General features: G+C 63.2%; 109 protein-coding genes, 1 tRNA gene and 1 pseudogene (2 of these 111 cut by a window edge). 49 read left to right on the top strand and 62 right to left on the bottom strand.

The annotated features are described in order from the left end of the window. From tauB to tauD, 3 genes are all read left to right on the top strand, one after another. On the top strand, nt 1–119 hold the 3' end of the coding sequence (tauB, locus tag WIN67_RS01355; RefSeq protein ID WP_339070527.1) for a taurine ABC transporter ATP-binding subunit. The gene continues 676 nt to the left of window position 1, outside the view; only the last 119 of its 795 coding nucleotides appear in the window; the start codon falls outside the window, past its left edge; the stop codon is at nt 117–119. Beyond that, entirely contained in the window at nt 116–955 is an 840-nt protein-coding gene (gene tauC, locus WIN67_RS01350; RefSeq protein ID WP_102882185.1) for a taurine ABC transporter permease TauC, read from the top strand. The genes tauB and tauC overlap by 4 nt, the downstream gene beginning before the upstream one ends. 272 nt (nt 956–1227) lie before the next feature. After that, nucleotides 1228–2067 (top strand): taurine dioxygenase, encoded by an 840-nt coding sequence (gene tauD, locus WIN67_RS01345; protein WP_339070526.1) that lies wholly within the window; start codon nt 1228–1230, stop codon nt 2065–2067. A 60-nt stretch (nt 2068–2127) separates the two neighbouring features. Here tauD and lpdA read toward each other — a convergent pair whose 3' ends face one another. Genes lpdA through WIN67_RS01305 form a run of 8 tightly spaced genes read right to left on the bottom strand, consistent with a single transcriptional unit; the run spans nt 2128 to nt 10836 of the window. Continuing rightward, entirely contained in the window at nt 2128–3582 is a 1455-nt protein-coding gene (gene lpdA, locus WIN67_RS01340) for a dihydrolipoyl dehydrogenase (RefSeq protein ID WP_339070524.1), read from the bottom strand. Beyond that, nucleotides 3579–4505 (bottom strand): alpha/beta hydrolase, encoded by a 927-nt coding sequence (locus tag WIN67_RS01335; RefSeq protein ID WP_170001985.1) that lies wholly within the window; start codon nt 4503–4505, stop codon nt 3579–3581. The genes lpdA and WIN67_RS01335 overlap by 4 nt, the downstream gene beginning before the upstream one ends. A gap of 36 nt (nt 4506–4541) precedes the next feature. Next, nucleotides 4542–4739 (bottom strand): rubredoxin, encoded by a 198-nt coding sequence (locus WIN67_RS01330; RefSeq protein ID WP_102862648.1) that lies wholly within the window; start codon nt 4737–4739, stop codon nt 4542–4544. 37 nt (nt 4740–4776) lie between these two features. Next, nucleotides 4777–6756, bottom strand: coding sequence for an alpha/beta fold hydrolase (locus WIN67_RS01325; protein ID WP_170001983.1), 1980 nt, complete (start codon nt 6754–6756; stop codon nt 4777–4779). 18 nt (nt 6757–6774) lie between these two features. Further along, on the bottom strand, nt 6775–7095 hold the full coding sequence (locus tag WIN67_RS01320; RefSeq protein WP_102862646.1) for an acyl carrier protein: 321 nt from the start codon (nt 7093–7095) through the stop codon (nt 6775–6777). 51 nt (nt 7096–7146) lie between these two features. After that, nucleotides 7147–8103 carry an acyl-CoA desaturase gene (locus WIN67_RS01315; protein WP_102862645.1) on the bottom strand — a complete coding sequence of 319 codons (957 nt, stop codon included), beginning with the start codon at nt 8101–8103 and terminating at the stop codon, nt 7147–7149. Nucleotides 8104–8134: 31 nt separating this feature from the next. Beyond that, nucleotides 8135–9043 carry an acyl-CoA desaturase gene (locus WIN67_RS01310; protein ID WP_102882189.1) on the bottom strand — a complete coding sequence of 303 codons (909 nt, stop codon included), beginning with the start codon at nt 9041–9043 and terminating at the stop codon, nt 8135–8137. Next, nucleotides 9040–10836, bottom strand: coding sequence for a fatty acyl-AMP ligase (locus tag WIN67_RS01305; protein ID WP_339070523.1), 1797 nt, complete (start codon nt 10834–10836; stop codon nt 9040–9042). The genes WIN67_RS01310 and WIN67_RS01305 overlap by 4 nt, the downstream gene beginning before the upstream one ends. A gap of 367 nt (nt 10837–11203) precedes the next feature. Here WIN67_RS01305 and WIN67_RS01300 point away from each other — a divergent pair, with 367 nt between their 5' ends. Beyond that, nucleotides 11204–12250 carry a GlxA family transcriptional regulator gene (locus WIN67_RS01300; RefSeq protein WP_249735458.1) on the top strand — a complete coding sequence of 349 codons (1047 nt, stop codon included), beginning with the start codon at nt 11204–11206 and terminating at the stop codon, nt 12248–12250. A 19-nt stretch (nt 12251–12269) separates the two neighbouring features. On the opposite strand, the gene WIN67_RS01295 is transcribed toward WIN67_RS01300, so the two are convergent. Beyond that, nucleotides 12270–13865, bottom strand: a complete 1596-nt coding sequence (locus tag WIN67_RS01295) for a DHA2 family efflux MFS transporter permease subunit (RefSeq protein WP_123391797.1) — start codon at nt 13863–13865, stop codon at nt 12270–12272. Between the two features lie 77 nt (nt 13866–13942). On the opposite strand from WIN67_RS01295, the gene WIN67_RS01290 reads away from it, so the two are divergent. After that, nucleotides 13943–15142 carry an HlyD family secretion protein gene (locus WIN67_RS01290; RefSeq protein ID WP_339070522.1) on the top strand — a complete coding sequence of 400 codons (1200 nt, stop codon included), beginning with the start codon at nt 13943–13945 and terminating at the stop codon, nt 15140–15142. A gap of 105 nt (nt 15143–15247) precedes the next feature. On the opposite strand, the gene mgrA is transcribed toward WIN67_RS01290, so the two are convergent. Continuing rightward, entirely contained in the window at nt 15248–16285 is a 1038-nt protein-coding gene (mgrA, locus tag WIN67_RS01285) for an L-glyceraldehyde 3-phosphate reductase (RefSeq protein ID WP_102862639.1), read from the bottom strand. A 1229-nt stretch (nt 16286–17514) separates the two neighbouring features. Here mgrA and WIN67_RS01275 point away from each other — a divergent pair. Then, nucleotides 17515–17862 (top strand): annotated as a pseudogene (locus WIN67_RS01275) (SDR family oxidoreductase); the annotation flags it as partial. Between the two features lie 85 nt (nt 17863–17947). Continuing rightward, on the top strand, nt 17948–18205 hold the full coding sequence (locus WIN67_RS01270; protein WP_339070521.1) for a hypothetical protein: 258 nt from the start codon (nt 17948–17950) through the stop codon (nt 18203–18205). Between the two features lie 9 nt (nt 18206–18214). On the opposite strand, the gene betT is transcribed toward WIN67_RS01270, so the two are convergent. Beyond that, on the bottom strand, nt 18215–20176 hold the full coding sequence (gene betT / locus WIN67_RS01265; RefSeq protein WP_185021118.1) for a choline transporter BetT: 1962 nt from the start codon (nt 20174–20176) through the stop codon (nt 18215–18217). Between the two features lie 567 nt (nt 20177–20743). Beyond that, nucleotides 20744–21670 (bottom strand): serine O-acetyltransferase EpsC, encoded by a 927-nt coding sequence (epsC, locus tag WIN67_RS01260; RefSeq protein ID WP_265074034.1) that lies wholly within the window; start codon nt 21668–21670, stop codon nt 20744–20746. Between the two features lie 189 nt (nt 21671–21859). Between epsC and WIN67_RS01255 the strand changes: the two genes are divergently transcribed. The 5 genes from WIN67_RS01255 to nfi all read left to right on the top strand — a co-directional run bounded on the left by WIN67_RS01255 (nt 21860) and on the right by nfi (nt 26338). Continuing rightward, nucleotides 21860–22855: a D-cysteine desulfhydrase gene (locus WIN67_RS01255; protein ID WP_265074033.1), complete on the top strand. Its 996-nt coding sequence runs from the start codon at nt 21860–21862 to the stop codon at nt 22853–22855. A 318-nt stretch (nt 22856–23173) separates the two neighbouring features. Beyond that, nucleotides 23174–23971, top strand: coding sequence for a cystine ABC transporter substrate-binding protein (gene tcyJ / locus WIN67_RS01250; protein WP_110651173.1), 798 nt, complete (start codon nt 23174–23176; stop codon nt 23969–23971). Further along, complete coding sequence (gene tcyL / locus WIN67_RS01245) at nt 23971–24636, top strand: cystine ABC transporter permease (protein WP_092318582.1); 666 nt, start codon at nt 23971–23973, stop codon at nt 24634–24636. Before tcyJ ends, tcyL begins: the two co-directional genes overlap by 1 nt. 4 nt (nt 24637–24640) lie before the next feature. Continuing rightward, complete coding sequence (gene tcyN, locus WIN67_RS01240; protein ID WP_339070520.1) at nt 24641–25402, top strand: L-cystine ABC transporter ATP-binding protein TcyN; 762 nt, start codon at nt 24641–24643, stop codon at nt 25400–25402. A gap of 237 nt (nt 25403–25639) precedes the next feature. After that, nucleotides 25640–26338 (top strand): deoxyribonuclease V, encoded by a 699-nt coding sequence (gene nfi / locus WIN67_RS01235; protein ID WP_339070519.1) that lies wholly within the window; start codon nt 25640–25642, stop codon nt 26336–26338. Here nfi and WIN67_RS01230 read toward each other — a convergent pair. Then, nucleotides 26322–27188: a hypothetical protein gene (locus tag WIN67_RS01230; RefSeq protein WP_339070518.1), complete on the bottom strand. Its 867-nt coding sequence runs from the start codon at nt 27186–27188 to the stop codon at nt 26322–26324. The genes nfi and WIN67_RS01230 overlap by 17 nt on opposite strands. Continuing rightward, complete coding sequence (locus WIN67_RS30975; RefSeq protein WP_422394651.1) at nt 27188–27433, bottom strand: YwqJ-related putative deaminase; 246 nt, start codon at nt 27431–27433, stop codon at nt 27188–27190. The genes WIN67_RS01230 and WIN67_RS30975 overlap by 1 nt, the downstream gene beginning before the upstream one ends. 321 nt (nt 27434–27754) lie before the next feature. Between WIN67_RS30975 and WIN67_RS01225 the strand changes: the two genes are divergently transcribed. From WIN67_RS01225 to WIN67_RS01195, 7 genes are all read left to right on the top strand, one after another. Further along, nucleotides 27755–28996: an SfnB family sulfur acquisition oxidoreductase gene (locus WIN67_RS01225; RefSeq protein WP_268561932.1), complete on the top strand. Its 1242-nt coding sequence runs from the start codon at nt 27755–27757 to the stop codon at nt 28994–28996. Nucleotides 28997–29035: 39 nt separating this feature from the next. Then, nucleotides 29036–30235 carry an SfnB family sulfur acquisition oxidoreductase gene (locus tag WIN67_RS01220; protein ID WP_339070517.1) on the top strand — a complete coding sequence of 400 codons (1200 nt, stop codon included), beginning with the start codon at nt 29036–29038 and terminating at the stop codon, nt 30233–30235. Beyond that, nucleotides 30235–31602, top strand: a complete 1368-nt coding sequence (locus tag WIN67_RS01215; RefSeq protein WP_339070516.1) for an LLM class flavin-dependent oxidoreductase — start codon at nt 30235–30237, stop codon at nt 31600–31602. The genes WIN67_RS01220 and WIN67_RS01215 overlap by 1 nt, the downstream gene beginning before the upstream one ends. 140 nt (nt 31603–31742) lie before the next feature. After that, nucleotides 31743–32552 carry a MetQ/NlpA family ABC transporter substrate-binding protein gene (locus WIN67_RS01210; RefSeq protein WP_110595303.1) on the top strand — a complete coding sequence of 270 codons (810 nt, stop codon included), beginning with the start codon at nt 31743–31745 and terminating at the stop codon, nt 32550–32552. Nucleotide 32553: 1 nt separating this feature from the next. After that, the gene (locus WIN67_RS01205; RefSeq protein WP_170002593.1) at nt 32554–33678 is read left to right on the top strand and encodes a methionine ABC transporter ATP-binding protein; all 1125 of its coding nucleotides are present in this window, start codon (nt 32554–32556) and stop codon (nt 33676–33678) included. Then, nucleotides 33668–34312, top strand: a complete 645-nt coding sequence (locus tag WIN67_RS01200) for a methionine ABC transporter permease (protein WP_011058620.1) — start codon at nt 33668–33670, stop codon at nt 34310–34312. The genes WIN67_RS01205 and WIN67_RS01200 overlap by 11 nt, the downstream gene beginning before the upstream one ends. A 164-nt stretch (nt 34313–34476) precedes the next feature. Further along, nucleotides 34477–35103, top strand: coding sequence for a class I SAM-dependent methyltransferase (locus tag WIN67_RS01195; protein WP_102882726.1), 627 nt, complete (start codon nt 34477–34479; stop codon nt 35101–35103). 100 nt (nt 35104–35203) lie between these two features. On the opposite strand, the gene WIN67_RS01190 is transcribed toward WIN67_RS01195, so the two are convergent. From WIN67_RS01190 to WIN67_RS01180, 3 genes are read right to left on the bottom strand one after another with little or no spacing between them, the layout of a single operon-like run. Next, nucleotides 35204–38290, bottom strand: a complete 3087-nt coding sequence (locus WIN67_RS01190; protein WP_265074029.1) for an efflux RND transporter permease subunit — start codon at nt 38288–38290, stop codon at nt 35204–35206. Beyond that, nucleotides 38287–39357, bottom strand: coding sequence for an efflux RND transporter periplasmic adaptor subunit (locus WIN67_RS01185; protein ID WP_339070515.1), 1071 nt, complete (start codon nt 39355–39357; stop codon nt 38287–38289). Before WIN67_RS01185 ends, WIN67_RS01190 begins: the two co-directional genes overlap by 4 nt. Next, a complete protein-coding gene (locus WIN67_RS01180) occupies nt 39354–40448 on the bottom strand; it encodes an efflux RND transporter periplasmic adaptor subunit (protein ID WP_102882724.1) in 1095 nt (364 codons plus the stop codon). Before WIN67_RS01180 ends, WIN67_RS01185 begins: the two co-directional genes overlap by 4 nt. Nucleotides 40449–40720: 272 nt before the next feature. Between WIN67_RS01180 and WIN67_RS01175 the strand changes: the two genes are divergently transcribed. Continuing rightward, nucleotides 40721–41881 carry an AAA family ATPase gene (locus WIN67_RS01175; RefSeq protein ID WP_123391823.1) on the top strand — a complete coding sequence of 387 codons (1161 nt, stop codon included), beginning with the start codon at nt 40721–40723 and terminating at the stop codon, nt 41879–41881. Nucleotides 41882–42032: 151 nt separating this feature from the next. Here the strand turns inward: WIN67_RS01175 and WIN67_RS01170 are convergent, their stop codons facing one another. The 7 genes from WIN67_RS01170 to WIN67_RS01140 all read right to left on the bottom strand — a co-directional run bounded on the left by WIN67_RS01170 (nt 42033) and on the right by WIN67_RS01140 (nt 48193). Then, on the bottom strand, nt 42033–42917 hold the full coding sequence (locus WIN67_RS01170) for a transporter substrate-binding domain-containing protein (protein WP_102882722.1): 885 nt from the start codon (nt 42915–42917) through the stop codon (nt 42033–42035). Next, nucleotides 42914–43696, bottom strand: coding sequence for an amino acid ABC transporter ATP-binding protein (locus WIN67_RS01165; RefSeq protein WP_102882721.1), 783 nt, complete (start codon nt 43694–43696; stop codon nt 42914–42916). Before WIN67_RS01165 ends, WIN67_RS01170 begins: the two co-directional genes overlap by 4 nt. After that, a complete protein-coding gene (locus WIN67_RS01160) occupies nt 43693–44352 on the bottom strand; it encodes an amino acid ABC transporter permease (RefSeq protein ID WP_011058612.1) in 660 nt (219 codons plus the stop codon). Before WIN67_RS01160 ends, WIN67_RS01165 begins: the two co-directional genes overlap by 4 nt. Next, the gene (locus WIN67_RS01155) at nt 44333–44998 is read right to left on the bottom strand and encodes an amino acid ABC transporter permease (protein ID WP_102862620.1); all 666 of its coding nucleotides are present in this window, start codon (nt 44996–44998) and stop codon (nt 44333–44335) included. The genes WIN67_RS01160 and WIN67_RS01155 overlap by 20 nt, the downstream gene beginning before the upstream one ends. Before the next feature lie 550 nt (nt 44999–45548). Beyond that, nucleotides 45549–46331 carry a MetQ/NlpA family ABC transporter substrate-binding protein gene (locus WIN67_RS01150; protein ID WP_102882719.1) on the bottom strand — a complete coding sequence of 261 codons (783 nt, stop codon included), beginning with the start codon at nt 46329–46331 and terminating at the stop codon, nt 45549–45551. A gap of 301 nt (nt 46332–46632) precedes the next feature. Beyond that, a complete protein-coding gene (locus WIN67_RS01145) occupies nt 46633–47553 on the bottom strand; it encodes a sigma 54-interacting transcriptional regulator (protein WP_339070513.1) in 921 nt (306 codons plus the stop codon). A 58-nt stretch (nt 47554–47611) separates the two neighbouring features. After that, nucleotides 47612–48193, bottom strand: a complete 582-nt coding sequence (locus WIN67_RS01140) for an alpha/beta hydrolase (protein ID WP_102862617.1) — start codon at nt 48191–48193, stop codon at nt 47612–47614. 290 nt (nt 48194–48483) lie between these two features. Between WIN67_RS01140 and WIN67_RS01135 the strand changes: the two genes are divergently transcribed. Further along, nucleotides 48484–49449 carry a TerC family protein gene (locus WIN67_RS01135; RefSeq protein ID WP_170002587.1) on the top strand — a complete coding sequence of 322 codons (966 nt, stop codon included), beginning with the start codon at nt 48484–48486 and terminating at the stop codon, nt 49447–49449. A gap of 103 nt (nt 49450–49552) precedes the next feature. On the opposite strand, the gene WIN67_RS01130 is transcribed toward WIN67_RS01135, so the two are convergent. The 5 genes from WIN67_RS01130 to WIN67_RS01110 form a co-directional block, all read right to left on the bottom strand. Further along, the gene (locus WIN67_RS01130) at nt 49553–49954 is read right to left on the bottom strand and encodes an ExbD/TolR family protein (RefSeq protein ID WP_011058607.1); all 402 of its coding nucleotides are present in this window, start codon (nt 49952–49954) and stop codon (nt 49553–49555) included. 1 nt (nt 49955) lies between these two features. After that, nucleotides 49956–50681, bottom strand: coding sequence for a MotA/TolQ/ExbB proton channel family protein (locus WIN67_RS01125; protein ID WP_110595298.1), 726 nt, complete (start codon nt 50679–50681; stop codon nt 49956–49958). Between the two features lie 55 nt (nt 50682–50736). Beyond that, nucleotides 50737–51552: an energy transducer TonB gene (locus WIN67_RS01120; RefSeq protein WP_339070510.1), complete on the bottom strand. Its 816-nt coding sequence runs from the start codon at nt 51550–51552 to the stop codon at nt 50737–50739. Nucleotides 51553–51970: 418 nt separating this feature from the next. Further along, a complete protein-coding gene (locus WIN67_RS01115) occupies nt 51971–52294 on the bottom strand; it encodes a hypothetical protein (RefSeq protein ID WP_016963092.1) in 324 nt (107 codons plus the stop codon). A 179-nt stretch (nt 52295–52473) separates the two neighbouring features. Beyond that, on the bottom strand, nt 52474–53346 hold the full coding sequence (locus WIN67_RS01110; protein WP_110595296.1) for a LysR family transcriptional regulator: 873 nt from the start codon (nt 53344–53346) through the stop codon (nt 52474–52476). Nucleotides 53347–53454: 108 nt separating this feature from the next. Between WIN67_RS01110 and WIN67_RS01105 the strand changes: the two genes are divergently transcribed. The 9 genes from WIN67_RS01105 (at nt 53455) to WIN67_RS01065 (ending at nt 59487) form a co-directional block, all read left to right on the top strand. Beyond that, nucleotides 53455–54117 (top strand): ankyrin repeat domain-containing protein, encoded by a 663-nt coding sequence (locus WIN67_RS01105; protein WP_123391831.1) that lies wholly within the window; start codon nt 53455–53457, stop codon nt 54115–54117. A 27-nt stretch (nt 54118–54144) separates the two neighbouring features. Beyond that, nucleotides 54145–54606, top strand: a complete 462-nt coding sequence (locus WIN67_RS01100; RefSeq protein WP_102862610.1) for a nucleoside deaminase — start codon at nt 54145–54147, stop codon at nt 54604–54606. Continuing rightward, nucleotides 54593–55798 carry a CynX/NimT family MFS transporter gene (locus tag WIN67_RS01095; protein WP_339070509.1) on the top strand — a complete coding sequence of 402 codons (1206 nt, stop codon included), beginning with the start codon at nt 54593–54595 and terminating at the stop codon, nt 55796–55798. Before WIN67_RS01100 ends, WIN67_RS01095 begins: the two co-directional genes overlap by 14 nt. A gap of 151 nt (nt 55799–55949) precedes the next feature. Then, nucleotides 55950–56426, top strand: coding sequence for a DUF6392 family protein (locus WIN67_RS01090; protein WP_339070508.1), 477 nt, complete (start codon nt 55950–55952; stop codon nt 56424–56426). Nucleotides 56427–57066: 640 nt separating this feature from the next. Then, nucleotides 57067–57645 carry a hypothetical protein gene (locus WIN67_RS01085; RefSeq protein WP_102882711.1) on the top strand — a complete coding sequence of 193 codons (579 nt, stop codon included), beginning with the start codon at nt 57067–57069 and terminating at the stop codon, nt 57643–57645. A 9-nt stretch (nt 57646–57654) separates the two neighbouring features. Further along, nucleotides 57655–57870, top strand: a complete 216-nt coding sequence (locus WIN67_RS01080; RefSeq protein ID WP_011058598.1) for a helix-turn-helix domain-containing protein — start codon at nt 57655–57657, stop codon at nt 57868–57870. Between the two features lie 74 nt (nt 57871–57944). Continuing rightward, nucleotides 57945–58616, top strand: coding sequence for a hypothetical protein (locus tag WIN67_RS01075; protein ID WP_102882710.1), 672 nt, complete (start codon nt 57945–57947; stop codon nt 58614–58616). A 104-nt stretch (nt 58617–58720) separates the two neighbouring features. After that, the gene (locus tag WIN67_RS01070) at nt 58721–59149 is read left to right on the top strand and encodes an SMI1/KNR4 family protein (protein WP_213664537.1); all 429 of its coding nucleotides are present in this window, start codon (nt 58721–58723) and stop codon (nt 59147–59149) included. A gap of 23 nt (nt 59150–59172) precedes the next feature. Then, the gene (locus WIN67_RS01065; RefSeq protein WP_339070507.1) at nt 59173–59487 is read left to right on the top strand and encodes a hypothetical protein; all 315 of its coding nucleotides are present in this window, start codon (nt 59173–59175) and stop codon (nt 59485–59487) included. Between the two features lie 114 nt (nt 59488–59601). Here the strand turns inward: WIN67_RS01065 and WIN67_RS01060 are convergent, their stop codons facing one another. After that, nucleotides 59602–61974 carry a TonB-dependent receptor gene (locus tag WIN67_RS01060; RefSeq protein WP_339070506.1) on the bottom strand — a complete coding sequence of 791 codons (2373 nt, stop codon included), beginning with the start codon at nt 61972–61974 and terminating at the stop codon, nt 59602–59604. Nucleotides 61975–62128: 154 nt separating this feature from the next. Between WIN67_RS01060 and WIN67_RS01055 the strand changes: the two genes are divergently transcribed. Continuing rightward, nucleotides 62129–63073: a LysR family transcriptional regulator gene (locus WIN67_RS01055; RefSeq protein WP_110651204.1), complete on the top strand. Its 945-nt coding sequence runs from the start codon at nt 62129–62131 to the stop codon at nt 63071–63073. A 274-nt stretch (nt 63074–63347) separates the two neighbouring features. Next, on the top strand, nt 63348–64964 hold the full coding sequence (locus WIN67_RS01050) for an alkaline phosphatase family protein (protein WP_339070505.1): 1617 nt from the start codon (nt 63348–63350) through the stop codon (nt 64962–64964). A 257-nt stretch (nt 64965–65221) separates the two neighbouring features. Here WIN67_RS01050 and WIN67_RS01045 read toward each other — a convergent pair whose 3' ends face one another. Then, nucleotides 65222–66127, bottom strand: a complete 906-nt coding sequence (locus WIN67_RS01045) for a TauD/TfdA dioxygenase family protein (RefSeq protein WP_110651294.1) — start codon at nt 66125–66127, stop codon at nt 65222–65224. 183 nt (nt 66128–66310) lie between these two features. On the opposite strand from WIN67_RS01045, the gene WIN67_RS01040 reads away from it, so the two are divergent. Continuing rightward, a complete protein-coding gene (locus WIN67_RS01040) occupies nt 66311–67231 on the top strand; it encodes a LysR family transcriptional regulator (protein WP_102862601.1) in 921 nt (306 codons plus the stop codon). Between the two features lie 265 nt (nt 67232–67496). Here the strand turns inward: WIN67_RS01040 and WIN67_RS01035 are convergent, their stop codons facing one another. Then, entirely contained in the window at nt 67497–68519 is a 1023-nt protein-coding gene (locus tag WIN67_RS01035; protein WP_339070504.1) for an ABC transporter substrate-binding protein, read from the bottom strand. Between the two features lie 386 nt (nt 68520–68905). Between WIN67_RS01035 and WIN67_RS01030 the strand changes: the two genes are divergently transcribed. The 3 genes from WIN67_RS01030 to WIN67_RS01020 are packed head-to-tail and all read left to right on the top strand — an operon-like array spanning nt 68906 to nt 72938. After that, on the top strand, nt 68906–70501 hold the full coding sequence (locus WIN67_RS01030; RefSeq protein WP_339070503.1) for an ABC transporter permease: 1596 nt from the start codon (nt 68906–68908) through the stop codon (nt 70499–70501). Next, entirely contained in the window at nt 70498–71313 is an 816-nt protein-coding gene (locus tag WIN67_RS01025; RefSeq protein ID WP_339070502.1) for an ABC transporter ATP-binding protein, read from the top strand. The genes WIN67_RS01030 and WIN67_RS01025 overlap by 4 nt, the downstream gene beginning before the upstream one ends. A gap of 14 nt (nt 71314–71327) precedes the next feature. Further along, complete coding sequence (locus tag WIN67_RS01020) at nt 71328–72938, top strand: arylsulfatase (protein ID WP_268561945.1); 1611 nt, start codon at nt 71328–71330, stop codon at nt 72936–72938. A 273-nt stretch (nt 72939–73211) separates the two neighbouring features. Here the strand turns inward: WIN67_RS01020 and WIN67_RS01015 are convergent, their stop codons facing one another. Beyond that, nucleotides 73212–73658: a hypothetical protein gene (locus WIN67_RS01015; RefSeq protein ID WP_339070501.1), complete on the bottom strand. Its 447-nt coding sequence runs from the start codon at nt 73656–73658 to the stop codon at nt 73212–73214. Nucleotides 73659–73771: 113 nt separating this feature from the next. Next, nucleotides 73772–74845: a fatty acid desaturase gene (locus WIN67_RS01010; RefSeq protein WP_339070500.1), complete on the bottom strand. Its 1074-nt coding sequence runs from the start codon at nt 74843–74845 to the stop codon at nt 73772–73774. 99 nt (nt 74846–74944) lie between these two features. Between WIN67_RS01010 and WIN67_RS01005 the strand changes: the two genes are divergently transcribed. The 3 genes from WIN67_RS01005 to WIN67_RS00995 all read left to right on the top strand — a co-directional run bounded on the left by WIN67_RS01005 (nt 74945) and on the right by WIN67_RS00995 (nt 77581). Beyond that, nucleotides 74945–75949, top strand: coding sequence for an AraC family transcriptional regulator (locus WIN67_RS01005; RefSeq protein ID WP_339070499.1), 1005 nt, complete (start codon nt 74945–74947; stop codon nt 75947–75949). A gap of 170 nt (nt 75950–76119) precedes the next feature. Further along, nucleotides 76120–76368 (top strand): helix-turn-helix domain-containing protein, encoded by a 249-nt coding sequence (locus WIN67_RS01000; RefSeq protein ID WP_102862594.1) that lies wholly within the window; start codon nt 76120–76122, stop codon nt 76366–76368. After that, nucleotides 76361–77581, top strand: a complete 1221-nt coding sequence (locus WIN67_RS00995; protein ID WP_110595277.1) for a type II toxin-antitoxin system HipA family toxin — start codon at nt 76361–76363, stop codon at nt 77579–77581. Before WIN67_RS01000 ends, WIN67_RS00995 begins: the two co-directional genes overlap by 8 nt. Before the next feature lie 11 nt (nt 77582–77592). Here WIN67_RS00995 and WIN67_RS00990 read toward each other — a convergent pair whose 3' ends face one another. Beyond that, nucleotides 77593–78981, bottom strand: a complete 1389-nt coding sequence (locus WIN67_RS00990; protein ID WP_199012317.1) for a heavy metal sensor histidine kinase — start codon at nt 78979–78981, stop codon at nt 77593–77595. Then, a complete protein-coding gene (locus tag WIN67_RS00985; protein WP_041115126.1) occupies nt 78968–79648 on the bottom strand; it encodes a heavy metal response regulator transcription factor in 681 nt (226 codons plus the stop codon). The genes WIN67_RS00990 and WIN67_RS00985 overlap by 14 nt, the downstream gene beginning before the upstream one ends. A 135-nt stretch (nt 79649–79783) precedes the next feature. Between WIN67_RS00985 and WIN67_RS00980 the strand changes: the two genes are divergently transcribed. Further along, entirely contained in the window at nt 79784–80272 is a 489-nt protein-coding gene (locus tag WIN67_RS00980; protein WP_339070498.1) for a heme-binding protein, read from the top strand. 98 nt (nt 80273–80370) lie between these two features. Further along, on the top strand, nt 80371–80781 hold the full coding sequence (gene uraH, locus WIN67_RS00975) for a hydroxyisourate hydrolase (protein WP_102862589.1): 411 nt from the start codon (nt 80371–80373) through the stop codon (nt 80779–80781). Nucleotides 80782–81020: 239 nt separating this feature from the next. Here uraH and WIN67_RS00970 read toward each other — a convergent pair whose 3' ends face one another. After that, a complete protein-coding gene (locus WIN67_RS00970; RefSeq protein ID WP_102882705.1) occupies nt 81021–81707 on the bottom strand; it encodes a Crp/Fnr family transcriptional regulator in 687 nt (228 codons plus the stop codon). A gap of 102 nt (nt 81708–81809) precedes the next feature. Here WIN67_RS00970 and WIN67_RS00965 point away from each other — a divergent pair, with 102 nt between their 5' ends. Continuing rightward, on the top strand, nt 81810–82334 hold the full coding sequence (locus WIN67_RS00965; protein ID WP_102882704.1) for a DUF962 domain-containing protein: 525 nt from the start codon (nt 81810–81812) through the stop codon (nt 82332–82334). Between the two features lie 44 nt (nt 82335–82378). Here the strand turns inward: WIN67_RS00965 and WIN67_RS00960 are convergent, their stop codons facing one another. From WIN67_RS00960 to dibA, 9 genes are all read right to left on the bottom strand, one after another. After that, nucleotides 82379–84616: a GMC family oxidoreductase gene (locus tag WIN67_RS00960; protein WP_339070497.1), complete on the bottom strand. Its 2238-nt coding sequence runs from the start codon at nt 84614–84616 to the stop codon at nt 82379–82381. Continuing rightward, a complete protein-coding gene (locus WIN67_RS00955; protein WP_102882702.1) occupies nt 84613–85125 on the bottom strand; it encodes a sorbitol dehydrogenase in 513 nt (170 codons plus the stop codon). Before WIN67_RS00955 ends, WIN67_RS00960 begins: the two co-directional genes overlap by 4 nt. Then, nucleotides 85122–86498, bottom strand: coding sequence for a cytochrome C (locus WIN67_RS00950; protein ID WP_110651233.1), 1377 nt, complete (start codon nt 86496–86498; stop codon nt 85122–85124). The genes WIN67_RS00955 and WIN67_RS00950 overlap by 4 nt, the downstream gene beginning before the upstream one ends. Before the next feature lie 295 nt (nt 86499–86793). Further along, nucleotides 86794–87783: a sulfate/molybdate ABC transporter ATP-binding protein gene (locus tag WIN67_RS00945; RefSeq protein ID WP_102882700.1), complete on the bottom strand. Its 990-nt coding sequence runs from the start codon at nt 87781–87783 to the stop codon at nt 86794–86796. A 3-nt stretch (nt 87784–87786) separates the two neighbouring features. After that, a complete protein-coding gene (cysW, locus tag WIN67_RS00940) occupies nt 87787–88656 on the bottom strand; it encodes a sulfate ABC transporter permease subunit CysW (RefSeq protein ID WP_016968484.1) in 870 nt (289 codons plus the stop codon). Between the two features lie 13 nt (nt 88657–88669). Beyond that, on the bottom strand, nt 88670–89488 hold the full coding sequence (cysT, locus tag WIN67_RS00935) for a sulfate ABC transporter permease subunit CysT (RefSeq protein WP_102862585.1): 819 nt from the start codon (nt 89486–89488) through the stop codon (nt 88670–88672). 149 nt (nt 89489–89637) lie between these two features. After that, nucleotides 89638–90648 (bottom strand): sulfate ABC transporter substrate-binding protein, encoded by a 1011-nt coding sequence (locus WIN67_RS00930; protein WP_110595273.1) that lies wholly within the window; start codon nt 90646–90648, stop codon nt 89638–89640. A 172-nt stretch (nt 90649–90820) separates the two neighbouring features. Further along, nucleotides 90821–91003 carry a sulfur starvation response protein OscA gene (gene oscA, locus WIN67_RS00925; protein ID WP_022643503.1) on the bottom strand — a complete coding sequence of 61 codons (183 nt, stop codon included), beginning with the start codon at nt 91001–91003 and terminating at the stop codon, nt 90821–90823. Between the two features lie 274 nt (nt 91004–91277). After that, nucleotides 91278–93197, bottom strand: a complete 1920-nt coding sequence (gene dibA, locus WIN67_RS00920; RefSeq protein WP_102862583.1) for a phosphodiesterase DibA — start codon at nt 93195–93197, stop codon at nt 91278–91280. A gap of 146 nt (nt 93198–93343) precedes the next feature. On the opposite strand from dibA, the gene desA reads away from it, so the two are divergent. Both desA and WIN67_RS00910 read left to right on the top strand, forming a co-directional pair. Further along, on the top strand, nt 93344–94528 hold the full coding sequence (gene desA / locus WIN67_RS00915) for a delta-9 fatty acid desaturase DesA (protein WP_102862582.1): 1185 nt from the start codon (nt 93344–93346) through the stop codon (nt 94526–94528). A gap of 187 nt (nt 94529–94715) precedes the next feature. Continuing rightward, nucleotides 94716–95708: a GGDEF domain-containing protein gene (locus WIN67_RS00910; protein WP_102882698.1), complete on the top strand. Its 993-nt coding sequence runs from the start codon at nt 94716–94718 to the stop codon at nt 95706–95708. Nucleotides 95709–95813: 105 nt separating this feature from the next. On the opposite strand, the gene WIN67_RS00905 is transcribed toward WIN67_RS00910, so the two are convergent. From WIN67_RS00905 to WIN67_RS00865, 9 genes are all read right to left on the bottom strand, one after another. After that, nucleotides 95814–97028, bottom strand: coding sequence for a response regulator (locus WIN67_RS00905; protein ID WP_110595271.1), 1215 nt, complete (start codon nt 97026–97028; stop codon nt 95814–95816). A 142-nt stretch (nt 97029–97170) separates the two neighbouring features. Beyond that, nucleotides 97171–98448 (bottom strand): 4-aminobutyrate--2-oxoglutarate transaminase, encoded by a 1278-nt coding sequence (gene gabT, locus WIN67_RS00900; protein ID WP_102862579.1) that lies wholly within the window; start codon nt 98446–98448, stop codon nt 97171–97173. A 177-nt stretch (nt 98449–98625) separates the two neighbouring features. Next, entirely contained in the window at nt 98626–100068 is a 1443-nt protein-coding gene (gene gabD, locus WIN67_RS00895; protein ID WP_102882696.1) for an NADP-dependent succinate-semialdehyde dehydrogenase, read from the bottom strand. Nucleotides 100069–100446: 378 nt separating this feature from the next. Continuing rightward, the gene (locus tag WIN67_RS00890) at nt 100447–100761 is read right to left on the bottom strand and encodes a RebB family R body protein (RefSeq protein WP_102862578.1); all 315 of its coding nucleotides are present in this window, start codon (nt 100759–100761) and stop codon (nt 100447–100449) included. 55 nt (nt 100762–100816) lie between these two features. Next, the gene (locus WIN67_RS00885) at nt 100817–101131 is read right to left on the bottom strand and encodes a RebB family R body protein (RefSeq protein ID WP_011058563.1); all 315 of its coding nucleotides are present in this window, start codon (nt 101129–101131) and stop codon (nt 100817–100819) included. 112 nt (nt 101132–101243) lie between these two features. Continuing rightward, the gene (locus WIN67_RS00880; RefSeq protein ID WP_253085835.1) at nt 101244–101771 is read right to left on the bottom strand and encodes a hypothetical protein; all 528 of its coding nucleotides are present in this window, start codon (nt 101769–101771) and stop codon (nt 101244–101246) included. A gap of 160 nt (nt 101772–101931) precedes the next feature. After that, nucleotides 101932–102594: a hypothetical protein gene (locus tag WIN67_RS00875; protein WP_339070496.1), complete on the bottom strand. Its 663-nt coding sequence runs from the start codon at nt 102592–102594 to the stop codon at nt 101932–101934. A 24-nt stretch (nt 102595–102618) separates the two neighbouring features. Beyond that, nucleotides 102619–102846: a RebB family R body protein gene (locus WIN67_RS00870; protein ID WP_011058560.1), complete on the bottom strand. Its 228-nt coding sequence runs from the start codon at nt 102844–102846 to the stop codon at nt 102619–102621. 119 nt (nt 102847–102965) lie between these two features. Then, nucleotides 102966–103508, bottom strand: a complete 543-nt coding sequence (locus tag WIN67_RS00865) for an RNA polymerase sigma factor (protein ID WP_181430787.1) — start codon at nt 103506–103508, stop codon at nt 102966–102968. Between the two features lie 188 nt (nt 103509–103696). Here WIN67_RS00865 and WIN67_RS00860 point away from each other — a divergent pair. The 3 genes from WIN67_RS00860 to WIN67_RS00850 all read left to right on the top strand — a co-directional run bounded on the left by WIN67_RS00860 (nt 103697) and on the right by WIN67_RS00850 (nt 105247). Further along, nucleotides 103697–103773 (top strand) — tRNA-Arg (locus WIN67_RS00860). A 174-nt stretch (nt 103774–103947) separates the two neighbouring features. Then, on the top strand, nt 103948–104799 hold the full coding sequence (locus tag WIN67_RS00855) for a hypothetical protein (RefSeq protein ID WP_339070495.1): 852 nt from the start codon (nt 103948–103950) through the stop codon (nt 104797–104799). Further along, the gene (locus tag WIN67_RS00850) at nt 104783–105247 is read left to right on the top strand and encodes a hypothetical protein (protein WP_339070494.1); all 465 of its coding nucleotides are present in this window, start codon (nt 104783–104785) and stop codon (nt 105245–105247) included. Before WIN67_RS00855 ends, WIN67_RS00850 begins: the two co-directional genes overlap by 17 nt. An 18-nt stretch (nt 105248–105265) precedes the next feature. Here the strand turns inward: WIN67_RS00850 and WIN67_RS00845 are convergent, their stop codons facing one another. The 7 genes from WIN67_RS00845 to WIN67_RS00815 form a co-directional block, all read right to left on the bottom strand. Further along, on the bottom strand, nt 105266–105454 hold the full coding sequence (locus WIN67_RS00845) for a hypothetical protein (protein ID WP_110595265.1): 189 nt from the start codon (nt 105452–105454) through the stop codon (nt 105266–105268). 72 nt (nt 105455–105526) lie between these two features. Next, nucleotides 105527–106210, bottom strand: coding sequence for a hypothetical protein (locus WIN67_RS00840; protein WP_339070493.1), 684 nt, complete (start codon nt 106208–106210; stop codon nt 105527–105529). Continuing rightward, entirely contained in the window at nt 106207–106788 is a 582-nt protein-coding gene (locus WIN67_RS00835) for an RNA polymerase sigma factor (protein ID WP_268561959.1), read from the bottom strand. The genes WIN67_RS00840 and WIN67_RS00835 overlap by 4 nt, the downstream gene beginning before the upstream one ends. 37 nt (nt 106789–106825) lie before the next feature. Beyond that, on the bottom strand, nt 106826–108595 hold the full coding sequence (locus WIN67_RS00830; protein ID WP_339070492.1) for a VWA domain-containing protein: 1770 nt from the start codon (nt 108593–108595) through the stop codon (nt 106826–106828). A gap of 88 nt (nt 108596–108683) precedes the next feature. Then, complete coding sequence (locus tag WIN67_RS00825) at nt 108684–109244, bottom strand: YbhB/YbcL family Raf kinase inhibitor-like protein (RefSeq protein WP_170002517.1); 561 nt, start codon at nt 109242–109244, stop codon at nt 108684–108686. Nucleotides 109245–109445: 201 nt separating this feature from the next. Further along, nucleotides 109446–109694, bottom strand: a complete 249-nt coding sequence (locus tag WIN67_RS00820; RefSeq protein WP_221810039.1) for a BrnA antitoxin family protein — start codon at nt 109692–109694, stop codon at nt 109446–109448. Then, nucleotides 109645–109950, bottom strand: a complete 306-nt coding sequence (locus WIN67_RS00815) for a BrnT family toxin (RefSeq protein WP_339070491.1) — start codon at nt 109948–109950, stop codon at nt 109645–109647. The genes WIN67_RS00820 and WIN67_RS00815 overlap by 50 nt, the downstream gene beginning before the upstream one ends. A 421-nt stretch (nt 109951–110371) precedes the next feature. Between WIN67_RS00815 and WIN67_RS00810 the strand changes: the two genes are divergently transcribed. Continuing rightward, on the top strand, nt 110372–110641 hold the full coding sequence (locus WIN67_RS00810) for a hypothetical protein (RefSeq protein ID WP_339070490.1): 270 nt from the start codon (nt 110372–110374) through the stop codon (nt 110639–110641). Nucleotides 110642–110689: 48 nt separating this feature from the next. Continuing rightward, nucleotides 110690–110897: the beginning of a DUF4291 domain-containing protein gene (locus tag WIN67_RS00805; RefSeq protein ID WP_339070489.1), read on the top strand. It continues 386 nt past the right edge of the window; 208 of the gene's 594 nt are visible here — the first part of the coding sequence; it begins with the start codon at nt 110690–110692; the stop codon falls past the right edge of the window.

Below are 110897 nucleotides of genomic sequence, written 5' to 3'. Positions count from 1 at the left end.
CCGCCGGCGAGTCGGCGCGGGCGATCAAGTCCGACCCGCTGTTCATCGAAACCCGCGAGCACGTGCTGTCCCGGGTGTTCTCCCAACGCAGCGCCACCCAGCAGCAGGAGCGCCCATGAGCAGCTACGAGATTCCCGCCACCACGACCCGCGATGCCAACCCGAAAGCGCCCCTGCCGGTGCGTCGTAGCCTGAGCACCCGCTGGATCAGCGTGCTGACTCTGATCGCCCTGCTGGCCCTGTGGTGGGCGGTCACTGCCAGCGGCCTGATCGAACCGCTGTTCCTGCCGCCCCCTGCCGCCGTATTGCAAAAGGGCTGGTTGCTGGCCACCAGCGGCTACATGGACTCCACCCTCTGGCAGCACCTGGCAGCCAGCCTGCAACGCATCGGCCTGGCCCTGGGCTTTGCCGTGCTGACGGCAATTCCGGTGGGCATCGCCATTGGCGCCAACCGCATCGCCCGGGGCGTGCTCGACCCTTTGATCGAGTTCTACCGGCCGATTCCGCCACTGGCCTATCTGCCGCTGATCGTCATCTGGTGCGGCATTGGCGAGCTGTCCAAGGTGCTGCTGATTTATCTGGCGATCTTCGCCCCGATTGCCATCGCCACCGCCACCGGCGTGCGCACCGTCGACCCGGCCAAGCTGCGCGCCGCCCAGTCCCTGGGCGCGACCCGGGCGCAACTGATTCGCCACGTGATCCTGCCCAGCGCCCTGCCGGACATTCTCACCGGCGTGCGCATCGGCCTGGGCGTGGGCTGGTCGACCCTGGTGGCGGCGGAGCTGATTGCCGCCACCAGCGGCCTGGGCTTCATGGTGCAATCCGCGGCGCAGTTCCTGGTCACCGATGTGGTGCTGCTGGGGATACTGGTGATTGCCCTGATCGCCTTCGCCATGGAAATGGGCCTGCGCGCCCTGCAACGCAAGCTGGTGCCCTGGCACGGCCAATCCCACTGACCTGCGTGCGCCGCCTGCCCCGCACGCGGTTCACCTGTAGCCGCTGCCGAGCCCTCGCGAGGCTGCGACCGAGCGCGTAGCGCTCGCAGCAATCGATGAAGAAGGCCTCGTTGCATGGGTTTGCATCTACTGCGCCGCCGTTCGCAGCCTCGCCAAGGCTCTCGACAGCGGCTACAGGGTCACGACACCGCCAGCGCAACCGTTTTTTAGTTTGATGCAGATAAACCGAATCCGACCACGCCAACAAATGGGCGCCGAACAAGAGAACGACCATGAGCCTGACCATCACCCCTTTAAGCTCCGCCCTCGGCGCCCAGATCAGTGGCGTCGATATCAGCCAACCGCTCAGCGTCGAACAGCGCGACGCCATCGAGCAGGCGCTGCTCAGGCATCAAGTACTGTTCTTCCGCGACCAGCCGATCACCCCACAGCAGCAAGCACGCTTCGCCGCCCACTTCGGTGACCTGCACATTCACCCGATCTACCCCAATGTGCCGGAACAGCCGGAAATACTGATCCTCGACACCGCTGAAACCGACGTGCGCGACAACGCCATCTGGCACACCGACGTGACCTTCCTGCCAACCCCGGCCCTGGGCGCGGTGCTCAGCGCCAAGCTGCTGCCGCCGTTCGGCGGCGACACGTTGTGGGCCAGCGGCATCGCCGCCTACGAAGCCTTGTCCGAGCCGCTGAAGAACCTGCTGCAGGGCCTGACTGCCACTCACGAGTTCATCAAGTCCTTCCCTCTGGAACGCTTCGGCAACACCCCCGAAGACCTGGCGCGCTGGGAGGAAGCCCGGCGCAAGAACCCGCCGCTGTCGCACCCGGTGATCCGTACCCATCCGGTGAACGGCCGCCAGTCGCTGTTCGTCAACGACGGCTTCACCACCAAGATCAACGAACTATCGGAGAGCGAAAGCGCGGCCATCCTCAAGCTGCTGTTTGCCCACGCCACCAGCCCGGAGTTCACCATCCGCTGGCGCTGGCAGGAAAACGACGTGGCGTTCTGGGACAACCGCGTGACCCAGCACTATGCCGTGGACGACTACCGTCCACAGCGCCGGGTGATGCAGCGCGCGACCATTCTGGGGGATGTGCCGTTCTTTCGCTGAAACGCGGGGAGATGCAGCAGGCCCCGGCCCCGCTGAATGAGCGAAGCCGGGGACAGCGGGCTATTTGACGCTGGAGGGAGCTTTCTTCTTGCGATTGCCGATATGAATCGCCTGGCCATTCACCGACAAGGCAGCTTCATGCAGGGCTTCGGACAGGGTCGGGTGGGAGAACACCATCATTCCCAGGTCTTCGGCGCTGGTGCCGAACTCCATGCCGATCGCGCCTTCCTGGACCAGTTCCGCAGCGCCCGGGCCGATCACATGCACCCCAAGTACCCGGTCGGTGCCGGCATCGGCAATGACCTTGACCAACCCGGCGGTGTCGTTGGCCGCCATGGCCCGGCTGCTGGCGGAGAATGGGAAGGTGCCGATGTTCAGTTCGATGCCCTGGGCCTTGAGGGCCTGTTCGGTCTGGCCAACCCAGGCGATTTCCGGGTGGGTGTAGATCACTGACGGGATCAGCTCGTAATTGAGCGGATGGTGATGCCCGGCAAGGCTCTCGGCCACCATCACCCCCTCCTCCGACGCCTTGTGCGCCAGCATCGGGCCGCGCACCACGTCGCCAATGGCGAACACCCCAGGCACGCTGGTCAGGCACTGGCCATCGACATGAATAAAGCCACGCTCGTCCAACTGCACACCGCTGTCGGCGGCCAGCAGATCGGTGGTCAGGGGCCGACGACCCACGGCGACAATCAGGCGGTCGAAGGTCTGCTGCTTGTCCTCGCCGCCCTCGCTGAGGCTGACCTTGACGCTGTCGCCTTGCACTTCGGATGCCGTCACCCGGGCCCCCAGACGGATATCCAGGCCTTGCTTGCCAAAGATCTTCTGCGCCTCCTTGGCGATCTGCACGTCCACTGCCGGCAGGAAGCTGTCGAGGGCTTCGAGCACCGTCACTTCGGCGCCCAGGCGGGCCCAGACCGAGCCCAGTTCCAGGCCGATGACGCCGGCGCCGATCACCCCGAGGCGCTTGGGCACGTGGGTGAATTCCAGGGCTCCGGTGGAGTCGACGATCACCTTGTCGGTCAGCGGTGCGGCGGCGATGTCGATGGGGCGGGAGCCGGGGGCGAGGATGATGCTGGGGGCACTGATGCGCTGGGTGCTGCCGTCGGCCGCGGTGACTTCCACTTCCTTGTTGGCCAGCAACTTGCCGTGACCTTCCAGCAGGGCCACGCCATTGGCCTTGAACAGCGAGGCGATGCCGCCGTTGAAATTGCGCACCACGTTGTCCTTGCGCGCCAGCATGGCCGGCACATCCATCTGCGGATTGCGGATGCCAATGCCGTGCACTTCAAAACCGTTGCGCGCCTCGTAATAGTGATGAGAGCTGTCCAGCAATGCCTTGGAAGGAATGCAGCCCACATTGAGGCAGGTGCCACCCAGGGCGGTCTTGCCGTCCTTGCCCTTGTAGCGCTCGATACAGACCGTCTTCAGTCCCAGCTGCGCCGCCCGGATCGCCGCGACATAGCCACCAGGACCCGCGCCGATCACGATCACATCGTATTGTTCACTCATAGATTGCCGTCCTTTGCACAGACAAACTCGACCACAGCTCCCATGGTCGCCCTGTCCTTGAGAATTTTCAGGTGGCCAAGCCCGCGGGTTTGCAGGACTTGCCGGTGACGCAAGCCTTCAGCGAAGGATTGCAGGTCATCTGCCGGGACTTCCTGATCCTGCTGGTCATGCACCAGCAGCACCGGGATATCCACCTGGTGGCCATAACGACTGACCGCCAAGCTGCGCATGTCCTTCTGATAGCGTTGCTCAACCAGAAGTTGCATGCGTTGTCTGACGTCATCGTTGATCCACAGAAATGCCGCAAAACGCCGAACGACGTTTTCGATGTCGGCCGGCGCAGCCACCAGCACCGCCCGCTCGAAGCCCTTGCCGACCGGGGTGCTCAAGGCATACCCGGCGGCAGCCCCGCCCAGGGAGTGCCCGATCACCGTGTCGAACGGCCCCAGCTGTTGTTGCACCTGATCCAGCATGCTGACGAAGGTCGGCAGCGAGGCTTGCCGACCGCCGCTGCCGCCATGGCCGATGCAGTCGAAGGACAGCACTTCACAGCCCTCCTCCAGCAACAGCGGAATCAGGTACTGCCACTGGGTACTGGCGCCACTCCAGCCATGCACCAGCACCACCCGGCGCCGGACCTGCTGCGGGGTCCAGCGGAAACAACGCAGCCGCCCTTCCTCGGTTTCCAGGTCCTGCACCGTGGCGCTGGGCAGCGTCAGCGGAAAATGCTGGCGCAGCCGTTGTGGCGTGGTGAACAGCTTCAGCGCACGCGTTGCAGCACGCCGAGGAAGCAGCCGCGACTCCATCCAGAAGCTGCAACGCAGCAGCCCCAGAACCCCGTTGTAAATGCCCTTGAAGAGCATTTTCTTGAAGCTGCTACGCCGGCCCTTGGCGGGTGCCGACGCTTGCTCTTGGGTCGCCATCTTGCTTCCTCATCGACTACAGGGTTCAGCGCTGGATTACAGCTTCACCATGTTGAAATCCAACTTGCTCACGCCGCATTCCGGACAGGTCCAGTCTTCGGCAATGTCATCCCAGGCAGTGCCCGGAGGCACCCCCGAATCGGGATCGCCCAGCCGTTGATCGTAGATCCAGCCGCAGATCAGGCACATCCACAGGCCGGACTCGGTCACGGCGCTTTCAGCATAGGTCGTCATGGGTGGTTAACCATCGTCAAAAGGTTGTGCGTTGTGCTCATGCGCTGGCCTGAGCCACTTCGGCCACCTTGATGTTCTGTACAAGGAACTGCGCCACCTGCTCCAGCACCGCGGCATCGGAGAGAATGCGCACATGGCCGAGCCCGGACACTGGCTCCAGCTTCGCCCAAGGCATCAGCGTGGTGATCTGCTGCGCTTCGCAGAACGGCACGATCGGGTCGTTGAGGTCGTGCAGCACCAGGGTCGGCAACTGCAGGCCGTTGCCCAGGGCCGGGATGTCCCAGTGCTGGACCGGCACGCCGTTGCGCTTCCACAGTTCACGGTGCATGGCCTGGACCACCGCCGGCTTGAGCTTGAGGTAACCGTTGGCCCAGCGCTGGATCACCACCGGCAGGTTGGCCGGCGAGCCCAGCAGGCACAGGGCCTTGATCCGATGGGTCTCGGCCAGTTCCGCCAGGGCCCCGGTGGCGGCGATACCGCCCAGGGAGTGGGCGACGATTCCCACCACGTCACCCAGGGCGACGATGGCTGCTTTCACCGCGTCCTTGAACTCGGTCATGGTGCTCAAGGAGCCCGGCGAGATGCCGTGGGCCGGTGCATCGAAGGTCGCGACCTTGAAGCCTTGGCGCTGCAGGACGCGAGTGAAGGAGTACAGGCTGCGACTGTCTGCGCCCCAGCCATGGACCAGGAGGATGGTCTGGTCGCCCGTGCCCCATTGATAGCCGTGAGGAACGCCGGCGATGCCCTTGATATGGAAACGCTGGGCGCCCAGGGGGCTCATTTCCTTGTCGGGTTGCTTGATGTATTCCCGGGTGTAGCCGAACAGATCCGTGGCCTTGGCACCGGCGCTGTCCACCGAGAGCGACCCCAGAATGCCCATGTAGCTGCGCAGCAGCTGCTGCTTCAGGGTCAGAGGACTGTTGGCCGCCTTGGCGCCCGGCGTGTTCTGCCCCTCGGCGGCCTGGGCCGGCCGGTCAAAGGACTCATAGAAGCCATTGACCGGGTCGTACAGGTGACAGTTGCGCGCCACGTGCCAGACATCCTGCACGGTCATGGGTTTTTCCCTGACCATCCCTGGGAAGGCGTTCTTCAACGCTGCCTGGGCTTCGGGCAGGTTGTAGTGGGGAATGATCGGCGCCACGTGGTGCGCGGTGTGCACCGAAATGTAGTGGGTCAGGAACAGCAGCCACTTGGGGTACATGTAGTCAGTGGTCAGCAGCAGTCGGCTGCTGTTGAAGCTCCAGTGCTCCTTGGTCAGGAACGGAGTCTCATCGCTGATGTGGTGCATCATGGTGGTCAGGCTGAACCAGGCATGGGTCGCCAGCCACGGGGCAACGAAGTACAGGAACAGCCCGGTGAAGCCGGTGAAGTACACCAGGGTCGGCAGGTAGATCAGCGCAGCCACCACCATGAACAGGATCGAACGACGCACTTCGTTGCGCGCTTCGAGCTTGTGGAACATGGACGGACGGAAGCCAGAGTGGCGCTGGTAGTTGACCGTGCCCAGCCAGAACAGCCAGGTGCGGGTGCTGCTGTAGACCAGCTTGTCCCACCAGGGCATGGCGTCGTACTGCACGCGCAGTACCGGGCGCCAGTCGACGTCCATTTCCAGGTTGTTGGTGTTGGCGTGGTGCATGTTGTGCATATGGCGCCAGCCGTGGAACGGGTACAGCAACGGCAGCAAGGCGATATGCCCGAGAATGTGGTTGAAGCTGCGATTGCGCGAGAACGAGTTGTGCCCGCAATCGTGGGCCACACAGAACAGACCCCAGCCGCCCAAGCCCGCCACCAGCCACAGCGGCAGGTAGAACATCCAGTGCACGTGGGCGACCGCCACTATCGCGCCGATGTAGAGCATGTAGCTGACGACGAAGCTGAGCATCCCGCGCCAGACCCGAGGCTGATACAGGTGCTTGGGGATTGCGTCCGTCAGGCGCAGGCCTTCGATCTCCTGTGAGCGTCGAAGCAGGTCATTGAATTTATCGTTTTTTTGCGAAGGCATCTGTGCAATGGCCATGGCCAAGCTCCTGCGAAGTCAAACTTCGGATGTGGTCAGTTCGTTGGCCAGGTATTTGGACAAGTCATCGATGCTGGAGTATTCGAACAGCAAGGCCGGGGACAGGCGCTGCTCCATGAATTTCTCCAGGTCGCCCGCCACCTTCACCGCCACCAGCGAGTCAAGGCCGTAGGACTCGAAGCTGCGGGCGGTATCGACCTGGGACGGATCGATCTTCAGCAGCGTGCCCATCTTCTGCACCAGCCAATGCTTGATGCTCTCTTCGTTGAGTTCGACCGCCGCCTGTTTTTTCTCCGAGAAGCTCAGAGTGCTCAGCAAATTGGAAATGAAGTTGGACATAGGATCTTCCTTGATGAGTAGGGTGGTTTACAGATCAGACGATCCCGTTGTTCAGGATGCGGCCTGACGCTTACGGACTTTGTCGATCATTGCCTGGGACGGTGAACGCAGGTCTGAGACCAGTCTCAGCTTGCCCATTAACGCCAGTGTCCAGCCCGACAAGTCGGGCTCCCACCAATGCACGCCATGCCGGTACCAGGCAGGGAATGCGTGGTGATTGTTTTGCAGCCCCTCGCCAAAGGTGAGGAACGCGACAATCCAGTTGTTGGTGCTCTGGTCGTGGGTCACGAACGGCCGGGCGCCATAGCGGTGGCAGATGGAGCCCACGCACCAGGCCGCCTGGTTGGCCACGAAGATCCGCGCCAGGCCGCCGAAGATCAGGCCGCTCCAGGCACCGGACCAGCTCTGGGTGACCAGGCCGCCGATGATCCCCGGCAACACCACGCCCAGGGCGACCCAGAACAGGTAGGTCTGGTTGTAGAAGAACAGCCGACGGTCACGCAGGATGTCGGGGGCAAAGAAGTTCCAGCTCGACATGTCCGGCGCCAGCATCCACGGCATGTGCGCATGCCACAGGCCCTTGGCGCGCTCCAGGCGGCTCTGGCCCATGAGGTTGGGCGAATGCGGATCACCGTGCTGATCGCTGTAGGTGTGATGCCGGCGATGGGTGGTGACCCAGAACAGGATCGGCCCCTGGGCCGCCATGGAGCCGGCGATCAGCATCAGGCTGCTCATCAGACGCGAGGTCTTGAACGCGCGATGGGCCAGGTAGCGGTGATAGCCCATGGAGACGCCGAACATCTGGATCGCGTAGAACACCCCGAAGAGGATGAAGTCCAGGGCGTGCACCTGACCGGTGACCCACAAGCGGATCGCCTCGAAGGCACCGAACAGGGGCACCAGCATCACCGCCAGCGCAATGCGTGCCTTGGTTCTGGCGGCTGCCGGACTCAGCTGCGCGACACCGCTGATCTCTGGAGTCGCCGTGGTTGTGAGGATCTCGTCCATGAATAGCTTCCTGTGAGGTAAGGACCGGCAATCAGCTTTCTGTAGGTTCTGCAGCAACCGGCGCACCAGGACGCTTCACGTCCCAAGCCAGGCCGCACAAGGCCAGCAACTCGATGAACCAGCCACCGATATCCAGCTGCCAGGGCTTGAGCCCGGCGTGGGCCAGCGCCGGAAAGGCGTGGTGGTTGTTGTGCCAGCCGCCACCGACCGTTGGAATCGCCAGCCAGAACACGTTGCGGCTGGTGTCCCGGGTCGGGTGGTCACGGCCACCGACCCGATGGGCGAAGGAGTTGATGCACCAGGTGGCGTGGTCCACCAGGAAGATCCGCACAAAGCCGCCCCACAGCAGGCCACTCAGGGCGCCTTCCCAACTGCGGGTAATCAACCCGCACACCAGGGTCGGAAGCAGCAGGCCGAGGATGATCCACAGGTAGTAGCGCTGGTTGATCTGCATGATCAGCCGGTCGCGAATCAGGTCGGGAACGAACTGGCTCCAGTTCTGCTTTCTCAGGCTGAACAGCCAGCCCAGGTGGGCGTGCCACCAGCCTTGGATATTGCCGACAAAGCCTTCCTTGAGCGGACGCGGCGAGTGCGGGTCGCCTTCCTTGTCGGTGAAGGCGTGATGCTGGCGGTGGGTGGCCGCCCAGAACAGGATCGGGCCCTGGGCTGCCATCGAACCGGCGATACCGAAAAACGCGGTGACCACCGGACCGGCCTTGAACGCATGGTGGGAAAAGAAGCGGTGCATCCCCACTTCCACCCCCAGGGCGGTCAGCAGGTACATGCTGGCCAGTGCACCAAACTCCAGCCAGCCAATGCCCTGCTGCCAGGCCAGGACCAGTGCGACCAGGGTGCCCACCGCCGGCACACCGACGGTCAGCCAGGCCAGTTGACGCTCGCGATGACCGGTACGGTCGATATGAGGATTCATGGCCGTCATGACAGAGCATCCGTAGGGGTTTTAAGAGGTTGTGCCGAGGCCGCAGCGGCCGAACGTCCGGCGCCGTAGCGCGCCAGGCTGTCGTTGAGCAGGGCCTGCCGGGTGGCCTGGCGCTGGACCTTGCCACTGGTGGTCAGCGGGATGCCGCCCATGGGCGCCAGATGAATACGCGCCGGGGACACGCCAAACTGGCTGACCAGGGTGCTGGTGATCAGCTGGCGCAGTTGTTCCTGCTGGGCTTCGTCGAGTTTTTCGCTGCGCTTGATCTCGACCACGATCGCCAACTGCTCCTGCTGGCCGTTATCCACGCCCACCGCCACGCAACCATTGCTGCGGATGCGCGGGTCCGCGCTCTCGACCGCCAGTTCCAGGTCCTGGGGATACAGGTTGCGACCGGCAATGATGATCAGATCCTTGAGGCGGCCGGTGACGAACAGCTCATCCCGATACAAGGCCCCCAGGTCGCCAGTGCGCATGAAATGTCCGTCGACGCCCGGCAACTGGGCGCGGAACACTTGCTCGCTCAGCGCCTCCTTGCCCCAGTAACCAGCACCCACGTTGTCGCCCTGGACCCAGATCTCGCCGATCTGGCCGTCGGCGACCGGCTGCAGGCTGACGGGATCGACAATCGCCAGGCGCAAGCCCGGGGCCACCCGCCCGCTGCTGACCAATGGCAAGGCGAATCCATCTTCGACGTCGACAATGGCCAAGGTTCCGATGGCGAGCTGGTCCCGATCCACCTGGGTGTTGAATGCCGGTTGGTCATGGGGTTTGCCCGAGACCAGCACCGTCGCCTCGGCCAGTCCATAACAGGGGCCCAGGGCCGCAGGGTTGAAGCCGGCGACAGCGAAGCGCTCGGAGAAGCGCGCCAGGGTGCTTTGCCGGACCGGTTCGGCCCCACAGTAGATGGCCTTGAGCTTGCTCAGGTCGAGGGCTGCCAGCTCGTCATCGGTGATGTTTTCAACACACAGATCAAAGGCGAAGTTCGGCGCGATGGTGACGTCGGCGCCATACCTGGACACCGCATCCAGCCAGCGCAATGGCCGCTGGACAAAATGCCCGGGGCTGATGAGCACGGTCGGAAAGGCGTCGTAGATCGGCTGCAATATGCCGCCCATCAGGCCCATGTCGTGATAGGGCGGCAACCAGCTGCAACCCACGCGATCCTTGGCCTTGCCCATCCACTGGCTGGCGCTGCGGCAATTGCTATAGAGGTTGGCGTGGGTCAGCATCACGCCCTTGGGTGCGGAGGTAGAACCTGAGGTGTATTGCAGCAGGGCCAATTGACCGGGGTTCACAGCCTGCGCCTGCCAAGAGGCATTCTCCGTGGCCAGCTCTTGCGGATCGACCCATTGCGGCGCGGGTACATCATCCTGCAACAAGGCGTTGACCCGTTCCTGGGAGCGCATGAAACGCGAGCTGGTCAGCACGATTTGCGGATGGGCATCGGCGCAGATCAACGCCAGGCGCTCCAGGCCTCGGGTCCCCACCGGCGGGAAAGCGGGAATCGCCACCGCACCGGCCAGGAACAGACCGAACAGAGAAACGATGTAGTCGATACCGGTCTCGAACAGCATCAGCACCCGTTTTCCCCGGGGCTCGAAAATCTGCAGCGCCGCGGCCAATCGTTGACTACGCTGCCACAGTTCGGCGTAGCTGATGGCCGCCTCCTCTTGCTCGCCATCGAGCAAGTGGATAAAGGCGGTTGCATCAGGTTGAAGCCAGGCGCGATAAGCCAGTACTTCGGTAACCGAACTTAAACATTCGATTCCCAGGGTGCCGGCCAGCGACAAATCATCAACTGCTAAGTGCGCTGAGAAGGTCTGATTAACATCATTTAGATAATCACGAGGCACGGCGTAGTTCATTCAAAATCCTTTTTAAATGGAGAGCCATATATTGACCTAATGGTCGTTTATTATTTTCAGCACTAAGGAACCGAACAAACACCCCTAACGAGGGGAGCTCTTACTAGGCAGTAGACAAGATGTCATTTTATTGACAGGGCGAAGCATTCACTTAATGAATGCCTATTTTCTTATATGTCCCACTGGGAATAGCGTGGGCAGAGAAAGTTAGATTTGGACGCGTTGAGAAGTCTGCCACCAGCTTGTATATTTTGCTAATGCACAAATGGACACTTACAGGGAGAAAATGGACATGGATGTGCTCACGTTGATCGCGCTGGAAGGAGCCATGGGGTCAAGTGTGGCGATCACCTTGGATGTGCTGCGTACTGCCAACCAGATCGCCGAAGTCATGGGACGCCCCACCATTACCTGGAAGATCATCGGCAGCAGTGAATCCGTACGAATGCGCAATGGCATGCGCCTGGATGCACTGCCACTGGACAGCGCCCAGACCATTGAAGGCAGCATGCTGGTCATCCCGGGGCTGGGGCTGGAAAACACCCAGGAGCTGGATTTCTTTGGCTGTCGCCGGGAAAAGCGGCAGCCGGGCCTCAGTCAGTCCACCGAGCTCATTGCCCGGCTCGGGCACAACGACATCCGCAAGCTGAGCAAGCTGGTGCAAGAACACCACCTGCGCGGGCGACAGACTGCGGCGTCCTGCTCGGCGGTTTTCGTCCTGGGGGAGGCAGGGATTCTCGAGGGCCGCACCGTCACCACCCACTGGCAACTGTACGAGACCTTCAAGCAGCGTTATCCCGAGGCGATACTCGACACAAAGCGCATGCTTATTCATGACGGAAATATGATTACTGCTGGCGCAGGCATGTCGCAAATGGATCTGATGCTTTATGTACTGCGCAATAAGATGGGTAATCAAATTGCCGAGCTGACCATGCGCTATCTGCTGATAGATGGTCGGCCTGCGCAATATCACTACATGGCCCTATCCAACTTACAAACAGAAAATCGCGAAGTGCTGATGCTGGAAAAGTTCATCGAGGACTGCCTGCCCAACGTTCCTCCATTGAGCACCATTGCCGAGCACTTGCGCATCACCGAGAAGACCTTATCGCGCAGAATCCGTAGCGCCACGGGTAAGCCGCCCATGGCCTTCATTCAGAAAGTTCGCCTGCAACATGTTCAAAGCTTATTGGAAACTACCAACATGAGCATTGAAGAAGTTGCCTTCAAAGTAGGCTATTCCGACGCGACGGCACTACGTCGACTGATGTGGAAAAACATGGGCTGCACGCCGAGCCAGTTGCGCAAGGCCAGGTCCGGCCCGCCGATCATCTGATCAGCGCGCACTGGAGCCATCACTTGTCATCCTCGGCCGTGCCTGGCGCAGCCGGGGGAACCTTGCACAGTGGCACCAGCAGCAGCGCCACCACGAACATCATCGCCATCAGGCGGAATACATCGCCAAACGCCAGGGTCAAGGCTTCACGCCCCACCAATCTGCCGAGAATGCCCTGGGCCATGAGGAATGCGTGGCTGGAGTCAGGCGTATCGGCGGCGATCTTCAGGGCCAACTGCCCCATCAGTTCCTGGGCCGCAACCGCCTTGGCACCCAAAGATTCCGACAGACGCAGCCCCTGGGTTCGGGCGTCGTCCTGCAGCCAGGTGTTGACCGTTGCAATGCCAATGGCGCCACCCAGGTTGCGCATCAGGTTGAACAGGCCGGAGGCCTGACGCAATTCCACGCCTTGGAATGAACTCAAGGCCATGTTCACACTGGGAACGATGCACAGCATCAGGAACAGGCCGCGGGCAACTTGAGGAACCAGCAGCTCATCGAATCCCCAGTTGGACGTGACCCGGGAGGTCAGCCACAAGCTCAGCGCCAGGCCCAGAAAGCCCACCGAAATGATCAAGCGTCGATCAACCTTCTCCGAAGCCCGGGCGGCAATAATCGTACTCACCAGTTGCCCGATTCCCACGACGAAAACGGTGGTGCCGATTTCCAGGCTGTCGAAACCCCGCACTCGTCCGAGAAACACCGGGACCAGATAAGTCGAGGAATACAGGCCAAAGCCAATCACCAGGTTCAGCAGGCAGGCGATGGAAAAGGTCCGATCGCGAAAGGGCACCAACGACACAATCGGGTTATTCGAATACAGCGAACGCTCGATAAACAAACCAAAGGAGACAATGGAAACCCAGGCGGCAATGACAATCCCGCTATCGCTGAACCAGTCCTTGCGCGGCCCCTCTTCCAGCACGTACTCGAAGCAGCCCAGTGCCAGGGCCATGGCCACGAAGTGCAGCCAGTCGATCCGCCGCAACATCGACAGATCGGGGCGATCCACATCGATCAGCAGCGCCGCACCAACGCAGATCAGCAGCCCCGGCAGCACGTTGATAAAGAAGATCCAGCGCCAGTCCAGGTAGAAGGTCACCAGCCCGCCCACCGTGGGGCCCAGCGTCGGCGCCAGCACCGCTGTCATGCCGAGGATGGCCGGGACCATCGCCCGCTGCTTGCCCTCGAATAGCACGAAACCCACGGCAAACACCGTAGGCACCATGGCCCCGCCGGCGAAGCCTTGCAGGGCCCGCAATACAATCATCGACTCGATGTTCCAGGCCATCCCGCAGCCAATGCTGAACAAGGTAAAAAATGCCGCACTGACAGAGAACAGCCAGCGGGTGGAAATCGCCTGGGCGAGGAATGCCGAGAAGGGAATCATGATCAGTTCGGCGATCAGATAGGCGGTCTGCACCCAGCTCACTTCATCAGGACCGGCACTGAGTCCGGCCTGCACATCGTTCAGGGATGCCGCCACGATCTGGATATCGATCAACGCCATGAACATGCCAAAGGCCATGATGGTGAAGACCAGAAACTTGCGTCGAGTGGACTGTTGACCAGGCTGGGCGCCCGCGTCAGGGAGGTCGGATACGCTTGTCGTCACGGTAGGTACTTCCCTGTAGTATTGCGACCGCCATATGAATATTATGATCGTAATTCAAAACAGCATGGAGCTTCAACATGGAGCAGAGCACCCAGACTCAGAACGCCATCCTGCAAGCCACGCAAGAGACGGAAAAGCCGCGCAAGCGCTCCAAACGGCCTCTGATCGCGGGTGCCATTGCCATGACCTTGGTGGCGGTCGGAGTGGCCTGGGTGCTGATGGCGCCTTCAACTGAAGCCACCGACGACGCCTACATCGCCGCCGATGCCACCTCCGTCGCACCACGGGTTCATGGCCTGGTGACCGAAGTCCTGGTCAAGGACCACCAGACTGTGACGGCCGGACAGCCCCTGGTGCGCATCAACAGCGAAGAGTTCGATAGCCGAGTCGCCCTGGCCGAAGGCGATCTCGCCGACAATCAAGCCCAGGTCGCCCTGGCTGAAGCAGCCCTGACGATCCAGGATGCCGAACAGCGCCTGGCCAACGCTCGGGTGCTGGCGGCGCGCACCTCAATCCGCACCAACCAGGCCGAGTCCAAGCGCGCAGGGGCGGAACGTAACCGTTTCGACACCCTGGTCACTACCGGTGCTGTGGCGCGCAACGAAGTCGAGAAATACAGCACTCAGGCGATCTCGGCAGAGCAAGGTCTCGCCTATGCCCAAGCCATGCTGCAAGTGGCGGAAAACGACCTTGCTGTCACTTTAGCCCAACGCGAACGCTTGCAGGCGCAGCTGCAAATGGCCAAGGCCAAGGTGGTGACGGCGAAAGCCCGACTGGAGCTGGCGCAACAGGACCTGCGACACACCACTGTCTATGCGCCGATGGATGGCACCGTGGGCAATCGGCAGATTCAAGTGGGGGACTATGTGCAACCGGGCTCACGCCTGCTGACCCTGGTGCCGCTGCATGACCTTTATGTATTGGCCAACTTCAAGGAAACCCAGACTCAGCACATGTACCCAGGCCAATCCACCCGTATCAAGGTCGATGCCTTGCCGGGCGTGAGTATCGTCGGCACCGTGGAAAGCCTGGCGCCGGGTTCAGGTTCGACCTTCGCCCTGCTGCCCTTTGAACCGGGAACCGGCAACTTCACCAAGATCGTGCAGCGGGTGCCGGTGCGCATTCGCTTCAACGCCGACCAACCGGGCCTCGAGCGCCTGCGGCCGGGTCTGTCGGTGACCGCCAAAGTCGATCTGGGAGACTCTCAGGAACGCGCAGTGGCCAGCACCCAGACCTCGCTGAAAGTCAGCACCAACACAGCCGCCCCGGCGCACTGACAGGGCCGGCAACAGCTTCGCCCAGCGCCCCGCTCCAGGCGCCCAGACAGCCCCCGACAGATAACTCTGTTGGGGGCTGTTTGCTGAGTGCAGAGCCTGAAGGACCTACTCTGCCGTCGATGGCCTTTCCCACAGATTGATCCGCCCCTCTTTGGCGAAATGATCGATTTCCGCCAGCTCCTCTACGGTAAAACTCAAGTTCTGCAACGCCCCGACATTCTCGATGATCTGCTCCGGTCGGCTCGCGCCAATCAGCGCCGACGTCACCCGCGGGTCGCGCAGGGTCCACGCCAGGGCCAACTGCGCCAGGCTCTGGCCGCGATTCCTGGCGATCTCGTTGAGGGCCCGCACATGGGCGATATTGGCCTCGGACAAATGAGCGGCCTGCAACGAACCACCGCCCGGACGATTGACTCGCGCATCCTCGGGAATGCCATTGAGGTATTTGTCGGTTAGCAGCCCCTGGGCCAGCGGCGTAAAGGCGATGACCCCGACCCCAAGCTCGTCGGTGGTATCCAGCAAGTCCTTCTCCACCCAGCGGTTGAGCATGTTGTAGGCCGGCTGATGGATCAGCAACGGCACCTTCCACTCCTTGAGCAGCGCGGCGATTTCCCGGGTTTTCACCCCGGAGTAGGAAGAAATGCCGATGTACAGCGCCTTGCCCTGCTGCACCGCGCTGGCCAGGGCGCTGGCGGTTTCCTCCAGCGGGGTATCCGGGTCGAAACGATGGGAATAAAAGATATCCACATAGTCCAGGCCCAGGCGCTGCAGGCTCTGGTCCAGGCTGGCCAGCACATACTTGCGCGAGCCTCCGCCCTGGCCGTAAGGCCCTGGCCACATGTCCCAACCGGCCTTGCTGGAGATGATCAACTCATCGCGATAGGCCTTGAAGTCTTCCCGCAGCAGCCGGCCGAAATTGATCTCGGCACTGCCATAGGGCGGGCCATAGTTATTGGCCAGGTCGAAGTGATTGATGCCCAGGTCGAAAGCCGTGCGCAGCAAGGCGCGTTGGGTATCGATGGGCGTGCTGTCGCCAAAGTTGTGCCAAAGCCCCAGGGACAGCGCCGGCAGCACCAGGCCACTGCGTCCGACACGGCGATAGGGAATGGAGTCGTAGCGATTTTCGGCAGCTAGATAAGTCATCGAATCCTCTTTGGGTTGGGGTCAATCTGGAAGGGTTAACCTCGGCACACACATTGCCGGCCTTACTCACCGGCACACCACCGTGGGTACGGCCCTTCATACTCTGCTCTGAACAATCCGCGCCACTGCAGTTCCGGAATCTCCTGCGCCGCAAAACCCTGCAACCCTGCCGGACGATGCGATACCCACTGCCGGAAGGACTCAAATTCTCCCCGGGCACGACGCTGCGGTCAGCCATGAAAACGAACGTGCCAAGTATGATTTTCATGGATTACATACTAAATTCGTACTACCCGAGACACCCTTTCAGGTCGACGCAAAAGTCCTGGGCGCAAGCCAGGGAGGACCGCACAGTGAACACCACCTCAGCGGTTTACACCGCCAGATCGCGCCCGCTCTCGAAGACCCGAGCTGGACAATCACGGGATAACCCTGGGATGGCCGCGCCACATTCAACGGCCCTTTGATTGGGAAGATTGCCGCGAAACTGTCCAGTAAATGCGGTAACTGCGGGTTATCGTACTGACCACTCATCTTATCCCGGACACAGGCATCGCCCTGCCAATTGCCGCAAAGCCCGGCCACTGACGGATAGAACTTCCGTGCCCGAGGATAAGGTGCGACATGTTGCTCACGACCTAAATTCGCGCGTCGACGGCATTGTCGGAATTCACCCGATCCACCCCTTCCGCCCCCTGAAAGAAGGACCTTCAGACCAATATACGTACTACGTAGCACGGTACGTTATAGTTCTTAGCACTAGTGGCAATACGCCCCGTTCGCTCGATCACGGCCGCCAAGGCCCAGCGCACAACCAAGGGTTCGAAGAAGGTGGAGCGGGCCATGCGCTCGGCAATGGAGTCTGTGGCGCTTGCCAGGCTGTCGGCGACAAACAGCGCATCGAAGCGACATGGCTCCGGCGATCTGCGCCAGTTCTTTATAGACCGCAAAATCCAGTCTTGCCTGGGCCGGCATATACGCATGACGCCAGGCAGCAAGGTGCTGACCGACAGCCATAAGACAGGTCCCGAACTTGTTATAGCGGGGGGAACTGAGCACGGATGACTCCATGCTCATGCTGCAAAAGGGACAACCCCAAAGCCCACCGTAGGAGCCGGTCGAAGCACTCCGAGCTCGTCCAGGCTGCGCGGCTCACCGTGATGCGCCAAATAGCTCGGGCTGGCGCAGGTCACCTGTTGCAGATTCGCCACCCGTCGGGGGCAATCAGCGAGGGCGGCCGCATCGCCAACTTTTCCAGCAGCACCGCGGGCCTCAACCTGCCGGGCTATGCGCCGTAAATCGCCAGCAAGGCCGCGGTGGAATCCCTGGCCCAGGTGTTCGCCAAGGAACTGCGCGGACGCCAGATCACGCTCAATGCCGTAGCGCCAGGGCCGGTGGCTAGCGAGCTGTTCGTAAAGGGCTAGAGCGAGGAACAAATGGCGAGTTTCGCCAAGATGCCGCCCCTGGAGCGCCTCGGCCATCCGGAGGATATCGCCAACATCATCAGCTTCCTGGCAAGCCCGGCGGCGGCCTGGGTCAACGGACAGATTCTGCAGGCCAATGGCAGGCGGGTTTGACGCCTATGCTCGAAACACAAGCCCGTAAATCCATTCACCGGCAAGCGGTACGCCGCCTGGCCGCTCCTGCAAGGAGATGCCCATCATGCACACCACCATCATCATCACCTTCGGCCTGATTCTGCTGGCGCTGATGCTGTTTATCGGCGAACGACTGGGCTTTGCCCGACAGACCTTGGGCTATGGATTTACTGGGTTGTGGCTGGCGTTGACGGTGATCAACGGCGCGGTGGGGATGGTCACCGCCCATCAGCCCCTGAGATCGGAACTGATGGTCGGCAGCCTGGTGTTTGCCGTGCCAGTGCTGGCCCTGGTGCTCTACTTGCTGTTCACCAGGGCCTGAGCGTCTGGCTCAGCGCACCAGATGCAGGAACTGCATGTGGCGTTCGTACTGGTCGAGGATGTCGTTGATGATCTGCTCCTTGCTGTAACCCATCAGATCGTAATCCTGACTGCCCTCGGCCAGATGCACCTCGGCCCGGTAGTAACGGCGATTGCGCAGCTCTTTGGGGCCCATGCCACCACGGGCGAAGGACGGGGTGAAGTACCCACGCATCTGCACCTGATAGATGAACGGATGCTGGTCGCCATGGCCGATTTCCAGGCTCACGCTGTCGTTGGCCGGGTCGGGCTGGGTCACCACGTTCAGGCCTTTCTCGACGAATACCGCGGTCACCTCTTCAATGGCCGGGCGCACCGTCTGGTCAAGGAAGCGATACACCTCATCCCGTGACGGGAAGTGCACCGCCTGGCTCAGGCGCTGGCGCCAGCCGCCCTTGCCGCGCCGCGAAGGCGCCACCGGGGCCAGGGAGTGCAGTTGGGCGATGCGCCGCTGCGATTCCAGGTAGAACGCCTTGTGCAGCCCCCACATCATCAACAGCAGAATCAGCGAGAACGGCAGCGAGGTCAGCACCACCGCCGACTTCAGCGAGTCGATGCTGCCAGCGAACAGCAACGCGCTGGTGACCAGCGCGGTCATCGCGCCCCAGAACACCCGCAGCCATTTCGGCCCGTCTTCATCGGCGTTGCCGCCCTTGGCCGACAGGGTCGAGAGCACCACGGTGCCGGAGTCCGCCGAGGTGACGAAGAACACGAAGCTGATGAACACCGTGACCGCGATCACGGTCTTGCTCCAGGGGTAGGTTTCCAGCAGCAGGTAGAGGGTCATCGACGGGTTGTCGATGGCCGACATGCCCAGGGCACTCATGCCGTGGTTGAGCACCTGGTCGATGGCGCTGTTACCGAAGATCGACATCCACGCCAGGGTGAAGCCCAGGGGAATCAGCAGCACGCCAAAGACGAACTCACGAATGGTCCGGCCCCGGGAAATCCGTGCGATGAACAGCCCCACGAAGGGCGACCAGGCAATCCACCAGGCCCAGTAGAACACCGTCCAACCGCCCAGCCAGTCGCTGGGCTTGTTGTAGGCGTAAACGTCGAAACTCTTGGTCGGCAAGGCGCCCAGGTAGTCCCCCAGGTTCTGGATCAGGGTGTTGAGCAGGTGCTGGGTGGGGCCGGCGAACAGCACGAACAGCAGCAGCGCCACCGCCAGCAGCATGTTGATGTCGGACATCACTCGCACGCCCTTGTCGACTCCCGACACCGCAACAATGATCGCCGCGCCCATCATCAAGGTGATCAGGCCGACCTGAATCCACTGGGTGTGAGCGATGCCGAACAGGTAGTCGAGGCCGGAGTTCAGGTGCAGCACACCAAAGCCCATGTCGGCACCCAGGCCGAACACCGTAGCGATGATGCCGAAGCCGTCCACCGCATAGCCGATGGGGCCGTTGATGCGCTTGCCGATCAGCGGATACAGCGCCGAACGCAGGGCCAGCGGCAGGTTATGCCGGTAGGCGAAGTAGGCCAGGGCCATGCCGACGAAGGCGAACACCCCCCAGCCGTGCAGGCCCCAGTGCAGGAACAGCAACTGCATGCCCTGACGCGCCGCCTCGGCAGTGCCGGCCTCACCCTGGGGCGGTTGCAGCATGTGGGTCAGGGGCTCAGAGACGCAGAAGAAGAACAGGGTGATGCTGATCCCGGCGGCGAACAGCATGCCGGCCCAGGACAGGTAACTGAACTCGGGTTCGTCGTGGTCGGCACCGAGCTTGATCTTTCCGTAGCCGGACAAGGCGGTGACCACCACGAAGACCAGGTACAGGGTCATCGCCAGCATGTAGTACCAGCCGACCGTGTTGGCCGCCCAGTTTTGCGCCGCCAGGAGCCAGGCGCCGGCCTGCTCGGGCATGGAAATCACCACCACGCCGAAGATCAGGATAAAGCTCGCGGCGAAGTAGAACACCGGAGGGTTCATGCGAATCAGAGTATTCGCGGAGCTGGATGGCGCACTCATGAAGGGTGCACCTCGAAGGGATGAAACACGGCTGAAATGTACGGACTCAGCAAAGGCAAGCCTCCTGTTGTGAGCGGGCAGCGAACCACCGGTTTAACTTGAACGAGCGTTCAAGTTAAACATGGATAGGCGGTCGAGGACTAATCGCAGGGCTCAGCGGTACTGTTCAGTACGCTAGCTCAGGGAAGGGTATGACGTATGTCGGACGCAATCGTTCAGCAGAAAAAACGCTGCCCGCACGCGGTGCCGCTGCCGCAGGCTGCGCGGGGTTTGGGCGGCATACCGGCGCGGAGAGATTGAAGCCGCTGAAATTCGGCGGCTCATCGACAAGCAAGGTCCTGCGGACCTTTTCGCAGCCTCGCAGGCTCGGCAGCGGCTACAAGAAGCTGGTGCAGCGGGAGGCATGGGCGCCTCTGTAGCCGCTGCCGCAGGCTGCGCTAGGCACCGAAGGGGCCTCGGCGGTGGTGGAATCGCCGGCGAGGCTGCGGCTCGTTCGCCGCCTTCGGCAGCGGCTACAGAAGGCCAGTCCTACTTTTGCGAGCCGTCATCGTGCTGCAGGTTGGCCTGGGTCAGGTTGCAACCGGCCGGCACGCTGCGGGTCAGCCAGACGTTGCCGCCAATGGTCGAACCCTTGCCGATGGTGATGCGCCCCAGGATGGTCGCGCCGGCATAGATCACCACGTCGTCCTCGACGATCGGGTGACGCGGGTGACCCTTCTGCAACTGGCCGTCTTCGTCCGCCGGGAAGCGCTTGGCCCCCAGGGTCACCGCCTGGTAGATGCGCACCCGCTCGCCGATGATCGCGGTCTCGCCGATCACCACACCCGTGCCGTGATCGATGAAAAAGCTGCGGCCGATCTGCGCCCCGGGGTGAATGTCGATGCCGGTGGCCGAGTGGGCGATTTCCGAACTGATCCGCGCCAGCAACGGCAAACCTGCACGGTACAGATGGTGCGCCAGGCGGTGGTGGATCACCGCCAGGATGCCGGGGTAGCACAGCAGCACTTCATCCACGCTACGGGCCGCCGGATCACCGTGGTAGGCCGCCAGCACGTCGGTGTCCAGCAACACCCGCAGGCCCGGCAGGGCCAGGGCGAAATCCTGGATCAGGCGGATCGCCTTGGCGTTGACCTCGGCGTCCGCCTCACCGTTCTGCCGGGCCACATAACGCAGTTCAAGACGCGCCTGGGCCAGCAACGAGTTGAGTGCAGCGTCCAGGGTGTGGCCGACGTAAAAGTCTTCACTCTCTTCGCGCAAATCCACCGGCCCCAGGCGCATGGGGAACAGCGCACCGCACAGGGCTTCAAGGATCTCTGCCATGGCCGCTCGCGACGGCAGTTCGCGCCCGCCCTGCTCACCACTGACCCGACCGTTGCGGCTACGCCACTGATCACGGGCATCACGCAGTTGGCCAACGATGGTCTGCAATTGCCAATGGCTGGAACGCTCGCTCACGATAAGACTCCTTACTCGGGCGGCCGGACAATCGGGCCGCGCAAACGGCGATCACTTTACGCCCCACCAGGGCGAGGTTTAAGAACTAATTGTTCGACTCACAGCACTTTTTCGCATAAGCGATTGACGGTTGCCCGGGCAAATATCGCTGCCTATAGTCCCTGCACCTTCCCTGTTCCGTGCGGACTCATGATCAAACAACAGCTTGCCCGCTTTAATCGTCTGGACCTGCTCGGGTCTACCACCGCCCTGGAAAAACTCGAACGCCTGTCGGCCTGGATCGGGCGCGATATCTACGTCAAACGCGACGACACCACGCCTCTGGCCATGGGCGGCAACAAGCTGCGCAAGCTCGAATACCTGGCCGCCGACGCCCTGGCCCAGGGCGCCGACACCCTGATCACCGCCGGGGCCATCCAGTCCAACCACGTGCGCCAGACCGCGGCCCTGGCCGCCAAGCTGGGGCTGGGTTGCGTGGCCCTGCTGGAAAACCCCATCGGCACCGAAGACCCCAACTACCTGGGCAACGGCAACCGCCTGCTGCTGGATCTATTCGACGCCAAGGTCGAGTTGGTGGAGAACCTCGACCAGGCCGATGAACAGTTGCACGCCCTGGCCGCGCGCCTGCGCAGCAACGGCAAGACCCCCTACCTGGTGCCCATCGGCGGCTCCAATGCCCTGGGTGCCTTGGGTTACGTGCGGGCCGGCCTGGAGCTGGCGCAGCAGATCGAGGACAGCGGCCTGGAATTCGCCGCGGTGGTGCTGGCCTCCGGCAGCGCCGGCACCCACAGCGGCCTGGCCCTGGCCTTGAGCGAAGTGCTGCCACAGTTGCCGGTGATCGGCGTGACCGTCTCGCGCAGCGACGAGGATCAGCGGCCCAAGGTCCAGGGCCTGGCCGAACGCACCGCCGAACTGCTGGGGGTGAACCTGCCGGCGGCGTTCAACGTGCAACTGTGGGACGAATACTTCGCCCCTCGCTACGGCGAACCCAATGCCGGCACCCTGGCCGCGGTCAAGTTGCTGGCCAGCCAGGAAGGCCTGTTGCTCGACCCGGTGTACACCGGCAAGGCCATGGCCGGCCTGCTGGACGGCGTCGGTCGCCAGCGTTTCAACGATGGCCCGATCATCTTCCTGCACACCGGTGGCGCCCCGGCCCTGTTCGCCTACCCCGGGGCCTTCGCGTAGGAAGTGAAGTTTTGTCTAGGAGCCGGCTTGCCGGCGAAGAGGCCCACAAGCCTTGCGCCGTCCTCGACGGCGCCTTCGCTGGCAAGCCAGTTCCTACGAGGGAGGAGATTGCTCGTGGACAACCAAACAAAAAAGAATAACAAAGTGAATTTATATTATTTTTAAAACTATAAACGCCGCTTTATAGTCGCGCCGCAGGCTGATTTGCCCAAAGACGCATACGCTGCATTAAGGCAGGATAAAGCGTCACGCTCGGCTCACCGATTGGCCTGCATCTCCCACCCGCATCGTGCATAAGAAAACTCACAGGGGCTTGTCATGAATTTTTCCGTACTGCGTCGCAATCTGCTGATCGGCACACTGGGCCTGGCCCTCGGTGCCGGACTGATGGGACAAGCGGTTGCCGGCGAGCAACTGCAGAAAATCAAGGATGCGGGAGTGATCAACGTTGGCCTGGAAGGCACGTATCCACCTTTCAGCTTCGTCGACGAAAACGGCAAGCTGGCCGGCTTCGAAGTGGAATTCTCCGAAGCTCTGGCGAACAAGCTCGGGGTCAAGGTCAAGCTGCAGCCAACCAAGTGGGACGGCATCCTCGCGGCCCTGGAATCCAAGCGCCTGGACGCGGTGATCAACCAGGTGACCATCTCTGAAGAGCGCAAGAAAAAATACGATTTCTCCACCCCCTACACCGTCTCCGGGATCCAGGCCCTGACCCAGAAAAAGGATGACGGCAAGTTCAAGTCCGCCGCCGACCTGGGTGGCCACAAGGTCGGCGTGGGCCTGGGCACCAACTACGAGCAATGGCTCAAGGACAACGTCCCGACCGCCATCATCAAGACCTACGACGATGACCCGACCAAGTACCAGGACCTGCGTGTAGGCCGTATCGACGCCATCCTGGTGGACCGTCTGGCCGCCTTCGAGCTGATCAAGAAAACCAAGGACACCCTGGTGGTCTCCGGCGAACCCTTCTCCCGCCAGGAAGCCGGTGTGGCCCTGCGCAAAGGCGAACCCGAGCTGCTGGCCGCGGTGAACAAGGCCATCGAGGAACTGCGGGCCGATGGCACGCTGAAAAAACTCTCGGAGAAATACTTCAACGCTGACGTCACCCAATAATGGAAGCAGGTCTGCAACTGGCGCTGGATTCAGCGCCATTTCTCCTCAAGGGCGCGTATTACACGGTCATCCTCAGCCTCGGCGGCATGTTCTTCGGACTGCTGCTGGGCTTTGGCCTGGCCTTGATGCGGCTGTCGCGCTTCAAGCTGGTGAGCTGGATTGCCCGGGTCTACGTGTCGTTCTTTCGCGGCACGCCGCTGCTGGTGCAACTGTTCGTGATCTATTACGGCCTGCCGCAACTGGGGCTGGAACTGGACCCGTTGCCCGCCGCGCTGATCGGCTTTTCCCTGAACATGGCGGCCTACGCCTGTGAAATCCTCAGGGCCGCCATCGGCTCCATCGAACGCGGCCAGTGGGAAGCCGCCGCCAGCATCGGCATGACCCGGGCCCAGACCCTGCGCCGGGCGATCCTGCCGCAAGCCATGCGCACCGCCTTACCGCCGCTGGGCAACAGCTTCATCTCCCTGGTCAAGGACACGGCCCTGGCCGCCACCATCCAGGTGCCGGAACTGTTCCGCCAGGCGCAGCTGATCACCGCCCGCACCTTCGAAATTTTCACCATGTATCTTGCCGCCGCGCTGATCTACTGGATTCTCGCCAGCGTGCTCGCGCACCTGCAGAACCGTCTGGAACAGCGGGTCAATCGGCACGACCAGGAGTCTTGAAACCATGATCGTGGTGGAAAAACTGACCAAGCAGTTCAAGGGCCAGACCGTACTCAATGGCATCGACCTGCAGGTCAAGGAAGGCGAAGTGATTGCCATCATCGGCCCCAGCGGTTCGGGCAAGACCACCTTCCTGCGCTGCCTGAACTTTCTTGAAGAACCGACCAGCGGACGCATCCGCATCGGCGACATTGCCATCGACAGCAGCATCCCACTGAGCCAGCAACAAAGCCGGATACGCCAATTGCGCCAGCAAGTGGGTTTCGTGTTCCAGAACTTCAACCTGTTCCCCCACCGCACCGCCCTGGAGAACGTCATCGAAGGCCCGCTGGTGGTGAAGAAAACCCCACGGGAGCAAGCCGTCGCCCTGGGTCGCGCGCTGCTGGCCAAGGTCGGCCTGGCGGGCAAGGAAGACAGCTACCCCAGGCGCCTGTCCGGTGGCCAGCAGCAACGCGTGGCGATTGCCCGGGCCCTGGCCATGGAACCCCGGGTGATCCTGTTCGACGAACCGACCTCGGCCCTGGACCCGGAACTGGTGGGCGAAGTCCTCGCTACCATCCGCAGCCTGGCCGAAGAGAAGCGCACCATGGTCATCGTCACCCACGAAATGGGCTTCGCCCGGGACGTGGCCAACCGGGTGATCTTCTTCGACAAGGGCGTGATCGTCGAACAAGGCGAAGCCAAGGCGCTGTTCGCCAACCCTCAGCAAGAACGCACCCGACAGTTTCTCAGCAAGTTTCTCGGCTCCGGCCAGCCCACCGCCTGACGCCAACTCCCCGCAAGAGCCCGCATCGCCCTCAAGGACACCTGTAAGTAAACATCCCCGGCTTAGCCGGGGATGTTTAATTCAAGTGAATAATTGATTATTCCAAAATAGCTTGAAATTCATCTAGCATAAGACCTTCCAGACTCGCAACAGGATAAACTTGTCAGCAGTCGAAAATTGCATAGTATGCATATAAAATATTAGCCTACTCAAACCAGCGCAACAGAGCCCCCCCATATGCTACCCGCCATAAAACATGCTTGGGACATCCCCCCCAACGAAGCAATAGACTTACAAATAAAACTCTCAAAGCAAGTAGTCAAAAAAGATCAACTGGGAGTGGTAAACCGCATCGCAGGAATTGATGTTGCCTACCATAAAAACAACAATACACTAGTTGCATCTATTGTTTTGGTTGATGCACACAGCCTAGAAATTATCGAAAGCCATGCATGGGCAGGCATAGCGTCATACCCTTATGTACCTGGTCTTTTTTCGTTTAGAGAACTGCCTTCAATCGTAAGGCTTTTATCAACTATAACCCACCGACCTGACCTGATCATTTGCGACGGGCAAGGTATAGCTCACCCTCGTCGGTTTGGCTTGGCATCGCACTTGGGGGTACTTTATGACATACCCACTATTGGATGCGGAAAAAGTCGTTTCATCGGTGAATACACACCTCCCCTTAATGAAAGGGGATGCCAATCAGGCCTGTTCGACGGCGACGAACTAATCGGGGCCGTGCTCAGGACTCAAAAAAATGTAAAACCTGTGTTCGTTTCAATCGGCAACCGAATCTCCCTTGAAACCGCCTGCCGCTGGGTATTGAACGTCACACGCAACTATCGATTACCAGAAACAACTCGACTTGCAGATCGACATGGAAAGCAATTCTACGAACAGAACAAACACGCCATCACCCCGCCAAACTAACCTTGCGATTGTTCAAATACACATCACATTCGGGTCGAAGTATCTGAAACTGTGCGCACCCTTCACGCCACCAGTCAATGCAATGCTTAGCAGCCACAATTTTCAATACACTTAACTGCTGAAGCTTCTTCAAACACTGCAGGAGTTCCGGTGTCCCATTGACACCGTCCAACTCCAACTCTCTGATACGCCGCTGATTTTCGCCAAAAAAAATGTAACCAATCACAGCCGTGTCAATACCATCCCCACTGAGTAAAACTCGGCCCGCACACTTAAGAGAGGAGAGCTCCGCTTTATCACGTAACACAGGAAACCTTATGCAGCCAATCACCTTCGGCAACCTAGAAAAGTAGTCGCCCAACAAAGTCAACCGCTCTAGCCCTTCCAATGAGAATTTCAATGAAAACATAAAAGCATTATTTTGGTGAACCGTCATCGCTTCCAGCCCGCCGCCCTCGAACCACTCATAACTCTGTGGGACATCCTCCCCGATCTCGACAGTACGCAACTGGCCATCTGGAAAGTAAGTTACTTCCTCTATCACCCAGCCATATTCATACAAGCGCTCGCTGACACATACATCTCCGCTGAACTCATAGGAAAAACCATTGTAGACCTTACCTTCCCAATAAAACTGCTCCCCCGTATAGTCACGTTCCATTTCGATACTATTGCGCACATCCCCAAGAATAAACTCGCTACGGTAGACATCAACAAAGCGGCCTTCCTCATACATACCGCCCCCCACCACATGACCACTCGAGAGTTCCAACACGCCCCCGGTGTATGGCACGCCCCGAAAAGTCCACAATCCACCTTGGTTGCTTAGCGCATTTTTTTTGATAATCATCAGTGCTTCCTTCCGGTAATCACATCGACATCCTTCAGTACACCGCTACAGTTCGAGCACGCCTTGAATTTATCGCCTTGACCCTGCCTAGGTGCCAGCTTGTAGGTGGCCACTTTCACCTCATCAATTGATACCTTTGGGTACCGAGTAAGTGCGCTATTCACGGCTCTGACCTCGGCGTGCAGCCCAGGAATACCATTCTGTACATCAAATCTCTTTCCATTGCTGACAATGGTTTCAATCATCCATCTAAACAAAACACCCTGCAAAAGCGTGACCTTCGCGGGGTGCGAGGATGATCATCTCAAAGCCATTCAGGTGACCTAAGGCCTTGATCCATAACGCCTGTGGGCTTCAATTCAACCCTTCTATCCATATTCCTAAAAGTTAGTTTATTTAATTTTTATACGCGCTTAGGGTATATGCACCGGACCACCGGACATTCTTGATTCTGATTTCGCCGCATGACGCGGCCTATCCAAAAGATGTGAGGTAGGTATGGTCCGGAACACAATCACCCCAGTGCAGATCGCCAGGGCATTGCGTGCAGCCAAGGAGTGGCGCTGATGTCCAGTCTGGTTGAAGCACAGGTCCAGAGCGATCTGGATATTGCCCCCCTTTTGTTGCCCGCACGGGTTCTGCGCAACGACGCCGAAGCCCTGCAAGCCGCCCATGAACTGGCCGACGCGGCCCGCCAGCAGGCCGCTCAACGCGACCGCCAGCGCAAGCTGCCCTGGGCGCAGATCGAACAATTCACCCGCAGCGGCCTGGGCAGTATTTCCATCCCCCGCGCCTACGGCGGGCCACAGGTGTCCTTCGTCACCCTGGCCGAAGTCTTCGCGATCATTTCTGCGGCCGACCCGGCCCTGGGGCAGATCCCGCAGAACCAGTTCGGCATCCTCGGCCTGATTCTCGGCTGCGGCAGCGAGCGGCAGAAGAAACAGCTGCTGCAGAGCGTCCTGGAAGGCTGGCGCATCGGCAATGCCGGCCCGGAACGCGGGACCAAGAACACCCTGGAACTCAAGGCGCGGATCACCAAAGACGCCGACGGCCATGTGATCAACGGCCAGAAGTTCTACTCCACCGGCGCCCTGTTCGCCCACTGGGTAGCGGTCAAGGCACTCAACGAGGAAGGCCGTCAGGTGCTGGCCTTCGTCCGCCGTGGCACCCCAGGCTTGCGCATCGTCGACGACTGGTCCGGCTTCGGCCAACGCACCACCGCCAGCGGCACCATCCTGCTCAACGATGTGCGGGTCGAGTCCGAGCTGGTGCTGGACAACTGGCGGATCAACGAGTCGCCGAACATCCAGGGCGCCGTGTCGCAACTGATCCAGGCCGCTATCGACGCCGGCATCGCCCGGGAAGCCTTGGCCGACGCCATCCGCTTTGTGCGTGAACGGGCCCGTCCGTGGATCGACGCCAACGTCGAGCGGGCCAGCGACGATCTGTACGTGATCGCCGAGATCGGCAAGCTGCAGATCGAACTGCACGCCGCCGAGGCTCTGCTGCGCAAGGCCGGCCAGGTGCTGGATCAGGTCAGCGCGGCGCCGATCACCGCCGAGTCCGCCGCCCGCGCTTCCATCGCCGTGGCCGAAGCCAAGGTGCTGACCACCGAGATCTCGCTGCTGGCCAGCGAAAAGCTCTTCGAGCTGGCCGGCAGCCGCGCCACCCTCGCCGAATTCAACCTCGATCGTCACTGGCGCAATGCCCGGGTGCACACCCTGCACGACCCGGTGCGCTGGAAGTACCACGCCGTCGGCGCCTACCACCTGAACGGCACGCTGCCGGCCCGGCATTCCTGGATTTAACCGCCCAGAACGCTTTTGACCAGATCTCTGGAGAAACACATGTCTCTTGCTCAACACGTCGCGGTCATCACCAGCGACGAACAAGCCCTGATTGTCGCCAGCGACCTGGCGGAAGATTTCAAACGCGACAGCGCCCTGCGCGACCGTGAACGGCGCCTGCCCCATCCCGAGCTGGAAGCCTTCACCCGCTCAGGCCTGTGGGGCATCAGCGTGCCCAAGGAATACGGCGGCGCCGGGGTGTCCAACGTCACCCTGGCCAAGGTCATCGCCCTGATCGCCGAGGCCGACGCCTCCCTGGGGCAGATCCCGCAGAACCATTTCTACGCCCTGGAAGTGCTGCGGGTGAACGGCAGCGAGCCGCAGAAGCAGCGGTTGTACGCCGAAGTCCTGGCCGGCCGCCGCTTCGGTAATGCCCTTGCCGAGCTGGGCACCAAGACCGCACACGACCGCACCACCCGCCTGAGCCGCGACAGCAGCGGCCAGGGCTACCGCATCGACGGGCGCAAGTTCTACGCCACGGGCGCCATCTACGCCCAGCGCATTCCCACCTCGGTGGTGGATGAACATGGCGTGCAGCAACTGGCCTTCGTCCCCGCCGAGGCCCAGGGCCTGAGCGTGATCGACGACTGGAGCGGCTTCGGCCAGCGCACCACCGGCAGCGGCTCGGTGCTTTTTGAAAACGTCGCGGTGGACGAAACCGATGTGGTGCCGTTCCAGAGCGCCTTCGAACGCCCGACCCCGGTCGGTCCCCTGGCGCAGATCCTCCACGCCGCCATCGACACCGGCATCGCCCGCGCCGCCTATGAAGACGCCCTGCGCTTCGTGCGGACCAAGACCCGGCCGTGGATCGACTCCGGCAACGATAAAGCCACGCAAGACCCGCTGACCCTCAAGAGCTTCGGCCACCTGAGCATCCGCCTGCACGCCACCGAGGCCCTGCTGGAGCGCGCCGGGGAATTCCTCGACCGGGCCCAGGCCGAGACCAATGCCGACACCGTGGCCGCCGCCTCCATCGCCGTGGCCGAGGTCCGTGCCCTGAGCACGGAAATCTCCCTGGCCGCCGGCAGCACCCTGTTCGAACTGGCTGGCAGCCAGGCGACCCTGGCCGAGCACGGCCTGGACCGCCACTGGCGCAACGCCCGGGTGCACACCCTGCACGACCCGGTGCGCTGGAAGTACCACGCGGTGGGCAACTACTACCTCAACCAGCAGAACCCGCCGCTGCGGGGGACCATTTGATGGCCGCACCTGAAAGCTCCAAGAAAAAGATCCTGCTCAACGCCTTCAACATGAACTGCGTGGGGCACATCAACCACGGCCTGTGGACCCACCCACGGGACCATTCGACCCAGTACAAGACCCTCGAATACTGGACCGAACTGGCTCAATTGCTGGAGCGCGGACTGTTCGACGGGCTGTTCATCGCCGACATCGTCGGGGTCTACGACGTCTACCAGAACTCGGTGGACGTGCCCCTCAAGGAGTCGATCCAGCTGCCGGTCAACGACCCGTTGCTGCTGGTTTCGGCCATGGCGGCAGTGACCAAGAACCTGGGCTTCGGCCTCACCGCCAACCTCACCTACGAGGCGCCCTACCTGTTCGCCCGGCGCCTTTCTACCCTCGACCACCTGAGCCGTGGCCGGGTCGGCTGGAACATCGTCACCGGCTACCTGGACAGCGCCGCCCAGGCCATGGGCCTGAAGGAGCAGATCGAGCACGACCGCCGCTACGACCAGGCCGACGAGTACCTGGAGGTGCTGTACAAACTCTGGGAAGGCAGTTGGGAAGACGACGCGGTCCTCAACGACCGCGAGCAGCGCATCTATGCCCAGCCGGACAAAGTGCACAAGGTCGAGCACCAGGGCGAGTTCTATCAGGTCAGCGGTTATCACCTGTGCGAGCCATCACCGCAGCGCACCCCGGTGCTGTTCCAGGCCGGCAGCTCGGATCGCGGCCTGCTGTTCGCCGGGCGCCACGCCGAATGCGTGTTCATCAGTGGGCAGAACAAGGCCGCGACCAAGGCCCAGGTGGACAAGGTCCGCGCCAGCGCCGTGGCCGCCGGGCGCAATCCCGAGGACATCAAGGTGTTCATGGGCCTCAATGTGATCGTCGGCGAGACCGAGGAGCTGGCCTGGAACAAACATGCCGAGTACCGCCGTTACGCCAGCGCCGAAGCCGGGGTGGCGCATTTTTCCGCGTCCACCGGGATCGATTTTTCCCAGTACGAGATCGACGAGCCCATCCAGTACGTGAAGAGCAACGCCATCCAGTCGGCCACCAAGCACCTGCAAAACAACGACTGGACCCGGCGCAAGCTGCTGGAGCAGCACGCCCTGGGCGGCCGCTATTTCACCGTGGTCGGCTCACCGCAGCAGGTGGCCGACGAGCTGGAATCCTGGATCGCCGAAACCGGCCTGGACGGCTTCAACCTGACCCGCATCGTCACCCCGGAAAGCTACGTCGACTTCATCGATCTGGTGATCCCCGAACTGCAGCGCCGTGGCTCCTACAAGACCGCCTACGACGACGGCACCCTGCGGGAAAAACTGTTCCACGAAGGTCGCAAACTGCCGCAACGACACACCGGCGCGGCCTACCGCCGCTGAGACGAGGTGGCTCTGCCGAGCCGCCGTGGCTGGAACTCTTGTGGCGAGGGCGCTTGCTCCCTCGCCACAGACAGCGGTCTTCGCCACACCCAAACGCAGTTGTTCAACCTCCTCATTCGGATTGACTGGAAGTAACCATCATGAAAACCACGCTCCTGCGCCACCCGGTCAAAGCCCTGGCCCTCGCCCTCGGCCTGTTCAGCAGCGCCGTCTTCGCCGCCGACGCACCGCTCAAGGTCGGCACCACCGCCGCCTTTGCCATTCCCCTGGAAGCGGCCGTTGCCGAAGCCGGCAAGCAGGGCCTGAAAGTCGAACTGGTGGAATTCACCGACTGGATCGCGCCCAACGTTAGTCTCGCCGCCGGCGATATCGACGTGAACTACTTCCAGCACATCCCGTTCCTGGAAAACGCCAAGGCCGCCGCCGGTTTCGATCTGGTGCCCTTCGCCCCGGGCATCATCAACAACGTCGGCCTGTACTCGAAAAAATACAAAAGCTTCGACGAACTGCCACAAGGCGCCAGCGTGGCCATCGCCAACGACCCGATCAACAGCGGCCGTGGCCTGCAACTGCTGGCCAAGGCCGGGCTGATCACCCTCAAGCCGGGCGTGGGCTACAAGGCCACCGAAGAAGACATCGTCAGCAATCCAAAGAAGATCAAGATCCTCCAGGTCGAAGCCGTGCAACTGGTGCGCGCCTATGACGACGCCGATCTGGTCCAGGGCTATCCGGCCTACATCCGTCTGGCCAAGACCTTCGATGCCGGCTCGGCGCTGCTGTTCGACGGCCTGGACCACAAGGAGTACGTGATTCAGTTCGTGATCCAGCCCAAGAGCAAGAACGACCCGCGGCTGATCAAGTTCGTCGATATCTACCAGCACTCGCCAGCCGTTCGGGCTGCCCTGGATAAAGCCCATGGCAAGCTCTACCAAGCCGGCTGGGAAGGTTGAGATGAGTGTCGCGACGCTACAGCGCAAGCTGCCGGAACCGGCGCCCCAGCGTGCCGAGCAGACCGAGCTGCACCCCGAACTGAACCGCGCCCAGGTGCGCTTTATCGGCCTGGGCAAGACCTACCAGGGCCAGCAGGGCCCGGTGCAGGCCCTGCACGGCATCGACCTTTCGATCCAGCGCGGTGAGGTGTTCGGCATCATCGGCCGCAGCGGCGCCGGCAAGTCATCACTGATCCGCACCATCAACCGCCTGGAGCAACCCAGCAGCGGCCGGGTGCTGATTGATCAGGTGGACATCGGCGACTTCGACGAAGACCGCCTGGTAGCCCTGCGCCGACGCATCGGCATGATCTTCCAGCACTTCAACCTGATGTCGGCCAAGACCGTATGGCACAACGTCGAGCTGCCGCTGAAGGTCGCCGGGGTGCCCAAGGCCGAACGCGAGCGCAAGGTCCGCGAGCTGCTGGAGCTGGTGGGCCTCAAGGACAAGCACCAGGCCTACCCGGCGCAGCTGTCCGGCGGCCAGAAACAACGGGTGGGGATCGCCCGGGCCCTGGTCCACGATCCCGAGATCCTGCTGTGCGACGAAGCCACTTCGGCCCTGGACCCGGAAACCACCCAGTCGATCCTCGGCCTGCTGAAAGAGATCAATCAGCGCCTGGGCCTGACCATCATCCTCATCACCCACGAAATGGCGGTGATTCGCGAGATCTGCGACCGGGTGGTGGTGCTGGAACATGGACGCATCGTCGAACAGGGACCGGTCTGGGAAGTCTTCGGCCATCCGCAACACGAGGTCAGCAAGACCCTGCTGGCGCCCTTGCAGCACGGCCTGCCGCCAGAGCTGCAAAGCCGTCTGCACAGCCAGCCGACGGCGGCCGACGCGGCGCTGGTACTGAGCCTGCGTTTCACCGGCGTCAAGCATGAAGAGCCGGACCTGGCGGCGCTGTTCGGCGCCCTGGGCGGTCGCGTGCGCCTGCTGCAAGGCGGGGTGGAACGCATCCAGGGCCACGCCCTGGGGCAACTGCTGCTGGCAGTCCAGGGCTCGCCCCTGGGCGCCGAGGAACTGCGCCAGCGCGCGGGGCACTGGGCACAACAGGTGGAGGTACTGGGCTATGTGGTTTGATCGCTTGTTGCAGGGCATTCTCGACACCCTGCTGATGGTCGGCGTGTCCTCGCTGATCGCCCTGCTGGCGGGGATTCCCCTGGCGGTGATCCTGGTCACCAGCGGCAAGGGCGGGATCTATGAAGCGCCGAACCTGAACCGGGCGCTGGGGGCCTTTGTGAACCTGTTTCGCTCGATTCCGTTCCTGATCCTGATGGTGGCGCTGATCCCCTTTACCCGGCTGATCGTCGGCACCACCTACGGCGTGTGGGCGGCGGTGGTACCGCTGACCATCGCCGCCACGCCGTTCTTTGCGCGCATTGCCGAAGTGAGCCTGCGGGAGGTCGATCACGGCCTGATCGAAGCCGCCCAGGCCATGGGTTGCCGACGCTGGCACATTGTCTGGCACGTGCTGCTGCCTGAAGCGCTGCCGGGCATCGTCGGCGGTTTCACCATCACCCTGGTGACCATGATCAACTCCTCGGCCATGGCCGGGGCGATTGGCGCGGGCGGGCTCGGGGACATTGCCTACCGCTACGGTTACCAGCGTTTCGACAGCCAGATCATGCTCACGGTGATCGTGCTGCTGGTGATCCTGGTGGCGGCGATCCAGCTGGGCGGCGACCGTTTGGCGCGGGTGCTGAACAAGCGCTAGCGGCATCCCGTGTAGCCGCTGCCGCAGGCTGCGACAAGGTCCGCAGGACCTTCCGAGGCCCTCAAGAGCAGCGTCTCCTGCGGAGCCGTTCGCAGCCTTCGGCAGCGGCTACAGGGTGCATGGGGTATATTCGGGCCATTCCTCTTCACGCCATGCAGCCCGCCATGAAACTTGCTCCAGACGACCTAGACACCATCACCGCCACCACCCTCGGCCACTACCAGCAGGTGGCCGAAGACTTTCGTGAAGGCACCCGCGACCACGACGTCAGCCAGAACATCGATGCGCTGCTGCGGCATATCCAGGGCCCGGCGCCCTTCAGCGTGCTGGATTTTGGCTGCGGCCCGGGGCGCGACTTGCAAACCTTCACCCGCCTGGGCCATATCGCCATCGGCCTCGACGGCTGTGAGCGCTTTGCCCAGATGGCCCGGGACGACAGCGGCTGCGAAGTCTGGCAGCAAGACTTTCTCAAGCTTGATCTGCCCGCGGCCCGCTTCGACGGCATCTTCGCCAACGCAGTGCTGTTCCACATTCCCCGCCAGGAACTGCCACGGGTGCTCAAGCAACTGCATGCGAGCCTCAAGGACGGCGGCGTGCTGTTCAGCTCCAACCCACGCGGCGACAACCAGGAAGGCTGGAACGGCCCGCGCTACGGCGCCTACCACGACCTCGCAAGCTGGCAGGCGTTGCTGACTGAGGCAGGCTTTGTCGAGCTGGAGCATTACTACCGCCCCGCCGGCCTGCCCCGGGAACAGCAACCCTGGCTGGCCAGCGTCTGGCGCAAGGCCTGAGCCCTCCCGCCCCACTCCCTCCGTAGGAGCCGGCTTGCCGGCGAAGGCGTTTCCGGATCAAGCGCTCGCCTCCTGGGCCCCTTCGCTGGCAAGCCAGCTCCTAAGAGGCCGTGGGGCGAGTGCGGTCAGTGTCTTGGCTGGGCTCCTTGATTTTGTACCAGGCCACGTACAGCGCCGGGAGGAACAGCAAGGTCAGCAAGGTGGCAACGATGATGCCGCCAATCATGGCGTAGGCCATCGGCCCCCAGAACACTTCCCGGGCAATCGGGATCATCCCCAGGCTGGCCGCTGCGGCGGTCAGCAGGATAGGTCGACGCCGATGGTGGGTGGCTTCCAGCACCGCGTCCCAGGGGTGATAACCCTCGCGCTCGTATTCGTCGATCTGGGTCACCAGGATCACCGAGTTGCGGATGATGATGCCGATCAGCGCGAGAATCCCGAGGATCGCCACAAAGCCCATGGGCGTGCCGGTGGGCACCAGGGCCAGGACCACGCCAATCAGCCCCAGAGGCGCGACGCTGGCCACCAGGAACAGCTTCTGCACGCTGTGCAACTGGATCATCAGGAAGGTCGCCATGAGGAACAGCATCAGCGGCACCACCTTGGCAATCGGACCCTGGGCCTTGCTGCTTTCCTCCACGGTGCCGCCGGTGGCCACCGAGTAGCCGGCAGGCAACTGCGCGGCAAACTGGTCGATGTCCGGCTGCAATTGCTTGACCAGGTCGGTGGGCTGGATCGCGTCGCGCACCGCCGCCTTGATGGTGATGGTGGGTTTGCGGTCGCGGCGCCACACCAGCGGCTGCTCCAGTTCGTAGCCCACCGTGGCGAAGGCCAGCAGCGGAATCGAGGTGCCATTGGGGGTGACGATCTGCAGGTTCTGCAGGGTTTCCGGTGAGTCGCGCTCACTGTCGTCGGCACGGCCAACCACGTTGATCAGGTAGATGTCGTCATGCACCTGGGTCACGGTGGAACCGCTGACGATGCTGTTCATCAGTCGCGCCACATCTTCCGAGGACAGCCCCAGTTGCCGCGCCTTGTCCTGGGCGATGTCGATGCGCAGCACTTTGCCGGGCTCGTTCCAGTCGTAGATGATCTCGCCGATGTGCGGGTTCCGGTCCAGTTCGGTGGCCAGGTCGATGGCGTGCTTGCGCACCTGGTCGATGTCCTTGCCGCTGACCCGGTACTGGATCGGCCGCCCCACCGGCGGGCCCATTTCCAGGGCCTGCACATAGCTGCCGATGCCGACGAAGTCTTCGCGCAGGCGCTTGCGCAAACGCTCGGTCAGGGCCGTGCGCTGCTCCAGGCCCTTGCTGACGATCACCAGCTGGGCGTAATACGGATTCTGCAGTTGCTGGTCCAGGGGCAGGTAGAAACGGATCGCGCCTTCGCCGATGTAAGTGCTCCAGCGCTCGATGTCCGGGTCGTCCTTGAGGGTCGCTTCCAACCGGTCCACGGCCATGCGGGTCTCGTCGATCGAGGCGTTCTGCGGCAGGTTGAGGTCCACCAGGATCTCCGGCCGGTCGGAAGACGGAAAGAACTGGTTCTGCACAAAACGCATGCCGAACACCGACGCGACAAACAGCAGCACGGTGATGCCAATCGCCCACCAGCGGTTGCGCATGGCCCACAGCAGGCCGCCATTGAAGGCGCGACCGACGCGCCCCGGCTCCTCGGAGTGGGGTTTGACGTTGGTGCTGAGGATGTGGATGCCGATCACCGGGGCAAACAGCACCGCGACGATCCACGACACCAGCATGGCCACGGCGATCACCGCGAACAGGGTGAAGGTGTACTCACCAGCGGAGCTGGCGTTGAGGCCGATAGGTACGAAGCCGGCCACGGTCACCAGGGTCCCGGTGAGCATCGGGAAGGCGGTGGAGGTGTAGGCAAAGGTCGCCGCCTGCTCCTTGCTCTCGCCCTTCTCCAGGCGCGTGACCATCATTTCCACGGTGATCATGGCGTCGTCCACCAGCAGCCCCAGGGCGATGATCAAGGCCCCCAGGGAGATCCGCTGCATGGTGATGCCGCTGTACTCCATGAACACGAAGACCATGGCCAGCACCAGCGGAATCGAGCAGGCCACCACCAGCCCGGCGCGCATCCCAAGGCTGATGAAGCTCACCACCAGGACGATGATCACCGCCTCGAACAAGGCGCTGGTGAAACCGCCCACCGCCTCCTGCACCACCTCGGCCTGATCCGAGACCTTGTGCACGCCGATACCGATTGGCAGGTCGGCGGTCAGCTCATTCATGCGCGCATGCAGGGCCTTGCCGAAGTCCTGGATGTTGCCGCCCTTCTTCATGGCAATGGCCAGGCCGATGGCCGGCTGGCCATTGAAACGGAACAGCGGTGTGGCAGGGTCGACGTAGCCGCGACTGATGTCGGCGATGTCGGCCAGGCGATAGAAGCGGTCGTTGAGGCGCAGGTTGACCGTGGCCAGGTCCTTCTCCGAGGCGAACTGCCCCGAGGTGCGCACCGAGATCCGCTCCGGCCCGGCCTCGATCACCCCGGCCGGGGTCACCGCGTTCTGCGCTTGCAGGCTTTGCAGGACCTGGCGCTGGTCGATGCCCAGGGCCGCCAGCTTGCGCGTGGAGAAGTTCAGGTAGATGACTTCGTCCTGCTCACCGACCATCTCCACCTTGCCCAGGTTCGGCACTTCGCGGATCTCGGCGCGCACCTGCTCCACGTAGTCACGCAGTTGGCGCATGCTCAGGCCGTCGGCGGTGAAGGCGTAGATCGAACCGAACACATCGCCGAACTCATCGTTGAAACCCGGGCCCTGCAAGCCCTGGGGGAAATCGCCGCGGATGTCGTTGATCTTCTTGCGCACCTGATACCAAATCTCGGGAATGTCCTTGGCACTGGTGGTGTCGCGCAGGTTGACGAACACCGTCGACTCGCCGGGGCGGGTGTAGCTTTTCACGTAGTCGAGCGAGTCCAGCTCTTCGAGTTTTTTCTCGATGCGGTCGGTGACCTGCTTCAGGGTTTCTTCCTGGGTCGCGCCGGGCCAGCGAGTCTGGATGACCATGGTCTTGATGGTGAAGGACGGGTCCTCCTCACGCCCCAGGTTCAGGTAGGAAAACACCCCCATCAGCAGCGCAACAAACATCAGGTACCAGACGAAGGACTGATGCTTGATCGCCCACTCGGACAGGTTGAAGCTCCCTTTGCTGTCAGGCGTCATTGTGCGCGGCCCTCATCGACTTTGACTTTCTGCCCCGGCTTGAGGCTGTTGACCCCGGCGCTGACGATGCGCTCGCCGGGCTTGACCCCCTGGCTGATCAGCGCCGAATCGCTGTCGCGGCTGAGCACCTTGATCTCCCGGGGGGCGACGGTCTGGCTCTGCGGGTCGATGACCCAGATCCGGATCTGGCCATCCACCTCTTGCAGGGCCGTCAGGGGCAACTCGGTGCGCGGCTCGATGGCCGAGCTCAGGGTCACGCTGATGGCGGTGCCCAGGCGAAAGGCCTCGGGAGTGTCCTTGAGGGTCAGGCGGGCGCGACGGGTACGGGTCGCGCTCTGGGCCTGGGGCTCGATCTCGCGCACGGTGGCCGTGGTGCTGATGCTCGGGTCGAGCTGGGCCGCGACCTTGAACTCCACGTCCGCCGGCAGTTGATCCACCAGGGTTGCCGGCAGGTCGATCACCGCCTCCTTGATCTGCGGCCGGGCCAGGGTCACCACCTGCTGGCCCGCTGTCACCACCTGCCCGGCTTCGGCATTCCAGGCGGTGACCACGCCGCCGTGATCGCTGCGCAGTTGGCTGTAGTTGAGCTGGTCCTGGGCCTGGCGCACGGCCGCCTTGGCCTGAGCCAGGGAAGCGCCGGTGGTCTTCAAGTCGGTCTGGGCAATGTCCAGTTGCGCCTGGGCGCCGACGCCACGGTCGAACAGCTCCTGCTGGCGCCGGGCATTGGCCTGGGCGTTGATCCACTGCGCCTCGACCTTGGCCAGGTCACCCTGGGCGGCCCGCAGTTGGTTCTGCTGGTCGGTGGGATCGAGGGTCGCCAGCAAGTCCCCGGGCCCCACTTCGGCACCGACATCCACATTGCGGCTGGCAATCCGCCCCGGCACCCGAAAGCCCAGGTTGGTTTCAAAACGGGCCTGGATGTTGCCGGCAAAGCGCCCGAGGCTTTCCTCCGATTGCGGCGCCACCTGGATCGACAGCACCGGACGCACCGGCTCCGGCGCCGGTTCTTCCTTGGAGCAGCCCAGCAGCAAGAGGCTGGCCCATAACAACGGCAGCAGGCGCTTCATGGTTGTGCTCCCTGTTCCTTGGTCGGCCCGGCAATCTCGACCAACATCCCCGGGTGCAACAACTGCCCCCCGGCCACCACCACGTTCTCGCCGCCCTTGAGGCCGTCGCTGATGATCACCTGGCCGGTCAGGTAACGCCCGACCTTGACGCTGTGCAGCACGGTCTTGCCGTCCTCGCCCACCAGCCACACCGCCGGTTCGCTGAGGTTCTTGGTCAAGGCCGACCAAGGCAGCACCACCGTGGCCTTGCCGTGGGCCCGGGCGGTGGCACTGACCACCGAGCCCAGGTCCATGCCCGCCGGCAGCGAATCGAGCACCACCTTGACCTGCACCGTACCGCTCTGGGCCGAGACCACCGGGGTCACCTCGCGGACTTTGCCGGTGGTGGTCACCTTGGGGTTGTCCAGCAGGCTGACGTGGATGGTTTCCTGGCCCGGCGGCTGCATCAGCAGCGATTCGTAGACGTTGAACACCGCGTCGCGCTCGCCGTCCCGGGCCAGGCTGAAGATCGGCATGGTGGCCTGTACCACCTGGCCCACTTCGGCCTGACGCGCGGTGATCACCCCCGGCGCCTCAGCCACCAGTTCGGTGTAGCTCAACTGCTCGCGGGCATTGGCCAACTGCGCCTGGGCCGCGCTCAAGGCGCTCTGGCTGCTGCGCAGGGCGGCCTGGGCCGAATCGTATTCGCTCTGGCTGGTGTAGCCCTTGGGCAAGAGTTTCTGCTGGCGAACGAAGGCCGCACTGGCCTGCTTGACCCGTGCCTGTTCGGCAAACACCGCGGCAGCGGCGGAATCGACGTTGGTCTGCAAGTCCTTGGGATCGAGCCGGGCCAGTACCTGCTGGGCGGAAACCCGGTCGCCGACATCCACCAGACGCTGGATGATCTTGCCGCCGACGCGGAACGACAACTCGGTCTGCACCCGGGCCTGGACGTCACCGGTGAGGGTCACCGACGGGGCAAAATCGCTGCTCTGCACTTGCTGGATACGCACCCGCGGGCGTTCCTTCTCGGTCGGCTTTTCCGCTCCGCAGCCGCCGAGCAGCGCCAGCAGACTCAGCCCCACTATCCACCTCGATTTGAGACCAGCCATGCAGGCTCCTTGTGCTTGATCGTCGCGCCAGTGACGTTACGACTGTGAGCTTAGAACAGGGTTCAACCCTTGCACGCAGGTCTCATAAACAGGGCTTTCGTAGCGAGGACGCCAGCTCCCGCTCGGCCGACCGACGCCCCTGGGCGCCGCAGTCGCCAGCCTTGCAGCGCACCCTGTCCGGGCAAACACAGCAGCGGTTTCGGAGGCGGCGGCGAGCAAGCTCCCGCTCTACAAATCAGGCACACTGCGCACCACGCAACAGGAGACCCGGCATGCTCAAGACCCTGGCGGTGGCCAATTACCGCTCCATCAACAAACTGGTGATGCCCCTCGGCCGACTGAACCTGATCACCGGCGCCAATGGCAGCGGCAAGTCCAATCTGTACCGCGCCCTGCGCCTGCTGGCAGAGACCGCCCAGGGCGGCGTGGTCAATGCCCTGGCCAAGGAAGGCGGGTTGGAATCGACCTTCTGGGCCGGGCCGGAAAACCTCAGCCGACGCATGCGCAACGGCGAGGTGCCGATCGAGGCCAGCGTGCGCTCTTCCAGCAAGCGCCTGCGCCTGGGCTTTGCCGGAGAAGACTTCAGCTACGCCATCGCCCTGGGTCTGCCGGAGCCCAGTCACTCGGCGTTTGCCCTGGACCCGCAGATCAAGAAGGAATGCATCTGGTCCGGGCCGCTCTACCGTCCCGCCAGCCTGCTGGTGGACCGTGCCGGCCCGTTGATCCGCACGCGCCAGGGCCGCAGCTGGGACGTGCTGGCCCAGCACACGCCGGACTTCGACAGCCTGTTCGATCAAGTGGGCAGCCTGCGCGGCTCGCCGGAAGTGCTGCAGATGCGCGAGTTCATTCGTCGCTGGCGTTTCTACGATCACTTTCGCAGCGACAGCGAAGCCCCGGTGCGCCAGCCGCAACTGGGCACCCGCACGCCGGTGCTGCATCACGATGGCCGCGACCTGGCGGCGGCGTTGCAGACCATTCGCGAGATCGGCGACCCCGAGGCGCTGCAGGCGGCCATCAGCGACGCCTTCCCCGGCGCGCGGCTGAACATCGCCCCGCTGCAGGGTGGACGCTTCGCCATCGAGTTCTATCAGGAGGGGTTATTGCGACCGCTGTCGGCCGCGGAACTGTCGGACGGCACCTTGCGCTACCTGTTGCTGGTAGCGGCCTTGCTGACCCCGCGTCCGCCGAGCCTGATGGTGCTCAACGAACCGGAGACCAGCCTGCACCCGGACCTGTTGCCGGCCCTGGCGCGCTTGATCATCAGGGCTTCAGAGCAGTGCCAGGTGTGGGTGGTGTCCCACGCCCGGCGCCTGATCGCGGCCTTGCAGGAAGACCCCGAATGCAACTGCATCGTGCTGGAGAAAGAGCTGGGCCAGACCGGCATCGTCGGCCAGCGCATGCTCGACGAACCGGCCTGGTACTGGCCCGACTGAAAATCGCGCCTCCCACACCCTGTAGCCGCTGCCGAAGGCTGCGATAAGGTCCGCAGGACCTTCCGAGGCCCTCAAGCGCGGCGTCTCCTTCGGAGCCGTTCGCAGCCTTCGGCAGCGGCTACACAGTGGATTCAGCAGCCGACAGTACGCCTCAGCCCTGCCATTTGCCGCCTTCGACAATCACGCTCTCAGGCGGGGTGTCATCGCTCAGCTCTTTGCGCACGTACTGGTCATACAGCTTGAGCAGGTACTTTTCTTCGCCCAGCTTGGCCAGTTCGGCATTCACCCAGTCCCGCAGTTCGATGTTGCCCTTCTTCACCGCCGGGGCAATCGGTGCCTGTTCGCCCAGGGTCTGGGGCAATACGCGGTAGCCCGGGTTCTGCTTGGACCAGCTGAACAGAATCAGGTTGTCCTGGGCATAGGCGTCGCCACGGCCATTGGCCAGGGCTTGCAGGGACTCGGTGTTTTTCTCGAACTTGAGCAGCTTCCAGTCCGGGTGGTTCTGGGTCAGCCAGATGTCTGCGGTGGTGCCGGTGGTGACGATGGTGGTGCGGCTTGCCAGGTCATCCAGGCTCTTCACCGGGCTGCCTTCGGGTACCAGGGCCTGCACCGCCACCTTGAGGTTGGGGTTGGTGAATTCCACCGCTTGCTTGCGCTCCGGGGTCACGGTCATGTTGGCCAGGATCAGGTCAACCTTGTCGCTCTGCAGGAAGGGAATGCGGCTGGCCGGTTCCACGGCGACGAACTCCACTTTGTTCTCGTCCCCCAACAGGTCCTTGGCGAACTGGCGGCCGATGTCGGTATCGAAGCCCACATAGCGCCCGGTCTCATCGACGAAACCGAACGGCGGCTTGTCGGTGAACACCCCGACGATCAGCTTGTCCCGGGCCTTGATCTTGTCCAGGTAACCGGCCGCCGGCGCGGCGCTGGCAGCGGTGGCCGCAGGCTTGGGTGCATCATTGGATTTATCGCAGCCGGCCAGCAGGGCCAGACCGAACAGCGGCAGTAACAACAGCGAAGACTTGGCAGTTTTCATAAGAGCTCCAGTTCCTTTTTAGGGGCTTTCTTGGGCAGTGCTTCAACGAACGAGAACTTCTCCAGGAACTGCTGCGCGCGTGCGCTCTGCGGGTTGGTGAAGAAAGCCTCGGGGGTGTTCTGTTCCACGATGCGCCCGCCATCCATGAACACGATGCGGTCGGCCACGGCCCGGGCGAAGGCCATTTCATGGGTGACGATCAACAGGGTCATGCCGTCCCGGGCCAGGCCCTGGATCACCTGCAGCACTTCCTTGACCATCTCCGGATCAAGGGCCGCGGTGACCTCATCGAACAGCATCACCTGGGGGTTCATGCACAACGAACGGACGATGGCGATGCGTTGCTGCTGGCCGCCGGACAGCTGCCGGGGAAAGGCCTCGCGCTTGTCCAGCAGGCCCACCCGCTCCAGCAGCGCTTCGGCCTGGGCCCGAGCTTCGCGGGGCTCGCGCTTTTGCACCTTGAGCGGCCCCAGGAGGAGGTTGTCCAGCACGTTCATGTGGGGGAACAGGTGATAGCTCTGGAACACCATGCCGATCTGCTGGCGCACCTGACGCCAGTCGGTGTCGGGGCTGAGCAGCTCGCGCCCGGCGAAACGCAGATGGCCACTGTGGGCGCTTTCCAGACCGTTGAGGCAACGCAGCAGAGTGCTCTTGCCGCAGCCGCTGGGGCCGAGGATGACGATCACCTCCCCCGCCGCCACGCTGAGGTCGACCTCCTTGAGCACCTGCTGCGGGCCGAAGAATTTGTTGAAACCCTGGAACTCGATCAATGCGCTCATGCTTGCGTCCAGCGCCGCTCCAGCACGCGGGAGGCGGCCGACAGCGGGTAGCAGATAAAGAAGAAAAACAGGAACAGAACGCCGTAGATCAGCACCGATTCGTAGGTGCGCTCGATGATCTGCTGGCCGACCTTGATCACGTCCACCACGCCGATCAGCACCGCCAGGGAACTGGTCTTGATGATTCGCGTGTAGACGTTGATGGTCGGCGGCGTCATGCGTTTCAGCGCCTGGGGCAGCAAGACGTAGCCGTACAGCTGGGCACCGGAGAGGCCAATGGACAGACCCGCTTCACGCTGGCCCCGGGGCAGGGATTGCAGGGCCCCGCGCACCACCTCGCCGACTTCGCTGGCGCCCCACAGCGACAGCACCAGCACCGCGCAGGTGAAACTGGGAATGCTGAGGCCGAAGAAAATCGGAAAGCCGAAGAACAGCAGGTACAACCAGACCAGCACCGGGATCGCTCGGAACAGCTCCAGGTAGATCCGCAGCGGCACATCCAGCACCTTGCGCTGCAAGCTGCGCAGCACGCCGTAGAGCACCCCGCCCAGGGTGCTGAAGGCAATGCTCAAAAGCGAAATCGACAAAGTCTGCGCAGCGCCCCGGGCCAGTTGCGGCAAGGACACCAGCAACAGCTCAAGACCCGAACTGGCCATGTTGCAACCTCCTTTCCAGACGGCTGAGCAACAGCGACAGCGGCAAGAACAACAGCACGCAGATCAGCGTCAGCACCGCGAGCATTTCGTAGGTCTTGTAGTACAGGGCGATGTAGCTCTTGGTGGTGTAGAGAATCTCCGGCACCGCCACCGCCGAAACCACGGTGGTTTCCTTGAGCAGGAAAATGAAATTGGCGAACAGCGACGGCAGGCTGAGGATCCCGGCCTGGGGCAGGATCACGTAGCGCAGCAACTGCCACTGCGACAGGCCGATGGAGCGCCCCGACTCCAGCTGCGCCTGGGGCACGGCTTCCACCCCGGCGCGCAGCACTTCGGTGAGGTAGGCGCCACCGAGAAAGGTCATGGTGATGATCGCCGCGGCAAAACCCGAGACCTTGATCCCCAGGGCCGGCAAGGCGAAGTAGACGAAGAACAGCTGGATCAACAGCGGTGTGTTGCGCGCCAGTTCCACGTACAGGCCGATCAGGCGGTGCAGGTAAGGGGTGCGAAACACCAGGACAGTGGCGTTGATCAGGGCTACCAGCAGCGAGGTGCCGATGGCGATCAGGCCGACCTGCAGGGTCACTCCCACGGCTTTGAGAAAGGCCGGCAGGGTGCTGAGGATAAAAGCGTAATCGAGGGTCATGAATCATCCTGAACGCCGCTGGGGTATAGCGACGGTGGTGCAGTCCGTGGGGCAGTGGGTAACCGCCCGGCTGCCGCGACTTTATAGCTATAAAAAGCAGAATTTAAATACCGTTAGAGCATATTGATATCACCCAAAAACCTAACCCGCGGATTTGCCGGGCTGGCGCCGGGCTACTACCTTTTCAACCGGGTCGAACGGAGCTTTCGCGCCCGCACCTCCACTGGACGCTACACCCCTCAAGGACGACCACCATGGCCGATACAAAGCCCCCGCAACCCCTGCCCCCCCATGAACTGATGAAGTGGCTGACGGCGTTGCGCCGCGCCACCCAAGCCACCGCCAAAAGCGCTCCACTTGTGTAAGCGCTGGCTTGCCAGCGAAGGCGCCCTTCAGGTTTGTACCCGGCCTGAGGACCTCTTCGCCGGCAAGCGGAACGCCGCCCGGCCGGCTCCTACGGCTTTTGCCGACGCAATAAAAAACGCCGACGCTGTGATAGCCGTCGGCGTTCAAACCTTGAAGGGGTTTGTCGCTTCAGTAGCCTAGTTCATCAGAACGCCGGCAGTACCGCGCCGCTGTATTTCTTCTCGATGAAGGCTTTGACCTCTGGGCTGGTCAGGGCCTTGGCCAGCTTCTGGATCGCCGCGCTGTCCTTGTTGTCCGGACGCGCCACCAGGTAGTTCACGTAAGGCGAATCGGCGCCTTCGATGACCAGCGCATCCTTGGCCGGGTTCAGGCCCGCTTCCAGGGCGTAGTTGGTGTTGATCATGTCCAGGTCAACCTGATCCAGGACCCGTGGCAGCATGGCCGACTCAAGCTCCTTGAACTTGAAGTTGTGCGGGTTCTTGGCGATGTCCTTGGGCGTGGACACGGCGTTCTTCGGGTCCTTGAGCTCGATCAGACCGGCCTTGTGCAGCAGGATCAGGGCACGGCCGCTGTTGCTGCCTTCGTTGGGGATGGCAATGGTGGCGCCATCTTTCAGCTCGGCCAGGGACTTGACCTTCTTCGAGTAGCCGCCGAAGGGTTCGACGTGCACACCGATCACGGTTTCCAGGTGAGTGCCCTTGCCTTCGTTGAAGTTCTTCAGGTACGGCAGGGTCTGGAAGTAGTTGGCGTCCAGACGCTTCTGATCGACCTGTACGTTGGGTTGCACGTAGTCGGTGAAAACCTTGATTTCCAGGTCCACGCCTTCCTTGGCCAGGGTGGGCTTGATCAGCTCGAGAATCTCGGCGTGGGGCACCGGGGTCGCGGCAACCACCAGCTTCTCGCCGGCCTGGGCAATACCGGCGCTCAGGGCTGCCGCCAGTGCGGTGAACAACAGAACTTTTTTCATGCAAGGTCCTTAGGTGTCGGGATCGACGACGGCTTCAAATGAGGTGCTTATCTGGGTGCCAGTGATGTGCCACTGCTGGCGTGAAGCGGACAATACCGAGATTTTTTATTCCCGAACAATATCTTTTATTCACGTTCATATTCCATTTTGTTCATACATCCCGCACCACCGCGCCCTGTAGCCGCTGCCGAAGGCTGCGATCGACGACGCAGTCGGCGCCAGGGGCATCGGGGCTATCCAGCAGGATCGTGGTGAACGGTTTTGCGTCTGCTGCGCAGCCGGTCGCAGCCTGCGGCAGCGGCTACACCGCCAGCAGGCGCTTGAGGGCCTGGCGATCCGCGTCTGAATCGCTCTCGGCGATCTGCCGCAGCAGCAGCTCGATCTGCTCCAGCGGCGAGCGCGTCGGCGGCAGGTTGAGGTGCTCGGGAAGAATTTCCTCGCCGCTGCTGACCAGCAGCGCAAAGTGAATGACGTTCTCCAGCTCCCGGGTATTGCCCGGCCAGCTGTGGCGCTCCAGGGCCTGTTGCGCGGCTTCGCTGATCAGCGGCACCGGCAGGTCCAGGCGCTGGCTGTAGATCCCCAGGAAATACTCGGCCAGGGACTCGATATCCCCGACCCGCTCGCGCAGCGCCGGCAGCTCCAACTGGCCCTCGCTGAGGTAGCGGTACAGGCGCTCATGAAACTTGCCCGCCGCCACCGCCTGGGCCAGGTCGATGCTGGTGGCCGCCACCAGGCGCACATCCACCGGGCTCGGTTGCTGGGCGCCGACCCGGGTCACTTCGTGGTTCTCCAGGGCTGCCAGCAGCTTGGTCTGGATCGGCAGCGGCAAGTCGCCGATCTCGTCCAGGTACAGGGTTCCGCCATTGGCCGAACCGAACCAGCCGGCCCGGCTGCTGGCGGAGCCGCTGAAGCTGCCGACGGCGTAGCCGAACAGCTCGGCGTCGGCGTACGTGGGGCTGATGGCGCCGCAGTTGACCGAGACAAACAGCCCGCTGCGGTCGCTGGCGCGGTGGATGTGTCGGGCCAGCAGTTCCTTGCCGGTGCCGGTTTCACCACGGATCAGCACCGAGATCGCACGGGGCGCCAGTTGCTCCAGCTCTTCACGCAGTTGTCGCGAACGTGGATCGACGAACACCAGCGCCTTGGCGCGGATGCTCAGGGGACTTTTTTCCGCATCGGGAAAGGTCAGCAGCGGCTGGCCGAAAGGGGTGTGAGGACTCATGGCAGACTCCCGCCCAAAACCGCCTGAGGACGGGGGCGTTTAAACAGGGAAAATACGGTCAGGCACGACGCAGGGCGTGTTGTTCCATGCGGTTCTGCAGGCGATAGAGATAGGCGAATCCCTGCTCCCAGCGCTGGTGGCCGGACTTGACGTTGATATGCCCGGCTCCCGCCAGAATCCCGGCTTCGGCGCCCCAGTCACGGGCCAGTTCCAGGGCACGCGGCGCGCTGACGGCGCTGTCGTTGTCCGAACTCACCACCTGGCTGGGGAACGGCAGCAGGTCCCGGGGAATCGGCGCGAAATTGCGCAGGGCCGGCGCACAGGCCGCACGCTCGACATCCGCCGGCGCCACCAGCAGCGCACCGCGCACCTGGCGCAGCGCTGCCGCGGGCGCGCGCGCCGCCCAGTGGGCCACGGTGATGCAACCCAGGCTGTGGGCAATCAGGATCACCGGGGTGTCGTCGATGGCGATGGCTTCGGCCAGGGCCGCCACCCAGTCTTCACGGCGCGGCGTCAGCCAATCGGCCTGCTCCACCCGCGCACTGTTGGGCAGGCTGTTCTGCCAATGGGTTTGCCAATGATCTTCTGGCGATCCTTGCCAGCCCGGCACAATCAAGTAGCGAATGGATTCGTTGCGCATGGGGAACTCTCCTGCTGCGTGTCTGTTCCCGGACGAGTATAGGGAGGGGATTTATATTCGTTAAGGAATAAGAAGCTATTTATTAATACCCCAAAAGAATATAAGACCTGCCTCCTTCAATCCTTTTGCCTGCGCGCAAACAATTCGTCGGCATCGAACTATCGGCCAAAAATATACGACTTTTTCTTGATCAAACCGGCTGGCTAGGATGAGAACCATCCGCCCCCGGGGTGCGTCATTCCAAGACTGTCACGGGGGATAAACCTCAACTCATTTGAGGCGTGGCCGCGATGAACATCGGTGAACCTTGGATGTGGGCTGCTTTCATCGTCTTCGTCATCGCCGTACTGGCGCTTGACCTGTTTGTCTTCGGTGGGCGCAAGGCCCATCGGGTTTCGGCCCGGGAGGCGCTGGCCTGGGTCATAGCCTGGGCCAGCCTGGCATTGGTCTTCGCCGGTCTGCTCTGGTGGTATCTGAACGATACGCTGGGTGCGCAAATCGCCCAGCGCAAAACCCTTGAGTTCCTCACCGGCTACCTGATCGAACAGTCACTGTCGATCGACAACATGTTCGTCTTCGTGATGATCTTCAGCTATTTCGCCGTACCGCCGCCATTGCAGCGGCGCGTGCTGCTGTACGGCGTACTCGGTGCCATCGTCATGCGTGCAGCAATGATTCTCGCCGGCGTCTGGCTGGTACAGGAGTTCGCCTGGCTGCTCTACGTCTTCGGAGTCCTGCTGGTCGTCACGGGCATCAAGATGCTGATCTTTGCCGAGCAACAACCCGACCTCGACAAAAACCCGATACTGCGCTGGATGCGCAAGCACTTGCGCGTCACCCAGGAGTTTCACGGCGAGCGTTTTTTTGTCATCCACAATGGCCTGCTCTGGGCGACGCCGATGTTCCTGGTGCTGGTGTTGATCGAGGCCAGCGACCTGATTTTTGCGGTCGATAGCATCCCGGCGATTTTCGCCGTGACCACCGATCCCTTCATCGTGTTCACCTCCAACATATTCGCCATCATGGGCCTGCGCGCCTTGTACTTCCTGCTCGCGGACATGGCTGAGCGGTTCCATCTGCTCAAGTACGGACTGGCCATAGTGCTGGTGTTTATCGGAAGCAAAATGCTGGCCGCGCCCTGGTTCCATATGCCGGTCCATTGGTCGCTGGCCATCGTCGGCGGCATCATCCTCAGTGCGGTGGTACTGAGCCTGACGCTGACCAGGAACAGAACACGCATCGCTGGCAAACCATGAGGTCTCAGGCACGCCCAGGAAGACGCTCAAAGTGTCTGGCAAAAAAAAAGGCCGCACCCTGCCAAGGAGACGGCCTGAAAAGTCGTGGCTTTGTTGCTCGGTGTCAGCGCGCGGTAATCACCGATAGCTTGGTGATGCCCGCACGCTCGATGGACGCCATGGCCCGGGCCACTTCCCCGTAGTTGACGCCATCGTCGGCCTGCAGCTGGACCCGCACTTGCGGGTCCTTGGCCTTGGCCGCTTGCAAGTTGGTTTCCAGCAGGTCCGGCTGGATCTCGTCCTTGTTGATAAAGAGTTTGCCGGCGCCGTCGATGCTCACCACCAGCGGGTCTTTCTGTTCCACCGGGGCCACGGCCTCGGTCTTGGGCAGGTTGATCGGGATGGCGTTGGTCAGCAGCGGCGCGGTGACGATGAACACCACCAGCAGTACCAGCATCACGTCCACCAATGGCGTGACGTTGATCTCGCTCAGCACCTCATCGCTGTCTTGGGTAGAGAAGGCCATATCAGGACGCCTCCTGCACTTTTTGCAGGCTGCCCTGGGCCGCAGCCTTGTGCAGGCTCGGGTGGATCAGCACGCGGAACGAGTTCTTCTGCGCCAGGCTGTAGAAGTCGTGGGCGAAGTCGTCCAGGTCCGCTGCGGTGAGCTTCAGGCGCCGCAGGAAGTAGTTGTAGACCAGCACCGCCGGCACTGCGACGGCGATCCCCACGCCGGTGGCCACCAAGGCCGCGCCGATGGGACCGGCCACGGTTTCCAGGCTCGCCGAGCCCGCCGCGCTGATGCCTTTCAGGGCTTCCATGATCCCCCACACGGTGCCGAACAGGCCGATAAAGGGCGAGGTGCTACCGATACTGGCGACCACCGCCAGGCCGCTTTCCAGGGAGCGGCGCTCGCGCACGATCTGCTGGCGCAGGGCACGTTCAAGGCGGTCCTGGTGGTTGATTGCCTGGCTCAGGTCCGCTGCATGGGGGGCGTCGCCAACCTGGATCGCCGCATAGCCGGCCTGGGCCACCCGGGCCGCCGCGCCGGGCTGGGTTTCACTCAGGGGAGCGGCGGAGTCGAGGCTGGACGCTGCCCAGAACTGATTGTGGAACTTGCGATCCTGGGACTTGAGACGAGCGAACTGCACGCCCTTGACCAGGGCCAGGCCCCAGGTGGCGACGGAGAAGACCACCAACAGCCAGATCACCGCGCTTTCGATGGATTCCAGTGGAGATGCCAGTAACGTCATGATGTGTTCCCTCTGTGTAAGCGTTTAGCGCGTGTTGGTTGATCGGCCTTGCGGTTCAATGAATCTTGAAGTCGATGGGTACGCTGACCCAGCCGTCCTGGGCCACGTCGCCCTGTTTGGCCGGAACGAAACTCCAGCGCTTGACCGCGGCCAGGGCCGCATCGTCGAGTTGCTGGCGACCGCTGCTCTTCTGGATCTGGATCTCCCCCGGCTTGCCGCTGGCCAGCACATGCACCCGCAGCAGCACCGTGCCTTCCCAGCCCCGGCGCTGAGCCAGGGACGGGTATTCCGGCGCCGGGTTCTTCAGGTACGCGGCACTGGCCGAAGCCGGCGTCACAGGGGCCGGGGCCGGCGGCGCGGGTGGCGCCGGAGCGGCTACCGGGGCGGCCGGCTGCGGCGGTGCCGGCGTCTGCTGCACCGGTTTGGGTGCAGGCTTCGGCTCGGGTTTGGGCACGGGCTTAGACTTGGGTTTAGGCACCGGCTTGGGCGGTGGCGGCTTGACCGCCAGCTCGTCCTCCACCGGAGGTGGTGGCTCCACCACTGGCTGTACCGGCACAGGCGGAGGCGGCTCCACCACGGGCGGCGCCGGGTGCGAGAACTCGATGGTCATGGGCGGGATTTCCGGCGGCACGATCGGCAGCACCGGGGTCGGCTTCTGGCTCAGCCAGTAGATCACCGCCGCATGCAGCAGCAGCGCCGCCGCGCCAAGGATGAATGCCTCCCGGCGGCGCAAAATTCCCTTGGGCGTGCGTTGCAGACGCAGTTGGCCCAGCGGCAAGCGGTGAGGCCGGCCGAGGTCGACCAACTCGCCGCTCGGTGCCTGGCGCCACAGCACCTCGTGTGCACTGGCGGCGGTCTGGACATTGCCCATGGATTCACTCCCTACGATCTTTTGAAAAACCCGGCACCGGCGTTTGAACACCCCCCACGCAACGGTGCCGCGGGGTCAATGATCAGTGCCCCACGCTTATCTCTTAAAGTAATCTTTCAAGTTATAGATAGATCGGAACGGAATATTGAATTCACCCGGAACAGCTCAGGCCACGTGATTCAAGGGCTGTAGCCAAGAGGGAAAAACGCCATGCCTTGCAGGCATTGAAAATATTCCTGCAAAGCATCGAAACAGGCCTGTTAGTGCAGAAAAACAATAGAATCCCATTGCACTCGAAACCAACTTAAGCGCCCATGTATTTAATTAACTTTACAAGCAGACACGACAAAGCCGCTGAACCGGCACGCCGCCTTATATAAGGCAACGCGTATTCAGCGGCTGTTTATTATCGAACTTGTTATTGCTTGACGAACTCGCCGCTCAGGCCGACCACATCGCCGCTGAAGTTGCTGCGGGCACCGGAGGCGCGCAACCGGGAATAGTTGTGATCGGGTGAGAACAGCGCCCAGGCCTGGTAACCGTAGCCATCGTTGTAGCCGGATACATTGATGATGGTCGGCTGCCCGGTGCTGTTCTGGAAGTGGTAATGCCCGGCGACGCTGTACTTGACCCCAGCCTGGGTCAACTCACCGCTGAACGAACCGTTGGAGTCGTTGCCGTCGGTCACGACCAGACGGGCGTCAGCGTTGGAGTTTACATAGGTTCCATTGATGCTCGACATAATGCGGGTTTCCTTATGCGGTTAAATGTTTCGTCCAATGAAGCAAGTTCCTCCTGGAACTCACAAACCCAGCATGGTCGGCGTTTATAACTCTGTCCAAAACAAACTTGCGCAATAACTAATTAAATAGTTATAGCCTGCAATCGGCTCTCTATAAGTTATGACCGAAACAAAAGCACTTATAACTTCCCGGTGTTTTCAACTTGCGGCTTGACGCTGGCCACTGCTCGCAACTGCTCTTGTAATGCCTTGCCGGCCCGACTTAGGCCACTGCCGGCATACAGCGCCAGGCGCACGCCCTGGATATCCGGCAAGCCGCTGGCGGCGTCGAGCATCCGATGGCCCTTGCCCAGCACCCGCACCGGCAACAGGCTGATGCCCAGGCCCGCCGCCACCGCCGAGCAGACACTGGCCAGGCTGGCGCTGGAATAGGCGATGCGCCACGGCCAGCCGCCGACTTCCAGGTGGTGGAGCATTTCCTGGCGATACAAACCGCCCACCGGGAACGCCACCAGCGGCAGCGGATCGCGGCCAAAGGCGGGCTGGCGAACGCTATCGACCCAGCACAGCGGCTCGGGCCAGGATTCCACGCAGTCGTCGCTGTGGCCCATCTGCTTGACCAGCAGCAGGTCGAACTCGCCACGGCGGAACTGGCGCAGCAACTCCGGTCCCAGACCACTGGTGACCTCCAGGCGCACCGCCGGATAGTCGCGGCCAAAGCGCGAGAGCATCGGCATCAGGCGCTCGGCGGCAAAGTCTTCCGGCACCCCCAGGCGCAGCACTTCCTCGCCGCGCTGGTTGATCAAGACGTCGCTGGCCTCCTCATGCAGAGCCAGGATGCGCCGGGCATAGGCCAGCAGGCGCTCGCCCTCCACCGTGGCCACCACCCGGCGCTGATCGCGGTCAAGCAACTGGCAGCCCAGGCTCTCCTCCAGGCGCCGCACCTGCTGGCTCACGGTGGACTGGGTCAAGTGCAGGCGCTCGGCCGCGCGGGTGAAGTTCTGGCAGTCGGCAACCGCCACGAAACTGCGCAGCAACACGGGATCGAACATTACTCATCACCATTCTGATAGCCACTGATTGGCATGATTATATTTAATTTCAGAATGCCCAAGGGCTTCACCATACTCCCCTTTCACCAGCAGGAACGGGAGGTTCCCATGCCACTCAAGCGGTCCTTCAAACGCGGCCTGATGGCCATAAGTCTGTTAACGGCGGGGGTGGTCATGGCCAGCGACAACTCGCTGCTGGATGCAGTACGCAAGGGTCGGTTACAGCAGGTACAGCAGCTGATCCAGCAAGGCGTAGCCCTCGATGATCGTGGCCTGGACGGCAGCAGCCCACTGCTGCTGGCCACCCGCGACAACCGCATCGACATCGCCCGCGCACTGATCGAAGCCGGGGCCGACGTCAACCGCAAGAACCTGATCCAGGACAGCCCCTACCTGCTGGCCGGCGCCAGCGGCCACAACGAAATCCTCAAGCTGACCCTGGCCCACGGCGCCGACCTCAAGAGCACCAACCGCTACGGCGGCACCGCCCTGATCCCAGCCTGCGAGCGCGGCCATGTGGAAACCGTGCGTCTGCTGATCGAAGCCGGCGTCGACCTGAACCACGTCAACCACCTGGGCTGGACCTGCCTGATGGAAGCCATCGTGCTGTCCGACGGCGGCCCGGCGCACCAGCAGATCGTCGCCCAGCTGATTGCCGCCGGTGCCGACCTGAACCTGCCGGATCGTGCCGGTATCAGCCCGCTGCAACAGGCCGAGCGCCGTGGCCAGAGCGCCATTGCCAAGCTGCTGCGCGATGCCGGCGCGGCGTAACCCCAGCCCCCTTTGAAGGAGCCCTCCATGCACGACGATCAGCACTACCTGCAACAGGCCGTGGCACTGGCCCGACGCAATGTCGAACAGGGCGGCCGCCCGTTCGGCGCGCTGCTGGTGCGCAACGGCCGGGTGCTGGCCGAGGCGGTGAATGAAATCCACCTCAGCCAGGACCCCACCGCCCACGCCGAAATGCTCGCCATCCGCGCCGCCAGCCAGCAACTGGGCCCGCGCCTGGACGACTGCGTGATCTACGCCAGCGGCCAGCCGTGCCCCATGTGCCTGGCCGCCATGTACCTGTGCGGCGTATCCCGCGCGGTGTTCGCCGCCAGCAATGAACAGGCGCAGCCATTCGGCCTGTCCACCGCGGCCATCTACCAAGAGCTGAGCCAGCCCCTGGAAGCACAGCGCTTGCCGCTGCTGCACCTGCCCCAGGCGGCCATGACCGCCCTGTACCAGGACTGGCAGGCGCGCCATGCAGCGAACTGAATCGGCCTTCAAGACCTTCGCCGGCTGGGCGCTGCTGGTGTGCCTGGGGCTGAACCTGCGCCCCATCCTTAGCTCGGTCAGCCCGTTGCTCAACGAGATTCGCGGCGCCACCGGCATGAGCTTCCAGAGCAGCGCCTGGCTCACCAGCCTGCCGGTGATCTGCATGGGCCTGGTGGCCTTGCTCGGGGTACGGATCGAAGCCCGTCTCGGCGAACGCCGCGGCGTGTCCCTGGGTTTGCTGCTGGTGCTGCTGGCCTGCCTGGTGCGGCTGTTCTTCGGCCAGGCCGCGGCCTTGCTCGCCACCGCCCTGCTCGGCGGCGCCGGAGTGGCCCTGATCCAGGCCCTGGTGCCAGCGCTGATCAAGCGCCAGTTCCAACAGCGGGTGGCCCTGGCCATGGGCGTCTACTCGGCCTCGCTGATGGGCGGTGGCGGCATCGCCGCCCTGCTCAGCCCGCAGGTGGCCAGCCACTTCGCCCACTGGCAAATGGGGTTGGGCATCTGGGTGCTGCCGGCCATGGCCGCCCTGCTGCTGTGGCTGTGCCTGCCCCTGGGCGCCGGACGCCGCAACGGCCCCCCGGTGCCCAGGGCCGGGCTCTGGAGCAACCGCCGCGCCTGGCTGCTGGCGTTGTATTTCGGCTTGGTGAACTGCGGCTACATGAGCATGGTGGCGTGGCTGCCGGCCTACTACCTGCAGCTGGGTTGGAGCGCCACCCAGAGCGGCTCGCTGCTGGCCTTCATGACGATTTTCCAAGTCACCGCCGCCCTGCTGATGCCGGCCCTGGCCCAGCGCAGCAGCGACCGCCGCCCGCTGCTGGGCATCAGCCTCGCGGCCCAGGCCGCAGGTTTTCTCGGACTGGTGCTGTGGCCCTTGCAGAGCCCGCACCTGTGGGTAGCGCTGATCGGCTTCGGCCTCGGAGCGTGCTTTGCCCTGAGCCTGATCCTGACCCTGGATCACCGCCGTGATCCCCGGGAAGCCGGACAACTGGCGGCGTTTGTCCAGGGCGTGGGCTTTCTGATCAACGCCGTCTCGCCGTGGCTAAGCGGCTGGCTGCGGCAAGTCACCGGCAGCTTTGTCAGCGCCTGGTGGGTGTTGATCGTCGGCGTCCTGGCGATGCTGCTGTTGACGCGAATCTTCAGCCCGGCCAGTTATCAGACCAGGGCCCAGCTCGACACAGCGCCACAACCGGCCTGACAGCGGTCCTCAAACCAACCGCCTGCCAGCGCAGCAGGCGGCTTTCTTTGTGTCACAACAGAACCATTCGTCTTTTCGACCGGCTAAGATCGGCCGCCGACGCCACCCGCGCCAACGAGTCCACCACTCAGCACAGGACAATGGAGAAGACATGGACGCTAAAACGATCAGCCGCTGGGTAAGCAACCTCGGGCTCAGCCATGCAGAACTGATCGCCCGGGGAGAGCGCATCGAGCGCCCGACGGGCAAGCTCTACGATGAATTCGAATGGCTGACCGTGGTCGTCGAGCCCGGCCTGATGCTGGACTTCTGGGAAGACAGCCTGGCCCTGGAAAAGGTACTGATCGAACTCATGCCCCTTGAACAGGGGCGCTCGTTCTACAGCGGCGAACTGCCCGCCCCGTTCTCACGCAGCATGACTCCCGAAGACATTCGCGACCTGCTCGGCACGCCCCTGCGCTCGGGGGAACGTAGGCCATCAGCAGATGGGCAATACATGCTCAACGCATGGGAGAGCTACCGCCTGCCGGAGCATCTCCACCCGAGTGCGCGGGTGGGTTTCGTCTATAGCGTCGACCTGACAATCAAAGTCCTGTCATTCGACTTGCTCGAGCCGCAGCGCGACTGATTCGCGCGACACCGCGTGGCTCTTGGAGACTTGCGGCGATCCGGTAGGCATCAGAGGACCGGCGCGAGATCGCCAAGCAAGGCCCTGCGGTCCTTTTCGCAGCCTCGCAGGCTCGGCAGCGGCTACAGGGAACGTGGAGGAAGACAGAGATAGGCCGGCCGGTAGGCCGCCGTCAGATTTTGATCTTGCTCTGGCTTTTGATCTGCCTGCCCCCTTAGACACGATGGCCGAACGCAGGCATTGAGCCGTGGGTAACCCGGCAGGACGCCGGGTTAGCCGCACTGGGCCAGGGATGGCCCATTGCGGCGGCCCACGGATCAATGCCGGAGTTCGGGCATGCCGAGCCTAGGCGAGGCACCGAGTGTAGGGGCAGGAGCCTTTGGTTACTTTGGGCTCTTCAAAGTGACTCGCTGTAAGAGCGAAACCATAAGTGGCCGTGACCGCAGCAACGGATATGCACACCCATAAGACCGCAACCTCAGGTTTCACGGCCGCTACGCGCCCGAGCGGGAGCCTGCTCCCTCGCCACATCATCATTCCTGGCTATGAACCGCCGGCATCTTTCGAGAAATAAATTATTGTAATCAGATAATTATTTATCAATAATTCGCCACCCCCAACGTTTTGCAAGGAATGACGCATGAACCCCCAAATAAATGGCTCAGCCCAGTACCGCTTACGACGGGTCGGCCTGCTGGCCGCGATCCTGGCCTGGGTCATGGGTGTGGTCGAGGTCGGCGGCAATGCCGGAATGTGGATCTACAACAAGGACCAGGTCCTGGGTGCCCTGCTCAGCGTCTTCGCCGACCACTCGCCGCGTCTGCTGGAAGCCGATTTCAAACTCTCTTCGCTGAGCTTCACCCTGCTGGTGATCCTCGACTTCCTGCCCTTGCTGCTGTCGAGCTTCGCCCTGTACCTGACCGGGGTGTTCTTCCTGCGCCTGTCGCGCGGCGAAACCTGGAGCGACCGCAACATCCGCATCCTCTGGCGCGTGGGCATGCTGTGGATCGTCGCCCCGGCCACCTTCCCGATGATGGAAACCCTGCAAGGCCTGGCCCTGTCCATCGACCTGCCGCCCGGCCAGCGCATTCTGCAGATCTCCGCGGGCTTCTCGTCCTACGCGGCCTATGAGGTGGTCAAAGGAATCTTGCTCTGCTCGTTTTCCATTATCATGCGCGACGCCAAAGTCCTCAGTGATGAGCACAGTCACTACATATAGAACAATGAGATGACCATTATCGTTCGGCTTGACGTTGTCATGGCTAAAAACAAGATTCGCTCCAAAGAGCTGGCCGCCATCCTGGGCATTACCGAGGCGAATCTGTCGTTGCTGAAAAATGGCAAGGTCAAGGGGATGAAAATCGAGACCCTGGACAAACTCTGCGCTGCACTCGACTGCCAGCCCGGTGACCTTCTGGAATACCAGGCCACCGAGCCCGCGTAACCCCCCGCGTTTGTTTGATCCGAGTCCCGTTCGTTAAAGCCTTACCACTCCTCACGTTGCACATTGGCTTATTCATGACTCGCTACCTGCTCTGCCCGCTGCTTTTACTCGCCTGTCTTTTGACCGGCTGCGCCAACAAACTCGAAGTGGCCATCGCCGCTACCCCGGCTCCGGACTACTACTTCGATCCCCAGGCCCCGGTGCTAGTGACCGTCAACGGCGCCAACGATGCCCACGGCCTCAACGCCAGCTACTACCTGCGCGACATGGTCGCGGCCCTGCACGGCATGGGCTTCAAGCAGGTCTACACCGAGACATCGCTGCCCAAGAACCCCCCACCGTTTCGCATGAACTTCACCCTCGATGTGGGCAGCGAAAAGACCAGCTACCGCTACACCGCCACCGACTACGGCCAGGTGCCCAGCAGCACCAAGACGGTGTGCAAGCAGAGCACCAAGAAGGACAAGAACCTGGTGTGCAACAGCACCCCGACCACCACCTGGGGCCCGGTGGGTTCCTCGGAGCGCACCGGCTACACCACCCTCAGCACCTTCAACATCAAGGCCAAGGACGAGCAGAGCCGGCGCACCGTGTTCCTGCTGCGGGCCTCGTCCTATAACGAGGACTGCCAGGACGCCAAGGTCGAGGACTTCCTGGTGCAGGAAAGCCTGAACAACCTGGACTTCAAAAACCGGGTGCAGCGCAAATACACCGTCACCCTGCCCGAAGGTCACAGCTGCAACTAAGCGCCTACCGCGCACCGGGCGACACGCCTACAATCGCCCCTCGCCGCCCGCCCGATCCCCCTCGCGCGGGCGCAGCCCCCTCAACGACAAGGCGCAGGTCGAACATGCCCCTGGACTGGAATGCCTGGGAAATAGAACCCGGATCGGCGGTGGACGAACAGCTGATCGCCCAGGTGCAGCAACGCCTCGGCGTCGAGTTCCCGGCGCTGTACCTGGAGCTGGTGCAGTACGCCGCGGCCGCCACGCCGGGGATCGGCACCTTCCCCTATGGCAACGACTACGCCTGCATCAGCGAGTTCTTCGAATTCGGCCTGGACAACCAACCCTGGAGCCTGCTCTGGTACGCCAGCCCCGGCCGCGTGCCAGGGCTCGCCGCCGGTTGCCTGCCGATTGCCCGGGATGCCGGTGGCCTGCTGATTTGCCTGGACTTCAACAGCCCGCGGGTGGCGGTGGAAGTCTTCGATCCCGAGAGCGCCAGGCGCTACCCGGTGGCGGCCGACTTCAAGGCCTTTGTCGAGCTGTGGCAGCCATGAACACAGCGCGCAAATGGATAGTCGTGCCCACCAACCAAGAGGCCCAGCAACGCCTGGATCTGGACCAGTGCCTGCCGGGCGACCTGGAGGAACTGGCCCTGTCCCCGGAGCAGTGGGCGGTGCTGTCGCGCAGCGACCTGCTACCGAGCCTGAACCGCGCCCTGGGCAGCCTGATCGACGACTACGAAGACGCCTCGATCCAGGGCCAGGCCGCCCTGGCCACGGCCCTGTCGATCCTGATGCAGGCCGCGACGCCCGAGGATGAACTTATCCACAGGCTGATCGCCCTGAATCGACTGGCCCTGGAACGGGATACCGGCCTGTACTTCTACTTCTGAGGCCGTCGGCCAAAACCGCCTCGTCCAGCCAGCTCGCCTGCGCCACACTCACCGTCGTTTCCGAGCGTGACATGCCCTGGGGGCTCTGCGGCGCGAGGTCCGTGAAGCCGGGTTTCAGAAGTCGTAGCGGCCTGTGACGCCCAGGGTTCGCGGCGTGCCCAGCAGGCCTTCGTAACCACCGTTGCCGCCGGTCCAGAGGGTGGTGTAGTAGGTTTTGTCGAAGGCGTTCTTCAGCCACAGTGAGACGTCCCACTGACCCTGCTCGTAGTTGCCGCGCAGGCCGGTGGACAGGTTGACCACGGCGTAGCTGGGGATCTGCCCGTAGTCGGAATCCTCCACGGTGCCCACCGCTTTGGAACGGAACGCATAGCTGGCGGTGACGTACTCTTCCAGGCCGTTATCCAGGTTCCACTTGTACTCGCCGTTGGCGTTGCCGATCCATTTCGAAGCACCCACCACCTGGTGGCCGCTGAGGTCGCAGGACGCCGGTGCGCCAGGACGCAGGCTGACTTCCGGCGGGCACGGCGCATCCTTGTAGGACAGGTAGCGCACGTCGTTGTAGGAGCCGTTGAGGTTCAGGGTCAGGCCGCGAATCGGCACCAGGGTGCTTTCCACCTCTACCCCGCGCGAGCGCACCGAACCGGCGTTGGTCAGGTACTGCACGCGATTGGCGTCGTCGTAGGCGTTGGTCTGGTAGCCATTGACCTGGGTCCAGAAAAGGTTGGCGTTGAGTTGCAGGCGACGGTCCCACAGGGTGCTCTTGAAGCCCAGTTCCGCGTTGTTGGCGCGCTCGGTGCCGATCAACAGCGAGTCGGCCCCGGCGGTCGGCGCCGAGCCCACGACCAGATTGACTCCGCCGGACTTCTCGCCGTGGGACAGGGTGGCGTAACCCAGCAGGTCATCGGTGAAGCGGTAGCTGAGGTTGAGTAGGCCCGAAGGGCTGGTGCTGTACTGGTTGAGGTCACCGGAGTCATAGGCTCCGGTGCGTCCGCGACGGGCATTGGCGGCAGCCCCGGCCACTGCCGCGCCACCCAGCGGAGCGTTGCGGGTGACCCAGGCACTTTTTTCCTCGTAGGTGCCCCGCAAGCCAGCGGTGAAATCCAGGCGCTCGGTGAGGTGCCAGGTGCCCTGGGCGAACAGGGCGAAGCTGTTGGTCTGGATGTGCCCGTTGCCGATGCTGGTGACGTTGCTCAAGGCACCGGCCGGGGTGCCGTTCCAGATGTCCGCCTTGGGCCCGTAATAGGCGAAGGATTTGTTGTCCAGGTCGGAGCCGAAGTAGTAGGCGCCCAGCACGTAGTCGAAGAAGCCGCCAGTGGGCGAGGCCAGTCGGAATTCCTGGGACCACTGTTTGTCTTCCACTGAAACCCCGGCGTTGTAGGTAGCCGCCACGTTGAGGCCATCGTCGTTGCGCGGAGTGAAGTTCCACCAGCGGTAGGAACTGACCGAGGTCAGCGTGAAGTCGCTGGGCAGGGTCCAGTTGGCCTCAAGCGAAGTGCCGCCCTGGAACACCGTGACATGCTGGTCGTTGTCCAGGTTGACCTTGCGGTGCGAACCGTTGACCAGGGTCGCCCCGGCCGCCGCTGCACGCGACTCATAGACATTGGTGCCGTTGATGGTCGGCCCGGTGCTGTACAGCACCCGGGTGCCGGCACTGGAATCCTCTTCGTTGTAGTCGCCGATCCAGCGCAGGTTGAAGCTGTCATTGGGCTTGTACAGCAACTGCCCGCGAAAGCCCTGGCGGGAGCCGCCATTCAGATCGTGGCCGTCGAACTCGTTCTTGATGTCGCCGTCGCTGCGGGTGCGGTAGGCGGAAAAACGCCCCGCCAGCTCATCGCTCAGCGGCCCGGAAATCGTGCCCTTGGTCTGGAAGTAGCCGTCTTCGCCGAGGGAGGTTTCGATGCTGCGCTCCGGGGTGAAGCTCGGCGCCCGGGTGCCGATGTTGATCACCCCGGCGGTGGTGTTCTTGCCGAACAGAGTGCCCTGGGGACCGCGCAGCACTTCCAGCTGTTCGATGTCCATCAGGTCGAACACCGCCATCCCCGGGCGTCCCAGATAGACGTTGTCGATGTACAGCCCGACGCTGCCTTCCAGGCCGTCGCTGGCCGGGTTGTTGCCCAGGCCACGGATCGACACGCTGGACTGGCGCGCATGCATGTAGGCGACGTTGACGCTGGGCACCAGTTGCTGCAGATCCTGGATGCGATACACCCGCTGGCTCTCCAGGGCCTGGCCGCTGACCACGCTCATCGGCGTAGGCACGCTCTGCGAGCTTTCCTCGCGGCGGCGAGCCGTCACGGTCACCGTTTGCAACTGGCCATCGTCGGCCTGGGTCTTGTTGGCGCTGCTCTTGGCCGGCGCGGTGTCTGGCGCCGGGGCCTCTTCGGCCCAGGTCGGTGTCCAACTGGCGCTACCGGCCAGCAACAGCGCCAGGGGCAGGCGCTTGAGCCGCCGGGGCGAGAGGGGTGACGCGAGGGACAACGGGCTCATGGGCGGCTCCTGGTCAGAAAATATACAGCCTCGTATATTCCTTAAAGTTATTTATTTATGTTTTTACAAAGATTTACTGCATAAGAGATTGCCTTTATAAGGAGTCGACCTAATGCATAGCCAATGCATTTCCCCGATATTTTTTATGTGAAAAATGCATATCGATCTGCGCCAGCTCCGTCACTTCATCGCCCTCGCCGAGCAGCGCAGCTTTGTCGCGGCCGCGGCGGCGGTGAACCTCTCGCAATCGGCCTTCAGCCGCAGCATCCAGGCCCTGGAACACAGCGTCGGTTGCCAGCTGGTGGATCGCGGGCGCAAGGACCTGGCGCCGACCAAGCAGGGCCAGTTGCTGCTGGAACATGCGCGTCGGCTGGTCAGTGGAGCCCAGCAGATGGCCAACGAGATCAGCCAGTTCAATGGCCTGGAGGCGGGAGAGTTGCGTTTCGGCTGCGGCCCGGCCCCAGCCTCGGGGTTGATTCCCCGGGCCATCGGCAGCTTTATCGGGCGCTACCCCAAGGCCCGGGTGCAGTTCCAGGTGGATGACTGGCAAAGCCTGAGCAAGCGCCTGCTCAGCGAAGAGTTCGAGTTCTTCGTCGCCGACACCCGCCACTTCGAAGCCGACCCGGATTACCTGACCCAGCGCCTGCGCCCACGCAAATGGCATTTCTGCTGCCGCGCCGGGCATCCCCTGGCCCAGCGCGCCAGCGTCAGCGCCAGTGAGCTGATGAGCTACCCGCTGGCGGTGACCATCCGCCCGCCGAACCTGCGCAAAGTGATTGTCGACCTGAGCGGCAAGCCGGACTTCACGCCCAACGTGGAATGCGAAAACAGCTACAGCCTGCTGGGCGTGGTCATGCGCTCGGACGCCATCGGCATCGTCGGCTCCTACAGCGATGCCTTGCACAACGCCAAGGGCGAACTGGTGTGCCTGAAGATCGACGGCCTGGCCGATGACCTGGAAGAGCTCTACACCCGCTACGGCATCGTCAGCCGCGCCGGCTACCGCCTGTCGCCCCTGGCGGCGGCGATGATCGAAGAGATCAAGGCCATCGACGAACAGGACGAAGCGCTGCCGTCCCTCGACAACCTGGCCGTCTGAGCCCCTGACTGGCGTCCTGCCCCGACACTCGCCCCCTGCGCTTGCACCTGTAGCCGCTGCCGAGCCTGCGAGGCTGCGAACGAGGACGCAGTCCTCGCCCCGGCCATCCACGGCAAATCCCCGGCGGCCGCTGCGCGGCCGATCGCAGTCTGCGGCAGCGGCTACAAGGACCTGAGCGATGCACGCCCTGCATCAAAACTATTCGGCAAATGCGCTTGCCGGGAGGCCCCGCCGGAGGCGAAAAAACTCGCCTGTCTTCCCCTCGGTGAACCCCATGTCCAATACCCATCCGCACGTGCGCAACGTGCTCTACATCATGTGCGACCAGCTGCGCCGGGATTACCTCTCGTGCTACGGCCACCCGCACCTGCACACCCCGAACATCGATCGCCTGGCCACCGTCGGGGTGCGCTTCAGCCGCGCCTACACCCAGGGCACCATCTGCGGCCCATCACGGATGTCGGCCTACACCGGGCGCTATGTCAGCAGCCATCAGGTGGCGTGGAACGCCGTGCCCCTGCCCCTGGAGGAACTGACCCTGGGGGACTACCTGCGGCCCCACGGCATTCGCACCGCGCTGGTGGGCAAGACCCACGCCACGCCCAACCTCGATGCCCTGCAACGCCTGGCCATCGACCCCGAAAGCCCCCAGGCCGAGGCGCTCAACGAAGTCGGCTTCGAGCCCTACTTGCGCCACGACGGCATCTACCCCGACGACCCGCTGTTCGATGACAAACGCGAGTCGGCGCCCTACACCCATTACCTGCGCAAGCTGGGCTATGACGGGCGTAACCCCTGGCACGACTGGGCCAATGCTGGAGCCGGCGAGCAGGGGCAGATCCTCAGCGGCTGGAAGATGCGCAACGCGCACCTGCCGGCCCGGGTCGCCGAGGAACATTCGGAAACCGTCTACACCACCGACCGCGCCATCGACTTCATCAGCGAACAGGGCGAGCAACCCTGGTGCCTGCACCTGTCCTACATCAAGCCGCACTGGCCCTACATCGCCCCCGCGCCCTACCACGCCCTGTATGGCCCCGAGCAGGTCATCCCGGCCGTGCGCGCGGCGCCTGGGCAGCTCAGCGATCACCCGGTCTACGCCGCCTTCCGCCAGCATGAAGAAAGCCTGAATTTTTCCCGGGATGAAGTGCGCCTGAACGTGGTGCCAACCTACATGGGGCTGATCAAGCAGGTGGACGATCAGTTGGGCCGACTGTTCGATTTCCTCCAGAGCAACGGCCGCTGGGACGACACTTTGATCGTCTTCACCAGCGACCATGGTGACTTCCTTGGCGATCACTGCCTGGGGGAAAAGGAGTTTCTGCTGGAGCCGGCGGTGGGCGTGCCGCTGATTGTTCGCGACCCGCGCGCGGCGGCGGACAGCAGCCGCGGCACGGTGGATGAACGCCTGGTGGAAACCATCGACGCCCTGCCGACCTTTCTTGAGGCCCTGGGCCTGCCGGGAGCCGAACATCGCCTGGAAGGCCGCTCGCTGATCCCGCTGCTGCACGGCGCGGAACCGAACTGGCGCCGCTACGCCATCAGCGAATACGACTACGCCTTCCAGGCCCCGGCCCGGGAGCGCCTGGGCCAGCCCATCGACCGCTGCCGCATGACCATGGTGCGCAGCGAACGCTGGAAGTACCTGGCCTATGACGGCTTTCGCCCACAGCTGTTCGACCTGCACAACGACCCCCAGGAGCTGCATGACCTGGGGGCGGACCCGGCCTATGCCGCGGTGCGTGAAGAACACCTGGGGTATCTGCTGCAATGGCTGCGCGGCCTGAAACGCCGCACCACCATCAGCCATGAAGAGATCGACCTGCGGGGCCAGCGTTTCCGCTACGGCGAACCGGAAAGCGAAAAGCTGGTGCAGATCGGCGTGTGGTAACCCCCTCCCACGCCTGCACCTTCACCCGTAGGAGCCGGCTTGCCGGCGAACAAGCCCTTGAGCCTTGCAGCGCTCTCTGGGACGTCTTCGCTGGCAAGCCAGCTCCTACAGCGGGCAAGTCCATCGCGTGAATTCTCGTAGGAGCCGGCTTGCCGGCGAAGAGGCCCTTGAGCCTTGCAGCGCTCTCTGGGGCGCATTCGCTGGCAAGCCAGCTCCTACAGCGGGCAGGTTCATCGGGTAAATGCCCGTGGGGCGGGTCAGAGGCCTTTGATGGTCTGGCTGCGCTGGCCATGCACGCCCACCGGGACATCGCCCTTGAGGGTCACGCGGCGCACGATGCGGTCCTGGGTGCCGTAATCGTCCACGGCGTAGTGCTGGGTCGAGCGGTTGTCCCAGATCGCTACGTCACCGGCGCTCCAGCGCCAGCGCACGGTGTTTTCCAGGCGGGTGACGTGGCTTTGCAGCAGGTTGAACAGGTGCGCCGAATCGGCCTGGGAATAGCCCTTGATGCGCTTGACGAAGTGCCCCAGCACCAGGCTCTTTTCGCCGCTTTCGGGGTGCACGCGGACGATCGGGTGTTCAGTCTCGAATACGGTGGAGGTGAAGACTTTGCGGTAACGCTCCAGCTTCTCCGCCGAGACATCAGGCTTGGCCCCGGCGTAGTCGTATTCGTTGCTGTGCACCGCCCAGAGCTTGTCCGCCAGCTCACGCAGTTCCGCCGAGAGTTCGTTGTACGCGGTGGCGGTGTTGGCCCACACCGTATCGCCACCGGAAGCCGGGGCCACCACCGAACGCAGGATCGAGGCTTTCGGGTAGGCGTCGACGAAGGTCACGTCGGTGTGCCAGGAGTTGGCCCGCTGACCCTCGGCGCCGTCCAGTTCCAACAGGTAGCGGGTGCCATCGCGCACCGGCACGGTGGGGTGGGCCACCGGTTCGCCCAGCAGGTGGGAGAAGGCTTCCTGGCTCTGGTCGTCGAGGTGGGTCTGGCCACGGAAGAAAATCACCTTGTATTGCACCAGCGCCTGCTGGATGGCGTCCACGGTGCCGGCGTCGAGGTCGCCGGACAATTGCACGCCACGGATCTCGGCGCCGATGCGACCGGCCACCGGGTGGATATCAAGGGCATCAACAGCGGGTTTAACGGCTAAGGCGGCATTGCTCATCAGGTACACCCTCATCGACTGCTTACGGTGGGAACCGCCGCGAAACAACGCTCTATCTATATTCAATTTGGATCTAATAGATAACTACATGCTTCGTTGACGGAATAAGAGCTTGCATTTAAAACCTCATTCCTCACTCGTCGCAAATGCCTTCGAGCTATTTTTCGGATGCCGGGAAAGCATATGGATCTTCGCCAATTGCGTTACTTCATCGCCCTCAATGAACACCGCAGTTTTGTCCGTGCCGCCGACGCCATGGGCATCACCCAACCGGCCTTCAGCCGCAGTATCCAGGGCCTGGAGCAGGAGTTCGGCTGCGTACTGGTGGACCGTGGCAACAAGGATCTGCGCCCCACCCCGGAAGGTCAGGTGGTGCTGCAGCACGCCTTGAGCCTGGTGCAGGGCGCGGCCTTGCTCAGCAGCGAAGTGACCCAGATGACCAAGCTCGATGCCGGCGAGGTGCGCTTCGGCTGCGGCCCGGCGCCGGCGGTGAAACTGGTGCCCGACGCGGTGGCGCAGTTCAGCAGCGCCCACCCCAAGGTGCGCACCTGCTTTGCCGTGGATAACTGGGAGAAACTCAGCCGCAGCCTGAACCGCGAAGAGATCGAATTCTTTATCGCCGACATCCGCCATTTCGAGGCCGACCCGAACTACCAGACCCAGCCGCTGACGCCCAAGCGCGGGGTGTTCTTCTGCCGCCCCGGGCACCCGCTGCTGGCCAAGGAAAGCCTGTCCACCAACGACATGTTCGACTACCCCCTGGCCACCACCCTGATCCCTCCGGGGATTCGCAAGCTTTTGGCCAACCTCAGCGGACGCATCGACTTTTCACCGACCATCGAGACTGAACACTTTCCGGCGCTGGTGAAGATCGTCCGCCAGTCCAATGCCATTGGCGTGGGCACCGCCGAGGCCTTTGCCGAAGACATCGAACAGGGGTCGCTGGTGCTGCTGCACTGGCGCAACCTGCCACAGAACATCGAAAGCCTGAATGCCCGCTGCGGCATCGTCAGCCGCAGCGGTTTTCGCCTGTCGCCAGCGGCGCGCAAGTTGATCGAAGTGCTGGTGGCGGTCGACCAGCAAACCCACGGCATCGCCGTCTAACCCTGTAGCCGCTGCCGCAGGCTGCGAACGACGACGCAGTCGGCGCAAGAGGCACCCGGTTCCTCCAGATAAACCGCGTTGCCGGCCCAGCGCCCCCCACGGTGCCGAACGCAGCCTTGTAGCCGCTGCCGCAGGCTGCGAACGACGACGCAGTCGGCGCAAGACGGCACCCGGTTCCTCCAGGTAGACCGCGTTGCCGGCCCCGGCGGCCCCTACGGTGCCGGGCGCAGCCTGCGGCAGCGGCTACAGGGGTTCAGGAAGGGGGTTACAGGCCGGCGGCGGCGAGCGGTGGGGCGACCCAGGCCTCCACCTTGAACGGCTTGCGGATCAATCGTTCCTTGGCCGCCAGATCCACCGAATCCTGCAATTTGCCGAGGAACACAGGGTCCAGGGTCGAGGGGAAGATCTCACTCAGGCGCTGGTCCTTGAGGTCTTCCTGCAAGATCACCGGCGGGTAGCTGGCCAAGCCTGACACCAGCTGGATATAGGCGTCCTTGTTGCTGTCCTGGGTCAGCCACTCTACGGCCTGCTGCTGGGCCTTGAGCAGTTTTTCAACGGCTTCGGGGTGCTCGTCGACAAATTTGCCGGCGCCCACCAGCACGCTCTGCACGCTGCCGGCGCCGCCCAGGTCCTTGGTGCTCAGGGGCAGTTCGGCCAGCCCCTTGCTGCGCAGGGCGGAAAGCCCGGTGCTGCCCCAGGAGGCGTCGATCTGCTTGGCCGCCAGGGCCGCCACCGCCGCGTTGAAGTCGAGGTTGACCACTTTCAGGTCCTTCTCGCTCAGGCCCCGGCTGGCCAGGGCGGCATCGAACGACAGCTGGGTGGCGGTGCCACGGAACACCGCCACGCGCTTGCCCTTGAGGTCTTCCAGGGTCTTGATCCCCGAGCCCGGCACCACCCCCAGGTAATGCTTGACCCCACGGGCCGAGGCGCTGAGCAAACGCGTATCCAGGCCATTGGACTTGCCGATGATGGCCGCCAGATCCCCGAGATAGGCCAGGTCCACCTGGCCGTTGGCGAAGGCCTCGTTGATCACCGGCCCCGCGCCCTTGAAGAAATTCCACTGGATCTTAATGTCCTGGTCGGCAAAGGCCTTTTCGAAGATCTGCTGCTGACGCAGCACGTCCACCACTCCACCACCACTGTGCTGGGTGCCGGCGCTGAGGTCGGGCACGGCAATGCGGATTTCCTTGAGCTCAGCGGCCTGGGCCAGCAGCGGCAGACAACCCAGCAGTCCCGCCAGGGCCGGCGCGGCGAACAGGCTGATCACGCGTTTGAAGGGAAGGTTCATGGGTGCGGCTCCTGATGGCAAAGGCTGTGAGGAGCAGAAGGTAGGCACGGAATCGATCAACATTTAAATACTATAAATTCACATTTTAATAACTCATTCGAATAAATCAGTGCCCACGGGCATCCCCGGGAACATGCATGAAATGCATGAAAAATATTCTTCAAATGCATTGGATGCGTGTCGGGCAGAAGCCTTAAATGGCTTCTCTTATCTCTTATTAGAATCGATAAGAAATTTAATAGAACTGCAATGCATATGCCGTAGGAGTCAGCTTGCCGGCGCAGCGGCCCGCCAGCCTTGCGTAGTCCTCAAGCGCTGATTGGCTGGCAAGCCAGCGCCTACGGCATCGACCCACGCCATGCAGTACCCGACGACGGAGGTCATCCATGGCCCGTGTTTCCCTGCTCAGCCTGCCCCTGGCGGCACCGTCCAACGGACGCCCGGGCTGGCCCGCAATCCATCAGCGCCTGCTGCCCTGGCTGCTGCCCCTGAGCCTGTTCGTCCTGTGGTGGCTGGCCAGCCGCAACCTGTGGATGAGTGAGCAGATCCTGCCGGCCCCGGCCCTGGTCTGGAGCAGCGCCCTGGAGCTGGGCCGCGGCGAGCTGTGGAGCCACCTGGCGATCAGCCTGCAACGGCTGTTCTGGGGCTTGCTGGCCGGCATCACCGCCGGGGCCCTGCTGGGCGGCGCCCTGGGTTTCAGTCGGCGTCTGGAGCGTCTGGTGTACCCCTCCTTCGGCGCCCTGGCGCAGATCCCGACCCTGGCCTGGATTCCACTGTTCATGGTGTTTTTCGGCATCGGCGAAGTGCTCAAGCTGGTGGTGCTGGTCAAGGCCGTGGTGGTGCCGGTGACCTTGCACACCCTGGTGGGCGTGCGCGACGCCCAGCCCAGGCTGCGAGAAGCCGCCGCGGTACTGCGCCTGCCCCCGGCCTTGCTGATCCGTCGCCTGGTGCTGCCCGCCGCGCTGCCGGCGTTCATGGCCGGGGTGCGCCTGGCCCTGGCCACCGGCTGGACTTCGTTGCTGGCGGTGGAGCTGTTGGCCTCCAGCGAAGGCATCGGCTACCTGATGGTCTGGGCGCGGCAACTGTTCATGCTGGATATCGTCTTCGTCTGCATCCTGGTGATCGGCGTGCTGGGGGTGTGCATGGACCGCGGCATCGGCTGGCTGGATCGCACCCTGGTGCACTGGCCGCACCCGGCCACCGCCGCTCTGCGCCGTGGCCCGCGCTACCAGGGCTGGCAACGCCTGCAACCCTGGCTGCTGCCCCTGGCCTTGCTGGCCCTGTGGCAAGTGGCGAGCGCAGGGCAATGGGTGGACGCCAACATCCTGGTAAGCCCGCTGGCAGTACTCAGCACCACTGTCGACGGCCTGCGGGACGGCAGCTTGCTGGGAGGCATGGGCCTGAGCCTGGGTCGCGCCCTCGGCGGCCTGGCCCTGGGTGGCGGACTGGGCCTGGCCCTTGGCCTGCTGCTGGGGCTGTCGCGCCTCAGTGAACGACTGCTGGGGCCGACCCTGGCCGCCATTCGCCAGATCGCCATTTTCGCCTGGGTGCCGCTGCTCACCGCCTGGTTCGGCCTGGGGGAGCTGGCCAAGTGGGTGTTCGTCGCCCTGGCCGCCTTCTTCCCGTTGTTCATCGCCACCCAGCGCAGCGTTGCCCAGCTTTCGCCACAACTGGCGGAGGCCGCCCAGGTACTGCGCCTGAACCTCTGGCAACGCCTGCGCCGGCTGGTGCTACCCGGCGCGGCGCCGGGGATTTTCGCCGGCCTGCGCATCAGCCTGATCTACGCCTGGATGGGCACCATCGGCGCGGAATATTTCATGCCGTCCAATGGCGGCATCGGCAGCCAGATGATCAGCGCCCAGCAACTGCTGCGCATGGACCTGATCATGGCCGGCATGCTCCTGGTGGGCCTGACCGGGGCCCTGCTCAACCTGCTGGGCCAACAACTCGAAACCCGCGCCACCCGCTGGAGACACGCATGAACGCACCCCTGGTCAGTTTCAATCACGTGGGCAAGAGCTTCGCCGTCGCCGGTGGCGAGGTGGAGGCGATCCGCGAATTCAACCTGGACATCGCCGACGGCGAGTTCGTCGCCATCGTCGGCTCCAGCGGCTGCGGCAAGTCCACCCTGCTGCGCCTGCTGATCGGCCTGGACACCGAGTTTCGCGGCGAGATCCGGGTCGACGGCCAAACCGTCAGCGGCATCGGCAGTGAACGCGGCATTGTGTTCCAGGAGCACCGTCTGTTCCCCTGGCTGACCGTGGCCGAGAACATCGGCCTGGGCCTGGTCAACGAGCCGCTGAGCGCCGCCGAGCGCCAGCGGCGGATCGACGATTTCATCGAGCTGGTAGGGCTCAAGGACTTTACCCGGGCCTATCCCCATCAGCTCTCTGGCGGCATGGCGCAACGGGTGGCCATTGCCCGTGGGCTGGTGGCCAGCCCGCGCATCCTGCTGCTGGACGAACCCTTCGGCGCCCTCGATGCCCTGACCCGCCAGCAGATGCAGGACGAGCTGCTGGCGATCCGCGAGCGGGCAAAAATCACCACGGTGCTGGTGACCCACGATGTCGAGGAAGCGATCTTCCTCGCCGACCGGGTGGTGGTGATGGAGCCGCGCCCGGGCCGCATCAAGCGCGTGGTCGAGGTGGCCCTGCCCCATCCGCGCCAGCGCAGCGGTTTCGACTTCCACCAACTGCGTGAAGAACTGCTCCACGAACTGACCAGCGATGATCACTACCAGGCGCCGCAGCCGGTGCAGATCCGCAACCTGCCCTTGACCTTCATTGCTTGCTGAACAGGAGTGCCGCGATGCCGCAACGTCCCAACTTTCTAGTGATCCTGGCCGACGACCTGGGCTTCTCCGACCTCGGCGCCTTCGGCGGCGAGATCGCCACGCCGAACCTCGATGCCCTGGCCGCAGGTGGCCTGCGCCTGACCGACTTCCACACCGCCCCGACCTGCTCGCCGACCCGCTCCATGCTGCTCACCGGCACCGACCACCACATCGCCGGGATCGGCACCATGGCCGAAGCCCTGACCCCCGAGCTGATCGGCAAGCCGGGCTACGAGGGCTACCTCAATGATCGCGTGGTGGCCTTGCCGGAACTGCTGCGCGAAGCCGGCTACCAGACTCTGATGAGCGGCAAATGGCACCTGGGGCTGACCGCCGAGCGCGCGCCCCACGCCCGGGGCTTTGAGCGTTCGTTTTCGCTGCTGCCGGGGGCGGCCAATCACTACGGCTTCGAGCCGACCTACGATGAGCACACCCCCGGGCTGCTGAAATCCACTCCGGCGCTGTACATCGAGGACGACCGCTTCATCGATGAACTGCCGGCGGATTTCTATTCCTCCGATGCCTTCGGCGACAAGCTTTTGCAGTACCTGAAAGAGCGCGACCAGAGCCGGCCGTTCTTCGCCTACCTGCCGTTCTCGGCGCCCCACTGGCCGCTGCAGGCCCCGGCGGAGATCGTCGCCAAGTACCGCGGCCGCTATGACGCTGGCCCCGAGGTGCTGCGCCTGGAACGCCTGGAAAAACTCAAGGCCCTGGGCCTGATCGAGGCCGAGGTCGAGCCTCATCCGCTGATCAACCTCAACGCCGAGTGGGACGCCCTCAGCGACGAACAGCGGCAGGTTTCGGCGCGGGCCATGGAGGTGTATGCGGCGATGGTCGAGCGCATGGACTGGAACATCGGCCGGGTGGTGGATTACCTGCGCCAGCAGGGGCAGCTGGACAACACCCTGATCCTGTTCATGTCCGACAACGGCGCCGAAGGCGCGCTGCTGGAAGCCTTTCCCAAGTTCGGACCGGAGCTGCTCACTTACCTCAACCAGCACTACGACAACCGCCTGGAAAACATCGGCCGGGCCAACTCCTACGTCTGGTACGGCCCGGCCTGGGCCCAGGCGGCCACCGCGCCATCGCGGCTGTTCAAGGCCTTCACCACCCAGGGCGGGATTCGTGTGCCGGCGCTGCTGCACTACCCGCAGTTGCCGCTCAAGGGACAGATCAGCCACGGCTTCGGCACGGTGATGGACATCACCCCGACCCTGCTCGACCTGGCCGGCGTGCGTCACCCCGGCAAGCGCTGGCGCGGGCGCGATGTGGCGCCGCTGCGGGGCAAGTCCTGGCTGGGCTTTCTCTCCGGCGAAACCGCCCAGGTGCATGACCAGCACACGGTGACCGGCTGGGAGCTGTTCGGCCGCCGGGCGATTCGCCAGGGCCAGTGGAAGGCGGTGTACATCCCCGGGCCGGTGGGGCCGGCGACCTGGCAGTTGTATGACCTGGGCCAGGACCCGGGGGAGGTTCACGACCTGGCCCAGCGCCAACCGGAAAAACTGCGCACGCTGCTGGAGGAATGGCAGCGTTATGTGGATGAAACCGGAGTGATCCTCAGCGAATCGCCGTTCCAGCCGGATTGAGCTTGTAGGAGCTGGCTATGAACCGGACCGTGCAAGAGCGGGCCAGTGTAGAAGCTGGCTCGCCAGCGAAAGCGTCCTCCAGAACAACACAAGTCTCCAGGGCCCTTTCGCCGGCAAGCCGGCTCCTACGCGGTGCGTTTGGGTTGTCGGCAAGTCCGGCATGACAGTGGGGATAAGGTGGCAAGACCGCCGCCTCGCTGCTCAACGGGCGGCGTGCCACAGAACCCGGTATCGATCCTCGGTGAATACACCGGGCTGCGCCAGGCGCTGGCCTCAGCCTCGGGTGATGCGGCAGGCCGGGGTTGTTGGCAGTTCCTTGACCACGACGTAATGCCCCGCCCGGTTTTTCTCGACCCGCAACGGCGAAGCGGCCAGGTAGCTGCCGTGCAGGTTCTGGTCGACAAAACAGATGGTGATGCCTTTCTTCCCCTGCTCCATCACCCTGACGCTGTAGATCCAGCGTTGTTCTTCGTCCGTCGCGCTGTAGGTGCCATCGGCGTCTGCGGCCTTCTCGTAGATCCGATAGGGCGTCTGGCCCAGCGTGGTGCCGTCCGGGTAGTGCCGCGGCCTTAAGGAATTGCGAAAACCGTTCACTTCCAGATGCTTCAAGATACTCAGCGCCAGCGCCTCGTTGCGGCCCTGCGCCACCGAGTCGGCCAGCGACACGCTGCCCACACTCATCAAGGCAACGGCGATCAATCGCCTTAGCGCACTGTTCATAGCGTCTCCCTGTCGTTGCCCCTTCGCGGATTCCGGGCGTTTCCCGGTGCCGCGTGACCTTGGCTTTACGTTATCGGTCCTTGGATATTTAACCAGAAAGACAGTCCGCCCCCTCAAGCCCGGGCGTTATGCGCAGGTTGCGTCGCCACCTGCTCCACGGGATGAAAGCGGTTGGCCCGGGCAAAGGTGCCGAAATCGTTGAAGCGCACGCCCATCTCGGCCATCACCTTGTGTGCCACCGGCGCCGTCAGCTGGCGGATGTAAAAGGGCTCCTTGACCACGAAATGATGGATGCCGTGGGTGCTGCCGAAGTTGCAGCAGAAGGCCTGCAGCGGCCACATCCACCAGGGGTTGAGCACCTGGGTCTGCTGGATCACGTTGCCCGGTTCGATATCGCCGTAGTAGTGCATGTTGGAACTGACAAAGTGCAGGCAGAAGGTGCGCAGCACGTTGGGGCCGATGATCACCACCACGGCGATATCGATGCCGTGCATCAGCGCCAGGGTGTCCTGTGACCACTGGATCGGGCTGCCGAGCAACGCGGCGACGCCGTTGGCGGCATGAAAGCCGAGGAACAGGTACCAGGCGCCCCAGTGCAGCAGGGCCAGCGGCGCGTACACCGCCAGGGTGCGGCCGAGGATGCGCAGCTTGTGCCTGGCCCCCGGCGCCCGCAGCAGGCGGATGAAGGCCGCCATCATGTTGTCCCCGACCATCAGCAGGCGGGCGATGCCCCAGGGTTCGCCGTTGGTGATGGCGCGCTCTTCGATATCGCTCTCGCTGCCGGACACCTTGTGGTGATTCAGGTGCAGGTGGCGCCGCACCCAGGGGTTGATGGTGCTCGGCCGCGCCAGCCAGACCAGCGCCAGCATCAGGTTGTGGGGCAGGCGCTGCTTGCGAAAGTACATGCTGTGGATCAGGTCGTGTTCCAGCTCGTGGGTCAGGGAAGCGAAGAACGCGTTGAGCAGCAGGCACGCCCACCAAGTCAGGTAGCCACCGACATAGAGCGCCGCTGACCCCAGCATCCCGGACAAGGCAAAGAGCAGAATCCCCGCACCCAGGGCGTCCTGGTGCCGCAGCAAGGGAAAGCGCCGGCGCAGTTCATCGCCCCGGGCCAGGACCACCTGGCGAATGTGCGCCGCTCGCTGTTGTGCGTTCATCCGCTCGGGGCTTGCAGAAATACCCTGCATGATTCCATCCTCTGGTCAGTGATGTGTGCATCCTGCCCCGAGCCCCGGCTCCGGGCCCTAGCCGTAAACGCCAACCTGTTGACCGGACGCGCCAATCGCATGACCGAAGCCACTTCCCTTGCCAGCTGGACCCGCGCCTTGCGCAAGCAACTGGACGCCCTCGACCTCGACAGCGACGCACTGTGCCGCGCAGCCGGGATCGATCCGCAATTGATGGACGACCCCAACGCCCGCTACCCGCTGTCGGCCACCACCCGCCTGTGGCATCTCGCCGTGCAGGCCAGCGGCGACCCGGCCATTGGCCTGCGGGTGTCGCGCTTTGTCAGCCCCACCACCTTTCATGCCCTGGGCTACGCCCTGGTGGCCAGCGGCAGCCTGCGGGAAGTGTTCGAGCGCATCGTGCGTTATCACCAGGTGGTCAGCGATGCCCTGGAACTGGCCCTGACCCGCGAGCCGGACCGCTACCGGTTCTTCCTCAAGGTGCCCGAAGGCGCGCCGCAGCCGGCCATCGAGGCCATCGACGCGTTTGCCGCGATCTACGTGCGCACCTGCCGCAACCGCCTGGGCCGCGACTACGCGCCGCTGGCCGTGCATTTGCGGCGCCCGGCCCCGGCGGACCCGAGCCAGTGGCACAAGGTGTTCCGCTGCCCGGTGCACTTTGCTGCGGCCGATGACTGCCTGGAATTCGGCCTGCACGATTTCGACAGCCACCTGGACGATGCCAACCCGGAACTGGCCGAGCACAACGAGGCGGTGCTCAAGCGCACCCTGTTGCAACTGCGGCCGCTGACCTGGGAGCGCAAGGTGCGCGGCGTGATCGAAGCCCAATTGCCGGAAGGCGAACCCTCCGCGGAACGAGTCGCCCAGGCCCTGCACCTGAGCCTGCGCAGCCTGCAACGGCACCTGGCGGATGAAGGCACGCGCTTCGACACCCTACTCAACGAATGCCGGGAGAACCTCGCCCTGCTGCACCTGCGGGACCTGGAATGCTCCCTGAGCGAAATCAGCTACCTGCTGGGCTTTGCCGATGCCAGCAGCTTCAGCCGGGCGTTCAAACGCTGGACCGGGATGACCCCGGGGCAGTTTCGCGACGGTTTGCATTGAGCCCCTGCGCCGGCCAGCCGGTTCCTACAGGTGCAGCGACGGGTGCAACCTCCACCAGTAAAAAATCCCGCGAAAAAGACCCTGCCGATCTACACTGCACAATGCATCAAATAGGATGCATTAAATAATTTTCAGTAAAAATGCATTGCATACAATGCGGAATAAATCCCATGGAAAGCCTTGGACAACTGATCCGGACCCTGCGCAAAGAGCGCAAGCTCTCGCAGCAGGCACTGGCAGCACAATACGGCATGAGCCGTGCCACTATCTCGGGGATTGAAAACAACACCATTACCGAAATCGGCTTGCGCAAGGTCGAAGCCATTCTCAATGGTTTTGGCTACGAGCTCAGCGCCGTGCCCCGCCCCCGGCAACGCCCGACCCTGGACAGCCTGAAACAGGCGCATTTCCATGACTGAGGAACAGCGGCTGCACATCCGTGTGGCCGGCATGGCGGTGGGCACTCTCGGCCGTGGCCAGGCGCAGGCGGACTCGGTTTTCACCTACAGCGACAACACCTCGCCCCGCGACGCGGTCTCGCTGACCATGCCGCCACGCCTGGCGAGCTATGGCTGGGATCGAGGCCTGCTACCGGTGTTCGATATGCACCTGCCGGAAGGTTCGCTGCGTGATGAACTGCTGCGCCGTTTCAGCAAGGCGGTGCGCGGTTTCGACGACTTCGCTCTGCTATCGATCGTGGGGCCGCACCAACTGGGTCGGGTGGCCATCAGCACAACGCAATCACCCCAGGCGCCGCTGCCGGAAACCAGCCTGGAGGACCTGTTGGTGCATGACGGTGCCGAGGGACTGTTCGAGGATCTATTGGCGACCTATGGCCAGTATTCAGGCGTTTCCGGGGTGCAGCCCAAAGTCCTGATCCGCGACAGCACCAACAGCGTCGAACGCCTGACCCATCGCGGCGCTACTCATTTGGTGAAGGCTTTTCGCGCCGATCAATACCCCCACCTGGCCGCCAACGAATTCTTCTGCATGCGTGCGGCGCTGCATGCCGGCCTGCCAGTGCCGGAGATCGAACTCAGCCAGAATGGCCAGTTCCTGGTGGTCAAACGTTTCGACCTGAGCGCCCAGGGCTACCTGGGTTTCGAGGATTTCTGCGTGCTCAACGCCTGGCCGGCAAAAGCCAAGTACGACGGCTCCTACGAAGGCGCGGCGAAACAGATCAAGGCCTTTGTCTCCCCACACCTTCTGAACCGGGCCCTGGAGTCATTCTTCAAGATCGTGGCGTTGTCGGCCGGACTGAGAAATGGCGATGCCCATCTGAAGAACTTCGGCGTGCTGTACCCCGACACGGATGTGGAAGCCCCCGTCAGCCTGGCACCGGCCTTTGATCTGGTGACCACGTCGGTCTACATCAAGGCGGACAGCCTGGCGCTATTGCTGGGAGGCTCCAAGGCCTGGCCCAAACGCCAGGCGCTGCTGCGCTTCGCCCGCACGGCCTGCAACCTCAGCGAAGGCCGCAGCCATGAACTGTTGCAACAGGTCGAGCACGGCATGGCACAGGCGATGGGCGAGATGCAGGTCTATAGCGCGGCCCATCCCGCCTTCAAGGGCATGGCCGAGGCCATGAGCGAGGCCTGGAAAACCGGTGTGGCGCGCAGCCTGACCCGTTGATCCGGTCACCGTTAAAGAACCGCAAAACCCAGTTCGAACACCGTGGCCTGCCCCTCGCTCGCGACCCGCACCTGACCACCATGCAGCAGCATGATCGAGCGCACGATGGCCAGGCCCAGGCCGCCGGAATCCCCCGGTTCGGCGCGGGAGGGGTCGACCCGGTAGAAGCGGTCGAACAACCGGGGCAGATGCTCAGGGGCAATCGCCGGGCCCTGGTTGTGCACCTGCAGCCAGCACCAGCCCGCTTCGTCGCGGCGTCGCAGGCGGATCAGCGAACCCGCGTCGGCGTGGCGCACGGCGTTGGCCAGGAGGTTGCCCAGGGCCCGTTGCAGCAGTTGCTGGTCGGCCAGCAGCTCGCCGTAAAAACCGTTCTCCAGGCGGATCTGTCGGTCATCGGCCAGGGCTTCGAAGTAGTCGCACAACTGCGCGCCGACGCCCGAGAGTGACAGCAGCTGGCGGTCCAGCGCCGCATCGGCCTGCTCGGCCCGGGCCAGGAACAGCAGGTTCTCGGCCATGCGTCCCAGGCGCTCGAACTCCTCCATGTTGGAGGCCAGCACTTCCTGGTACTCCGCGGCGCTGCGGGGCTGGTTCAGGGCCAGGCCGTTGCTGCCCAACAGGTTGTGCAACGGCGTGCGAATTTCATGGGCCAGGTCGGCGGAGAACTGCGACAAGCGCTGAAAGCTCTCCTCCAGGCGCGCCAGCATGGCGTTCAAGGCTTGCACCGGCTCGTGGAATTCGGCCGGGATGCCGCTGGTGTGCAGGCGTCGGTCGAGGCTGCGCAGATCGATCTCGCGCACCGACTCGCTGAGCTGGCGCAGCGGCTGCAAGCCCCGGCGCAACAGCAGCAGGCCCAGGGCGAAGGCCAGCAAGGCCCCCAGGCCTACCGCCAGGTACAGGCGCAGGCGGTAGCTGGCGAGCATCTGCTCGCGCTCGCTGAGCACCTTCCCGGCAATCACCGTCAGCGCCTCGCCCTTGGGGCCGCTGGCCTGCCCCGCCAGCAGCGCCAGCGGAACCTGGTCGCTGCCCGGCCAGAGGAGGATGTCGCGGCGTTGCGGGCGCTGCTCACGGGCAATCGGCAGCAACTCGGGCAAGCGCTGTTGCCGGGGGTTGATGCCGATCACCGTCGAGCCATCGGCCCGCAGCACCAGCAGCAGGCTTTCCTGGTTGCCCAGCATGTTCTGGTACAGCCGGGGCCGGGCTTGCAGGGCGTCCAGGCTGTCGCTGTCCTGCAGCAGGGCGCGCACCTGTTCCAGACGTCCCAACAGGGCGAGGTCGTCGCGGTAGGCGATTTCCTCGGCCAGGGAGCGGTAGAGGAACACCCCGATCACGCTGAGCACCAGGGCGCAGACCGCGGCAAAGGCCAGGGCCAGCCGCCAGGCGATGGAACTAGAGCGCTTCATCCGGGGCTTCCAGCTGGTAGCCGACGCCACGCACGGTGTGGATCAGCTTGGGCATGTAGGGATCGTCGACCTTGGCCCGCAACCGGCGCACCGCCACTTCCACCATGTTGGTGTCGCTGTCGAAATTCAGGTTCCACACCTGGGAGGCAATCAGGGTCCGCGACAGCACTTCACCCTGGCGGCTGGCCAACAGGTGCAGCAGGGCGAACTCCTTGTTGGTCAGGGCAATGCGTTGGCCGCCACGGCTGACCCGACGGCGCAGCACGTCGATCTCCAGGTCGGCGATGCTGAAGGATTCAGCCTCGCGCAGCGGCCCGCGGCGCAGCAGGGTGCGGACCCGGGCCAGCAGTTCGGCGAAGGCAAAGGGCTTGAGCAGGTAGTCATCGGCGCCCAGTTCCAGGCCACGGACCCGGTCTTCGATGGCGTCCTTGGCGGTGAGGAACAGCACCGGGGTGGCGCCGCGCTGGCGGATCAACTGCAGCAACTGCCAGCCGTTGAGACCGGGGAGCATCACGTCGAGGATGATCAGGTCGTATTCCTGCTGCTCGATGAAATAGCGCCCGTCCAGGCCATTCAGGGCCACGTCCACAGCGAATCCGGACTCTCCCAGCCCCTTGGCCAGGAAATTCGCGGTCTTGGCTTCGTCTTCAACTACCAGCAAACGCATGGTGCACCTCGGAAATGATCGGCACAGGCTAGGCGCCCCGCGCGCGCTTGCCCATTACAAACTTGTAATCCAACTGACGAGGTTCTGACGAGGACGGCTGGCTAAGGTGGCGACCTGTCTTTCAGGAGCCTTCCCATGATCTGCAAAACCCTCGTTCTAAGCGTTGGTCTGGGCCTTGCCGGCACTGCCCTGGCGGCCCCGGAACTTCCGCGTCACGCAGAGCTGGACCTGGCCACCGCCCGTCAGTTGGCGGACGCCAGCCTGGCCCAGTGCACCGCTGTGGTGTCGGTGCTGGACCGTGGCGGCAACCTCTTGGTGACCCTGCGCGCTGATGGCGTCGGCCCGCACAACACCGTCGCCAGCCAGCGCAAGGCGTATACCGCGCTGTCCACCAAGACCCCTACCCGGCTGTTCGCCGAGCGGGCGCGCAACAACCCCGAGGCGGCCAACCTCAATACCTTGCCGGAGCTGCTGTTGCTCGGCGGCGGCATTCCCTTGTTTGCCGGCAACCATTTGGTGGGCGCGATGGGCATTGCCGGTGCGGGCGGCGCGGCGCAGGACGAAGCGTGCGCGTTACAGGCGGCACAGCGGGTGGGGTTGGCGGCCGAGGCCGGACGTCAGTGAACTGGAGTGCCGCGCCCGCGTTGCGCTAATGCGCAGCCTCGCGGGCTCGGCAGCGGCTTCAGAGTCTGTTGTTTGTTCAATCGAGAAAGGAGTGGGACATGAATATTTTGCGTAATAGCCTGGCGGCCATCGGCCTCTGCGGTCTGTCGAGCCTGGCCCTGGCGGCGGGCAATCCCTTGAGCGTGCATGTGCTGAACCTGGAGAACGGCCTGCCCTCGCCGGGGGTCAAGGTGACCCTGGAGCAGCATGTGGGCCAGGACTGGAAAGCCCTGTCCAGCGGCGTGACCAACGAGCAGGGGCGGATCAGCGAGCTGTTTCCCGCTGGCCAGGCACTGACAGCTGGCGAATACCGGGTGGTGTTCAAGACCGGTGAATACTTCAAGCAGGCCAAGCGCGATACCTTCTTTCCGGAGATTCCGGTGATTTTCGAGGTCAAGCAGACCGAGCAGCACTACCACATTCCGCTGTTGCTCAGCCCTTATGGCTTCTCGACCTATCGCGGTTCGTAGGAGCTGGCTGCTGACGAGGGCGGTCTTGCGGGCCCCTTCGCTGGCAAGCCAGCTCCTACGGTCGGCAGAGAAATCGCGCGGGACTTTGTAGGAGCCGGCTTGCCGGCGAAAGCGGTCTTGAGGGCCTCTTCGCTGGTAAGCCAGATCCTACGGTCGGCAGAGAAATCGCGCGGGATTTTGTAGGAGCCGGCTTGCCGGCGAAGGCGGTCTTGCGGGCTCCTTCGCTGGCAAGCCAGCGCCTACAGGCCTGCAAGGGCGCGCAAGCGCTCGGTGTCGAGGATTTCGATCTCGCCGTAGCTCAGGCGCAGGATGCCCTGGTGCTGCAGGTCCTTGAGGATCTGGTTGGTGGTCTGGCGCGACAGCGAGAGCATCAGCGCCAGTTGCTCCTGGGGCAGTTGCAGCAGGCTGCGACTTTGGCTGACTTCGCCGTAGCCGCCGGCCATCGCCAGCAGGCGACTGGCCACACGAGCCGGCGCCGGCATCAGGCTCAGTTGTTCCAGGTTGATGAAGGCCAGGCGCAGTTTGTGACTCATCAACAGCGCGAACTGGCGCCAGTACTGCGGCTGTTGCTCCAACAGTTGCAACAAGCTCGACTGCGGCACCTGAAGCAGGGTGCAGGCACCCTCGGCGTAGGCATCGTGGGTACGCGGCTGGCCGTCGAACAGGCAGATCTCGCCAAACCAGTGCGGCGCTTGCATCAGGCTGAGCAAGGCTTCCTTACCCTGCTCGCTGACGGCTCCCACCCGCACCGTCCCTTCCAGCACCGCGTACAAGCCGCAGGGCGGATCGCCACGCAGGAACAGGCATTGCCCCGGCGCCAAGCGGCGCAGGCGGGCACCGCCGAGCAAACTATTCTGTAAGGAATCCGGCAGGTGGCTGAACCACTGGCCGGTCATCAGGCAGTCACGCCACTGCTGCATGTCCATGAACAGGTTTTTTCCTCAAGGCATCGGCGTGATTGTCGCCTAGCTGACAGTGCCGTGATCGGCGGCCGGGCATGATCGGGCCACCCTAACGGAGGAACAACAATGAAAAGCCTCGTTGATCATCTGAGTCAATACGCCGCCTACCACCGCGACCCGCGCAATATCGCCAGCCACTTTATCGGCATTCCCATGATCGTTCTGGCGGTGGCGGTGCTGCTGTCCCGTCCCGCCTGGCCGCTGGCGGGCATCGTGCTGTCGCCGGCCGTGCTGCTGGCCCTGGCCTCAGCGGTGTTCTACCTGCGCCTGGAGTTGCGCCTGGGCGTGTTGATGAGTGTGCTGATGGGGCTGTCGGTCTGGGCCGGGCAAGCGCTGGCAGCGCAAAGCACCGGGCTGTGGTTGAGCAGCGGCCTGGGCCTGTTCGTGATCGGTTGGGTGATCCAGTTCATCGGCCATTACTACGAAGGCCGCAAGCCGGCCTTTGTCGATGATCTGTCGGGGTTGATCGTCGGCCCGCTGTTCGTGGTGGCCGAACTGGCGTTCCTGCTGGGGCTGCGCCATGACTTGAAACAGGCCATCGAGCAGCGTTCGGGCCCCGTGGCCCTGCGCCAGAAAAAAGCCATGATCTGAAGTCCCTGGCCGGGCGTGCCGACTGCACGCCCGGCCAGGATGGGTCACAAGCCACCAAACTCCACTCGCACCGTCAGTGCGCCCTGATTGTCCTGCAGGCCGACACCGTAACGCCCGTCCAGGTCGTCATTGATGCACAGCTGCAACTCCCCTTGCTGGCCCGCCGGTATCTGCGCCAGATCGCCGATCAGAAAGGGCGTGCCAGCGCTCCCGACGCGGCCGATCAGCGCTCCCTCGCTGGCCCCCGGCAAGGTATAGCCGGACTTGGCGATGTAGACCGGATTGCCCCGGCCGTCCACCATGCCCCCCGCCGGACTGGCAGACCAGCGCCCGCTGACGTAGCGCACCAATTGCGCACTGATCCCATTGAGTTGCACCCCGGTGCCTTGCCAGGGCTGATTGGCCTGGACCGTCACGGTGCTGGCCTTGAGCTCATTGGCGAGCACATCGGCGGCCTGGAACGACAACGCGGCGATGGTCAGGCTCGGATTGGACGTGCCGCTGCTGGGAAACACCCCGTCTCCCACCAGGAACAGATTGCGGTGATCCCAACTGCGCTGATGCTTGTCCACCACCGAGTCCCTGGGGTTGTCCCCCATGCGGTAAGTCCCCATCAGGTGCCCGGCGCCCTGGAAGCTGTAGGGCTCGCCGTCGTAGACGAAGAACCCGGGGTTGGTCTTGGGGTCCGGCTTGAGGTCCGTGAGTTCGGTGGCCCCCAGCAGCTCGGTGATGATGTAGGTGGCGGCCTGCCGGGCCTGTTTGAAGCCCTCCTTGGTGTAGTCCGACAGGTTGTAGTGAATCTCCGGACGGGGGATGCCCAGGCGGTCCTTGTACTCGGTAGAGGGGACTATGTAGCAGTCGGCGTGATCCGGATCCTTCTCCACCTGTTCCACCAGGAAGGCAATTCGGAACTGGCGGATCAGGCGGTCGTTGAGGGCACGGATCAGGTCCGCTCCAAACAACGCCTGGGGATCATGCTTGTCTCCGGGCAACGGGTTGGTGTGGCTGTTGTTCTGGCCGTCGATCAGGTCGCACACCGTGGTGTAGGGATCGCCGATCGGCCAGTTCAGGCCCTCATTGCCGATCTCGATGCGCCAGGCCGCCCGGTGGCTGCGAAAGGCCCCATCGCGCAGGCTCTCGATGCCCGCCGTGGACACCGGCCCACGATAAGGGAACACCGTCTGCCCTGGCGGCATCAGCCCCCAGGCCAGGTAGATCGGGTGGTCCGACAGGCTGCGCCCGACCTGACCACTGCTGTTGGCCACCCCCTGGGGTGCCTCGGGACAGGCTGAGTTGAGCAACAGCTTGGGGGTCTCGATGGCGTGGGCGGCGATCACATAGTGCTGCCCCAGGGCCACGCCATTGGCGGTGGGCGGGCCGTCCCCCAACTGGTACTGGATGAACTCGATGCCGCTGATGCTGGACTTGCCATCGACCCGGACCTTGCTCGCCACGCTCTTGTACAGCACCCGGACATTGCCGGTCTCCAGCGCCTTGTTCAGAGTCACCGTGGCGTCGTACTTGGCCTGGATCGGGCAGATCGGCGTGCAGTTGGTATTGCCCGCACAGACCCGGCGCCCGGCATAAGGCTCGGAGTTGCGCCCGGCCGGCGTCGGGCTCACGAACAGTGGCATGCCGGCAAACGAATGGCCCTTGAGCGCCTTGACGAAACGCTCGTCCACCAGGGACAGCGGAATGCTGTGCATGGGGAATTGATAATCCTCGGGAAAGGTCATGCCCAGGTAGTCCTGGTCACCCACATCCGCCGCCACGCCGATCTCCGCCTCGGCGCGGCAGTAGGCGCTTTGCAGATCCTGGTAGCCGATGGGCCAGTCGACCCCGACGCCGTACAGCGACTTGAGGCGAAAGTCATTGGGCAGCATGCGCAGGCAGGTGGCGACCCAGTGCCAGGTGGTGCCGCCGCCCACCCGCTCATAGGTGCTGGTGAAGGCCAGCGGGCCTTTCTGCACCAGGTAGCTGGTCTGCGGGTTCTGCCAGCCGTTGATCAGGTCGGCAATGGTTGGGCGCGGCGCGTTCTGCTGGTCCGGCTGCAGTTCCGGATAAAGCTGCGGCTGCAGGTTGCTGGCCGGAGGATAGGGCGACTCCGGAGTCTTCAGGGTGGCGTTGTAGAAGCGCTCCATGTATTGCGTGCGATTGGCCGGAATGCTCGGCCCGGACTCCAGCACCAGCACCTTGACCCCGGCCAGACCCAGTTGATAGGCGATGATGCTGCCTGCCAGGCCAGCGCCGACTATCACCACATCCGCTTGTTCTGTGCTCATGACGAAGCTCCTTGCTGCCCCTTGGCGGGCACACCGGTAAAGGCCTCCAGGCTCGGCGGCGTCTCGTTCCAGTAGCCGAAATGAAACTGGCTGTAGCCCATGGGATGGGCCTGGGCGGCCTTCCAGGCCCAGCTTTGCTGGTACGCCAGGTCGGACACGACCCACTGTTGCCCGGCCTTGAAGCTGCTGGCGTCATAAGGCTGGTACCAGACCCCCAGCAGCCACATTTTCATGATCGAACGACAGGCCTTGGCCGCAGGTGTGGCCGCCGGCTTGCCGTTGCTCATCAGCAGCGCCCGGGCGATCTGTTCCGGGCTCTGCTGGTCAGCCACCAGGCTGGCGTACTGGCTCAGCAGGTCATTGAGTTGGGCCTCGGTCAGCTTCGGGCGGATATAGGCCAGAAACTGGCTGGGCAGGTCGATGGGGTCGATCGACGGCGCCAGCAAGGCCTTGCCGATCCCCAGCAACGCCGAGGACAGGCCGACAAAGTTCTCACGCTCGGTGCTCATGGTTTGCTCCCTGCGGCGCCAGTGGATTGGGCACGCTCCAGCAGATAGGTGAAGTCGGCGAAGGTGGTGCGGGGGTTCTGGGTGACCCGGGTGGTCGCGTTGTTGTGGCAATCCATGCAACTGGAGGACGCCTGGGGCACCGTGCCCTGGATATAGGTTTCCAGGGTGGCGTTGGCGAGGAAGGTCGGGGCCGGGCTGCCCAAGGGATTGGTCGGCGACGGCGTCTCGCAGTCAGGGGCCGGATCGGCGGGCCATTGGGTGTCGATCATCTGGTAGTTGGCCCAGACACTCTGCGGGTTGGCCGTGCGCAACAGCGCCTGGTAGGTGCTGTTCAGCGCCTTGGCGGCCTCGGTCAGCGGAATCTCGCGGACGATCTGCGATGGCGTGGCCTTGACCGCCGGGTTCCAGGGCCGGGGCGGCGGCTCGTTGACCTTGGCCGGGCTGGCGGCGTTGTAGAACAGGTACGGGCCTTTGCGCTGCTCCGGCGGGGTGGTTTTTTCCGGCACATTGTCCACGTGTTCGAAGGTCGACCAGACCCACTGCGGGGCCAGCGCGGTTTTGTGCACGATGTGCAGGCCCACCAGGCCCACCGCCTCGGCCTTGCACGACTCTTCCACGATGGGCCCGCGGGTCGGATCGCTGTTGCCGGGGGTATAGACCAGGGCGTCCACCGTATGGAAGCGGCTGCGCTGGTCGTTGCCGTCCAGCACCTTCCACGAGGCCTTGACCATGATTGCGCCGAGTTTCTGATGGGGATTGGAGCTGCAGCTGAAGGCCACGCGGTTGTTCGGGCTGGCGGCGAAATACGCCTGCTGGCCCTGGACGCTGTACAAGCCCTTGTCGACGATATCGTTGAACATCGGCCGGTTGACCACGATTTCGTTACGGGTGTAGGTGCCGCTCTGGTCCACCAGCGGGCCGCTCTGGAACGGCTGGATGAACTCGTCGAGGACACCCGCGACCTTGCCCATCTGTTGCAGCAGGCGCCCGGATTTGAGCCCCTCACAGGGTTTGGGAAGAATCGCCGGAGCCTCCCAGGCCAAAGGCTTCTCACCCTTGGCCCGGAAGATCTGATAGCTCTCTTTCCAGCCTTCCCAGACGGTGGGACCGTCCTCCTTGCCGATGGGCCCAACGCCGGGACTGCCGTCGGCCTGGGCTGGCCAGTTGAGGGCGATGAAGGTCTGCCAGGACAGCACGTCAAAATCGCGCTGCAGGCTTTCCAGGGTCGGTTCCGGGGGGGCGGTCACTGCAACGTCGTAGGGTATGCGCGAGGACAGGTCTGGGGGCGCGAGCGCCAGGGCCAGAGGGCTGAGCAGTGCACCGCAGAGTGCACAACCGAACCTCGGACCGGGCCGATGGACTTCCTTTTTCATGCTTGTCTCCTTGGCATCAGGCTGGCCAGGAGACAGAACGCCGGTCCTTCAAGGACTCTTCAATTGCGCCCTCCTGGCACAGTTTCCAGCGTAGATAAGGAAACTTGCGCCCAGGGCACGGGCCATAGATCGAATCGAGCTAGCAGCAATAGCGAACGCCATCACCCACCGTCGATACGCAACATCCTCTGCGTAGGAGCCGGCTTGCCGGCGAAGGGTCTTCGAGCCAGGTACAAACCTGGAGGACGCTTTCGCTGGCAAGCCAGCTCCTACAGCGGGCGTGATGTCGGTGGGGTCAGAGGCTGGAGTGTTTCTGCCAGACCTTGGGCTTGAAGAACAGCGTCTCGCCACGGGCCAGGCCGATCAGGCTGTCGTGGTCCTTCACCACTTCGGCCTCGATCAGCTCGCTCTGGCCTTCGACCTTGAGGGTGACCCGGGTGGTGGCGCCCAGGGGACGGATGTCGCGCACTTCGGCGGCGTGATGGTCTTCCAGTTCCGAACGCGACAGCGACACTTCGTGGGGACGGAACAGCACGTGATTGTCCTCCCCCAGGTGCAGGCGGTTGGAGTCACCCAGGAAGTGGTAGACGAAGTCGCTGGCCGGGTTCTCGTAGACGTCCCCCGGGGAGCCGATCTGCTCGATCACGCCCTTGTTCATCACCACGATTCGGTCCGCCACTTCCATGGCTTCTTCCTGGTCGTGGGTAACGAACACCGAAGTCAGGTTGATGTCTTCGTGCAGCCGCGCCAGCCAGCGTCGCAGCTCCTTGCGCACCTTGGCGTCGAGGGCGCCGAAGGGTTCGTCCAGCAGCAGCACCTTGGGCTCCACCGCCAGGGCGCGGGCCAGGGCGATACGCTGGCGCTGGCCGCCGGACAGTTGCTCCGGGTAACGGTCGGCGAGCCAGTCCAGTTGCACCATGTTCAGTAGCTCATGGACCTTCTCGGCGATCTTGCTCTCGCTGGGACGCTGGTTCTTGGGCTTCATGCGCAGGCCGAAGGCGACGTTGTCGAACACGCTCATGTGGCGGAACAGGGCGTAGTGCTGGAACACGAAACCGACGTTGCGATCGCGCACGTCGTGGCCGGAAACGTCCTCGCCGTGGAACACGATGCTGCCGTCATCCGGCGTTTCCAGGCCGGCGATGATGCGCAGCAGGGTGGTCTTGCCGCAGCCGGACGGGCCCAGCAGAGCCACCAGCTCGCCGCTGTGGATATCCAGGTTGATGCTGTTCAGGGCCTTGAAGGCGTTGAAGTTCTTGCTGACGTTACGGACTTCGATCGACATGACTTATTCCTCCGCGGCGCTGGCGCGCAGGCGGTTGATTCGGGATTCGCTCCACTGCTTGAGCAGCAGGATGAACAACGCAAGGATCAGCAGCAGGCTGGCGACGGCAAAGGCGGCCACGTGGTTGTACTCGTTGTAGAGGATTTCCACGTGCAGCGGCAGGGTGTTGGTGACCCCGCGAATGTGCCCGGACACCACCGACACCGCGCCGAATTCGCCCATGGCCCGGGCGGTACAGAGCACCACGCCGTAGATCAGGCCCCATTTGATATTGGGCACGGTGACGTGCCAGAACATCTGCCAGCCATTGGCCCCCAGCAACCTGGCGGCTTCCTCTTCCTGGGTGCCCTGCTCCTGCATCAGCGGGATCAGTTCCCGGGCGACGAAGGGCACGGTGACGAAGATGGTGGCCAGGACGATGCCGGGCAAGGCGAAGACGATCTGGATGTCGTGATCCGAAAGCCACGGGCCGAACAGGCCCTGGGCGCCGAACATCAGCACATAGACCAGGCCGGCGATCACCGGCGACACCGAGAACGGCAGGTCGATCAGGGTCACCAGGATGCTCTTGCCACGGAACGAGTACTTGCTCACGCACCAGGCGGCGCTGACCCCGAACACCAGGTTCAGGGGCACCGAGATCAGCACCGCGATCACCGTGAGTTTGAGCGCCGACAGGGCATCGGGCTCGAAGATCGCTTCAAAGAACGCACCGATGCCCAGCTTCAGGCCCTGGGACACCACGATGAACAACGGCAGCAGCAAAAACAGGGCAAAGATCAGCCAGCCGAGGCCAATCAGCACCCGCCGCGAGGTGGCGCTGCCACGGCGGGCGGCGTTGGCCGACGAGGCGGCGATAGACGATTGAGACATGAGTCGCGCCTCCTTATGGACGTTCGATGCGCCGCTGCAGCAGGTTGATCAGCAGCAACAGGATGAAGGAAACCACCAGCATCAGCACGCCGATGGAGGTGGCGCCGGTGTAATCGTACTGGTCGAGCTTGACCATGATCAGCAGGGGCAGGATTTCGGTCTTCATCGGCATGTTGCCGGCGATGAAAATCACCGAGCCGTACTCGCCAACGCCCCGGGCGAAGGCCAGGGCAAAGCCGGTGAGCCAGGCCGGCAGCAAGGCCGGCACCAGGATATGGCGGAACACCTGCCAGGGTTTGGCGCCCAGGCAGGCGGCGGCCTCTTCCACTTCACGGGGAATATCCGCCAGCACCGGCTGCACCGTGCGCACCACGAATGGCAGGGTGACGAAGGTCAGCGCCAGGGTGATGCCCAGGGGCGTGTAGGCAATCTTGAAGCCCAGGTCGGTGGCGAACTGTCCCACCAGGCCGGTGGGCGCGTAGAGCGCGGTCAGGGCAATGCCGGCCACGGCAGTGGGCAAGGCAAACGGCAGGTCGATCATGGCATCGATGACCTTGCGCCCGGGGAAGCTGTAGCGCACCAGGACCCAGGCCAGCAGGGTGCCGATGACGCCGTTGATCATGGCCGCATACAGCGCGGTACCGAAGCTCAGCTTGAGCGCGGCGAGCACCCTTGGCGCCGAAATAATCGCCCAGAACTGTTCCCAGGTGAGTTGCGCGGCATGCACGAACATCGCCGCCAGGGGGATGAGCACAATCAGGCTGAGGTACACCAAGGTGTAGCCCAGCGTCAGCCCGAAGCCGGGTATGACGGGGGAGATACGACGCGACATAAAAGTCCTTGGTTAACGGAACGGATACGCAAAGCCCGCAACTGAATGCGGGCTCTACCTGTTAGGAGCCGGCTTGCCGGCGAAGGGGCCTGCAGCCTGGTGTGGCCCTTGAGGGCGCCTTCGCTGGCAAGCCAGCTCCTACAACAGGTTTACTGGGCCGTGTAGATCTGGTCGAACACACCACCGTCGTTGAAGAATTTCGGTTGGGCAGTCTTCCAGCCGCCGAAGTCCTTGTCGATAGTCACCAGGTCCAGTTTGGGGAACTGCTGGGCATATTTGGCGGCGACATCCTTGTCCCGCGGGCGGTAGAAGTTCTTCGCGGCAATTTCCTGGCCGGCCGGGCTGTACAGGTGCTTGAGGTACGCCTCGGCGATCTCGGTGTTGCCTTTCTTCTCGGCGTTCTTGTCCACCACCGCCACGGGTGGCTCGGCGAGGATCGACAGCGAAGGCACGACGATGTCGAACTTGTCGGCGCCGCCGTCTTCCTTGAGGGCCAGGAAGGCCTCGTTTTCCCAGGCCAGCAACACGTCGCCCTGACCGTTGTTGACGAAGGTGATGGTCGAGCCGCGAGCGCCGGTGTCCAGCACAGGCACGTGCTTGAACAGCTCTTTGACGTATTCCTGAGCCTTGGCTTCGCTGCCGCCGGTTTTCAGGCCATAGGCCCAGGCGGCAAGGAAGTTCCAGCGCGCACCACCGGAAGTTTTCGGGTTCGGGGTGATCACCGAGACGTCTTTCTTGATCAGGTCGCCCCAGTCCTTGATGCCTTTGGGGTTGCCCTTGCGCACCAGGAACACGATGGTCGAGGTGTAGGGGGTGCTGGCGTCGGGCAGGCGTTTCTGCCAGTCCGCCGGCAGGGTCTTGCCGAGCTTGGCGATTTCGTCGATGTCACCGGCCAGGGCCAGGGTCACCACGTCGGCGCGCAGGCCGTCGATCACCGCCCGGCCCTGCTTGCCGGAACCACCGTGGGACTGCTGGATCTTCACGTTGTCGCCGGGATGCGATTGCTTCCAGAAGCTTGTGAACTCGGCGTTGTAGTCCTGGTACAGCTCGCGGGTCGGGTCGTAGGACACGTTGAGCAGCTCGTAATCCTTGGCAACGGCGGAACCGGCAAAAACGGCGCTGGCGAGGGCGGCCAGGGCATAACGGCGAATCGACGACATGATGGAGCTCCCGAAATTTTTTAAAGTGCTGGCATTTTTCTTATGGCGAATCAGGCCCGCATTCGTGGGCGAATGCTGGGGTTCAGACTGGGGGTCATGGATGACGCCCTCCGGTTGTCCAGTCGGGCCTCTCGATCACGAGAGGGTGATGCGGTCTTCGACTGCGCTGCAGTCAGCTGGGTTTGTTGCCGGGCTGTTGCAGGCGGAATTTTTCCTTGCGTTCGATCTGCACGACCTGGGCGTTGTGCACGGTGATTTCCACCGCGCCAAAGCGCAGGTCGCGCAGAGCGCTTTGAATTTCCCGCAAGATGGTTGCTTCGTCCTGGCCGTCAACGCTACGTAGAGATGCGCTCATGGTGCTGCTCCTGAGTGAAAGGTGCCTGGCAGTGGCGGCACTGCTTGCGGCGTAGGAGCAATAGTAGATAGGCGCGGATATTCTTAAAAATACTGTTTAAGAATGTTTATATAACCAGAAAAATTATTCGACCTGACAGCAGCTTAGCCCCCTGTAGCCGCTGCCGAGCCTGCGAGGCTGCGACAAGGCCATCAGGCCTTCAGCGGTCTACAACATTTGCGCCCGCGTTGCGGTCGTTCGCAGCTTCGCAGGCTCAGCAGCGGCTACAGGAGTATCAGCGGATGGCGGGGGCATTGCTCCAGTCAAGCTGCTCCGCCGGCACCGGCCGGCCGAACCAGTAGCCCTGGCCCAGGTCACAGTCGTGTTCGAGCAGGAACCGCGCCTGCTCCGCTTGCTCGATACCCTCGGCGTGAACCTGCATGCCCATGCTCTGGGCCAGGGCGATGATCACCCGAGAGATCGCCGCATCGTCTTCATCGAACGGCAGGCCGGCGACAAAACCCTGGTCGATCTTGAGCTTCTGTACCGGCAGGCGCTTGAGGCGCAGCAAGGACGAGTAGCCGGTACCGAAGTCATCGATGGCCAGGCGAATGCCCAGTTCACGCAGACGGTGCATCTGCTCCAGCGCCACCTCGGGATCGTCCATGACCGCGCTTTCGGTGACTTCCAGTTCCAGGTAGGCCGGGTCCAGGCCGGTGTCGTGCAGCACCTGGGCCACCTGCTGATAGAGCTCGCTGCGCGCGAACAGACGGGTCGATACGTTCACCGCGACAAACGACAGCACCACACCTTCAGCCTGCCATTGGCACATCTGCCGGCAGGCCTGCTGCATGACCCAGGCGTCGATCTCGGCAATCATCCCGGTGCGTTCGGCAATCGGAATGAACTCCGCCGGGGACACCAGGCCGCGTTGCGGATGCTCCCAGCGCACCAGGGCCTCGACGCCGATCAGGCGACTGTTCTTGAGATCGTGCACCGGCTGGTAGTAGACCCGCAGCTCCTGCTGCTCCAGGGCCCGGCGCAGTTCGAAGGCAATCTCCACCCGTTGCTGGGCATGGGCGGTGAGTTCCTCGGTGTACAGGGCATAGCCGTTGCGCCCGGCGCTCTTGGCCTTGAACAGCGCCGCATCGGCGTTGCGCAGCAGCTGACTGGCGCTCAGGGCGTCACTGGGGAACAGACTGATGCCGATGCTGGCGTTGATCACCACCTGCTGCTCACCCAGCTGGAAGGGCTCCTTGAGGCCGTCGATGATGCGCTGCGCCAGGGCGGCGGCCTGCACCAGTTGCGGGCAGCTTTCGGCCAGCACTGCGAACTCGTCGCCTCCCAGACGCGCCAGGGTCATGCCCGGGCCGAACATGCCCCCCAGGCGCTCGCCCACGGCCTTGAGCAACTGGTCGCCGACGTTGTGACCGAGGCTGTCGTTGATCATCTTGAAATGATCCAGGTCGATCATCAGCATGGCGCAGCCGCGCTTGTGGATCTGCGCCGAGGCCAGGGCCTGTTCGGCACGATCGGTGAACAGCAGGCGGTTGGGCAGGTCGGTCAAGGGGTCGTGGTGGGCCAGGTGGGCCAGTTCGTGCTCGGAATCCTTGATTGCACTGATGTCGGAGAACACCGCGACATAGTGGGTGAGCTCGCCCTGCTCATCGCGGATCGCGCGGATGCTCTGCCATTGCGGGTAGATCTCGCCGCTCTTGCGTCGATTCCAGATTTCGCCGCTCCATTCGCCGGTTTTCTGCAGCGAGTCGAACATCGCCTTGTAGAAGTCCGGCGAATGGTGGCCGGACTTGAACAGGCTCGGCTGGCGACCCAGCACCTCTTCGCGCTGGTAGCCGGTGATCTCGATGAAGGCGCGATTGACGTGGACGATCTGGCCCTGGGTATCGCTGACCAGCACGCCCTCGCGGGTGCAGTCGAACACTGCCGCCGCCTGGCGCAGGCGCTCGCGATCCTTCTGCTGATGGCGCAACCAGCGGTCGGCGCCCATGACTCGCAACAGGCGGGCCCGGGCAAAGAAGATCAGCACCGCGCTGACCAGTGCCCAGGCGTAGCCACTGACCTCGTGCCAGTAGGCCTGATCGGCAAATTCATCGAAGAAACTGCTCAGTAAATAACCACTGAACTGCAACCAGATCAGGGACAGCAGTAGATAGAGCAGCGCGGCACGCAAGCCATTGCGATAAGAAACCGACATAAGTCCGTCTATTTCCACACGAAAAGTTCGGGATTATAGAGGAAGAAACATGCCGCCACTCTTATCTGAAAGGGCGACTGGTTTTCTCAGCGGGCTTAGTGATAATGCCTGGGCTGTTTTTTTCTTTATCGAGGGCCTTATCGCCTATGTGGTACGAAGGTTTACTTGGCTTGTCCGCCTGGCAACTGGTGGCAGTCACTCTGTTGATGACCCACGTGACCATCGTTGCGGTCACGATCTATCTGCATCGCTATTCCGCGCACCGTTCCCTGGAACTCAACGCCGGCCTGAAACACTTCTTCCGCTTCTGGCTGTGGCTGACCACGGCGCAGAACACCCGCGAGTGGACCGCCATCCACCGCAAGCACCACGCCAAGTGCGAGACCGTCGACGACCCCCACAGCCCGGTGATCAAGGGCCTGTCCACGGTGCTGCGCAAGGGCGCCGAGCTTTATCGCGAAGAGGCCAAGAACCCGGAAACCCTGCGCATCTACGGCAAGAACTGCCCGGAAGACTGGATCGAGCGCAACCTCTACAGCCGCTACAAGCTGGGCGGTATCGCGCTGATGGCGGTCATCGACCTGCTGCTGTTCGGCACCATCGGCATCACCATCTGGGCGATCCAGATGATGTGGATTCCATTCTGGGCCGCCGGCGTGATCAACGGCCTGGGCCACGCCGTCGGCTACCGCAACTTCGAATGCCGCGACGCCGCCACCAACCTGGTGCCCTGGGGCATCATCGTCGGCGGCGAAGAACTGCATAACAACCATCACACCTACCCCAACTCGGCCAAGCTCTCGGTGAAGAAGTGGGAGTTCGACATGGGCTGGGCCTGGATCAAGGTCTTCAGCTTCCTGCGCCTGGCCAAGGTCCAGCGCGTAGCGCCCATCGCCCACCGGGTCGAAGGCAAGGGCCACCTGGACATGGACACGGCCATGGCCATCCTCAACAACCGGTTCCAGATCATGGCCCAGTACCGCAAGCTGGTGATCGGCCCGCTGGTGAAGCAGGAGCTGGCCAAGGTCGATCACTCGGTGCGCCACCAGTTCCACCGCGCCAAGCGCCTGCTGTCCCGGGAAACCAGCCTGCTGGAAGACCGCCACCACCTGCGTATCCAGACCATGCTGGAACACAGCCAGGCGTTGAAGGTGATCTACGAAAAGCGCCTGGCCCTGCAGCAGATCTGGGTCAAGACCAGCGCCAACGGCCACGACATGCTGGCGGCGATCAAGGACTGGGTGCACGAGGCCGAGGCCAGCGGTATCCAGTCCCTGCGGGACTTCGCCAATCAGCTGAAAACCTACTCCCTGCGTCCTACCGCAGCCTGAGCCAAAGCCCCTCGCCACAAGCCGGCGAGGGGCGACTGCGACCGTCCGGCGGGCGCGCCAGGTATCGCCGCAACGGCTGGGAACTTAGCGTCCGATCCCCTATCTCACTGAACACTTCGCCACCCAGGCGGGCTTGGTTGTGGCTGCTGTCGAACTTGGCGCGGCACGCCCTTTGAGATCTGTGCCGATGGTCAATAAGAATTCACACACTCCATCTTCGCTTCCCCAGTGGCCCGAAGCCGCGCAAACCCTGATGGCCCTGATGCATGCACAGGGCGAAGTCGCCCGCCTGACCGAGCGCGAGCAGCTGTTCAGCGCCCTGCTGGTCAGCGTCAATGCAGTGCTCTGGGCCTTCGATTGGGACAACCGCCAGGTGCTGTACGTCAGCCCGGCCTATGAACGGATCTTCGGTCGCCCGGCAGGCCTGCTGCTGGCGGACTTCAACCAGTGGCGCGACAGCATCTACCCCGACGACCTGGAATACGCCGAGCGCAGCCTGGCCCAGGTCCTGGACAGGGGCGCGGTGGAAGATCGCGAGTACCGCATCATCGATGCCCAGGGGCAGGTGCGCTGGCTTAGCGACAAATGCTTCATCAACCGCAACACCGAACCCGGGCAACGGCTGATCGTGGTGGGCATTGCCGAAGACATCACCGAAAAGAAGCAGCTGGAAGCCGAGCTGCAACGCCTGGCCACCACCGACGTGCTGACCCAAAGCAGCAACCGCCGACACTTCTTCGAATGTGCCCATCGCGAGTTCGAACAGGCACGCCGGCAAGGTTTACCCCTGGTCTTTCTGTTGCTGGACATCGATGACTTCAAGGTGATCAACGACACCTACGGCCATCCCGAAGGCGACATCGTTCTGCAGCGCATTGCCGAGAGCGGACGGGCTGCACTGCGTCGGGGAGACCTGTTCGGGCGCATCGGCGGTGAAGAGTTCGCGGCGGTGTTTCCCGGCTGCAGCGCGGACATGGCCCATCAGGTCGCCGAACGCCTGCAGCGCGAGATTCAGCGGCAGACCTTCAGTTGCCAGGGCCAGACCTTCAACATCACCATCAGCCAGGGCCTGAGCAGCCGGCGCCGCGAAGATGAAAGCCTCGACAGCCTGTTCGCCCGGGCCGATGCGGCGATGTACCAAGCCAAGCGCCAGGGCAAGAACCGCATCGTCAGCGGATAACCACGCGCGCCCCATCCGTGGGAGCTGGCTTGCCAGCGAACAGGCCCTAAAGGCCCACGGCGCGGTGGCGAATGTCTTCGCCGGCGAGCCGGCGGCTAAAGAGGATCAGCCCTTGCGCAGGCGGGAAAGCTCCGGCAAGCCGACTTTCAGCAGGCGCGCCGTCTTGCTGCGGGCCACCTCCTCCACCCCTTCATGTTCGGTCAGCCGCGCCAGTTGCGCCGCCAGGTTCATCACCAGGGCTTCGCGGGAATAGACCCCTCCGCCCAACTGGTAGATCGAGGCGATCAGTTCACGCAGCTCCAGGGGCATGCGCCAGCGAGTACGCAGCGCCGAACCGTAGGCGGCACCGAAACGCTCCAGGGCATCACCGATTTCTTCCTGCTCATCCAGTTCGCCACCGGCCTGCTTCCACTCTTGCAGACAACGCAGCAATGCCAGGTCGCCCAACCGGTGCAACAGGCCCGCGCAATAGCAACGCTCCTGATCCAGGTCCAGCAGGCGGGCCAGGGTCCGACCATATTCCGCCGTGTGCAACGACAGCTCCCAGTAGCGCTCGGCATAGTCAGCCAGGGCCGGGTCGCTCAGGCGCGCGCTGCGCTTGAGGGCCAGGCCCAGAATCAGGTTCATGCTCTGCCCGGTACCCAGCCGGTGCAGGGCCTGGGACAGGGTCTGTACGCCTTCACCGTTGTGTTGCGCGGCACTGTTGGCGGCGCAGATCAGCACGGCAGTGATCTGGGGATCGGTGCGGATCTCCTCCTCCAGCAGCTTGAGGTCCAGCCCGTCGGGGTTGAGGCTGCGCTTGACCGCCAATTGCACATCGGTCAGCAGCGGTGCGCCATCGGCGATCTCGCGACGGCGTTCAAGAAAGGTCCACAGGGTCATGCCCGGGGCCAGGGTCGGCACCTCGCAGGCAACCTCCTGGCCAGCATCCAGCAGCAGCCCCTGCAGGCGCTGGGTCAGGCTTTCCATGTTCAACGGTTTGGTCAGGTAGGCCGTGGGTGCCAGAGGCAAGGCCTCGCGCACGCTGGCACTGTCGCTGCGCACGCTGAGCAGAATGAAAGGCTGCAACGGGTTGCGCTTGCGCTGGCGCACGGAGCGCAGCAAGGCGAGACCGTCAATGCCCGGCAACTCCCAGTCGGCAATGATCAGGTCATAAGGTTTGGCGCTCAACAGTTCCAGGGCTTCCTGACCGTCGGCACACAGATCCAGACGCGCGTCACAGCGCACGTTGAGCAGCACTTGCTTGAGCAAATCGCGGGACCAGGGATCGGCCTCGGCAATCAGCACACGAGGTACAGCGGGTAAATCAACAGCGGTCATGCAGCACGCTCCCTAGGCAATCCTTTGCACCTTAGTCAATGCACGGGCTTCCATACAGCGCAAATCCCCTATGGACCGCCTGGGGATGAAAAAAACCCGCCGAAGCGGGTTTTTTTGTCGATCAGGTCACAGCAGCAACCACTCAGAGTTCAGCGAAGCACTCTTCGATGATGGCCAGGCCTTTATCCAGTTGCTCGTCCGGCGAGGTCAGCGGAACCAGAACCCGCAACACGTTGCCGTAGGTGCCGCAGGACAGCAGGATCAGCCCCTTGTCGCGAGCCTTGGCCACGACCTGAGCCACAGCAGCGGCGTTCGGCTTGTGGCTGTCGCCGTTTTCGAACAGTTCCACCGCGATCATCGCGCCCAGGGCGCGCACTTCGCCGATCACCGGGTACTTGGCCTGGATGGCCTTGAGGCCGGTCACCAGACGCTCGCCCACCGCCTTGCAGCGATCGAGCAGGTGCTCTTCTTCGAACACTTCCATCACCGCCAGAGCGGCGGCACAGGCGATCGGGCTACCGGCGTAGGTGCCGCCCAGGCCGCCTGGAGCGATGGCGTCCATGTATTCGGCCTTGCCGCAGACACCGGCCAGCGGGAAGCCGCCAGCGATGGATTTGGCGAAGGTGGTCAGGTCGGCGGCAACGCCCATCTGTTCCATGGCGAAGAAGGTGCCGGTACGGCCAGCGCCGGTCTGCACTTCGTCGGCGATCAGCAGGATGCCGTGCTGGTCGCACAGGGCGCGCAGGCGCTTCATGAACTCTTTAGGCGCGACGTAGAAACCGCCTTCGCCCTGCACCGGTTCGATGATGATGGCGGCGATATCACGTGGCTCGGCGTCGTTCTTGAAGATGCGCTCGATGCTGGCGATGGAGTCGTCGATGCTCACCCCGTGCAGTTCGTTGGGGTACAGCGCGCGGAAGATACCGCCTGGCATCAGGCCCATGCCGGCCGAGTAAGGCACGACTTTACCGGTCAGGCCCAGGGTCATCATGGTGCGGCCATGGTAGGCGCCGGTGAAGGCGATCACGCCGGCGCGGCCAGTGGCGGCACGGGCGATCTTCACGGCGTTTTCCACGGCTTCGGAACCGGTGGTCACCAACAGGGTTTTCTTGGCGAAGTCACCTGGAACCTTGGCGTTGATTTTCTCGCACAGTTCCACGTAAGGCTCGTAGGCCAGGACCTGGAAGCACGTGTGGGTCAGCTTGTTCAACTGCTCGGTCACCGCGGCGATGATTTTCGGGTGCACGTGACCGGTGTTCAGTACCGCGATACCGCCGGCGAAGTCGATGAACTCGCGGCCTTCAACGTCGGTGACGGTGGCGTTCTTCGCGCTGTCGGCGAAGATCGGGTGAATCTGGCCAACACCGCGTGGTACAGCGGCTTCACGGCGTTTCATCAAGGATGCGTTGGTCTTGCTCATAGTGTCCTCATTCACCGCTGCTACAGCGGTGTGATTCAAGGGTTGCGGGGCGGGGAAGCGCCTGCGACAGCATGCGATGATCGACTGCCGGAGCGGTCCCGGGCCACCTTGAAAACGTGCGTTTTTAAAGCGGCGCCAGGGGACAGCGCTCTCGTGCCCCCGGCGCTTGAAACCGGATCAGATACCCAGGCAGAGGTATTTGATTTCCAGGTAATCCTCGATTCCGTACTTGGAGCCTTCACGGCCCAGGCCCGAAGCCTTGATGCCGCCGAACGGCGCCACTTCGTTGGAGATCAGGCCGGTGTTGACCCCGACCATGCCGTATTCCAGGGCCTCGGCGACACGGAACACACGCCCCAGGTCGCGGGCATAGAAGTACGACGCCAGGCCGAACTCGGTGTCGTTGGACATGGCGATGACTTCAGCTTCGTCTTTGAAGCGGAACAGCGGCGCCAGCGGGCCAAAGGTTTCTTCCTTGGCCACGGCCGCGTCTTTCGGCACGTTGACCAGGATGGTCGGCTCGAAGAAGTTGCCTTCCATGGACTTGCCACCGGCCAGCAGGGTCGCGCCTTTTTTCAGGGCGTCGGCGATGTGTTCCTGGACCTTGGCCACGGCCTTTTCGTCGATCAGCGGGCCAGTGGTGGTGCCTTCTTCCAGACCGTTGCCGATCTTCAGCTTGGCCACCGCGACTTTCAGCTTCTCGGCGAAGGCGTCGTAGACCGAATCCTGGATGTACAGGCGGTTGGCGCAGACGCAGGTCTGGCCGTTGTTGCGGTATTTGGAGATGATCGCGCCTTCGACGGCCTTATCCAGGTCGGCGTCGTCGAACACGATGAACGGCGCGTTGCCGCCCAGTTCCAGGGACACTTTCTTGATGTCCTTGGCGCATTCGGCCATCAGCTGGCGACCGATTTCGGTGGAGCCGGTGAACGACAGCTTGCGCACGATCGGGTTGCTGGTCAGCTCGCCGCCGATGTCGCCGGCACTGCCGGTGACCACGCTGAGCACGCCTTTCGGAATCCCGGCGCGGTGCGCCAGTTCCACCAGGGCCAGGGCCGAGAACGGGGTTTGCGAAGCGGGCTTGATGACCATGGTGCAACCGGCGGCCAGGGCCGGGCCGGCTTTACGGGTGATCATCGCGGCCGGGAAGTTCCACGGGGTGATGGCGGCGGTCACGCCGATCGGCTGCTTGATCACGATCAGGCGCTTGTCAGGCTGGTGGCCCGGGATCACGTCACCGTAGATGCGCTTGGCTTCTTCGGCGAACCATTCGATGAAGGAGGCGGCGTAAGCGATTTCGCCCTTGGCTTCGGCCAGCGGCTTGCCCTGCTCCAGGGTCATCAGGCGACCCAGGTCGTCCTGGTTCTCGATCAGCAGTTCATACCAGCGGCGCAGCTTGGTGGCGCGCTCCTTGGCGGTCAGGGCACGCCAGGCTGGCAGCGCCTTGTCGGCGGCTTCGATGGCGCGGCGGGTTTCGGCGGCGCCCATCTTGGGTACGGTGCCGAGGATTTCACCGGTCGCGGGGTTGTTGACCTTGATCGTCTGGCCGTTGTCCGCGTCGACCCAAGCTCCATCGATGAAGGCTTGTTGGCGGAACAACTGGGCGTCTTTGAGCTGCATGTCGGCTTCCTTAACAGCACCGCGCATACGCGGGGCGAATTGTGATTGTAAAAAAGGCGCCCTGTCAGGCATGGACCGCGCTGGCGCGTCTGCAAGCCCTGGACAAAGCTGCCGTCAGGAAAATCGTTCACTGGGTAAAAGCACGAAAATGTCGCACACAAGGATAGACGTGCGCTTGGGCACCCAGGCAAGAGCGTTTGAAATCTCAAACGAATCCTAGGGTCAACAGGGGTAAAGGACAATAGGCTGTTCGAAAAAAAGAACGTAAACGTCCTTCAGGTTAAAAATTTCAGATCAACGTCACTCGCAACCGCCGAAAAGACAACGCCCCCGGGGCCTGCAGACCGCGGGGGCGTTGGCGTGACGCCAGGGAAAGGATCAGCTACTGAACGACTTGAGCACCGTCAACAGGCTGGTGAGGTTGTCGGCCACGCCGCCCTGGGCGACTTTCTCGGTGGCTGCCGCTCCGGCGGTGGTGTCGACGCTGTAGATCTGCATCACGCCCTGGTTGGTGGCCGCCTGGGCCAGGGTGTTTTGCTGCTGCTGGGCCGACACCGAGTTCTGGAACAGGATGGCCACGGACTGGCCCATGGACTGGTAGACGGTGCCCATCGCCATGGCCGGTGCTTCGGCAACGACCTTGACGTTGGTCTGGGTCACGGCATCGGTGATTTGCGGACTGACTGTGCTCATAAAAACTCCATTTTTTCAGCAGGAAAGTTCAACGGGAAATCAGGCGCTCAGCCTCTCAGCTCTGGAAGGACTTGAGCACCGTCAGCAGGCTGGTGAGGTTGTCGGAGACCCCGCCCTGGGCAACCTTCTCGGTGGCGGCGGCGCCGGCGGTGGTGTCGACGCTGTAGATCTGCATCACGCCCTGGTTGGTCGCGGCCTGGGCCAGGGTATTTTGCTGCTGCTGCGCCGAGACCGAGTTCTGGAACAGGATCGCGGTGGCCTGGGCCATGGATTGGTAGATGGTGCCCATCGCCATGGCCGGCGCTTCGGCGACGACTTTGACGTTGGTCTGGGTGACGGCATCGGTGATTTGTTCGTTTACAAGTGGCATGGCTCAACTTCCTTTGTTAGTACACGGAGCATTCCGTGTCTTTGAGTGAACGTGGCAGCCGTTTTGCTGTGAACCGTGAGGCTTGGGACCGTCGGCTTATTTCAGGGGGGGCTTATTGCCCGGCAGCAGCGAGCACCTGCTTGAGGGTGTCCTCGACCTTCTGCGACAACTCGGCCATGCGCGCCTCGACGGCGACTTTCACCTCCTGCTGCACCAGGGCGCTGATCATCGCCTTGAGGGCTGGATCGTCGGCAGGGGCCAGGGCGGGAGTGGGTGTGGCGGCCGCGGCCTTGTCCGAACTCGGCGCTGCTGCCGGTTCCGATACGGCAGTCGGCGCAGCAGTAGCGGCAGCGGCCTGGCTCTCGGCCACCGCCTGCAGTTGACGCAGCACCAGTTCGCGCGCCTGGGGATCGGCCCTATCGACGCCGACACCCGACAACTGCTCGATGATCTTGCGCGTGCGCTGCTCATCGGCCTCTATCAGCTCGACGGCCCGCTGCCGCGCCTGATCAACGCTCTGTTGCGCGGACTTGGACATGTCCAGCGGCTTGTCCTGGACAAACGCCTCCAGTACCTGGCGCTCGACCTGGGTCAATGGACGATTCAGATACTTCTCGGCAAAGAGAAGTATCGTCGCCATCGGGGTTTGCTCTTCATTCGCCATTGCATGCTCCTTGTTGATGAATGGCGTTGAAGGGCTGGGCACCGGGTCCGTCGAACTTCAACGCCTGGGGGTGAACAGAGCGGCCGGCGCCTCTGGCACGACGGCCCCGGGCGCCTTGCGCGCCCGAGGGTCGGACTCAGGAAGACGACGAACGATTGGCCAGAGTGGCGCTGTACTTGGCGATGCTGGCGTCGATCTTGTCGATGGCCATGCCTGCCGCCTCCGCTTCCATCGCACCCGCCGCAGCCGCCACGGCAGCGGCCGCGCCGACCATCAGGTCGGTGGCCAACACGCCCAGGGCATCCTCGGCGGCGCCCTTGACGTTCTCTTTGACGATGTTCTCGGTCATCTGCTTGAGCAGCACCGCCTGGGCCGCCAGGGCCAGCTTGCTGACCCCGTCGAAATACCCCGCCGCCGACTGCGCCACCAGGCCGGCGGCCTGGCTGATCATCATGTCCGGCGCGGCAGCGATCTGCGCCGGGGCATAGCTGAAAGTCTGGGCATTGGTGAACTGCACCGCCTGGACGATCTGGCTGTTGAGCGCATCGGTGCTGTCGGTGCTGGGGCTGCCGGCCTGCTTGAGCAAATGGGCGTTCATCGTCTCCATCACCGAAGGCCGCGCGGCGGCGGACGGCGGTGATGGCGCAGACTCGGCCGCCGCATCGGTGCCGGTCGACGTGGGCTCGCTGGGCGCCGCCTGAGGCTCGGCCGTTTCCACACCCCGACTGGGGCTGGCCGCCGCGCTCGCGGTGTCATCGGCCGCGGCCGCGGGTGGGGTTTTCTTCTTGAACCATGCCATGACGATTCTCCCGGGCGATCAGCCCTATTCGCCGATCGCCATGATCAACGCCACGGCCTTGGACACCACCGCGTTAGAGATCTGGTTCAGCGCCTGCTGGCTGTTGACCGCGTTCTGCAACGACAGGCCCGCCGAGTGGCTGGCCACCTGATACAACGAGGCGATGGCCTGGGCCGGAGCTTCGGCCACCACCTTGACGTTGGTCTGGGTCACGGCATCGGTGATCTGCGAGTTGACCATTGGATCGGGCATACATCTCTCCTTAGATGGAATGGCCCACCGCAGAAGGCGGCGGCACCGGCTACAGCGTCGAAAACAGGCTCACTGAACAAGAACGTCCCGGCGCACCCGCTGTGAATCCTGCCACACCCTCAACGCAGGGCCTCGCGCAACAATTGCACATGCTTGCGCGCCAGGGGCTGGTTCATTCCCAGCTCGGCGGCGATGTTCGGGTAGGGCAGATCGTCGACAAACTTCAGTTCAAACAAGCGGCGTTTTTTAAAAGGCAATTGCGCCACCCGCCGACTGAGCAGGGCCAGGGTTTCCAGCAGTTCCACCTGCTCCAGCACCGACATCTGCGGCGCCTCCAGCTGCTGCAGCGGGTCGTCCTCGAAATCGGCGAAATCCACGAACAGACGCTGCTCCCGCGCCCGCCGCCGACAGCTGTCGACAAACACATGATCGAGCACCAGGAACAGAAAGCCCTGGGGGTCGCGAATCCGCTCCGGCGAACGGCGAAAGAACAGCAGCGCCTTGATCGCCGTGGCCGCCAGCCACTCCTGAGCGCCATCGGCGTTACCCCGCGCCAACTGCCGGGCGCGGCGCTGCAACCCGGGCAGCACCGCCTTCCAACTGGCCTCGAACAGATGATCCGCCAACGCTGTCGACAGGCCCTCTTGCATCAAACAGTTCATCTCCCGCACCTCCCTGTGCCCCGTGACTGCACGGATATGGCTGCAGGTTGCGCTGGGCCGAACGGCCGATGCAGCGGGAAAAACTGCCACTACGGCCCGGGTTTCCGGGGATTGCGCCGGGCGGTGGAAAAGGGATGCAAGCCGGCGTGGACGCTTCGAGTCGACATAGGTATGATGTCGCCCGCACTGCATCCGTAGCTCAGCTGGATAGAGTACTGCCCTCCGAAGGCAGGGGTCGTGGGTTCGAATCCCGCCGGGTGCACCAGCTTCAACGAGAAAGCCCCAGGTCTGATGGCCTGGGGCTTTTTTGTTTCCGAAAGCCGGCGTTGCTGGCAGCAGCCTCATCCACTCCCTGATCCAGAACGACGGCTCGCGACTGGAGGCTGTCCCGGTGGAGCGCGACTTGCTACATTCCCAGCCCCCCGGACAGGAGGTCCCGATGCTGCGCCATCCCCTGCTCAACCATCCCTTCGAGCCAGACATTCGTGATTGGGTCAGCTGTTTCATGGGCTATGACATGCCCCCGGCACTGGATGCCGAACTGAGCCGCTATAACCCCAACGATTCCCAGGACCGCGAATACCTGATCCGTCATTACGCATTGCGGCGCGACTACCCCCAGCAGAACTTCCGTCATCGGCAACGGCTGGTGGAGGTTCTGCAAGCCGCACTGGACGATCCGGACTATGACTTCGACAACATCTGGGAGCCTGCTGAAGATGACGACGAATACGCGCAATGGCCCAGCACTTGGCCGGCGGTGCTCGACGACAGCCGGGACTTCTTCCAGCGCCTGCTGGTCGCGGCCCGGGAGCTGTGGCACGAGGACCTGAGCCGCGCACGGTTGCCTTCTCTGCAGGAATGCAGAGCGATTGCGCAGCGGGATCGGGGCACCCGCGACTGGCTGTTCAACATCGACAACAGCGAAACCTGGAGAGCGGTCTTCAATGAGGCGGCCACGCCCTATGACTTCAATACCCCGGGCCCGGTGTTTCAAGGCGAGCAACTGAGCCTGCAGCTGTATGGCGATCTGGGACGGCTGTCCGTGCCTTCCACCTGGCCGGCGAGCCAGGCCCCAACCCACTGCCGCTTGCTGCTTCAGGTCCAGGGCATTAGCGAACTGGCGCTCAGCGGTACGCGCTTCGACGGGCGCATGCGTACCCAGCTCACCCGCCTCAACCCCGGTTATCACCTGCGCCTGGAAATCGGTTTTGACTGCGTGATCGAATGCGTGGCGCTGTCCGTGAACATCACCGACGTCGAAGGAGTACGCGATGAAAAGCAACTTTGAAATAGCCCTTGAGCATCAGGAAATGCCCCAGTTCTTTCGCGGCCAGGGCCAGTACCTGACCCGGGATGGCGATTGGGACGAGCACCTGTACTGCATCAACTGGCCGGGGATCTTCGCTTACCTGCGGGACCACGCCGATGGCGCACAGCAACTGAGCAGCGCCTTCGAGCTTTACGTCTACAGCGTTGGGGAAACCATCGAGGATTGCTTCGGCCTGCGGGAAAACCTGTTCGGCTATTACTCGACCCGGACCCGCTGGGCGCCCGAGAGCGTCGATCTGCTGGCACAGCTGCCGGAGCCCTGCCGGCGGCGCATCGTGCAGCGTTTGAGCTGGTATCGCTGGCAGGTGGAAAATCACGCCCGGCTGCTGCCGGAACGGGCCCGGCGCATGACCGCGGACGGTGCCTGCGCCGAGTTCATCGACCTGCCCGCCTTGCCTTACAGCTGAACCCGGCGGCCGCCTGAGTTATTCATCCTCGGCGGCTTCAGCGTCCTGCTGCGCTTGTTCGGCTTCGTCCTGCGCCTCGGGATCGACGCCCTCTTCAGCCTCTTCCAGGCCAAAGTCCTTGCGACTCTCCTTGATGGCCTGACGGATATCCGCGCCCTTGATCGGGCAGTTCAACATTGCCGCTATACGGTCGATGCGGGGTGCCATGACCGGCCTCTCACTTTCTGGAAACTGCGCAGATAGTGCGCGCTTTCCCTGGCGACAGCCAACCCCCGCACCTTATTGACGACGCAAGGCTTGCAGGCGCGCGTCCAGATCCTCCTGTGGATACTGTTCATGCAACTGGAGCAGTAGCTCGGCCGCCGCACGGCTCTGGCCGTCTTCCCAAAGGCGCAAGACCGCCTGAAGTTGCTCATCCAGCCGTTTGATCGTCCGGGGCTCGACCGGGGCCGACATGCGCTTGGCCATCTTGCTCGACTCGGCCCTGGGCTTGGCCAGCGCAGGAGATGCTGCATCAGCGGACGCTTCCATCTCCGGCGCCGCGGCAACACTGCCGACAGGGGCCGCCGGAGCGATGGGCGAAGGGGCAGCGGGCTCAGGGACGCTCAAGGCCCCGGCCAGCTCGGCGGAACGTGGCGCCGCCTGGCGTGCCATGGGCGCAGCTGGGGCTGGAGCGGGCGCAGGGACAAAGGCCTGCTCTTGTGGATAGTGCTCCGGGGAAGGCCGCAGCAAGCCAATGACCAGGGCCACACCAAACAGGCTGGCAAAGGCCAGTTGATAGCGCGGCCGCTGGCAGGCGCGCATCCAGCGCTGCCAAAGGCTTGGCTTGGGCGCCGGGGCTTCGCGGCGCGCAGTGGCCAGGATCAGGGCATCCAGATGGGCCGGAGGTTCCTGGGCGCTGTGTTGGCGGATGTGCGCCAGCATCTGCTCTTCAGGGGACGGGGTCTGTCGGGCGTCAGTCATGTGCGTACCTCCTCGGCCAGGAGCCGACGCAATTTTTTCAGCGCATAACGGAAACGGCTTTTCACCGTTTCCAGCGGCGCCTGGGTCAGGCTGGCGATTTCTGGCAGTTCCAGGTCGCCGTGGGCGCGCAGCAGGAACACTTCGCGCTGGTCTTCGGGCAAGTCTTGCAAGGCGGCTTCGATACGCTGCTGGTCGCGGCACAGGCTCAGTTGCTGTTCGGGACCGGGAGCCTGGTCGGCTTCGCCGTGCAGTTGTTCGTCATAGCTGTCGTGCAGCGGGTTGTGCTGGCCGTGCTTGCGCCAGTGATCGATCAGGCGGTTGCGAGCAATCTGATACAGCCAGGTACGAAAGCTGGCCCGCCCCTGGGGCTGGCTGGTGCTGCGGATCAGGCTGAGCCAGGTGTCCTGGTAGACCTCTTGCGCCAGCTCGGCCTTTCCACACAGACCCAGGACAAAGCGATACAGGCCCTGGCGATGGCGCTGGTAGAGCAGCTCGAAGGCCGCAGGATCTCCGGCGCGATAACGCGCCAGCAGCGCTTCATCGCTGCTGGCATCGGTGGACACTTGGGGAGCAGACATAGGGCGGATGAACTCCTGTTCACTGCTCGTTATGGGTCTATTCAAGACGGCTCTGCACTTGGCTTACGTCCAACGGATGAGCCTCGGCCTGGGCAGCATTTTCCGTCTGAGTTTTCGGCGCCTGAGTTTGCAGACTTTGCGCCAGCTCCACCAGTTGTACGAACTCGCCGCGCAGTCCGTAAGGATCTTCGCCCTTGGCGCCCCGGGCCAGCTTGGCGGTGTCGGTCAGGCTGAAGTTGCCGGTGTAGCGGCCGTCCTTGAGCTGCTGGGAGAACGCCGCCACCGCAGCAGCGAAGCGCAGGTCGGTGCTGGCCTCAGCCAGTTTAGCCGGCTGCTGCGCGCTGATCGGCCGTTCGATCAAGCGGCTACTGCCACCTTCCGGCGCCTTGTAGCGCACCCGCAGCATCGCCAGTTCACCATTCTTGCCACTCTGCTGCGGCGCCTTGACCTGTGCATAACGCAGAGGCTCCAGCCAGCCCTTCTCGCCCGCCGGGACGATTTCATACAACGCGGTCACCGTATGCCCAGCGCCGATTTCCCCTGCGTCCACTTTGTCGTTGCTGAAATCTTCACGCTTGAGGGCACGGTTCTCATAACCCAGCAGACGGTATTCGCTGACTTGGGCCGGGTTGAATTCCACTTGCAGCTTCACGTCCTTGGCCACCACCGCCAGGGTGGAACTGAGCTGGTCCACCAGCACCTTGCGCGCTTCGCGCAGGTTATCGATGTAGGCGTAGTTGCCGTCACCGGCATCGGCCAGTTGCTCCATCAGGTGCTCGTTGTAGTTATCCACACCGAACCCCAGGGTGGTCAGGGAGACACCGCTCTTGCGCTTCTCGGCGGCCATGGCCTTGAGGCTGTCGAAATCGCTGATGCCGACGTTGAAGTCACCGTCGGTGGCCAACAGGATGCGGTTGATGCCCTTGTGGATAAAACCCTGCTGAGCCATCTGATAGGCCAGCTGGATGCCCGAGGCGCCCGCCGTGGAACCACCGGCGGTGAGCTGGTCGATAGCAGTGCGAATCTTCGCCTTGTCGCGTCCGGATGTAGGCTCCAGCACCACTCGCGATTCGCCGGCGTAGACCACCAGCGACACCCGGTCCTGATCCCGCAGTTGATCCACCAGCAGCTTGAGGGTGCTTTTCACCAGGGGCAGGCCTTCGCGGCGGTCCATGGAGCCGGAGACGTCCACCAAAAACACCAGATTGGCCGGGGCCAACTCTGCCACCGCGCGATCCGATGCCTTGATGCCGATGCGCAGCAAACGAGTGTGGGAGTTCCACGGAGAGGGCGCCAGCTCGGTGGTCACGCCGAAGGGCGAGCCATCGCTGGGCAGGGCGTAATCGTAGGGGAAATAGTTGACCAGCTCCTCCAGGCGTACCGCGCCTTCCGGCGGCAGGCTGCCCTGGTTGAGCAAGCGGCGGACATTGGCATAAGCACCGGTATCGACGTCGGCGCTGAAGGTAGAGACCGGTGCTTGGGCAACGCTGTGGATCGGGTTGTCCGGCAACTTCTGGTACTGCTCACGGGCCTCGTCGCGGTAACCGGCCATGATCGAATCACGGGCGGCGATGGGCGCCGGCATCGGTGCCGACAACCTCATGGGATGCGCCACGCGCTTGGTCATGGCGGCATCGGCGTGTTGCGCCTCGTACTGCGCTTCAGGCGAAGCCGGCAATGCTCCCTGGGTTGACGACCCGGCGGCGGATTCGGGCTTGGACGACACACCACAGCCGGCAACCGCCAGCAACAGACCGGCGGCGAAACCCTGGGCGACCGGACGAAGGAAATGCACGGGAAGGGACATGGGGGCTGACCTCGGGAAGAAATGATCCATTCCCCCCTTCAGACGAAGCCCCTGAGCCATTCGGGTTAAGCCCTGGAAAAAAATTCACTCAGCGAGCGTAACGGCGCACCACACTGCTATTGCGCAACACGTGGCCGTTGATCTTCTCCAGCAACTGAGCCCGGGTCAGCCCGGCAGGCAGGGCATCCGGCGCCAGATCCAGGGCGTAGATCTGGATGATGTAGTGGTGCGCGCTGTCACCCACCGGCGGGCATGGGCCCATGTAGGAAGTACCGTTGCGGCTGTTGAGGCCGCCCACACCTTCCAGAGTCGACTTGGTGCCAGCTCCGGCGGGAATCTGCCGAGTGCTGGACTTGATGCCGTAATGCACCCAGTGATCCACACCCTGGCCCTTGGCGCCGTCCGGGTCGTGCATGACGATGGCGTAGCTCAAGGTGCCGGTGGGGCCTGCGGTCCAGTTCAGGGCCGGGGAGTTGTTGTGCCCGCCACAGCCCTTGGCATCACTGGCATTGCCGGTGGTGAACAGCCGGTCATCCGAGACCCCAGGGATATTCAGGGTAAAACGCTCCTGGGCCTGCACGGGAAACTGCAGGCACAGCAGCACGGCACCAGCGGCCAGCCAAGTATTGCGGGAGGCAAAGCGAGACATACGAAAGCACCTTTTGCAGATGAGATCAGGGGGCCAGAGGACTATAGCCTGCACAAAAGAGCGCGCTCCTTCGTGCAGGGCGCGGGGAGATTGAGCTTGAGGACAGGGGCAGTTGTAAATGAATATTTCAGAGTCCAACCGCGATCGCGAGCACAGTTTACGGCCGGCCAGACACTGCGCCCGACATGACACGGCAGGCCCTCAGCCTCGATGGGCCTGCATGTACTGACGCAGCAATTGGTTGATCCGCGTCTGATAACCCGCGCCCTGGCCCTTGAACCACTCCAGCACATCGGCGTCCAGGCGAATGGTCACGGCCTTCTTGCCCGGCAGGTGCACCTCGGCGCGGCGAAAGAAATCGTCATCCAGCTCGGGAATATCTGAAGTATCGATGCTCTGGTCATCGGCTTTCGCCAGGCGCTCCCAATCCGTTTTCGATCCGTTGGACATAATATTTAGCCTCCCGTTTAGTGGCTTTTCGCGCCGAGATAATGCGCACCGCATGACCCCGCCGCTCGGTATGGACCACCACGCCCACCAGGGTCCTGATCCAACCGAGGCTGACCCAGCGTTCTTCGCCGTAGTCCAGGCGCTCATCGCGCAAGGACAGCACCGGACGCTGGAACATCAGCACGGCATCGTTGAAATCGATGCCGTGCTTGAGCAGGTTGGCGTGGTTCTTGGCCTCGTACCATTCAAAGTACATGAGCAATTCCGTATTTACAAATGTACATACAGACTAGCCAACCGTTCGCCAAAAGCGCCCTGGGTAAACACCTGGAAATACAGTCGTAAGCGGGATGGATGTGTACGGAAAAAGCCCTACAGCGTTCTCGGAAAAGACACCGCCACACTTGCCTTGCACCGCTGGAAGCCGGCGGCTTATAGTCCGGCCGTCGCCCAGATGGCGACTCGGGTTTGGCGACCCGACATATAGAGAATGCAAACAACCTGCTTGCAGGTTTTTTTGCGCCCGCATGATTGCTCTATGGCGGTTGTGCGTGGGAGACCTTCGGGTCTGTCGGTTTTCTCTATTGCCGGCTCGCCAACCTGCGCACAACTGCCACCTATTGTTTGGCGACGGTAAGTGGACAGCCGCTCAACTAACGGAATAGAGAGAACTGATCATGAACCGCTACATGCCGATAACCGGCCACGACTGCCTGATTCCTTCCCTGCTGATCGACACCCAGGCGCCCATCGACGTGCTGCACGACGCCGCAGCCTTTCGCATCCGCGCCGCGACCCAACTGCTGGAGAACTTCGCCGCCGAGAGCCTGCGCAGTGAACCGGTGGTTTTGCAGGAACTGACCCTGGTGTGCAGCATCCTGCTGCGCGATGGCTGTGATCTGCTGGATGGGACATCACGGCGCCTGCGGCCGCAGGCCGAACTCTAAACACCCCAGGGCGGCTTCCCGGCCGCCCGCTTTTCATAAGGAAATGCCATGCATAAACCCGCAACAGAACTCCCCCAGCGCCAGATCCGCGCGCTCTACGACGCCGACACCATCCGCGTCTACCAGGCCTACTCCGACAGCATCGCCGACGCCGCCCTGGCCCACGGCACCTTCGTCTCCCCGCCCTTCAAGATGGAGCGCATGACCTGGATAAAGCCGTCTTTCCTGTGGATGATGTACCGCGCCGGCTGGGGCT

The organism is Pseudomonas idahonensis, from assembly GCF_037903935.1.
GTDB classification, from domain to species: Bacteria; Pseudomonadota; Gammaproteobacteria; order Pseudomonadales; family Pseudomonadaceae; genus Aquipseudomonas; species Aquipseudomonas danubii.
The sequence above is the reverse complement of the archived record's forward strand: the minus strand, read 5'-3'. Positions and strand labels throughout refer to the sequence as shown.

What these genes read in the sequence shown, in the direction of transcription:
- tauC (WP_102882185.1), top strand. Translation starts at nt 116, where the DNA reads ATGAGCAGCTACGAGATTCCCGCCACCACGACCCGCGATGCCAACCCG.
- tauD (WP_339070526.1), top strand. Translation starts at nt 1,228, where the DNA reads ATGAGCCTGACCATCACCCCTTTAAGCTCCGCCCTCGGCGCCCAGATC.
- lpdA (WP_339070524.1), bottom strand. Translation starts at nt 3,582, where the DNA reads ATGAGTGAACAATACGATGTGATCGTGATCGGCGCGGGTCCTGGTGGC.
- WIN67_RS01335 (WP_170001985.1), bottom strand. Translation starts at nt 4,505, where the DNA reads ATGGCGACCCAAGAGCAAGCGTCGGCACCCGCCAAGGGCCGGCGTAGC.
- WIN67_RS01330 (WP_102862648.1), bottom strand. Translation starts at nt 4,739, where the DNA reads ATGACGACCTATGCTGAAAGCGCCGTGACCGAGTCCGGCCTGTGGATG.
- WIN67_RS01325 (WP_170001983.1), bottom strand. Translation starts at nt 6,756, where the DNA reads ATGGCCATTGCACAGATGCCTTCGCAAAAAAACGATAAATTCAATGAC.
- WIN67_RS01320 (WP_102862646.1), bottom strand. Translation starts at nt 7,095, where the DNA reads ATGTCCAACTTCATTTCCAATTTGCTGAGCACTCTGAGCTTCTCGGAG.
- WIN67_RS01315 (WP_102862645.1), bottom strand. Translation starts at nt 8,103, where the DNA reads ATGGACGAGATCCTCACAACCACGGCGACTCCAGAGATCAGCGGTGTC.
- WIN67_RS01310 (WP_102882189.1), bottom strand. Translation starts at nt 9,043, where the DNA reads ATGACGGCCATGAATCCTCATATCGACCGTACCGGTCATCGCGAGCGT.
- WIN67_RS01300 (WP_249735458.1), top strand. Translation starts at nt 11,204, where the DNA reads ATGGATGTGCTCACGTTGATCGCGCTGGAAGGAGCCATGGGGTCAAGT.
- WIN67_RS01290 (WP_339070522.1), top strand. Translation starts at nt 13,943, where the DNA reads ATGGAGCAGAGCACCCAGACTCAGAACGCCATCCTGCAAGCCACGCAA.
- mgrA (WP_102862639.1), bottom strand. Translation starts at nt 16,285, where the DNA reads ATGACTTATCTAGCTGCCGAAAATCGCTACGACTCCATTCCCTATCGC.
- WIN67_RS01270 (WP_339070521.1), top strand. Translation starts at nt 17,948, where the DNA reads ATGCACACCACCATCATCATCACCTTCGGCCTGATTCTGCTGGCGCTG.
- betT (WP_185021118.1), bottom strand. Translation starts at nt 20,176, where the DNA reads ATGAACCCTCCGGTGTTCTACTTCGCCGCGAGCTTTATCCTGATCTTC.
- WIN67_RS01255 (WP_265074033.1), top strand. Translation starts at nt 21,860, where the DNA reads ATGATCAAACAACAGCTTGCCCGCTTTAATCGTCTGGACCTGCTCGGG.
- tcyJ (WP_110651173.1), top strand. Translation starts at nt 23,174, where the DNA reads ATGAATTTTTCCGTACTGCGTCGCAATCTGCTGATCGGCACACTGGGC.
- tcyL (WP_092318582.1), top strand. Translation starts at nt 23,971, where the DNA reads ATGGAAGCAGGTCTGCAACTGGCGCTGGATTCAGCGCCATTTCTCCTC.
- tcyN (WP_339070520.1), top strand. Translation starts at nt 24,641, where the DNA reads ATGATCGTGGTGGAAAAACTGACCAAGCAGTTCAAGGGCCAGACCGTA.
- nfi (WP_339070519.1), top strand. Translation starts at nt 25,640, where the DNA reads ATGCTACCCGCCATAAAACATGCTTGGGACATCCCCCCCAACGAAGCA.
- WIN67_RS01230 (WP_339070518.1), bottom strand. Translation starts at nt 27,188, where the DNA reads ATGATTATCAAAAAAAATGCGCTAAGCAACCAAGGTGGATTGTGGACT.
- WIN67_RS30975 (WP_422394651.1), bottom strand. Translation starts at nt 27,433, where the DNA reads ATGATTGAAACCATTGTCAGCAATGGAAAGAGATTTGATGTACAGAAT.
- WIN67_RS01225 (WP_268561932.1), top strand. Translation starts at nt 27,755, where the DNA reads ATGTCCAGTCTGGTTGAAGCACAGGTCCAGAGCGATCTGGATATTGCC.
- WIN67_RS01220 (WP_339070517.1), top strand. Translation starts at nt 29,036, where the DNA reads ATGTCTCTTGCTCAACACGTCGCGGTCATCACCAGCGACGAACAAGCC.
- WIN67_RS01215 (WP_339070516.1), top strand. Translation starts at nt 30,235, where the DNA reads ATGGCCGCACCTGAAAGCTCCAAGAAAAAGATCCTGCTCAACGCCTTC.
- WIN67_RS01210 (WP_110595303.1), top strand. Translation starts at nt 31,743, where the DNA reads ATGAAAACCACGCTCCTGCGCCACCCGGTCAAAGCCCTGGCCCTCGCC.
- WIN67_RS01205 (WP_170002593.1), top strand. Translation starts at nt 32,554, where the DNA reads ATGAGTGTCGCGACGCTACAGCGCAAGCTGCCGGAACCGGCGCCCCAG.
- WIN67_RS01200 (WP_011058620.1), top strand. Translation starts at nt 33,668, where the DNA reads ATGTGGTTTGATCGCTTGTTGCAGGGCATTCTCGACACCCTGCTGATG.
- WIN67_RS01195 (WP_102882726.1), top strand. Translation starts at nt 34,477, where the DNA reads ATGAAACTTGCTCCAGACGACCTAGACACCATCACCGCCACCACCCTC.
- WIN67_RS01190 (WP_265074029.1), bottom strand. Translation starts at nt 38,290, where the DNA reads ATGACGCCTGACAGCAAAGGGAGCTTCAACCTGTCCGAGTGGGCGATC.
- WIN67_RS01185 (WP_339070515.1), bottom strand. Translation starts at nt 39,357, where the DNA reads ATGAAGCGCCTGCTGCCGTTGTTATGGGCCAGCCTCTTGCTGCTGGGC.
- WIN67_RS01180 (WP_102882724.1), bottom strand. Translation starts at nt 40,448, where the DNA reads ATGGCTGGTCTCAAATCGAGGTGGATAGTGGGGCTGAGTCTGCTGGCG.
- WIN67_RS01175 (WP_123391823.1), top strand. Translation starts at nt 40,721, where the DNA reads ATGCTCAAGACCCTGGCGGTGGCCAATTACCGCTCCATCAACAAACTG.
- WIN67_RS01170 (WP_102882722.1), bottom strand. Translation starts at nt 42,917, where the DNA reads ATGAAAACTGCCAAGTCTTCGCTGTTGTTACTGCCGCTGTTCGGTCTG.
- WIN67_RS01165 (WP_102882721.1), bottom strand. Translation starts at nt 43,696, where the DNA reads ATGAGCGCATTGATCGAGTTCCAGGGTTTCAACAAATTCTTCGGCCCG.
- WIN67_RS01160 (WP_011058612.1), bottom strand. Translation starts at nt 44,352, where the DNA reads ATGGCCAGTTCGGGTCTTGAGCTGTTGCTGGTGTCCTTGCCGCAACTG.
- WIN67_RS01155 (WP_102862620.1), bottom strand. Translation starts at nt 44,998, where the DNA reads ATGACCCTCGATTACGCTTTTATCCTCAGCACCCTGCCGGCCTTTCTC.
- WIN67_RS01150 (WP_102882719.1), bottom strand. Translation starts at nt 46,331, where the DNA reads ATGAAAAAAGTTCTGTTGTTCACCGCACTGGCGGCAGCCCTGAGCGCC.
- WIN67_RS01145 (WP_339070513.1), bottom strand. Translation starts at nt 47,553, where the DNA reads ATGAGTCCTCACACCCCTTTCGGCCAGCCGCTGCTGACCTTTCCCGAT.
- WIN67_RS01140 (WP_102862617.1), bottom strand. Translation starts at nt 48,193, where the DNA reads ATGCGCAACGAATCCATTCGCTACTTGATTGTGCCGGGCTGGCAAGGA.
- WIN67_RS01135 (WP_170002587.1), top strand. Translation starts at nt 48,484, where the DNA reads ATGAACATCGGTGAACCTTGGATGTGGGCTGCTTTCATCGTCTTCGTC.
- WIN67_RS01130 (WP_011058607.1), bottom strand. Translation starts at nt 49,954, where the DNA reads ATGGCCTTCTCTACCCAAGACAGCGATGAGGTGCTGAGCGAGATCAAC.
- WIN67_RS01125 (WP_110595298.1), bottom strand. Translation starts at nt 50,681, where the DNA reads ATGACGTTACTGGCATCTCCACTGGAATCCATCGAAAGCGCGGTGATC.
- WIN67_RS01120 (WP_339070510.1), bottom strand. Translation starts at nt 51,552, where the DNA reads ATGGGCAATGTCCAGACCGCCGCCAGTGCACACGAGGTGCTGTGGCGC.
- WIN67_RS01115 (WP_016963092.1), bottom strand. Translation starts at nt 52,294, where the DNA reads ATGTCGAGCATCAATGGAACCTATGTAAACTCCAACGCTGACGCCCGT.
- WIN67_RS01110 (WP_110595296.1), bottom strand. Translation starts at nt 53,346, where the DNA reads ATGTTCGATCCCGTGTTGCTGCGCAGTTTCGTGGCGGTTGCCGACTGC.
- WIN67_RS01105 (WP_123391831.1), top strand. Translation starts at nt 53,455, where the DNA reads ATGCCACTCAAGCGGTCCTTCAAACGCGGCCTGATGGCCATAAGTCTG.
- WIN67_RS01100 (WP_102862610.1), top strand. Translation starts at nt 54,145, where the DNA reads ATGCACGACGATCAGCACTACCTGCAACAGGCCGTGGCACTGGCCCGA.
- WIN67_RS01095 (WP_339070509.1), top strand. Translation starts at nt 54,593, where the DNA reads ATGCAGCGAACTGAATCGGCCTTCAAGACCTTCGCCGGCTGGGCGCTG.
- WIN67_RS01090 (WP_339070508.1), top strand. Translation starts at nt 55,950, where the DNA reads ATGGACGCTAAAACGATCAGCCGCTGGGTAAGCAACCTCGGGCTCAGC.
- WIN67_RS01085 (WP_102882711.1), top strand. Translation starts at nt 57,067, where the DNA reads ATGAACCCCCAAATAAATGGCTCAGCCCAGTACCGCTTACGACGGGTC.
- WIN67_RS01080 (WP_011058598.1), top strand. Translation starts at nt 57,655, where the DNA reads ATGACCATTATCGTTCGGCTTGACGTTGTCATGGCTAAAAACAAGATT.
- WIN67_RS01075 (WP_102882710.1), top strand. Translation starts at nt 57,945, where the DNA reads ATGACTCGCTACCTGCTCTGCCCGCTGCTTTTACTCGCCTGTCTTTTG.
- WIN67_RS01070 (WP_213664537.1), top strand. Translation starts at nt 58,721, where the DNA reads ATGCCCCTGGACTGGAATGCCTGGGAAATAGAACCCGGATCGGCGGTG.
- WIN67_RS01060 (WP_339070506.1), bottom strand. Translation starts at nt 61,974, where the DNA reads ATGAGCCCGTTGTCCCTCGCGTCACCCCTCTCGCCCCGGCGGCTCAAG.
- WIN67_RS01055 (WP_110651204.1), top strand. Translation starts at nt 62,129, where the DNA reads ATGCATATCGATCTGCGCCAGCTCCGTCACTTCATCGCCCTCGCCGAG.
- WIN67_RS01050 (WP_339070505.1), top strand. Translation starts at nt 63,348, where the DNA reads ATGTCCAATACCCATCCGCACGTGCGCAACGTGCTCTACATCATGTGC.
- WIN67_RS01045 (WP_110651294.1), bottom strand. Translation starts at nt 66,127, where the DNA reads ATGAGCAATGCCGCCTTAGCCGTTAAACCCGCTGTTGATGCCCTTGAT.
- WIN67_RS01040 (WP_102862601.1), top strand. Translation starts at nt 66,311, where the DNA reads ATGGATCTTCGCCAATTGCGTTACTTCATCGCCCTCAATGAACACCGC.
- WIN67_RS01035 (WP_339070504.1), bottom strand. Translation starts at nt 68,519, where the DNA reads ATGAACCTTCCCTTCAAACGCGTGATCAGCCTGTTCGCCGCGCCGGCC.
- WIN67_RS01030 (WP_339070503.1), top strand. Translation starts at nt 68,906, where the DNA reads ATGGCCCGTGTTTCCCTGCTCAGCCTGCCCCTGGCGGCACCGTCCAAC.
- WIN67_RS01025 (WP_339070502.1), top strand. Translation starts at nt 70,498, where the DNA reads ATGAACGCACCCCTGGTCAGTTTCAATCACGTGGGCAAGAGCTTCGCC.
- WIN67_RS01020 (WP_268561945.1), top strand. Translation starts at nt 71,328, where the DNA reads ATGCCGCAACGTCCCAACTTTCTAGTGATCCTGGCCGACGACCTGGGC.
- WIN67_RS01015 (WP_339070501.1), bottom strand. Translation starts at nt 73,658, where the DNA reads ATGAACAGTGCGCTAAGGCGATTGATCGCCGTTGCCTTGATGAGTGTG.
- WIN67_RS01010 (WP_339070500.1), bottom strand. Translation starts at nt 74,845, where the DNA reads ATGCAGGGTATTTCTGCAAGCCCCGAGCGGATGAACGCACAACAGCGA.
- WIN67_RS01005 (WP_339070499.1), top strand. Translation starts at nt 74,945, where the DNA reads ATGACCGAAGCCACTTCCCTTGCCAGCTGGACCCGCGCCTTGCGCAAG.
- WIN67_RS01000 (WP_102862594.1), top strand. Translation starts at nt 76,120, where the DNA reads ATGGAAAGCCTTGGACAACTGATCCGGACCCTGCGCAAAGAGCGCAAG.
- WIN67_RS00995 (WP_110595277.1), top strand. Translation starts at nt 76,361, where the DNA reads ATGACTGAGGAACAGCGGCTGCACATCCGTGTGGCCGGCATGGCGGTG.
- WIN67_RS00990 (WP_199012317.1), bottom strand. Translation starts at nt 78,981, where the DNA reads ATGAAGCGCTCTAGTTCCATCGCCTGGCGGCTGGCCCTGGCCTTTGCC.
- WIN67_RS00985 (WP_041115126.1), bottom strand. Translation starts at nt 79,648, where the DNA reads ATGCGTTTGCTGGTAGTTGAAGACGAAGCCAAGACCGCGAATTTCCTG.
- WIN67_RS00980 (WP_339070498.1), top strand. Translation starts at nt 79,784, where the DNA reads ATGATCTGCAAAACCCTCGTTCTAAGCGTTGGTCTGGGCCTTGCCGGC.
- uraH (WP_102862589.1), top strand. Translation starts at nt 80,371, where the DNA reads ATGAATATTTTGCGTAATAGCCTGGCGGCCATCGGCCTCTGCGGTCTG.
- WIN67_RS00970 (WP_102882705.1), bottom strand. Translation starts at nt 81,707, where the DNA reads ATGGACATGCAGCAGTGGCGTGACTGCCTGATGACCGGCCAGTGGTTC.
- WIN67_RS00965 (WP_102882704.1), top strand. Translation starts at nt 81,810, where the DNA reads ATGAAAAGCCTCGTTGATCATCTGAGTCAATACGCCGCCTACCACCGC.
- WIN67_RS00960 (WP_339070497.1), bottom strand. Translation starts at nt 84,616, where the DNA reads ATGAGCACAGAACAAGCGGATGTGGTGATAGTCGGCGCTGGCCTGGCA.
- WIN67_RS00955 (WP_102882702.1), bottom strand. Translation starts at nt 85,125, where the DNA reads ATGAGCACCGAGCGTGAGAACTTTGTCGGCCTGTCCTCGGCGTTGCTG.
- WIN67_RS00950 (WP_110651233.1), bottom strand. Translation starts at nt 86,498, where the DNA reads ATGAAAAAGGAAGTCCATCGGCCCGGTCCGAGGTTCGGTTGTGCACTC.
- WIN67_RS00945 (WP_102882700.1), bottom strand. Translation starts at nt 87,783, where the DNA reads ATGTCGATCGAAGTCCGTAACGTCAGCAAGAACTTCAACGCCTTCAAG.
- cysW (WP_016968484.1), bottom strand. Translation starts at nt 88,656, where the DNA reads ATGTCTCAATCGTCTATCGCCGCCTCGTCGGCCAACGCCGCCCGCCGT.
- cysT (WP_102862585.1), bottom strand. Translation starts at nt 89,488, where the DNA reads ATGTCGCGTCGTATCTCCCCCGTCATACCCGGCTTCGGGCTGACGCTG.
- WIN67_RS00930 (WP_110595273.1), bottom strand. Translation starts at nt 90,648, where the DNA reads ATGTCGTCGATTCGCCGTTATGCCCTGGCCGCCCTCGCCAGCGCCGTT.
- oscA (WP_022643503.1), bottom strand. Translation starts at nt 91,003, where the DNA reads ATGAGCGCATCTCTACGTAGCGTTGACGGCCAGGACGAAGCAACCATC.
- dibA (WP_102862583.1), bottom strand. Translation starts at nt 93,197, where the DNA reads ATGTCGGTTTCTTATCGCAATGGCTTGCGTGCCGCGCTGCTCTATCTA.
- desA (WP_102862582.1), top strand. Translation starts at nt 93,344, where the DNA reads ATGTGGTACGAAGGTTTACTTGGCTTGTCCGCCTGGCAACTGGTGGCA.
- WIN67_RS00910 (WP_102882698.1), top strand. Translation starts at nt 94,716, where the DNA reads ATGGTCAATAAGAATTCACACACTCCATCTTCGCTTCCCCAGTGGCCC.
- WIN67_RS00905 (WP_110595271.1), bottom strand. Translation starts at nt 97,028, where the DNA reads ATGACCGCTGTTGATTTACCCGCTGTACCTCGTGTGCTGATTGCCGAG.
- gabT (WP_102862579.1), bottom strand. Translation starts at nt 98,448, where the DNA reads ATGAGCAAGACCAACGCATCCTTGATGAAACGCCGTGAAGCCGCTGTA.
- gabD (WP_102882696.1), bottom strand. Translation starts at nt 100,068, where the DNA reads ATGCAGCTCAAAGACGCCCAGTTGTTCCGCCAACAAGCCTTCATCGAT.
- WIN67_RS00890 (WP_102862578.1), bottom strand. Translation starts at nt 100,761, where the DNA reads ATGAGCACAGTCAGTCCGCAAATCACCGATGCCGTGACCCAGACCAAC.
- WIN67_RS00885 (WP_011058563.1), bottom strand. Translation starts at nt 101,131, where the DNA reads ATGCCACTTGTAAACGAACAAATCACCGATGCCGTCACCCAGACCAAC.
- WIN67_RS00880 (WP_253085835.1), bottom strand. Translation starts at nt 101,771, where the DNA reads ATGGCGACGATACTTCTCTTTGCCGAGAAGTATCTGAATCGTCCATTG.
- WIN67_RS00875 (WP_339070496.1), bottom strand. Translation starts at nt 102,594, where the DNA reads ATGGCATGGTTCAAGAAGAAAACCCCACCCGCGGCCGCGGCCGATGAC.
- WIN67_RS00870 (WP_011058560.1), bottom strand. Translation starts at nt 102,846, where the DNA reads ATGCCCGATCCAATGGTCAACTCGCAGATCACCGATGCCGTGACCCAG.
- WIN67_RS00865 (WP_181430787.1), bottom strand. Translation starts at nt 103,508, where the DNA reads ATGAACTGTTTGATGCAAGAGGGCCTGTCGACAGCGTTGGCGGATCAT.
- WIN67_RS00855 (WP_339070495.1), top strand. Translation starts at nt 103,948, where the DNA reads ATGCTGCGCCATCCCCTGCTCAACCATCCCTTCGAGCCAGACATTCGT.
- WIN67_RS00850 (WP_339070494.1), top strand. Translation starts at nt 104,783, where the DNA reads ATGAAAAGCAACTTTGAAATAGCCCTTGAGCATCAGGAAATGCCCCAG.
- WIN67_RS00845 (WP_110595265.1), bottom strand. Translation starts at nt 105,454, where the DNA reads ATGGCACCCCGCATCGACCGTATAGCGGCAATGTTGAACTGCCCGATC.
- WIN67_RS00840 (WP_339070493.1), bottom strand. Translation starts at nt 106,210, where the DNA reads ATGACTGACGCCCGACAGACCCCGTCCCCTGAAGAGCAGATGCTGGCG.
- WIN67_RS00835 (WP_268561959.1), bottom strand. Translation starts at nt 106,788, where the DNA reads ATGTCTGCTCCCCAAGTGTCCACCGATGCCAGCAGCGATGAAGCGCTG.
- WIN67_RS00830 (WP_339070492.1), bottom strand. Translation starts at nt 108,595, where the DNA reads ATGTCCCTTCCCGTGCATTTCCTTCGTCCGGTCGCCCAGGGTTTCGCC.
- WIN67_RS00825 (WP_170002517.1), bottom strand. Translation starts at nt 109,244, where the DNA reads ATGTCTCGCTTTGCCTCCCGCAATACTTGGCTGGCCGCTGGTGCCGTG.
- WIN67_RS00820 (WP_221810039.1), bottom strand. Translation starts at nt 109,694, where the DNA reads ATGTCCAACGGATCGAAAACGGATTGGGAGCGCCTGGCGAAAGCCGAT.
- WIN67_RS00815 (WP_339070491.1), bottom strand. Translation starts at nt 109,950, where the DNA reads ATGTACTTTGAATGGTACGAGGCCAAGAACCACGCCAACCTGCTCAAG.
- WIN67_RS00810 (WP_339070490.1), top strand. Translation starts at nt 110,372, where the DNA reads ATGAACCGCTACATGCCGATAACCGGCCACGACTGCCTGATTCCTTCC.